Here is a 115343-nt window from a genome sequence, read left to right as displayed (position 1 = left end):
GATCTCCAGGGTGGTGCCGTCGGGCAGTTCGCGGCTGTAGTGGTCGCGGGCGACGTGGTAGGGGCCGGCGACGACGGCGGTGAGGTAGGTGGAGATCGGCCTGGTCGGCGCGAACTCCCAGGTGCGGGAGCCGTCCTGCTCCGTCACCTGCTCGGCGACGGCGTTGGACCACACGTCCCAGGCGGCGGGGGCGGTGACGGTGAAGGTGAACGGGGCCTTCAGGTCGGGCTGTTCGAAGGTGGCGAACACGCGGCGGGCGTCGGCCGGCTCGTAGTGGGTGTAGAGGTAGGTCTCGCCGTCCGCAGGGTCGGTGAAGCGGTGCAGGCCCTCGCCGGTGCGGCTGTAGGCGCAGTCGGCCTCGACGGTGAGGACGTTCTCGGCGGCGAGCCCGTCGACGTGGACGCGGGCGCCGTCGAAGGCGGTGGCAGGGTCGATCGCGCGGCCGTTCAGGGTGATCGAGCGGACGGCCGTGGCGAGCAGGTCGAGGAAGGTCGCGGCGCCGGGCTCGGAGCAGCGGAAGGCGACGGTGGTGGTGGAGCGGAAGGTGGCGGCCGCCGGGTCGGGGGCGGAGGTCACGTCCAGCCGGACCTGGTAGCCGTCCACGGTGAGGATGCTGGCCCGTTGCTGGGCTTCGTCGCGGCTCAGGTTCTTGCCCGGCACGGCGGTACTCCTTTGTCCGGCTCGCACGGTGGTGCGTGTCTGGTGGCGCGGTCAGGTGGCGCGGTCAGGTGGCGCGGTCGGTGCGCGGTGTTCGGCGCATCCGGGGGCATCCTTTCACGCCCTTCGGCGCCGGTACCATTGCACAGGCCGGTCGGCCGGGGCGGAATCAGCGGAGCCGCGCGGGTGTTGGCGTCGTGAGGGTGGGACACCCGTCCTTCCCGTGACTTCCCTCGGACACTCACGAAGGGCTCTGCAGTGACGACTGCCGCCGAGCGCAAGACCGCCGACTTCTGGTTCGACCCGGCCTGCCCGTGGGCGTGGATGACGTCCCGCTGGCTGATCGAGGTCCAGCAGCTGCGTCCGGTGGACGTGAACTGGCACGTGATGAGCCTGTCGGTGCTGAACGAGCACCGTGACCTGCCGCAGAACTACCGCGAGCTGCTGGACAACGCCTGGGGCGCGGTGCGGGTCTGCATCGCCGCCGCCCAGCACCACGGCGAGGAGGTGCTCGGCCGGCTCTACACCGAGCTGGGCCTGCGCATCCACAACCAGGGCCTGCCGCAGAACCGGGAGACCATCGAGGCCGCGCTGGTGGCCGCGGGTCTGCCGGCCGAGCTGGCGGACGCCGCCGACACGGACGCGTACGACGAGGCCCTGCGCGCCTCCCACAAGGAGGGGATCAGCCTGGTCGGCGAGGACGTCGGCACCCCGGTGATCGCCGTCGAGGGCGTGGACGGCGAGCGGGTCGCGTTCTTCGGCCCGGTGGTCACGCCGACCCCGCGCGGCGAGGCCGCGGCCCGGCTGTGGGACGGCACCCTGCTGGTGGCGTCCACCCCGGGCTTCTACGAGATCAAGCGCACCCGGACGGCGGGCCCGTCCTTCGAGTAGGGCCCGGCAGCGCGAAAGGCCCGGTACCGAGTCGGTCGGTACCGGGCCTGCTCACGTGGTTCAGCCGATGGTCGCGTCCTGGCGCTGCTCGATCAGCGCGGCCGCGTCCCGGCGCTGCTTGACCAGCCCGGCAGCGATCAGCAGGGCGACCAGCACCCCGGCCGCGTACAGCTGCTCCCGGTCGCCCTCGGTGGTGGTCATCAGCCCGAGGATGCCGGCGACGGCGGCCATGGCCACCCACGTCAGGTACGGGTAGCCCCACATCTTGACGGTGAGCAGCTCGGGCGCCTCGCGCTCCAGCCGGCGGCGCATCCGCAGCTGGACCACGCAGATGAACAGCCAGACCACCAGGATCGCCACGCCGGTGGTGTTCATCAGCCAGGTGAACACGGTGTCCGGCCAGAACTTGCCGGCCAGCACGGCGCCGAAGCCGAAGAGGCAGGAGGCCAGCACCGCCCGGCGCGGCACCCCGCCGGAGACCTTGGCCAGCGCCTTCGGGCCCTGCCCGCGGCCGACCAGCGAGTACGCCATCCGGGAGGCGCCGTAGATGTTGGCGTTCATGGCGGACAGCAGTGCGATCAGCACCACCACCTTCATGATCGTCCCGGCGCCGGGCACCCCGAGGTGGCGCAGCACGGTGACGTACGGGCCGTCCTGGACGACCGCCGGGTCCTTCCAGGAGACCAGGGAGACGACCAGGGCCATCGAGCCGATGTAGAAGATCGCGATCCGCCAGACCGCCGTCCGCACCGCGTTGGCGACGTTCTTCTTGGGGTCGTCGGACTCGGCGGCGGCGATGGTGACGGTCTCCAGGCCGCCGTACGCGAACACCGAGGCGAGCAGGCCGACGATCAGTCCGCTGGCGCCGGTGGGCAGGAAGCCTCCCTGGCCGGTCAGGTTGGTCGTGCCGGGGGCGCCGGGGCCGATCACGCCGGCGAGCCCGAGCCCGCCGAGGACCAGGAAGGCGATGATCGCGGCGACCTTGACGGTGGCGAACCAGAACTCGAACTCGCCGAAGTTCTTCACGGCGGTCAGGTTGCTGGCGCAGAAGAAGACCATGAACAGGCCGACCCAGACCCACGCGGAGACGCCGGGTATCCAGCCGTTGACGATCTTCCCGGCGGCGGTAGCCTCGGCGGCGACGCCGCAGCAGAGCATCACCCAGTACATCCAGCCGGCGGTGATCCCGGCCCAGGGGCCGATCTCCTTCTCGGCGTGGACGGAGAACGAACCGGAGGCCGGGCGGGCGGCGGACATCTCGCCGAGCATCCGCATGATCAGCATGACCAGCAGGCCGGAGAGGGTGAACGCCAGGATGATCCCCGGACCGGCCGCCGCGATGCCCGCGCCGGAGCCGACGAACAGGCCGGCGCCGATCACGCCGCCGAGCGCGATCATCGACAGGTGACGCTGCTTCAGCCCGTGTGAGAGCTGCTGGCCGGTGGCTGGGGGAGTTGTGGTGGTTCCGGGCGCCGGGGGCGCGGAGGTGGGGGCCATGGAGGCGGATCCAGACTGTGCGGAATGCGGCATGAACTGTCCAATATCCGGGGACGCCGCTGTTCATGCCAGGAGCGGCGGCCCGGGCCCACCATGCGGACCCCGCAGTTGCGCTCGGTGTCCGATCGGACACGATCCGTCGATGGGTCGGACTCGACAACGGTCGGCGGCGGGTGTTTGTCCGAAACCGTGGCGGTCGCGGAGTCGATCACCGCGTAGGTTCACAGGTGTTCACTCACCTGAGCGCCCCCACGGAGGAGACCCCCATGGCCACTGCCGCCACCCCGATACCGAGCCGCGCCGTCCTCGCCGATCTGCTGCCCGCCGCCACCACCCGGCTCGGCACCCAGGCCCGCGACCTCGCCCTGGTGGTCGGCGGCGCCGCCCTGACCGGCGTGGCCGCCCAGCTGTCGGTCAACGTCCCCGGCTCGCCGGTGCCCGTCACCGGGCAGACCTTCGCCGCGCTGCTGGTCGGCACCGCGCTCGGCGCCCGCCGCGGCGTAGCCTCGCTCGGCCTCTACCTGCTGGCCGGCATGGCGGGCCTGCCCTGGTTCGCGCAGGGCACCTCCGGCTGGGCGATGCCCTCGCTCGGCTACGTGCTCGGCTTCGTCCTCGCGGCCGGCCTGACCGGCGCCCTGGCCCGCCGCGGCGCCGACCGCACCCCGGTCAACACCGCCGTCACCATGGTCCTCGGCAGCCTCGCCATCTACGCCGTCGGCGTCCCGTACCTGGCGTTCTCGCTGCACGTGTCGCTCGCCCGGGCCGCCGAGCTGGGCCTCTACCCGTACCTGGTCGGCGACGCCCTCAAGGCCGCCCTCGCCGCCGGCGCCCTCCCGCTCGCCTGGAAGCTCCTCGGCAAGCGCTGAGGAAACCAGCGCCGAGGAAACCGGCGCGGAGGAAACCGGCGCCGAGGAAACCGGCGCCGAGGGAAACCTGAGCGCCCCCTGCGGAGCCCGGGCGCACGCGCATGCCACACTCATGGGCATGCGCGTGTACCTGGGCTCCGACCATGCCGGATACGAACTGAAGAACCACCTCGTGGAGTGGCTGAAGGAGGCCGGCCACGAGCCGGTCGACTGCGGGCCGCACATCTACGACGCCGAGGACGACTATCCGCCGTTCTGCCTGCGCGCCGCCGAGCGCACCGCCGCCGACGCCGAGGCGCTCGGCATCGTGATCGGCGGCTCCGGCAACGGCGAGGCGATCGCCGCCAACAAGGTCAAGGGCGTGCGGGCCGCGCTGGCCTGGAGCGTGCAGACCGCCGAGCTCGGCCGCCAGCACAACAACGCCAACGTGATCTCCATCGGCGGCCGGATGCACACCGTCGAGGAGTCCACCAAGTTCGTCGAGGTCTTCCTCAACACCCCCTACAGCGGCGAGCCGCGGCACACCCGCCGCATCGAGATGCTGAGCGAGTACGAGACCACCGGCGAGCTCCCGCCCATCCCGGCCCACCACCCGCAGGGCTGATTACCCTTCCCACCTGCCCTTCCACCGGCCGGCCGCACGCTCCAGCGCGGCCGGCCGGCGTCGTTCCCGGCTCTGCGCACCTGTGTGATCGGCCACAGCCCATCGGCGCGCGAAAACCGGTACGCGCGGGGCGCATGCGCCGCCTGCCCGGTTCGTACGTCCAACCCGCGTACGCTTCCTGACGCCGCGCCCGCCCCCGCGCCGATCGGCCGAAACCCGCTGACGCGCCCGCGCCACGGCGCGCCCGGCGGAGGCCGAGCCGTCGACGCCGGGCGGTGCCCGTGGATAAGGTCGGGCCCCATGGCTGGCAGACCGCCGGGCGCACCGCCCCAGACGACTGCGACGAGGCCCGGCGCCGCCCCGGCGTCCGAGTCCGTGACGGCCCGGTTGCGCAGGAAGCTCCGCCGGGTCCGCCGAAGGCTGCGCACCGCCGGTGTCGACTACTTCCGCGGCGGCGCCGCCGACTGGCCGGTGCTCTGCGCGCTCGCCCTGCTCGTCCCCCTGCTGATCCTGCTCAACATCTGGATCCCCGCCTGGGCCCCGCCCACCGCCCTCGTCCTGCCGATCCTGGCCGGCGCCCTGCTGCTGCGCCCCGGCAGCCTCGTGGTGCTGTACGCCCTCGCCGCACTCGGTCTGTCCGCCGAGTCCGTCATCCACACCGGCGAGCGGGTCGCCAGCCTCAACCCGGAGGCCTACACCTACGGCGTCACCCCGGGCGCGGCCCTCGTAGTCGGCGCCGCCGGGGTCGGCGGCCTGCTGCTGGCCCAGTTCCGGGCCCGGGTCGGCGTGCCCTGGTGGGGCGGCACCACCATGCTGTTCGACCTGCGCGAGCGGCTGCGGGTGCAGAGCCGCGTCCCCGAACTGCCGGACGGCTGGCACGCCGACATGGCGCTGCGCCCGGCCGGCGGGCAGTCGTTCTCCGGGGACTTCGTGGTCGCCGCCCGGACCGGACCGGGCCAGCGGGTGCTGGAGGTGGTCCTCGCGGACGTCTCCGGCAAGGGCATGGACGCCGGCTCCCGGGCGCTGCTGCTGTCCGGCGCCTTCGGCGGTCTGCTCGGCTCGCTGCCCGCGCACGACTTCCTGCCCGCCGCCAACGGCTATCTGCTGCGCCAGTCCTGGGAGGAGGGCTTCGCGACCGCCGTCCACCTGGTGCTGGACCTGGACACCGGCGAGTACGAGCTGCTGTCCGCCGGGCACCTGCCGGGCATGCAGCGCCTCGCCGGCGCCGGGCGCTGGGAGGTCAAGGAGGCCGCCGAGGGCCCGCTGCTGGGCATCTACGACGGCGCCAAGTTCGAGGGCGTGCGCGGCCGGCTGAACCGCGGCGACGTCCTGATGCTGTGCACCGACGGCATGGTCGAGGCGCCCGGCCGGGATCTGACGGAGGGCATGGACCGGCTGATGGGGGAGGCGGACCGGCTGGTGCCCGGCGGCGGTCCGGGCTCGGGCCGCAGCGGCGCCGCCGCCGGGCTGATCGAGACGGTCGCCCGGGACATCAACGACGACCGCGCGGTTTTGCTGCTCTGGCGCGACTGACGGGTCCGGCGCGGCTGACGGGCGGGTGACGACAGGTCCCCGGCTGACGGGCCCACGGCTGACGGGCCATGGGCAAGGCCGCCCGCGCGGCATGTGCCGTCGGCAGCTGCTGTCAAGCCCGGGTGCCGGTCTTCGGCCAAATCGGGCGTCCCGTCAGCGGACCGGACCTGCCGCTTCCGTTCCCCGCCCCCGCCCGTTTCCCGGCCGCTCAGCGCGGCCCCGCCGAGGGTTCGTCAGAGCGGCTCGGCTATCGTCTCGGACGGCGGAAAGTCGTCGCGCACCGCACGATGTCGGGGCTGGGCCGACCGTCAGACCTTTACGCAATCGGCACGGTCGACCACACTGAGTCTGGGCGGGACTGGTCAGGATTCGGGGGATGGGGGGCGTCACGTGCGAAACGGCAGACCTTGTGCGATCACCGTGGGCTCCCAGCCCGGCCGTGGTGTGCCGGACGGTCCGCGCTTCCGCCTCGGGACCGTCGGACAGGCCGGGGTCCGGCTTCGCAGGTGCCGCCGGTCGGCGGCGCCCCGGTATGAAACGAGGAAGTGAGTCCGGGTGGCACTCTCCGTCTCCGCGCTGGTCCTGTTCGGAATCCTGTGCATCATCTTCATCCGCAACAAGCAGATGAAGATCCCGCACGCCATCATCGCCGCCCTGTTCGGCTTCATGCTGCACGAGACCACCATCGCCGGTTCGATCAACTCCCTGCTCGCGAACCTGGCCCACAGCATCTCGGGCATCACCGGCGGCTGACCACCCGCGGGCCGGCAGCACCCCAGCGGGGTCACCGGCCGGCCCGTCTGGCCTCCCGCCAGCGAGCGAACAGACCCCGGGCGCGCACCGCGGCCGGGACGGACGCGCGCACCGGCACGGGTGCCGCGGCGGCCACCGGCGCCACCGGCAGCGGGGCCGGCTCCGGCGTCGTCAGCAGCACGAACAGCCGTGCCCAGCAGAGCCGTTCACCGCGCGGCCAGTCCAGCGCCCGCAGCGCCGCCGACGCCGCCTCCGACACCTCGCCGTTGACCCGGACCTCGGCGACGTCGTCGCCCGCCTTCCCGCCCAGGAAGAGCTTCACCCCGACCGGGCCCCGCCCGGTCAGCTCCGGCCGCAGCGCGGCCGCCAGCGCGGGCAGCACCCGGTGCTCCGCGAGCCAGGCCGCCAGTCGCTCGTTGCCGAACCCGAACACCGCCGCAGGCCCCTGCACGGCGTGCCAGCCAGGCAGTTCGGCGTGGTCGGCGTGGTCGGCGTACACGCCCCGGCCGTCCGTCAGCTCGACCAGTACCGAGGCGGTGGTGGTCGCCCACATCCGCACCGCGTTCGCGAGCTTCTCCTCCTCGGTCTTGCCGAGGCCCGCCGCGCAGTCCCACACCACCGGCGCGTCCGCCCGCCCCAGGTGCAGCACGAAGCCGAGGTCGACGTGGCCGCCGCCGTCGTCCCCCGGGTGCTCGCGCACGGCCACCGCGGTCGTCCCGGGGCCGCGCACCACGTCGCCGTCCGTGCTGAACTCCTGCCCGAGCCGCGCCATTTCCTGGACCACGCAGCGCTGTATGACGGCCAGTCGCTCCTCGGGACGCACCGGGACTCCTCCACCTCGGGATCGCAGTGTTCGTGACGCACTCTCGAACGGCGCTCGAACGCCGCCGAGGCTATCGGCCCGACACCCAACCGGGAAACCGCGCGGACCGTCAGGCCCTCAGGTCGCGAAAATGTCCTGAATGCACCATTTTGGGGAGCGGAACCTGAAGGCCCTCCGCCTGGAGCCCCGCATGCCCCGCACCGACCTGACGCCCCCTCCGCCGCTCCCGCCCCCCGCTCCACTCCTCCGGTGGGGCCCGGACGGCTCCGGCCTGGTCGCCGAGATCGAGGCCTACCTCGCCTCGCTGCCCGCCCCGGAGCGCACCCCGGTCCCGTACGTCTGCCCGTACGGCATCACCGTCCGGCCCTGGCACGCCGGCCACCCCCGGCCCCGGGTCACCCTGCTCGACCGGGCGCTGCACCGCCCGGCGCGCCCGGTGCCGGTGAGCGCCGCCGACCACCTGCGACTCGCCTCCCGCTACATCGGCGCGTTCGGCTGGCTCCAGGGCGCGATGTGGGACGACGTGGGCCGGGTCTGCCTGCTCGGTGCGCAGGCCGCCGTCCTCGCGCACGGCTACGGCACCCCGCGCACCGTCCGCACCGCGCGCGTCCAGCTGATGGAGGTGCTGCACGCGACCGGCCGCCCGGCGAGCTCCCCGGACGAGTTCAACGACCGCCCCACCACCCGGGAGGCGGACGTGCACCAGCTGCTCGACCGGGCCGCCGCCAGGGCCGGCCGCCTCGGGCTCTGAGCGCTCCGAGCGCTCCGGGCACGAAACCTCCGGGCGCGAGAACGCCGCCGGCCCCGGTGCGAGGACGCACCGGGGCCGGGCCGATGAGCGGGCGACGAGAATCGAACTCGCGTGACTAGTTTGGAAGACTAGGGCTCTACCATTGAGCTACGCCCGCGTGATCCCCCGGACGTTGCCGACCGGAAGTTCGGGGAACAGCGTACCCGGTCCGGTCGCTCCCGCGCACACCGCATTTCCGCACCGTCCCCCGGCGGCCCCGAATGGGCCCGAATAACTCGGCGATCCGCAAGGGGCCCGGCGTGTACGCTTCCTCTCGGCACCACGGGGTGTGGCGCAGTTTGGTAGCGCGTCCGCTTTGGGAGCGGAAGGCCGTCGGTTCGAATCCGGTCACCCCGACAGTGCGGCAGGGTCTCGTCCACCGGCGGGGCCCTGTTCTGTTTCCCGGTACGGTGGCGTCTGGCGTCCGCCTTTCGTGGTACCGGTAGGATGGAGCGCTGGCGGTAGTCCCTGTGGCGACAACCCAGGTCAACCGCACGAGGGCGAGGAGTCACGCTCACCGTCCACCCCCAACGGGAGATGCCGCTCCAACCGCCCATCGCCCGTCTCGCCCGACCCACCCGTTCCGGCCCACGGCCGGCGGCCGGGGACGGCGGAGGCAACCTGACCGCAAGCCCATAGGAGACCTAACCGTGAAGAGCGCCGTCGAGACTCTGAACCCGACCCGGGTTCGACTCACCGTCGAGGTGCCCTTCGAGGAGCTCAAGCCCAGCCTCGACGCGGCGTACAAGAAGATCAACCAGCAGGTCACGGTCCCGGGCTTCCGTAAGGGCAAGATCCCGGCTCGCGTCATCGACCAGCGTTTCGGCCGTGGCGCCGTGCTGGAGGAGGCCGTCAACGACGCCCTGCCGCGCTTCTACACGCAGGCCGTCGACGAGGGCAAGATCGAGGTCCTCGGCCAGCCCGACATCACCAACATCGAGGGTGTCGAGAAGATCGCCGACGGCGGCGACCTGAAGTTCACCGCCGAGGTGGACATCCGCCCGGAGATCACCCTGCCCGACTTCGCCTCCATCGAGGTGACCGTCGACCCGATCGTCGTCGCGGACGAGGACGTCGAGAAGTCGCTGGAGCAGCTGCGCGAGCGCTTCTCCTCCGTCAAGGACGTCGAGCGCGCCGCCGCCGCCGGTGACATCGTGGTCGTCGACCTCGTCGCCAAGGTCGACGGCGAGGTGCCGGAGGACGGCACCGCCAACGGCGTCAGCTACGAGATCGGCTCGGGCCGCCTGATCGACGGCATCGACGACGCCGTCATCGGCCTGGAGGCCGGTGGCACCGCCACCTTCGCCACCGAGCTCAAGGGCGGCACCCAGGCGGGCAAGACCTCCGAGGTCACCGTCACCGTCACCGCCGTCCAGGAGAAGGAGCTGCCCGAGCTGGACGACGAGTTCGCCCAGCTGGCCAGCGAGTTCGACACCCTGGAGGACCTGCGCGCCGACTCCCGCAAGCGCCTGGAGCGCATGAAGGAGTACGACCAGGCGACCCAGGCCCAGGAGAAGGTGCTGGACGCGCTGCTCGCCCTGGTCGAGATCGAGTTCCCGGAGAAGCTCCTCAAGGACGAGATCGAGACCCGCAAGCACAACCTGGAGCACCACCAGCTCCAGCCGATGGGCCTGACCATCGAGACCTACCTGGAGACCCAGGACAAGTCCCGCGAGGAGTGGGACGCGGAGATCGAGGAGCAGGCGAAGAAGGGCATCAAGACCCAGTTCGTCCTGGACCAGATCGTCGCCGACGAGGAGCTGGGTGTTAACCAGGAGGAGCTCACCGAGCACCTCATCCGCCGTGCGGCCGGCTCCGGCCTCACCCCGGACCAGTTCGCCCAGCAGGTCGTCCAGGGCGGCCAGGTGCCGCTGCTGGTCGGCGAGGTCGCCCGCGGCAAGGCGCTCGCCACCGTGGTCGAGGCCGCCAAGGTCGTCGACACCGAGGGCAACGAGATCAACTTCGACGACGAGGACGCGGCCGAGGACGCCGCCGAGTCGGGCGAGACCGTCGAGGCCGCCGCCGAGGAGAACACCGAGGCCTGACCGCCCCGGTAGCCTCCTGAGGCATCGCAGCGGGCCCGGACGCCGTAACGGTGTCCGGGCCCGCTGTCGTCGCACCCGGAAGCGCCCGGTCCGGCCGGCACGACCCTGCGCTCACAGCGAACAGTTCTGCGTGGGGGATTCTGCGGCCCGGCCTGCGCGTTAGGGTCCTTGGACAGCAACAATCACGACGTGATACCCGGAAGCTGTGCGACAGCGTGACGGCCGTGGAGCGACCGTCCAAATCGACTGAGCAGGTGGCTAAGTGACGTTCCCGCAGATGCAGATGCCTGGCCCGATGGCGCCGCACGCCGCCGCTGGTGACGTGCTCGGCGGCCTTGGCGACCAGGTCTACAACCGGCTGCTCAACGAGCGGATCATCTTCCTCGGCCAGCAGGTCGACGACGATATCGCCAACAAGATCACCGCCCAGCTGCTGCTGCTGGCCGCGGACCCGGAGAAGGACATCTTCCTCTACATCAACTCCCCGGGTGGTTCGATCTCGGCCGGCATGGCGATCTACGACACCATGCAGTACATCAAGAACGACGTCGTCACCATCGCGATGGGCATGGCGGCCTCGATGGGCCAGTTCCTGCTGACCGCCGGCGCCAAGGGCAAGCGCTTCTCGCTGCCGAACGCCAACATCCTGATGCACCAGCCGTCCGCCGGTCTCGGCGGCTCCGCCACCGACATCCGCATCCAGGCCGAGCAGCTGCTCCGCACCAAGAAGCGGATGTCCGAGCTGATCGCCCACCACAGCGGCCAGTCCTTCGAGCGGATCACCGCGGACTCCGACCGCGACCGCTGGTTCACGCCGGAGGAGGCCAAGGAGTACGGCCTCATCGACGACATCATGCACAGCGCCGCGGACGTCCCCGGCGGCGGCGGCACGGGCGCTGCCTGAGCCTCGGCCCGGCCCGCGAGACCACAGCCCAACGCCCCGGAGGACCAGAACACCCATGAACATCCCCAGCCTGTCGGCCGCCAAGGCACGCGTCGAGGACATGCGTGCCGAGGGCCGCTACATCGTCCCGCGCTTCGTCGAGCGCACCACCCAGGGCATCCGCGAGTACGACCCGTACGCCAAGCTGTTCGAGGAGCGCATCATCTTCCTCGGCTCGCAGGTGGACGACGTCTCGGCGAACGACATCATGGCGCAGCTGCTGTGCCTGGAGTCGATGGACCCGGACCGCGAGATCCAGATGTACATCAACTCGCCCGGCGGCTCGTTCACGGCCCTGACGGCCATCTACGACACCATGCAGTACGTGAAGCCGGACATCACCACCGTCTGCATGGGTCAGGCGGCCTCCGCGGCGGCCGTGCTGCTCGCCGCCGGCACCCCCGGCAAGCGGATGGCGCTGCCGAACGCCCGTATCCTGATCCACCAGCCGTACACCGAGACCGGCCGCGGTCAGGTGTCGGACCTGGAGATCCAGGCCAAGGAGATCTTCCGGATGCGCGAGCAGCTGGAGGAGATGCTCTCCAAGCACTCCAACAAGTCGGTGGAGCAGGTGCGCGAGGACATCGAGCGCGACAAGATCCTGACCGCCGAGGAGGCCGTCGAGTACGGCCTGGTCGACCAGATCATCTCCACCCGCAAGACCTCGCTGACCTCCTGAGGCCGGCACCCGTTCCTCCTGCCCGCCGTCGGGTGGGGAGGGGCGCTCAGGGGCGGGGTGCGCACGCCGTTGCGCGCCCCGCCCCGGTCCATCGGCGGCCTCCGCAAACGGCATCTGTTCGGTATCAATTCGCCCAGGGCGTAGGGCAGACCCGGCGAAGAGGACGGAATCGGGGGCCCGGCAGAGTACCGTCGGATAGCGAGACCGATCGCCGTCGGCGTTGACGGTCCACAGCACCAGGCCCCGGAACCCCTGCGGGGCCCCTGGCGAAGGGGAAGCACCTCGTGGCACGCATCGGAGACGGTGGCGACCTGCTCAAGTGCTCGTTCTGCGGCAAGTCGCAGAAGCAGGTGAAGAAGCTGATCGCCGGCCCAGGCGTGTACATCTGCGACGAGTGCATCGACCTGTGCAACGAGATCATCGAGGAGGAACTCGCCGAGACCTCCGAGGTGCGCTTCGAGGAACTGCCGAAGCCGCGCGAGATCTACGAGTTCCTGGACCAGTACGTGGTCGGCCAGGACCTCGCCAAGAAGGCGCTGTCGGTGGCCGTCTACAACCACTACAAGCGCGTTCAGGCCGGCGAGGCGGGCCGTGGCGGCGGCAACGGCCGCGAGGACGCCATCGAGCTGGCGAAGTCCAACATCCTGCTGCTGGGCCCCACCGGCTCCGGCAAGACCCTGCTGGCGCAGACCCTGGCCCGGATGCTCAACGTGCCGTTCGCGATCGCGGACGCCACCGCGCTGACCGAGGCCGGGTACGTCGGCGAGGACGTCGAGAACATCCTGCTCAAGCTGATCCAGGCGGCCGACTACGACGTCAAGAAGGCCGAGACCGGGATCATCTACATCGACGAGATCGACAAGGTCGCGCGCAAGAGCGAGAACCCGTCGATCACCCGGGACGTCTCCGGCGAGGGCGTGCAGCAGGCGCTGCTGAAGATCCTGGAGGGCACCACCGCCTCGGTGCCGCCGCAGGGCGGGCGCAAGCACCCGCACCAGGAGTTCATCCAGATCGACACCACCAACGTGCTGTTCATCGTCGGCGGCGCGTTCGCCGGCCTGGAGCGGATCATCGAGGGCCGCGCGGGTGCCAAGGGCATCGGCTTCGGCGCCAACATCCGTTCCAAGCGGGAGTCGGACGCCAGCGACCACTTCCGTCAGGTGATGCCCGAGGACCTGGTGAAGTTCGGCATGATCCCGGAGTTCATCGGCCGTCTGCCGGTGATCACCAGCGTGCACAACCTGGACCGCGAGGCGCTGCTGCAGATCCTGACCGAGCCGAAGAACGCGCTGGTCAAGCAGTACCGCAAGCTCTTCGAACTGGACGGCGTCGAGCTGGAGTTCTCGCGGGACGCGCTGGAGGCGATCGCCGACCAGGCGATCCTGCGCGGCACCGGCGCGCGGGGTCTGCGGGCCATCATGGAGGAGGTGCTGATGTCCGTGATGTACGAGGTCCCCTCGCGCCAGGACGTCGCCCGCGTGGTGGTCACCGGGGACGTGGTCTCCAAGCACGCGATCCCGACCCTCGTCCCGCGCGACATGATCAAGCGCGAGCGGCGCGAGAAGAGCGCCTGACCCGCGGCAGACATGCGAGAGGGGCTCCGCACCGACCGGTGCGGGGCCCCTCTCGTGCTGTTCGCCTGCTACAAGGACACCTCGGCGGGCGCCTCGGCCTACTTGGGCACCTCGGCCACCGCGCGCAGGTCGCGGGCGTCGGCGGCGAGCTTGTCCAGGTCCACCGGGGTGTCGCCGTCGGGCGCCTTCAGCACCATGACGACGGAGCTGTTGTCGGCCCAGGCGCAGACGCCCATCTTGGTGTCGTCGTCGTTGGCCGTGGCGCACTCCATGGTGCCGCCCTTGGGGCCGGCGTCCACCGCGTGCCGGTCGCTGAGCTTCGGGCCGCTGGAGGAGAAGCCGTTGAACATCTGGTCCAGCTCCTGCTTCGGCAGCAGGACCTTGCCGTAGACGCCCACCGAGACCAGTTGCGGCTCCGACTGCGCGTCCTGGTAGACCGCGGCCACGCCGGTGGGCTTCCAGTTGCCGTCGCCCTTGCCGATCGACGAGGTGAGCTCGTCCTCTATCTTCTTGGTGATCCCGGGGTCGTCGTTGCGCTTCAGGTCCTTGAACGTGGGCGGCATGACGATCTTCTGGGTGCCCGCGTTGCTGGTCAGGTCGAAGACGAAGTACGCGAGCGCGCCACCGCCGAGGGCCAGCACGCCGAAGACGACGCCGAGCACGATCCACAGCGTCTTGCGCGACTTGCGCGGCGGCGGCACCGGGGCGTACATGCCGTACCCGGGGTAGCCGGCCTGGTCGGGCGCGGGGTAGCCGGGGGGCTGGCCGGCCGCGGCGTAGCCGGGAGGCGGCGTCTGCGGCGGGACGGGCGCCGGGCCGTACGCCGGCGGGCCGGCGGGCGGCGGCGGTGCGCCGTAGGGGCTCTGCTCGGACACGAGAACCCTTTCTGGGGGAGGGAGAGGCACCGCCCCGGGAGCCCGGGGCGGTGGTGTCGACGGGCGGCCGAGGCTACTTGGCGACCTTCATCGCGTCCCGGATCGCCCGGGTCTTGTCGGCGGCCTGGGCCGGGGTGATCGAGGCCGGGGCGGCGCCGGTCAGGCTGGGGTGCGTGAACGAGACGCGGCCGGTGGTGGACTTGTCCGCCCAGACGCACACCGTGGTCTGGCTCTTGCCGGCGAGCAGGCTGAAGACGCCGCACTCCAGCTTCCCGGAGGAGGCGTGGCTGTCCTGAGCCGGGAACTCGGTCATCGGGGTCGACCAGGTGACGCCGCTGCCGTCCTTCTTCGAGTCCTCGATGATCTGGCCGGGGTCGTTGAGCTCCCCGTAGATGCCGATCACCGAGATGCCGTCGAGCGCGTCGCCGCCCTTGGCGTAGCTGGCCACCAGCACGTTCAGGTCCTTGCCGAGCTTGGCGGCCTCGGGCTTGCTGGTGTCGGCCGGCTTCTCCTCGGACGTCTTCTTGGTGTAGCCGTCCGGCAGCGACTGCGGGGCCGTCAGCTTGTACTTGCCGCCCGCGTCGCTCCCCCCGCCGACGAACTTCCAGGCCGCGAAGCCGCCGCCGCCCAGCACCAGGGCGCCGACCAGCAGGCCGACCACCAGGCCGCCGTTGCCCTTCTTCGGCGGCGCCGGGTAGCCCGGCTGGCCGTACGGTGCCTGCGGCGGCACGCCGTAGGGCTGCTGCGGGGCGCCGTAGGGCTGCCCCTGAGGCGGGTAGCCGTACTGGGGCTGCGGCGCGCCGTACTGCGGCTGCGGTGCGCCGTACTGGGGCGGTCCCCCGTATGGCTGCGGCTGTCCCTGCGGATACTGCTGTCCCTGGCCGTACATCTGTCTGTGCTCCCCCGCCGCACCCGCGGCCTGTCTCGGTGTCGAGTTGTTCCGTTTCCGCCCGGAAATTCGGACGATTGCCCGGGCACGGTACCGCACGCCGCCCGCGCCGGACCCGGTCGGGCGCGCGGTGTCCGCGGACCGAAAGCGGTTCGTAACCCAGGCCCGCGGTTACGTAAACTGTGCGTCGTGACCGACACGACGAACCAGCGCCCCGTGAGCACCACCGGGGACGAAGCAGCCACCCTCCCGACGACCTACACCCCCGCGGACGTAGAGGGCGAGCTGTACGAGCGCTGGGTAGAGCGTGGCTACTTCACCGCGGACGCCAAGAGCGACAAGCCCCCGTTCACCATCGTCATCCCCCCGCCGAACGTCACCGGCAGCCTGCACCTGGGCCACGCCTTCGAGCACACGCTGATCGACGCGCTGGTCCGCCGCAAGCGGATGCAGGGCTACGAGGCGCTGTGGCAGCCCGGCATGGACCACGCCGGCATCGCCACCCAGAACGTGGTCGAGCGCGAGCTCGCCAAGGAGGGCAAGTCCCGCCACGACCTGGGCCGCGAGGCCTTTGTCGAGCGCGTCTGGAAGTGGAAGGCGGAGTCCGGCGGCCAGATCTCCGGCCAGATGCGCCGCCTCGGCGACGGCGTCGACTGGTCCCGCGAGCGCTTCACCATGGACGAGGGCCTGTCCCAGGCCGTCCAGACCATCTTCAAGAAGCTCTACGACGACGAGCTGATCTACCGCGCCGAGCGCATCATCAACTGGTGCCCGCGCTGCCTGACCGCCATCTCGGACATCGAGGTGGAGTACCAGGATGACGACGGCGAGCTGGTCTCGATCCGCTACGGCGAGGGCGACGAGTCGATCGTCGTGGCCACCACCCGGGCCGAGACGATGCTGGGCGACACCGCGGTCGCCGTCCACCCGGAGGACGAGCGCTACAAGCACCTGGTCGGCACCGAGATCGTGCTGCCGCTCACCGGCCGCCGCATCCCGGTCGTCGCCGACGCGCACGTCGACCCGGACTTCGGCACCGGCGCCGTCAAGGTGACGCCCGCGCACGACCCGAACGACTTCGAGATCGGCCAGCGGCACAACCTGCCGGCCATCGCCGTCATGGACGAGCACGCGGTCATCACCGCGCACGGTCCGTTCCTCGGCCTGGACCGCCTGGAGGCCCGCTCGGCGATCGTCGCCGCGCTGCGCGCCGAGGGCCGGATCGTCGCCGAGAAGCGCCCGTACGTCCACTCGGTCGGCCACTGCTCGCGCTGCAAGACCACCATCGAGCCGCGGCTGTCCATGCAGTGGTGGGTCAAGGTCGGCCCGCTCGCGAAGGCCGCCGGCGACGCGGTCCGCGACGGCCGGGTGAAGATCCACCCGCAGGAGATGGAGAAGCGCTACTTCGACTGGGTCGACAACCTGCACGACTGGTGCATCTCGCGCCAGCTGTGGTGGGGCCACCGCATCCCGGTCTGGTACGGCCCGAACGGCGAGGTCGTCTGCGTCGGACCGGACGAGCAGCCGCCCACCGGCGAGGGCTGGCACCAGGACACCGACGTCCTGGACACCTGGTTCTCCTCCGGCCTGTGGCCGTTCTCCACGCTCGGCTGGCCGGAGCGGACCGAGAGCCTGGCGAAGTTCTACCCGAACTCCGTCCTGGTCACCGGCTACGACATCCTGTTCTTCTGGGTCGCCCGGATGATGATGTTCGGCCTCTACGCGATGGACGGCACCCCGCCGTTCCACACCATCGCGCTGCACGGCATGGTCCGTGACCAGAACGGCAAGAAGATGTCGAAGTCCTTCGGCAACGTGGTCAACCCGCTGGACTGGATGGACAAGTACGGCTCCGACGCGCTGCGCTTCACCCTGGCGCGCGGTGCCAACCCGGGCGTCGACGTGCCGATCGGCGAGGACTGGGTCCAGGCGGCCCGCAACTTCGCCAACAAGATCTGGAACGCCACCCGCTTCGCGCTGATGAACGGCGCCACCGTCGAGGGCCCGCTGCCCGCGCCGGAGGAGCTGACCGCGTCCGACCGCTGGATCCTGTCGCGCCTGAACAGCACCGTCGCCGAGGTGGACGGGCTGTACGAGGACTACCAGTTCTCCAAGCTCTCCGAGGCGCTGTACCACTTCGCCTGGGACGAGGTCTTCGACTGGTACGTCGAGCTCTCCAAGACCACCCTGGCCAAGGGCGGCCCGCAGGCCGACGCCGCGCGCCGGGTGCTCGGCGAGGTCCTGGACGTCACGCTGCGGCTGCTGCACCCGATCGTGCCCTTCGTCACCGAGACGCTGTGGACCACGCTCACCGGTGCCGAGTCGGTCGTCATCGCCGACTGGCCCGAGGACAGCGGGTACCGCGACGCCGAGGCCGAGGCGGAGATCGCCACGCTGCAGCGGGTGGTCACCGAGGTGCGCCGGTTCCGCACAGACCAGGGCCTGAAGCCGGGCCAGAAGGTCCCGGCCCGGCTCGACCTGGCCGCCACCGTGCTCGTCCCGCACGAGGACGCGATCCGCTCGCTGACGCGCCTGACCGCGCCCGAGGAGGGCTTCGCGGCCACCGCCTCGCTCCCGGTCGCCGGTGCCACCGTGGCGCTGGACCTCTCCGGCACCATCGACGTCGCCGCCGAGCGCAAGCGCCTGGCCAAGGACCTCGCGGCCGCCGAGAAGGAGAAGGCCCAGACCACCGCCAAGCTCGGCAACGAGGCGTTCCTCGCCAAGGCGCCGGACGACGTGGTCGCCAAGATCCGCGCCCGCCAGGAGGCCGCCGAGGCCGACATCGCCCGGATCACCGCCCAGCTCGCGGCGCTGCCGCAGGGCTGAGCGCCTTTCCGAGCCCGATGGGTGGCTCACCGAGCCCATGAGGGGCCGCATTCCGCGACGAGCGGGATGCGGCCCCTCGGCCTTTTACCACTAATAGCCCAGCGCCATTGCTCCCTTCCGGGGAATATTCATCCTGGACCGGGTGAGGTCCTATTCCGGTCGAATTCATTCCGGTCTTGCCCGCGCGGGTTCGCGGAAGTTTCCGGGTCGGATGTGTACGGTGTGCCTGAGTTTTTGCGGAGCGTTCCTGCCGGGCGTTTCCGTTGAGCCGACCTACGGGAGGGCATGGCGTGGTGGTGACCGAGGAGTTGGCCGACGAACTTCCCGCCGCGGCGGTCGAGGAGGCCAAGACCAGGGCGGCGACGCTGCTGCTCGCGTTCCGGCACGGGAACCAGCTCGCGTTCGACCACGAGCTGGATCTGCTGTGCGCGGAGCACGCCGAGCGCGAGGTGACCACCCTGCTCGCCTGGATCGCCGCGGAGGCGGTCCGCAAGGCGTACGCCCCCGCGGTCGGCGACAAGGTGCTGCGCGCCATGGCCCGGCGGGCTCCGGCCGACACCGGCGCGGTCGAGGTGGACGAGGAGACCATGGACGCCGCCCGGCTGATCGAGGCGGTGGCCGCGGGCGGGGTGGCCGAGGTCCGCGGCCTGGTCGCCTCGACCGCCGACACCACCTTCCTGCTGGGCGGCCTGCTGCAGGGCGTCGCGATGATGCTCCCGCTCCTGCCCGACGGTGAACTCGCCGAGATCACAGCCGAGTTGCGCCGCCGGCACCCCCGCGCCGCGACGCCCGTCCCGGAGGCCCGGGCAGGGGTCTGAACCCGGCCACGCCCGGGCTCCCGCCGAGCCTCCGTAGACTGTGGTCGTGAGCGACAAGGCCGACCCGAACCCGTACACCCTCCGGCCCGCCGACGGCGGCACCGGCGACGCGCTGCGCGACGCCGAGCTGGAACTCGCCAAGCGCTGGCCGGAGAACAAGCTGGAGCCCTCGCTCGACCGGATCGAGGCGCTGATGGACATCCTGGGCCAGCCCCAGCGGTCCTACCCGTCCATCCACATCACCGGCACCAACGGCAAGACCTCCACCGCCCGGATGATCGAGCAGCTGCTCAACACCTTCGAGCTGCGCACCGGCCGCTACACCAGCCCGCACGTGGAGACCGTCACCGAGCGGATCAGCCTGGACGGCGCCCCGATCACCCCCGAGCGCTTCGTCGAGGTCTACCGCGACATCGCGCCCTACGTGGAGATGGTCGACGCCCAGCAGCCGGTGCCGATGTCATTCTTCGAGGTGCTGACCGGCATGGCCTACGCCGCCTTCGCCGACGCCCCCGTCGACGTCGCCGTGGTCGAGGTCGGCATGGGCGGCTCCTGGGACGCCACCAACGTCATCGACGCCGCCGTCGCCGTGATCACCCCGATCGGGCTGGACCACACCGACAAGCTCGGCGAGACCACCGGCGACATCGCCGTCGAGAAGTCCGGCATCATCAAGCCCGGTGCCGTCGCCGTCGTCGCCCAGCAGCAGCTGGACGCCGCCCAGACCATCCTGCGGCGCGCCGTCGAGGTGGACGCCACCGTCGCCCGCGAGGGCATGGAGTTCGGCGTGATCCGCCGCGAAGTCGCCGTCGGCGGCCAGATGGTGACGCTGCGCGGGCTCGGCGGCGAGGAGTACGAGGACGTCTTCATCCCGCTGCACGGCGAGCACCAGGCCCACAACGCGGCCCTCGCGCTGGCCGCGGTCGAGGCGTTCTTCGGGGTCGGCGGCGCCCGTGGCGGACAGCTCGACGTGGACAAGATCCGCCAGGCCTTCTCCGGCGTCTCCTCGCCGGGCCGCCTGGAGGTCGTCCGCCGCAGCCCGACGATCATCCTCGACGCCGCGCACAACCCGCACGGCGCCCAGGCCACCGTCGCCGCGCTCGGCGAGGCCTTCGGCTTCACCCGCCTCGTCGGTGTCATCGGCACCTCCGGCGACAAGGACGTGGCCGGCCTGCTGGAGGCCTTCGAGCCGGTCCTGGCCGAGGTCGTCATCACCCAGAACTCCACCCACCGCGCGATGGACGTCGACGCCCTCGCGGCGCTGGCCGTCGAGATCTTCGGCGAGGACCGCGTCCAGGTCGAGCCCCGGCTCGACGAGGCCATCGCCGCCGCCGTCACCCTGGCCGAGGAGGAGGGCGACCTCGGTGGCGCCGGGGTGCTGATCACCGGTTCGGTCATCACGGTGGGCGAGGCCCGCCTGCTGCTCGGGAGGAAGTGACATGAGGACGCTCTGTTCCTCGACGCTGATCGGCGAGGCCCTCCTGGCCATGTTCGCCGGGCTGGTCGCGATGCGGCTCTCCGACGTCTCCACGGCCACGATCTGGATCGTCACCGGGATCGCCATGGCACTCTGCGTCGCACTGTGCGGGATGATCGACCGCCCGGGCGCGGTGGCCATCGGCTGGGCGCTGCAGATCGGCCTGATCGCGAGCGGCTTCGTCCTGCCGACCATGTTCGCCCTCGGCGCGGTCTTCGCCGGCCTCTGGTGGTGCTCCGTCCACTACGGCCGCAAGGTGGACGAGTTCAAGGCCGCCCGCGCTGCGGCCGAGGTCGCCGCCGCTGCGCAGGCCTAGACCCAATGGCAGTGACTTAAGTTGTGTCCCGCTGGGTGATCGTGACGGTGGCCGGTTGGGGCGGTGGCCAGTTGCGGTGTTGGGCGCGTTTGAGGGGCCAGTTGGACATCTTGCGTTTGATGACGTGGGGGCAGGTCCGGTGGCGGCGTTCGGGCAGCAGGCGTTCGGCGATCTCAGCCAGGGTGCGGGTGAGTGCCCTGGCGAGTCTGCCGGGGGGAAAGTCCCGCCTGGGCGGGTACCTGGCGGCGTACAACCCGCAGGCTGCGGGTGAAGGACAGCCGGTCGGGGTCGATGCCCTGGTGCAGGGCGGCCTGGTGCATCAGCTGTCGGATCGCGTAGTGGACGAGCAGGAGGCCGTAGACCTCCTGCTCGACTCCCCACGGGTACTTGGAGCGCAGGACGAGCCTGGGGCCGCGCTGGTGGGTCTTGATCTCGTCCAGGGTGGTCTCGATCTCCCAGCGCTGGACGTAGAGTGCCGCGAGTTCGGCGGCTGGTGCCTCCTTCGGGTCCAGGAGGGTGGTGACCAGGCGGTAGACGGTTGCCTCGCCAGTGCGGGCCAGGGTGTACTCCACGACCCGCACCGTCACCGGGTTGCGGCGCGTCCCGCGGTCCCGCTCGGCGTGGATCGTGCTGAGGTAGGAGCCGTCGTCGAGCACCCGCGTCACCGGCAGCGCCGCGTTCTTCTTGACCCGCCACAGCAGGTCCGCGCCGGTGGCCCGCGCCTGCTGCCACAGCTCGAACCCGTAGAAGCCGCGATCGGCCAGCAGCAGCATCCCCGCCCGCAGGTGAGCGAACAACTGCCGGGACAGGGTCTGCTCGCTGACCGACAGCGGCCCCAACGCGGCGCCGAACACGGTGTGGGTGCCGCACTCCGCCAGCCCGACCAGCCTGGCCTGCGGGAACGCGCCGCTCCCGCGCCCTGATCCCGGCCGGCCGAAGAACTCGTCGTTGGCCTCGGTGTCCGCCAGGTCCAGCGTGGTCCCGTCCACCGCGACCAGCTGCCAGCGCCGGTACCAGGCACCCGCCGTCCCGGGCACCACCACCGGACGGCATACCCGCGCGAACAGCAGCCGCAAGGGCTCCGGGCCCAGCCGCCGGCGGGCCCGCCCGATCGCGGCGGTCGTGGGCACCCGCCACGACCGCCGCCCGTCCCCGAGCCCCTCACCCAGCAGCCGGGCGACCTCTTCATAGCCCTGCCCGAAGAACAGGCACATCGCCAGGACGAAGTACACGACCACCCGCGCCGGCAGCAGACGGCTGCGTTTCTCGCCCCGCCCGGTCTCGGCGATCACCTCATCGACCAGACCCGGCGGAAACGCCTGGGTCAGCACCCCGATCGCGATCCGGTCCGACAACCGCTCACCCGCAGGCGACTTGACCTGCCCCACCCTCGCCACACCACAACCAACGAGGCACGGACCACAAAGTCACTGGCATTGGGCCTAGACCAGCGGGCCGGGGGGTCGCTCACGCAAGGTAACCTCTGCGGGTAGTCGCATACCGCATGCCGAACCGAATCCCCAGGAGACGCACCGTGTCCCAGCGCACTCTCGTCCTGCTCAAGCCCGACGCCGTCCGCCGTGGCCTGGCCGGCGAGATCATCAGCCGCATCGAGCGCAAGGCCGGCTGGCGGCTGACCGCCGTCGAGCTGCGCACCTTCGACCGGGCGACGCTGGAGCAGCACTACGCGGAGCACGTCGGCCGCCCGTTCTACGAGCCGCTGCTGGAGTTCATGACCTCCGGCCCGTCGATCGCGATGATCGTCGAGGGCGAGGAGGTCGTCCGCGGCATCCGCATGCTGGCCGGTGCCACCAACCCGCTGGAGGCCGGGGCCGGCACCATCCGCGGTGACTACGCGACGATCACCCGCGAGAACCTGATCCACGCCTCCGACTCCCCGGAGTCCGCCGAGCGCGAGATCAAGATCTTCTTCCCCGCGCACGCCTGAGTCCGGCCCGGCGACACGCCGGGAGGACCCAGGACTGCCCCGGCCGGACCGTTGGCCCGGCCGGGGCACTCTTATCGTGAAATAGGGAACTGGGGGCGCCGACACGGCGTCCCAATGCTCGGAGAAGCGATCACGCTCCGGACAATGGACGGTATGCCCCGCGTCGATGTCCGTTCCGAGTGGCGTGACTACGATGGACGCGACTCAAGGGCCCGGTAAGGCAGCTCAGCTGGTCTCCGCCCAAGCGTGGGCGCGCGCATACGTCCACTCCCATGAACTCCGAGCCCGGGAAGGCACCTACACCCCATGGCGAGCAACCTGTCGTTCATCGGCCGAGACCTGGCGATCGACCTCGGAACTGCCAACACGCTGGTGTACGTCAGGGGCAAGGGAATCGTCCTCAACGAGCCGTCCGTCGTCGCCGTGAACACCAACACCGGCGGCATCCTCGCGGTCGGCGCCGAGGCGAAGAAGATGATCGGCCGCACGCCCGGCAACATCGTCGCCATCCGCCCGCTCAAGGACGGCGTGATCGCCGACTTCGAGATCACCGAGCGGATGCTCCGCTACTTCATCCTCAAGATCCACCGCCGCCGCTGGATGGCCCGCCCCCGCGTCGTCGTCTGCGTGCCCTCCGGCATCACCGGGGTCGAGCGCCGCGCCGTCATCGAGGCCTCCTCGCAGGCCGGCGCCCGTCAGGTGCACATCATCGAGGAGCCGATGGCCGCCGCGATCGGCGCCGGGCTGCCCGTCCACGAGGCCACCGGCAACATGGTCGTCGACATCGGCGGCGGCACCACCGAGGTCGCGGTCATCTCCCTCGGCGGCATCGTCACCGCCCAGTCCATCCGGGTCGCCGGCGACGAACTCGACAACGCGATCGTCCAGCACATCAAGAAGGAGTACTCACTGCTCCTCGGCGAGCGCAGCGCCGAGCAGATCAAGATGAGCATCGGCAGCGCCTTCGGCCCGGAGGGCGAGAAGGACGAGCACGCCGAGATCCGCGGCCGCGACCTCGTCAGCGGCCTGCCCAAGACCGTCGTCATCTCCGCCGCCGAGGTCCGCGAGGCCATCGACGAGCCGGTGAACTCGATCATCGACGCGGTCAAGACCACCCTCGACCAGTGCCCGCCCGAGCTGGCCGGCGACGTCATGGACCGGGGCATCGTGCTCACCGGCGGCGGCGCCCTGCTGCGCGGCCTCGACGAGCGGCTGCGCCGCGAGACCGGCATGCCGATCCACATCGCGGAGAACCCGCTCGACTCCGTCGCGCTCGGCTCCGGCAAGTGCGTCGAGGAGTTCGAGGCGCTCCAGCAGGTGCTCGACGCGCAGCCGCGCCGCTAGCACCGCGACCGACATCCGACCGTCAACTGAACGGGCCGCCGCCGCCCGGGCCCCACGGCCCCGGCGGCCGGCCAGGTACGAAGGGGCAGTACCAGCACCGTGAGGGACACACGAGAGAGCCGGCTGCTGCTCATCCTGCTGGTGGCCGTCGCCTTCGCGCTCATCACCGTGGACATCAAGGGCGGTGAGAGCTCCCCGCTCGTCGGTGCCCGGCACGCCGCCGCCGGCGTCCTCGGCCCGGTCGAGCGCGGTGCCGCCAGCGTGGTCGACCCGGTCGCCAACACCGTCCGGGCCTTCCGCGACGCCGCCACCCACAGCGGCCGCACCGACCAGCTCGCCCGCGAGAACACCGAACTGCGGCAGAAGCTCGCCTCCTCCGACATGGCCGCCGGGCGCACCAAACAGCTCGACGACCTGCTGCGCACCGCCGGCGCCGGCGGATACACCGTCAAGGCCGCCCAGGTCATCGCGATCGGCCCGGCCCAGGGTTTCTCCTGGACCATCACCATCGACGCCGGCAGCGACGACGGCCTCACCCGGGACATGACGGTGATCAACGGTCAGGGCCTGGTCGGCCGGATCACCACCGTCGCCCGCACCACCGCCACCGTGCTGCTCGCCTCCGACCCCGGCTTCACCGCGGGCGCCCGCCTGGAGGGCACCGGCGAGATCGGCTTCGCCTCCGGCGGCGGCGACAGCCCGATGAAGGTCTCCCTGCTCAACGGCAAGGCGCAGGTCAAGGCCGGCGACCGGCTGGTCACCTTCGGCTCGCAGAGCGGCCGTCCGTTCGTGCCCGGAGTCCCGGTCGGCAAGGTCATGGAGGTCCAGGCCAACGCGGGACAGTTGACCAAGACCGTGCTGGTCGAGCCGTTCGTCCAGTTCACCCGGCTGGACCTGGTCGGCGTCGTGGTCGTGCCGCCGCGCGCCGACCCGCGCGACGGCGTGCTGCCGCCCGCGCCCGCCCAGGGCCAGGCCACCCCCGCCGCACCGGCCGCCCCCGCCGTCCCGCCCGCCAAGCCCACTGGGGGGAACTGAGCCATGCGCCTCGCCCGCATCCCCGTCTCCGCCGTCCTGATCCTGCTCGGCCTGATCCTCCAGGTCAGCGTCTTCGGCCGGCTCCAACTCCCGGGCGCCACACCGGACATACTGCTGCTCGTCGTGGTCGGCCTCGCCATGGTCTACGGGCCCGGCGGCGGCTGCGTGGTGGGCTTCGCGGCCGGACTGCTGGCCGACCTCGCGCCGCCGTCCGACCACGCGATCGGCCGCTACGCGCTGGTGCTCTGCCTGATGGGCTACGCCGCCGGGCTGCTGCGCCCGGAGCACGGCCGCCAGCGGTCGGTCTTCAGCGCGCTGCTGGTGGTCGCGGCCGCCGCCGTCGCCTCCACCCTGCTGTACGCGATGGTCGGCGCGCTGGTCGGCGACACCGCCGCCCGGCACGTCGGGCTCGTCGGCCTGGTGATCAGCGCCCTGCTGTACGACCTGCTGCTCGCGCCGTTCGTGGTGCCACTGGTGATGCTGCTCGGCCGCCGCTTCGGGCGCGACCCGGTGGCCGCCGCCAGCGGCGACGACGAGGGCGGCCCCGGCCTGGGCACGCTGGCCCGCTACCGCACCACCCGTGAGATCTCGGCGGGCCCGTCCTACAAGAAGCGGCGCATGCCCGGCTTCGCCCGGCGCCCGTAACCCCGCCCCCGACCTCCCGACCTCCCGACTCTGGAGCGCACGAGACGTGAGCAACATCCCCGAGACCGGCCGTACCCGGCGGGTGACGATCCGTCTGGTGGTGCTGCAGATCCTGGTGCTGTCGCTGCTCGCCACCCTCGGCGGGCGGCTGTGGTACCTGCAGATCCGCAACGCCAGCGTCTACACCGCCAAGGCGACCGGCAACCACATCCGCGAGGTGGTCGACCCGGCCGTCCGCGGCGAGATCCTGGACGCCTCCGGCCGGATCCTGGCCGGCAACGAGACCCGCCTGGTGGTCTCGGTCAGCCGCACCTCGCTGCTCCAGCAGAAGGACGGCGGCAAGGCGGTGCTGGGCCGGCTCGCCGAGGTGCTGGGCATGCCGGCCAAGGACGTGCAGGAGAAGGTCCGGCTCTGCGACGCCAAGACCCCGCAGCCCTGCTGGAACGGCTCGCCCTACCAGCCGATCCCGGTCACCAAGGAGGCGACCACCCAGCAGGCGATGCAGATGATGGAGCGCCGCGAGGACTTCCCCGGGGTCACCGCGCAGCCCACCGCCGTACGCCGCTACACCGGCGCCGAGGGCGCCAACATGGCCCAGGTGCTCGGCTACCTCTCGCCGGTCACCGACGAGGAGGTCAGCAAGACCGCCGACAAGACCGGCCTGGACCGCTACCTGCCGGCCGACCAGATCGGCCGGGCCGGCCTGGAGTCGGTGTACGACCGCGACCTGCGCGGCACCGCCGGCATCACCAAGCTGGAGGTGGACAACCTCGGCCGGGTGATCGGCACCGCCGGCACGGTCGCCCCGCAGACCGGCAACAACCTGGTCACCAGCATCGACGCGCGGGTGCAGAAGGTGGTCGAGGACAACCTGGCGCAGGCCATGACCGACGCCCGGAACACCTTCGACAAGGTCACCAACCGCAACTACGAGGCCGACTCCGGCGCCGCCGTCGTGATGGACGTGCACACCGGGCGGATCGTCGCGATGGCCAGCGCGCCGACCTACGACCCCAACCTCTGGGTGGGCGGCATCACGGGCAAGGACTACCAGTCGCTGACCAGCAAGGAGTCCAACTTCCCGCTGCTGAACCGGGCCATACAGGGCCAGTCCGCCCCCGGCTCGACCTTCAAGGTCGTCTCCACCACCGCCGCGGTGCAGGCCGGCTACTCGCTGGACGGGACGTACCCGTGCCCGAAGAGCCTGACCATCGGCGGCCGTGAGTTCAAGAACTTCGAGAGCGAGAACTTCGGCTCCATCTCCCTGGAGAAGGCGCTGGAGGTCTCCTGCGACACCGTCTTCTACGGCCTGGCGTACGACCAGTGGATGAAGGACGGCGGCATCAAGCCGAAGAAGGACCCGGGCGACTGGTTCTTCAAGACCGCCCACCAGTTCGGCCTCGGCGCCAAGACCGGCATCGACCTGCCGGCCGAGGTCACCGGCCGGGTGCCGGACCGGCAGTGGAAGCAGTCCTTCTACGACAACAACAAGGACGCCTGGTGCAAGCAGGCGGAGAAGGGCGGCAACAGCTTCTCCGACCAGATCGCCCGGGAGAACTGCGTCGACGGCTACCAGATGCGCGCCGGTGACGCCGTCAACTTCGCGATCGGCCAGGGCGACACCCTCGTCACCCCGGTCCAGATGGCCCGGATCTACTCGGCGCTGGCCAACGGCGGCACCTTCTACCGGCCGACCATCGCCAAGGCGGTGATAAGCCCGAGCGGGGAGCTCGTCCGCGAGATCGCCCCGCACGAGGACGCCAAGTTCCCCGGCGACCAGAAGCTGCTCAGCTACATCGACCAGGCCACCGCGGGCGTCATCACCAGCGGTACCGCCGCGTGGAAGTTCGCCGGGGCCGGCTGGCCGCAGAACAAGATCGAGCTGCACGCCAAGACCGGCACCGCCGAGGTCGAGGGCAAGCAGACCACCTCGTGGCTGACCACGTACAGCAAGGACTACGCGGTCGTCATGACGATAAGCCAGGGCGGCACCGGCTCCGGCGGTTCGGGCGACGCCGTCCGCCGCATCTACCAGGCGCTGTACGGCGTGGACGACAAGGGCAACGTCGACAACGGCAAGGCGCTGCTGCCCGCGCCGCAGACCGAGCTGCCGAAGTTCAACCCGGACGGCACCGCGATCATCAAGCCGGCCGGCTACACCGTCGCGGCCCCGTCCGGGCTCGCCGACCCGGGCGTGACCGGCGGCTCCCCGCGGGTCTTCCTCGACCCGGCGGCGCCGACCGCCCCGCAGACCCCGCTCACCGCGGCCGACGCCGCGCTCGAACCGACGCGCGGCGCGGGAAGGGGTGGACGGGCATGAGCACGTACGGCTCCTACCGGCAGCTGCGGCTCGGGCCGCAGCGCACCGGGGTCTCCAAGGCCCTCGCCAAGAACTCCCCGCTGTGGCGGCTGGACTGGATACTGCTGCTGGCCGCGCTGACCCTGTCGCTGGGCAGCTCGCTGCTGGTCTGGTCGGCCACCCGCGGGCGGGACTCGCTGACCCACGGGGACCCGCAGTACTTCCTGTACCGGCACCTGACCAACGTGGTGGTGGGGCTGGTGCTGTGCGCGGTGGTGATAGCGATAGGGAGCAGGCGCTTCCGCACCCTCGTGCCGTTCGTCTACATCGCCGTCATCGCGCTGGTGCTGGCCACGCTCAGCCCGCTGGGCTCGACCATCAACGGCGCGCACTCGTGGATCCAGCTGGGCGGCGGCTTCTCGATCCAGCCGGCCGAGTTCGCGAAGCTGGCGATCGTGCTGTCGATGGCGGTCGTGCTGTCGGACCAGGTGGACGCGGGGGAGCGCGAGTTCCCCTCGCACCGGGCGGTCTTCCGCGGCCTGGTCTGGGCCTGCCTGCCGATGGGCCTGGTGCTGCTGATGCCCGACGCCGGCTCGACCATGGTGATGTCCGCGATCGTGCTGGGCATCCTGCTCGGCTCGGGCGCGGCCAACCGCTGGGTCCTCGGCCTGCTGGTGACGGGCACCGCGGGATCCGTCGCGATCTGGAAGCTCGGGCTGCTGAGCAAGTACCAGGTCGACCGCTTCGCGGCCTTCGCCAACCCGCAGCTCGACCCGTCCGGTGTCGGCTACAACACCGCGCAGGCGCGCATCGCGATCGGCTCGGGTGGGCTGACCGGCAAGGGTCTGTTCCACGGGACGCAGACCATAGGGCAGTTCGTGCCGGAGCAGCAGACCGACTTCGTGTTCACGGTGGCCGGCGAGGAGCTGGGCTTCGTCGGGGCGCTGGCGATAATCCTGCTGGTCGGCGTGGTGCTGTGGCGGGCCTGCCGGATCGCCCGGCAGGCGACCGACCTGTACGGGACGATCGTGGCGGCCGGGATCATCGCGTGGATCTCGTTCCAGGCGTTCGAGAACATAGGGATGTGCCTGGGCATCATGCCGGTGGCGGGCATCCCGCTGCCGTTCGTCTCGTACGGCGGGTCGTCGATGTTCTCGGTGTGGGTCGCGGTCGGGCTGCTCCAGGCGGTGCGGAGTCAGCGGCCGATAGCGGTCTGAGCCCGTCAGCGGTCCCCAGCGGTCCGTGCGGTGCTTCCGGCGAGGGCCGGTCCGGGTCGTCCATCCTGTCGGACGGCCCCGGGCCGGCCCTCGGCGTGCCGGGGGTCAGAGCAGGCACTCGGCGGCGGCGAGCACCGCGCGGGTCTGGTGGGCCACCTGCTCCTCGACCGGCACCCAGCGGGCGCCGAACCGGTGGCGCAGCAGGTCCAGGCTCTCCGCGACGACGGCCCGGGCGCGTTCCCGGGCGGCGTCCGCGCCCGGGCCGCGGGCGTCCGCCAGCAGCCGCAGCAACATCGACGCCACCCGCAGCGGGAGGCGGGCGGCGACCAGCTTGGCGGTGGTCACCCGGGAGACCGTGAGCGGCTCCGAGCACCACTGGTCCAGCCACTCGTCCGCGACCGGCGGGCCCACCCGCAGATTGAACTCGGCGGTGCGCACCAGCGCGCCGTGCACGGCGCGGGCGTGTGCCGGGACGCGGTCGAGCAGCGCGGTCAGCTCCTCGGCGCGGTCCTTGAGCGTGCGGGCGGCGGTGCCGACGGCCCGCGCCACGGCCGGGTGCGGGCGGGCGTCGCCGACCGCGTCGACGGCCCACATCGGGACCTCCAGGACGGCCGTCACCGCGCCGTGGCGGGTGGCGTACGACCAGGTGGAGAGCTCCGGCTCGTCCGGCAGGGCCTGCGAGGCGCCGGTGCTGCCGGGGCCGGGCATCAGATAGGTGCCCGGGGCGGGGCTGGCCCAGCCGATCGCGTCGAAGGAGTCGATGTCGAGCGGGAGGCCGGCGCGGTCGGCGGCGCGGGCGAAGCGCTCGGGCAGGCCCGGGACGGGGCGGGTGAGCTGGACGAAGGCGCCGCCGAAGTCCACGCCGTGCAGCGAGCACTGGAGGAACGGGCGCAGTTCGTCGATCAGGCCGGTCAGGGCCAGGCTCTCCGGCATCGGACGTCGGCCGGAGCCGGGCGCGGGCAGCAGCTCGGGCTGCTCCTCGAATGAGGGGCGGAAGAAGTGCTCGTAGTGGCGACGCATGGTGAGCGGGCCGTCCAGCCAGCCCGCGTTGAGCGCGGCGCCGTCCGGGTCCAGGCAGAGCAGCAGGTGCCAGGAGAGGCCGGGCCGGGCGGGGCGGGCCAGCAGCAGCTGGGCCAGCCGCACGGTGGCGGCGACGCCCACCGGCTCGTTGGGGTGCGGGCCGCCGACGGCCAGTACGGCGTGCGGGCCGCGGTCGACGGAGAGCAGCAGCAGGGGCCGCCCGGCCCGGGAGCGGCCCACTTCGCGCAGGCGGCAGCGGTCCGGGTGGTCCAGGGCCAGCCGCCGGGCCACGGCCTCGGCGCGGGCCACCGTCGGGTAGCGGGCCGCGGCTCCGGCGAGGGGCCGGGACGGACGGACCCGCCGGCCGGTGTCGGTCATGCTTCTCCTCGCGCCCGGGCGCGCGGGCGCCGGGGCGCGGACGGTGCGCCGCCGGACGCGGCCTGCGGGCCGAAGGGCGTTGTCGGTCGCCGGTGGGGAGTCGGCGAGGGCCGAGCGTACGGCCCAACTCCCCTCTCCGGAAGGGGTGCAGGGATCTCTGGCGGAGCCCTGTCAGTAGCGCACGGGCCGTCCGGGGGTGTCAACGGTGGATGGCGCGGGGCGGTGGAGCGCACCGACCGGAGCGGGGCGGGTGAGCCCGGCGGTCGCTTTCCCGGATTGGGCTACCCTTGAGGGTCACCCCTCCCAGCCGTCGCCTGACGATGCGCGCGGCACCGAACCAACGTCGTAAGGGTTCCTAGTACATGACTGTCGAATCGGTCTTCCCACGCCTGGAGGCCCTCCTCCCGCACGTCCAGAAGCCGATCCAGTACGTCGGCGGCGAGCTCAACTCGACCGTCAAGGACTGGGACGCCTGCGACGTCCGCTGGGCGCTGATGTACCCCGACGCCTACGAGGTCGGCCTGCCCAACCAGGGCGTCATGATCCTCTACGAGGTGCTCAACGAGCGCGAGGGCGTGCTGGCCGAGCGCACCTACAGCGTCTGGCCGGACCTCGAGGCGCTGATGCGCGAGCACGGCGTCCCGCAGTTCACCGTGGACGCCCACCGGCCGGTCAAGGCCTTCGACGTGTTCGGCCTCTCGTTCTCCACCGAGCTCGGCTACACCAACATGCTGACCGCGCTCGACCTGGCCGGCATCCCGCTGGAGGCCAAGGACCGCACCGACGAGGACCCGATCGTCCTCGCGGGCGGCCACGCGGCCTTCAACCCGGAGCCGATCGCGGACTTCCTGGACTGCGCGGTGGTCGGCGACGGCGAGCAGGCCGTCCTCGACATCACGGAGATCATCCGCGCCTGGAAGGCCGAGGGCCGGCCGGGCGGGCGCGACGAACTGCTGCTGCGCCTGGCCCGCACCGGCGGGGTCTACGTGCCGAAGTTCTACGACGTGGAGTACCTGGCCGACGGCCGGATCGGCCGCGTCGTGCCGAACGCCCCGGGCGTGCCGTGGCGGGTGTCCAAGCACACCGTGATGGACCTCGACGAGTGGCCGTACCCGAAGCAGCCGCTCGTCCCGCTCGCCGAGACGGTCCACGAGCGGATGTCCGTCGAGATCTTCCGCGGCTGCACCCGCGGCTGCCGCTTCTGCCAGGCCGGCATGATCACGCGCCCCGTGCGGGAGCGAAGCATCACCGGCATCGGCGAGATGGTCGAGCGCGGGCTGAAGGCGACCGGCTTCGAGGAGGTCGGCCTGCTGTCGCTGTCCAGCGCCGACCACACCGAGATCGGCGACGTCGCCAAGGGCCTGGCCGACCGCTACGCCGCCGACAAGATCGGCCTGTCGCTGCCGTCCACCCGCGTCGACGCCTTCAACATCGACCTCGCCAACGAGCTGTCCCGCAACGGCCGCCGCTCGGGCCTCACCTTCGCCCCCGAGGGCGGCAGCGAGCGCATGCGCAAGGTGATCAACAAGATGGTGTCGGAGGAGGACCTGATCCGCACCGTCGCCACCGCGTACGGCAACGGCTGGCGCCAGGTGAAGCTGTACTTCATGTGCGGCCTGCCGACCGAGACCGACGAGGACGTGCTCCAGATCGGCGAGATGGCGAAGAACGTCATCCAGAAGGGCCGCGAGGTCACCGGCCAGAACGACATCCGCTGCACCGTCTCCATCGGCGGGTTCGTGCCCAAGCCGCACACCCCGTTCCAGTGGGCCCCGCAGCTGTCCGCCGAGGCCACCGACGCCCGCCTGGCCAAGCTGCGCGACTCGATCCGCGGCGACCGCAAGTACGGCAAGAACATCGGCTACCGCTACCACGACGGCAAGCCGGGCATCGTCGAGGGTCTGCTCTCGCGCGGCGACCGCCGGGTCGGCGGCATCATCCGCGCCGTCTACGAGGACGGCGGCCGGTTCGACGGCTGGCGCGAGTACTTCTCGTACGACCGCTGGATGGCCTGCGCCGACAAGGCCCTGGCCGGCACCGGCGTCGACGTCGACTGGTACACCACCCGCGAGCGCACCTACGAGGAGGTGCTGCCCTGGGACCACCTGGACAGCGGCCTCGACAAGGACTGGCTGTGGGAGGACTGGCAGGACGCCCTGGAGGAGGTCGAGGTCGACGACTGCCGCTGGACCCCGTGCTTCGACTGCGGCGTCTGCCCGCAGATGCAGACGGCTATACAAATCGGCCCGACGGGCAAGAAGATGCTGCCGCTGACGGTCGTCAACGCCGCTGACCAGCAGAAGTAGCCGACGACGTGGGTGACACGGTGAGCGAGCTGTGTGACTTACTTCACAGCCTTTCGGAGGGTGAGCGGGAGCTCGTCCTGGGCGCGCTCGGCATGACGCGCGCCCCGGGCGGGCCCGCCCCCGCCCTCGGGGAGGCCCGGCAAGGCGGCCAGAGGACCCCTCTGCCCGCCGCCCGGAGTGCCCCGGGCATCGAGTCCTCGATCGAGTGGGTCTGACCCCTTGAGGCGACGCGCAGAGCCCTCCCCGATTCTGCTGGGGAGGGCTCTGCGCGTCGCATCACCCAGCCCGGTGGGCTGGCCGATCGCGCGGGGAAGAGGCGCGGAGGTGTGCGCCAGATGGCGTCCTGCGGGGTGGTGGAGCAGGGATCTTTGAGTAACCCTACAGACGGTCAAGCTGTGGGCCTTCAACCTGCTGGCGAGTGAGGCAGCGCAATGCACGCCCAGGCGATGGCGTTCGACACCGCGCACGGGCCCCCACGCCAGCGTAGGGCTTCGACCGCATGAGTAAAAGTGCCCGGTGTCGTCAGTACGCTATTGGGCGTACAGGCGTCGTGTGAGGCTTTGAAACGCCATGAGGGTTGGCGATCTTTGTATTTATGGCTCACGATCGAGGTAAACCATGGGACAGGTGGAACCGGCTGCGGAAGATCCGGAGAGTCGAGGGTGGCGCATGGGAGCTTCGAGAAGCTATCCGTAGTCGAATTGTAGAGATCGATTCTCTACTCGAGGCTTTCGCCTTGAACTCGTCGCCACTCCCGAAGGATGGAGCGGACGCCACATTCTCCAGCGCTCGCAAGGAGCTAGAGGCTGCGGATAAAGTACTAGACCATACCTGTCCGTGGTATAGGCGCCCAGTCCACCTTGCTGTGGCGCAGACGCACGTCGACATGGCGCACGGCTTGCTTCTGCGCCTCCTGCCGGACGGTCTCTTCAAGGCGCAGATTCCGGGATTGCTGGATATCGTGAAAACGTATCTGGGCTCCGAGGATCCTCGCCGGAAGGCGGCGGAGGGGGCTTCGGAACAGCTGGTCGCGGCGGAAGTCATTCGCCTGCAGGATCGAGAAACGGTCATTGACGCGGTCCGTGGAGCCCGTCTAGTGCTCCAGTACGAGGGTGCGCGGGCCAGGAATTTCATCCGCATCCTTTACTGGGTCACTGCGGTTCTCTTTACTATCGCAGTGGTGCTTGCGGTGTTTGGCGCATATTCGCCACTCCTGGTGCCATTGTGTTTTGGTGATGTGCCCTATTGCCCTACGGGTAACGAGCCGGCGAGCTGGGATTATACCGTCATCGAACTTGTAGGAATAATGGCAGCCGCGATTGCGGCTGCTGTATCACTTCGCCGACTCAAAGGCCCGACTATTGCCTATGGAATTCCAGTTGCCCTTGCCGTTCTCAAGCTTCCCACTGGCGCGCTGACAGCACTCGCTGGGCTCATGCTCATGCGGGGTGAGTTTGTTCCGGGCTTGACGAGTCTGAGCTCGTCCGCCCAGATCATCGCGTATGGAATCGTCTTCGGATATGCACAGGAGGCTGGCACCCGCCTGATCGATAAGCAAGGCCAGGAGGTTGTCAAGGCTCTTGGTGTTTCGGCGAACAGCCCTTCGAGCTCGACGCTTTGATGACGGTGCTGCCCCGGCCGGGGGATCTGCTCCCTCCACAGAACGCGGCACCGGCGTTGGCTGGCCTTTTTGCCTGCGGAACCTCACGGATCTCCTCGGTTCAAGCAAACATCGCAAGCAGAAACGGTCACCCTTCCTCTGTTTGAGGAGACGGAACTTTCTCGTTCGTGAGAATGGACAGGTGTGCGGCGGCAGAGCGGGACAGGCTCTCAAGAAGCAGCTTGCCCTTGGTGGCAGTGCCGAGCGACGGTGTGCCGATGATGCCGTTGGTGGTGTAGCCGGACATGCCCAAGGTCAGGAGGTGGGGGCGCTCGGGGACGGAGTGATCGTCCTGCTCGATGCCTTCGCGGACGAGGTGCGGGGCGCCGTGGAGGAGCAGGGAGACCTCTAGCTCGCCGCCGTGCATGTCCTCGGCGCTGCTGCTCTCCAGGCCGGCCGCTTCGCGGGCCCGGTGCCAGTCCTCGCGGACCGGGAAGAGGGCAACGTATGGGCCGCCGGTGTTGGCCTCCTGGACGACGTTCGAGAGGACGTAGTTGCCGCCGTGGCCGTTCACGATGAGCAGGCCGGGGATGCCGGACGCCTGGAGGGACTTCCAGATGTCGTTGATCACGGCGTAGAGGGTGGCGGCGCTGATGCTGACGGTGCCGGGCATGTGGGCGTGCTCGTGTGAGCAGGACATCGTGATGGGCGGCAGGAGGAACAGGTCGTAGTCGGTGGCGATCCGCTGGGCGATCTGGCTGGCGACGACGGTGTCGGTGGTCAGTGGCAGGTGATCGCCGTGCTGCTCGAAGCTGCCGACCGGCAGTACGGCGATCTTGGCGCTGCGTCGGCGTTCGTCGGCGGAGGTGGCGGCCGTGATCAGTGCGTCCATGGGCCCAGCCTCTCTCATCAGATCATCAGCGGTCGAGAGGGTTCCTTGCTGCTCATCAGGGTCAAGCGGCCGGTGAAGGTGGCTACTTCGGGTACGGCGCTCCACCGCTGGAGGGCCTTGCCGGCTGCGGACAGTTCGGACATGGCTCTTGCGGACTCGGTGTCGATGGCGATCGACAGGGCCCGGTCGGCTGCGGCGGCGGCCTGCTCCGGCTCGCCGGAGATGGCGTACGCGCGCGCCAGTCGTGAGAGGTACACGCCCTGGTCGTTGCGGTAGATCGGTGGCAGGACCCGAAGCTCGGCCTCGAACATGCCCACGGCGGTGTGCGGATCGCCAAGCTCGATCAGGCAGTTCGCGCGCTGCATCTCGATGTAGGTCGGTGTGCAGTAGGCCAGGTCGAGCGCATCATCCGCGTGTGAGTCGTCCGGCGTGTCCGCACGCTCGTGGGCCTCGTCGAACTTGGTCTGGGCGAAGCGCTGGTTTCCCATGAGTGCGTGGCCCTGGGCCTCCTGCTGCGCGGCCAGAGCGCGGATGCGCGGCGTGGCGCCAGCCGACCGTTGGGCGGCACGGGCGAGGCTGACAGCTTGCTGTGCGTTGCGACGGGCGGTGGCCTGGTTGCTCTTGCGGAAGAGCACATAGGCCGCCATGACGTCATCGCCCGTCTCCTGCGCCCACTCCATGGCGCGGTCCGACCAGTAGAGCGCCTGGTCGAAGTCCCCGAGATCCTGGTTCAGCCAGCCGAGGAATTCAGCGGTGCGGGCGCCGATGGTGAGGAGTTCGTCCCGGGCGTGGCCTCCGGCGTTCTGCTGGAGGCGGTCGAGTAACTGGACGTGCCGAGTCACCGAGTCGAGGGCGTGACGGGAGCCGAGCAGGTTCGCGGCCTTGTAGTGGCCGGGCATGACGCTGCGCAGGTGGCAGACGAAGAACTCGGGGTCGATCGGTGCGCTCAGGCTCTGCCCGCTGGCGGTCCCTTCTGGTGCTTGGTGCCGGGGCCGCGGCGACGGCGCTTCCTGCTCCCATTCGCGAGAGGCCAGGCCGAGCATGTGTCCGGGGATGTGAAGGCCGTCGGCGATACGCTCGATGAGACCGATCTTCTCGATCCTGGGCTTGCCGGCCATGACCTCACCGACTCGGCTCGGCGTCATGTCGCAGGCACGGGCGATGAGCGAGGGGTAGATCCCGGCCAGCTTGAGCAGCCGGAACACGGCGGCGAAGTCTCGTCTTCGGCACGCGGCGATCATCTCAGGGTTGGAGAGCAGGCCCGGCGGGAGCCGGTCTGGAATACGCGCCTCGGTCACCACTGCCCCCGCTGTTGATCAGCAGTTGCTGCAAGGAAGTTGATTACCAGTGAGTTTACCCACATTGGGTAATCAGCCTGGGTGCGAAGTCCGTATTCCCTCTCGGCAACCTGGTGTCAAGGGCCGGAACGTCCATGTTCGGGCCGCCATTGGGCATCGGGAGGGTGGTGCACGTGATCAGCTCGGGAGAACCCCGGGACGGCGCCGAGTCGCACAGGCCGGCCGGCGGGATACCTGTCTTCGGGGCGATGCTCACCCGCCATCGCAGGTCGGCCGGGGCGGCCAGGAAGCACCTGCGCGACTTCCTCGACGGCATCCCGGACGGCGGGGCACTGGCCGACGTCGGCGAACTGGTGCTGTCGGAGTTGGTGACCAACGCGGTGCAGCACGCCCGGGTTTCCCCTGGGCGAGAGATCGCCGTGCAGTTCGAGATCGTGTGCAGCCGCCTTCGGATCGAGGTGCACGACGCGAGCAGCGAGAAGCCGGTGATCCGGCGTTCGACCGGTGCGGACGACCTGTCGGGTCGGGGGTTGTGCCTGGTGGAGGCCTTGTCGGTGGAGTGGGGCTGTGCGCCTCGGCCGGAAGGTATCGGGAAGATCGTTTGGGCCTTGGTGGGCCCGGAAGGCGGTGCGCGATGAGGCTCGGGCGGGCGTCCGGGGCGGCGGCGACGAGGTGCCACTACTGCGGTGCGGGTCTGTGGAAGGCGGCGGCGCGGTACATCGTCGTCAACGGTCAGACGGTCGGTGTCCACAAGAGGCACCCGCGTGGTGCCGGGGAGGTGTCGGCGCGGTGATGTCGCTTCAAGGCAGCGGCGCGCCGGCGGCGGAGCTGGTGCTGGCCGGCGGGAGTTCGGGGTCTGGTGCTGCTTCGCCGTTCCCGTTCCCGGTGGTGGTGGAGGTCCGCGGCGTGACGGGGCCTGCGCAGTTCTCCAAGTTGCCGGACGCGCTGGCGGCGCTCCTGGGCTCGCTGCGAGCGCTGCCCCTGGATGTAGAGCAGCGCAAGTACTTCGACGAGCTGTTCGGGCCGGACGCGGTTCAGGGGATCGGTCATCGGCTGGCGATGTACGGGCAGGTGCGGGCGCTGGCGTTCGTCGGTCTGACTCCGCACGTGGTGAAGCTGTACCCGGTCGAACCTGGGGCGTCGTCGTGATGCGAGGGGACCTTCGGACCTGGCTGGGCCGGGTCGTGTGGTGGTGGTCGCTGCGTGGTCAGTTCTTCTGGCCGGTGTGGGCCCTCTCCCCTCGGCGGCGTGCGGCCCACCGCGCGGTGGCGGCATGGTTCGCCGAACCCGGCTACCTCGACAGCTCTCCGTCGCGGTTGATGCGGCGTATCTGGCGGGAGCACACCGGAGTTGACGACCCGCTGGCCGGTCTGAACGAGGCGGAGTTGTTCCGGAGGATCTTCGGCCGTGACCACGAAGGGAGTGCGCGGTAGGGCTGCCTGACTTGATCAGGGACAACTGAAGACGTGCCGGACCACCCCGTGACCTTGGCGGGGCTGGGGTGGTCCGGTGGGTCGGAACCCGGTGCCGATGGTATCGGGATCTTCGGCATGTCTGTGCACGGATGAGCCGGTTCGGTTGTAGATCAAGGGAGTTGAAGCACTGTTGGACGGGGATGACGACTTCTGTTGGGAGTCGGCGGAGGACCTGGATCCGGACTCGTGGCTGTGGCTGCCTGGCGTGGACTACGCGGCGGGGTGGCGGGCCGCGCGGCGGACGGCGGTCGAGCTGAACGGGCTTCTGGCTGCGTGCGGGGTGGAGCGTTCGCAGTTGCGGGCGGTCGCCGACACGGATGCCCAGGGTGGGCCGGTGGTGCGGCTGGTGGGTGTCGCCGAAGGATGGCTGAGCCTGGAGGAACTGCTGTGCCTGGCCGCGTACGCCCGTCGGGAGCTGGCCTGACCGGTAGCGGCCCGGCGGGGATGGTGAGCGCGTGGCCGGTTGGGGGAGGCTTTGGGCGGTGTCCTTGGCGGGTTGGGGTCGGGCATGGTCGGGGGGCCGTAAGCTGGCCCGCGAAATCGGGCAGGTCTTGGGCCTGCCCGCAATTGGCCCGAGTGGCCCCCCGTCCTTGCCCGACGCGGGCCCCAGCCCGGCAAGGTGCGTAAAGCTTCCCTCGGCCGGCCACCCCGACCACCCGGCGGCAGCGAACGGGCCTGAGCGCCTTTGATCTTCGTGCGCGCTGTGCATCGTGGGCGGGCCAGGCGCCCGGCGGCGCGGATGCGCCGCCGCTTGAGTAAGTAAAGGCAAGTTGCGACAGCCCCCGCGCTCTGTCCGGACGTGGTGGCTGATCGGTACAGGCGAGGTTAGCGGGTTGCCTTCGCCGCTCGCGTGGCGCGCTTGGGCTTGGCGGCCTCGATTTCGTAGGCGAGAGCGGCGGTTTCGGCCCCGAGCCTGGTCTCTTCGAGAATCAAGGGCAGGCCTGCGGCCTGGTCATACGTGACGCGGTGGACGACCAGCAGGACGGCGGCCTCGGACAGGCGCAGGGCCTGCCGCTCGTCGGGCTGGGGGATGCGCGCGCTCACCCGCTCGCGCCAGGCAAGGTTGTGACCGGCGGCGACCAGCATGGCGTAGGCCTCGGTGGGTGTCACGCCGGGCTCTTTGGCGAGCGGAGTCCCGGTGACGTGCTCCATGGGGAGCAGGAGTCGGTGGAGGGCGCGGCCGTCGCCGTTCGGGTCGGTGATCAGGCGGTCGCAGCCGAACATCGCTTCGCCCTCGTCCATGCCCAGCAGTGGCCCGGTGATGGCGTCCGTGCGGGTGCGGTAGACGGTTGGCTCCTCGCCCTGCCCGAACCACGCGTCGGCAGGCGTCTCGTACTGGCTGCCGCGGACGGTGACCGTGCGCTCCATGGCGCTGGCGGGGCCGTGGACGGTGGTGCGGACGAAGGTGCCGCGTCCCTGCTTGACGTCCAACAGGCCTTCACTGCGCAGGGCCGCGACGGCGAGCCTGACAGTTGGTCGGGAGACGCCGTACTTCTCGGCGAGATCGGTCTCCGTCGGCAGTTGGGTTCCGGGAGGCCATTCGCCGGTGGCGATCGACTGTCGCATCGCCGCCGCTACCTGCTTGTGCAGTGCCTCGTTCCGGATGATCGCCATGGTGTTGACCCCTTGGTGCGGGCGCCGGGGAGGCCCGCTTCGCGTGTGTGTCGTGTCGTTTCGAGGGTTGTGTGTGGTCGTTTGCCCTGGTCGGGTGGCATCTCTATGTCTGTCGTCAGTTGCTAGGCGTTAAACGTAAGCATGAATTGCTTGCGCCGGGGCGTCAAGGAGGGGCATCATCGATCTCACCAAAGGTAAGTACGTTTGACGACATACGTCAGGCGGCCTTGGTGTCCCTAGGAGCGTGCGCTCATGCAGTCCATTCCCGTTGACATGACCCGCCTTGGCGCGATGACCTGCATCGTCGCCCCCGAGGCGCGGATCGCGAACCGCGAGACCGGAGAGGTGCGTAAGGACCGGGAGGGCCAGACCGTCTACACGGTCGGCGTCGCCGTGCGTCAGGAGGGCCGGCGAGCCTCGATCATCGAGATCAGCGTGTCCGGCGAACCGGTCGGCATCGTCGAGGGCGTGCGGGTGCACGTCACCGGCCTGACCGCCTTCTCGTGGGCGATGGGGGACCGACACGGCCTGTCCTTCCGCGCCGACGCCATCACCCCCGCCCCCGCCCCGGCCCCCGCGTCGGCGGGCTCGCGCAAGAGCGGCGACGCCTGATGAGTACCGCCACTCGCGCCCGGCTCCGTCGTCTGCTGTGTGAACTCGGCGACCTGGCCGACGAGGTCAACCCGTTCGCCGCCGACGACAGCGGCGCCCAGCTCTTCGATCACATCGCGACCCTGGCCACCAAGGCCGCTGGCCAGGCCCGCGACCTGGAGACCGAAGCGCACAACACCGCGATGGAGAACGGGGGACGGTCGTGATGCTGGTCCAGCTCCTCTGGGTGGCGCTGCTCGCCCTGGTGCTCATCCTGCTCGGCACCGCCCCGGGGCTGCGGCGCACGTACCACTACGTGTGGTGGTGCCTGCTCGGCTACCCCGTGACCGTGGTCCGGGTCCGCCTCACCTGGCGGCGGCTGACCACGAACCTCGGCCTGGCCGTGGCCACGCGTCCCGGGCGGGCGCTGCTCGGGGACATGGTGGTGCGCGGTGATCCGCTGCGGCCGGTCCCTCCCCGGCTGGGCGTGCCGAAGCTGCGGCGCGGAGGCCTGGACGTGGCGGTGCGCCTGCATCCCGGGCAGGTGCCGGACCACTTCCTGTCCGCCGTTGAAGCTCTCACGCACGCCTGGCGGGTGCACACGGTGCGGCTGTTCTCGGACGAGCGCGGGTTCGTGACCCTGTCCGCGCTCGCCTGGGACCCGCTCCGGGCACCCGTCGTGCCCTACCAGCTGAAGCGGCGCGTACTGCGGGCCGTGGTCGGCCTACTGGAGGACGGCCGCGTCTGGGTGATCGACTTCCGGAAGGCGCCGCACTGGCTGATCGTCGGCGCGACCCGCTCCGGCAAGTCCACTCTGGTCGCCGCCCTGGTGAAGGAACTCGCCCCGCAACGCGTCGCCCTGTTCGGCATCGACCTCAAGGGCGGCATGGAACTGTCCCTGTTCGAAGACCGCCTGTCCGCCCTGGCATCCACACGGGTCGAGGCCGCCCGGCTCCTAGCCGAACTGGTCGCCGAGACTGAGGCGCGCATGCAGCTGTGCCGCTCGGCCGGGGCCCGGTCGATCTGGGACCTGCCCGCGAAGCTCCGCAAGATGCCCATCGTCGTGATCGTCGACGAGGTGGCCGAGCTGTATCTGATGGCCACGCGAGAGGACAAGGCGGAGGTCGGGGAGATCTCCACCAACCTCCTGCGGCTCTCCCAGCTCGGCGCGGCCCTCGGCGTCCACCTGCTGATCGCCGGACAGCGGGTCGGCTCGGACCTCGGGCCCGGCGTCACGGCCCTGCGGGCGCAGTTGGCCGGCCGGGTCTGCCATCGGGTGAGCGACGCGGGTACGGCGGAGATGGCGCTGGGCGACCTCAACAAGGACGCCCTTGCCGCAGCGCAGCGGATCACGCTCGCCGAACAGGGCGTCGCCATCACCGCCGACACCGACGGTCAGTGGCTCCGTGCTCGCTCGATCCACGTCACCCCCGACCAGGCTCGGCGCACGGCCAGGAAGTACGCCCGCCTGGCTCCGGCCTGGCCTGGTCTCCACGTCGACGAGCCGAGCGAAGGGGTCTACGTCTGATGGGCGCCGTCCTCATCCTGACCGCCGTCCTGGCCCTCGTCACCTTCCTCCTGGTCCGCTCCGGCGAACTCAAGGTCTGGCACGTCCTCCTGATCGGCGTCCTCGGCATCTACCTCGACCGCATCGGCTGGGCCAACCCCGTCGTCTACGCCGTGAGCTGGCTCGTCCAAGGCCTCACCCACACCACCACCTGAAAGACGTGATCACCGTGCCAACCAGCCCAACCCCCACCGGCGGCCCCACCACCGACCGCCGGACACCCTCCACCCGCCCCCATGCCAACCCCGGCCGCACCACGCACAGCTTGGCCCGGCCGGGGCCCGGCGAACCCTGGCCCTGGAGACACCCACCATGACCCACCCCAACCCGTACACCGACCCCACCGCACGCCGCGCCTTCCTCGACCGGGAGGCGCGGCTGCGCCAACTACCCTCCATAGACCGCGACTTGGTCCGCCTCGGCGAGATGCCGGACCTGGACAGGTGGCTGGAGCAGATCCGTGCAACCGGCGGCTGTGCCGAACCGGTCTACCTCACCGGGCACTCCACCACCCTGGACGCCGCCACGGGTGAGGTCCTGCGGCACTTCACGACCGCCACTGAACCCGGCGGCCGACTGGCCGTCCGCTGCCGCAACCGCCGGGCCTCCCGCTGTCCGTCCTGTTCCCGTGAGCACAGCGGTGACACCTTCCACCTCGTCCGCTCCGGCCTCATCGGCGGCAAGGGCGTCCCCGACACGGTGCGCAAGCACCCGCGCCTGTTCGTCACCCTGACTGCCCCCTCGTTCGGCCCGGTCCACCGCGCGGGCGACTGCCACCGGGCCCGGCGCCGACGCTGCGAGCACGGCGGGCGTCATGGCTGCGGCCGAACCCACCCGGACACGGACCCGCTCATCGGACAGCCGCTGTGCGGCAACTGCTACCACTACCCCGGCCACATCCTGTGGAACGCCATGGCCCCCGCACTGTGGAAGGCTTTCCGCGACAACCTCTACCACCACGTCGCCACCGGGGCGGGCGTTGGCCGCTCAGAGGTGCGCACCCTGGTCCGCGTGTCGGCCACCAAGGTCGCCGAGTACCAGAAGCGCGGCGCCGTCCACTTCCACGCCGTCATCCGCCTCGACGGCCCCGACGGGCCCGCCTCTCCGCCCCCGGCCTGGGCAACCGCGGACCTCCTCCTTGAGACGGTCCACTCGGCGGCTTCCGCCGTGGCGCTACCGTGCCCCTACTCGGCGGCCTACGGCGGCGGGCGGCTCAGCTTCGGCACCCAGCTCGACGCCCACCCGATCACGAACGGAAACGGCGGACGGCTCACGGACGATGCCGTAGCCGCCTACGTCGCCAAGTACACGAGCAAGAGCGCCGAGACCGCGGGAGCTGTCGACCGCCGCATCACATCCCTCGCGGAGATACGGGCGCTGCACGTCACCCCCCACGTTCGCGCCCTCATCGCCACGGCCTGGCGCCTAGGCGGCCTGCCCGAACTGCAACACCTGCGCCTGCGCACCTGGGCCCACATGCTCGGCTACCGGGGTCACTGCCTCACCAAGACCTACGCCTACTCCACCACCTACGGCCAACTCCGTGCCGACCGCGCGGAACACGCCCGCACCCTCGCTGGCGCCCGCGACCTGTACACCGACTGGGACTCCGAGACCACCACCGAAACCGCCTGGCGCTTCGCCGGAACCGGGCATACCCCCGGCGAAGCCCTCATCGCGGCTGGCATCGCCGAAGGCCTCGCCGCCAACCGGCAGACCGCTCGTGAGGAACTGGCACGTGCCGACCAGAATTGGGAGCCGAGGTGACCGGCCGCCGCCCTGACGAGGACGCGAACCGGACGGCTGCACCACTTATCGAGAGCGAGATCGTCATGATCGACCAGGACGGCGGTGAAGAGCCGTTCGACCTGGTGAGATGGCGGGGAGAGGCACCGGCAGAGCACCGGGCCTCTCACCCCTAGAACTTCTCGCCGAAGTCGTCCTCCTTGAGTACCAGTCGCTTCCGCACATCCTTCGGGACGAGCAGCCTGAGGTGGACCTTGGGAGCGCGGACCTTCGGGATCTTCGTCCTGGTGACCTTGCACATGATGCCCACTCGTCGGAGGTCGGCGGCCATGGCCTCCATGCCGCCTTCCTCCCACTGTTCGCGGAACGTCTTCCCGTTGTGGACGTTCACCCACCGGTCCTTCGTGGACTCTGGGTCGATGGCTTCGAGATCGGCGATCAGCTTGTCGAGGGTCGTTTCCGCCTTCTCCTTGGTGAACTTGGTCTTCATAAACCGGCCTCCCGGCTCCAGTTCCTTCATGTAGTAGGCAACGGACTCCTCAAGCCGCTTCTGCTCCATACGGGCCTCCGCCCCCTGTGCGTAGGCCCGCGTCTGAACGGGCTCCTCCCCGAGGACGGACAGCACGTCCGCGACGAGCCTGCCGTAGACCGCTTCCGGGTCGGGCGCGCCCAGACCGCCGGCCTTGCACTTCTGGCAGCGGAGGTACTGGTAGACCCTGCCGCTGGTCGTCGTCTTCTGCACGTACATGTTGGTGTCGCAGTCGGCGCAGATCATGACGCCAAGGAACTTGGTCGCGCCGCCGGGCTGCCGCTGCGGCTGGTTCGTGCTGCGGAGGTCGAGGTCGGATTGCAGCTGTTTGAACTCGTCCTCCGTGAAGATCGGCTCAGCAACCTTGATCGGCTTGCCGTCCGTGCCGAGAACGAGCTTTGACCGCCGAATTCCGCCCTGCTTGTCCTCCTCAACCCGGTAGCCCGTGAGCGCCGGGTTACGGAGTTGGCGCAGCAGAGTAGAAGGAGTGAGTCCGTCGCTCGCCAGGCCCGCACGCTTCAGGACTGTGACCATCCGCCGCGCGGAGACACGCCTCCGGGCCATGCGCCGACACCAGTGCAGAGCGCGGTACGCATCGGGGTCGACATAGAGACCGACCTTCCCGCTCTCGTCCTCCCCGGTGACGTAACCGAAGGGAGGCTTCCCCACGAGCCAGTCACCTTGTGTCTTGGCGTAGTCCCACAGGCTCGCCACGCGCGTGCTGGTGTTGGCCGCCTCGATCTCGGCGATCCCGCCGATGAGCGTCACCATGATCTTTCCAACGACCGTAGTGAGGTCGATCGAGTCGTTGAGAGAGATGAGGTTCTTTCCGTACTTCAACGCCCAGTCGATCATGACGTTTAGATCGGACAGGCGGCGGATGAACCGGTCGAGCTTCCAGAAGAGCAGGACATCGAACTCGGGCGAGCGGTCGTTCAACCACTCGCCCAGCTGCTTCCGCTTCCACGGTGGCACCTTTGTCGCGGAGACGTTGAGGTCGCTGGCGACCCCGACGACCCGGCACCCGCGGTTCAGGGCCTCGCGGCGGAGATCGAGCTCCTGTCGGACGGGGGAAGTGGTGTCCTCCGTCAGTACTGACAGCCGGACCGAGATCAGTGCGCGCGGTGCGTCCGCCGGCAGCAGGGCGTCAGCTCTCTTCAGTTCCTCCAGTAGTCCGAGGTCCGCGGCCGTCCACTCGGCCTCAACCGTGTAGCTCTTCTGCTTGGCGGCGCTCGCCGTCCGTGTGCGCTTCCCCATGTCACAGAGGCTAGCGAGAGTTTTAGGTCCGTGTCCATATGGCCGCAGATGGACACGCACATCCAAATCGGCCCCACCGGCAAGAAGTTGCTGCCGCTGAGCGTCGTCAACAAGTAGCCCGCGCTCGGTAGCCCGACGGCTTCCTCGACCCCCGGCCGGAACGCTCCGGCCGGGGGTCGTCGGTATGCGGCTGACCAGGGGCGGAGCGAGTGGTACGGCGGGGCGCGTACCCTTTGAGGTGACAGCGTCCGGGCAGTGGCGGGAAACCGCCGCGCCGGACGGGGACAACTGACTAAGGACTGAGCGACCCTGGCACGCCGTACGCCCGACGGTCCGCCGCCCGCGCCGACGGTGCAGCGGATCCGTCTCCGCTACACCAAGCGCGGCCGGCTCCGCTTCACCAGCCACCGCGACTTCCAGCGCGCTTTCGAGCGCGCGCTGCGCCGTTCCGCCGTGCCCATGGCCTACTCGGCCGGCTTCACCCCGCACCCCAAGGTGTCCTACGCCAACGCCGCCCCGACCGGGGTGGCCAGCGAGGCGGAGTACCTGGAGATCGGTCTCGCCGCCCTCCGCGACCCCGAGGAGCTGCGGGCGCAACTGGACGAGTCGTTGCCGGCCGGCCTGGACGTGATCGACGCGGTGGAGGTCCGGACGCCGAACTTCGTGGAGCGTCTCGAGGCCTCCGAGTGGCAGCTCCGGCTGGACGGTGTCGCGCCCGAGGAGGCGGCCCGTGCGGTCGCGGTGTTCCTCGCCGAGGAGCGGGTCGAGGTCGAGCGCCTGACCAAGAACGGCGTGCGGGTCTTCGACGCGCGCGGTGCGGTGGCGGCGTTCGACGTCGCCTCGCCGCAGGTCGACGGTGGTACGGACACGGCAGCCGGAACGGACCACGATGTTCGGACCGGCCGTCCCTGTGCGATACTGCGCCTGGTAGTACGACACGCCACACCCGCCGTACGACCCGACGACGTGTTGTCCGGTCTCCGTGCGACGGCCGACCTGGCGCCGCCGGTCCCCGCAGAGGTGACCAGGCTGGCGCAGGGGCCGCTCGACGAGGAGACCGGCACGGTGACCGACCCGCTGGCGCTCGACCGCGCCGCGGCCCCGGCCGGTTCCGATCCGGCCGCAGGGCCGCGCGCTACCGCGTCCGCCTAGCGGGCGGAGGCCGGGTCCAGTGCCTCACTGGGCCCGACGGCCCTCCGGGGTTCCCGCGGCTCTCCAGGGGAGCGAGCGTCGTCGCAGCACAGGCCGGCCTCTTGCGGCCCGCCGACCCGGATGGTCGGTGGGCCCGAGGACCCCGTCCGGGAGCCACCCGGGGTTGGGGGACGGCGCAGCTTGGGAAAACCTCAGAAGACTGGTCAGACCAGAAGACTTTCGACACCCCGCCGAGCGTGGGGCGCCGAGCGAGACTACGAGCCCCTGTGCGGCCTCGCGTCCGCGCGGCGGCACCGTGAAAGGGTCCGGCCCGAGCATCGTCGCGATGCCGGCCGGCCACCGGTGACGTGCCGTGCCCGGATGCGGAGCCCGGGGGCCTGACGGGAGATCCACCCGCATGCTCGATAACACCGATCCGCAGCAGTCTGCGACGGAACAGAACGACACCGCTTCGGCCGGTGGCGAGGGCGCGTCCGCCGCGCCGCCGCGCCGCCGTCGCCGCGCGGTGTCCCGCCCCGCGGGCACCCCGCAGGGTGCGGCGGCCGAGGCCGCCGAGACGGTCATCGCGGCCGAGGCGCCCGCCGTGGCGGCCCCGGCCGAGGAGGCCCCTGTGGCCGAGCCGGTGGCCGAGAAGCCGGTCCGGGCCCGCCGGACCCGCAAGCGCGCCGAGGCGCCCGCCGGGGCGCCGGAGGCGAGCCCGATCGTGGTCGCCGCGCCGGACGTCGCCGAGGCTCCGGCTGCCGAGGCTCCGGCCGAGGAGGCCCCTGCGGCCGAGCCGGTGGCCGAGAAGCCGGTCCGCGCCCGTCGCACCCGCAAGCGCGCCGAGGCCCCCGCCGGGGCGCCGGCCGCCGTGGAGACCCCCGCCGCCGTCGAGGCTCCGGCGGCGCCGCAGGCCGAGGCTCCCGCGGCCGAGGAGGCGCCCGCCGCGCCGGCCCGCCGGACCCGCCGCCGTCGTGTGGTCGAGGCCGCGCCGGTCGTCGAGGCCCCGGTCGAGGAGCCGGCGGCCGAGGAGCCCGTCGTCGAGGAGGAGCCCGCCGAGGAGGCCGAGGCCGTCGCGCCCGCGCCGGTCGTCGAGCCCGCCCCCGCGCCGGTCGCCGAGGCCGAGCCGTCGCACCGGGTGCGCCGCCGTGCGGTCCGCCCGGCCACCGCGGTCTTCCAGGCCCCGGTGTTCCAGGAGCCGGCCCCCTTCGTCGCTCCGGCCGCGCAGCAGCAGCCCGCCGCCGCCCCGGCCCCGGTCCCGGTCGAGGCCGCGCCGGCTGCCGAGCGCGAGGAAGACGAGTACGAGTACAGCGGTGTCGGCCGCCGCCGCCGGGTCCGTACCCGCGTCGAGCCGGCCCGGTCCAAGCGGGTCGTCGCGGCGCCCGTCGAGGTGCCCGCCGCCGAGGCCCCGGCCGCCGAGGCCCCCGCCGCCGGTCCGGAGACCGAGGGCGAGTGGGAGGAGGACGGCCGTCCGTCGCGCCGCCGCCGCCGTGGTGGCCGTCGCCGCCGCCGTGGCGAGGCCGAGGAGTTCGAGGCCGAGGCCCACGAGGTCGAGCAGCCCGCCGAGGAGCCGGCCGTGGCCGCCGCCGAGGAGGAGGGCGACGAGGAGGAGGACGAGCTGGCCGCCGGCCTGTCGTCGTCCCGCCGTCGCCGCCGCCGTCGCCGCCGCACCGGTGAGGCCGGCGCCGTCGAGGCCGCCGAGACCACCGAGGACGGCGTCCGCACGGTGGTGAAGGTGCGCGAGCCGCGCCGCCGCTCCACCGAGCCGTCCTTCGACCCGGACGAGGTGCAGTCCATCAAGGGCTCGACCCGTCTGGAGGCGAAGAAGCAGCGCCGCCGCGAGGGCCGCGAGCTGGGCCGCCGCCGCGTGCCGATCATCACCGAGGCCGAGTTCCTGGCCCGGCGGGAGTCGGTCGAGCGCGTCATGGTGGTGCGCCAGAACGGCCAGCGCACCCAGATCGGCGTGCTCGAGGACGGCGTGCTCGTCGAGCACTACGTCAACAAGGAGCAGGCCACCTCGTACGTCGGCAACGTCTACCTGGGCAAGGTCCAGAACGTGCTGCCGTCGATGGAGGCCGCGTTCGTCGACATCGGCAAGGGCCGCAATGCCGTGCTCTACGCCGGCGAGGTCAACTTCGGCGCGCTGGGCGGCCACGGCGGCCCGCGCCGGATCGAGTCGGTGCTGAAGTCCGGCCAGTCCGTGCTGGTGCAGGTCTCCAAGGACCCGATCGGCCACAAGGGCGCCCGCCTGACCAGCCAGATCTCGCTGCCCGGCCGCTACCTGGTCTACGTGCCCGAGGGCTCCATGACCGGCATCTCGCGCAAGCTCCCCGAGAACGAGCGCGCGCGCCTGAAGCAGATCCTCAAGAAGATCGTCCCGGACGACGCGGGCGTCATCGTGCGCACCGCCGCCGAGGGCGCCTCCGAGGACGAGCTGACCCGCGACGTCCAGCGCCTCCAGCAGCAGTGGGAGGACATCCAGAAGAAGGCCGCGACCGGCAACGCCCCCGCGCTGCTGTACGGCGAGCCGGACATGACCGTCCGGGTCGTCCGTGACATCTTCAACGAGGACTTCACCAAGGTCATCGTCTCCGGCGACGAGGCGTGGAACACCATCCACGACTACGTCTCCAACGTGGCCCCGGACCTCGCCGAGCGGCTCCAGCGGTGGACCTCCGAGGTGGACGTCTTCGCCACCTACCGGATCGACGAGCAGCTGATGAAGGCGCTGGACCGCAAGGTCTGGCTGCCGAGCGGCGGTTCGCTGGTGATCGACCGCACCGAGGCGATGGTCGTCGTCGACGTCAACACCGGCAAGTTCGTCGGCCAGGGCGGAAACCTGGAGGAGACGGTCACCCGGAACAACATCGAGGCGGCCGAGGAGATCGTGCGCCAGCTGCGGCTGCGCGACCTCGGCGGCATCATCGTGATCGACTTCATCGACATGGTGTTGGAGTCCAACCGGGACCTGGTGCTGCGCCGCCTGCTGGAGTGCCTGGGCCGGGACCGGACCAAGCACCAGGTGGCCGAGGTCACGTCGCTGGGCCTGGTGCAGATGACCCGCAAGCGGGTCGGCCAGGGCCTGCTGGAGTCCTTCTCCGAGGCGTGCGTGCACTGCAACGGCCGCGGTGTGATCGTGCACATGGAGCAGCCGAGCACCCACGTCCACGCGCCGGCGGCCGCCGCCGAGGCGGGCTCGGGTGGCGGCAAGCGCCGCCGCCGGGGCAAGGGCGGGGCGGTCCACGAGGAGCCGCAGGCCGTCGAGGCCGCGGTGGCCGAGGTCGCCGTCGAGGCTGCCGTCGAGGCCGTCGAGCCGGTGCGCGAGGAGATCGAGGGCCAGCTGGCCATCGAGGTCCCGGGTGTCGAGGCGCCTGCCGCCGAGGCACCGGCCGCCGAGCCGGCTGTTGCCGAGGAGGCCCCGGCCGCGCCGGTCGGCCGCACCCGCCGCCGTGCGGTGCGCAAGGCGACGGCTCCGGCGGGTGCGCCCGCCGAGGCGGAGATCGTGGTGCTCCAGGCGCGGGCCGACGCGGCGCTGGAGGCGGCCCTGAAGGCCGCCGCCCCGGCCGCCGAGGCCGCGGTGACCGAGGCCGCCGCCGAGGCTGCCGAGGCTCCGGCGGAGCAGGTTGCCGTCGCGGAGGCCGTGGTCGTCGAGGCCCCGGCCGAGGCTCCCGCCGAGGTGCCGGCCGAGCAGCCCGCCGAGGCCGCCGCCGAGGAGGCGCCGGCTCCGAAGAAGCGGGCCGCCCGCAAGACCGCCGCCAAGAAGACCGCCGCCAAGAAGACGACGACGGCGGCAAAGAAGACCACCGCCCGCAAGACCGCGACCAAGCGGACGAGCGCGGCGGCCAAGAAGGCCGCGGCCGCCGAAGGTGATACGGCGGCCGAGTAGTGCCCACGCCCGGGGGCGGGACCCGTCCCGCCCCCGGGCCCGTACGAGCCGGTTTGCCCCCGCGGCGGCCGGTCCGTATTCTTGAACATCGGCGTGTCTACGCCATGCTCCCGAGCACATCACCTTTCCGAGTCGCCGCGTCCGCGCGGCGGGCGGGAAGAGGCCCCTGTGTCCGTACCCAGGTGGCTGGCGTCGGGAGTTCCGACCGAGTTAGGAAAGCAGGTACCGCATGTACGCGATCGTTCGCGCAGGCGGCCGCCAGCACAAGGTCGCCGTCGGCGACGTGCTGGAGATCGACCGTATCGAGGCCAAGCCGGGTGACTCGGTGGAGCTCTCGACCATCCTGGTCGTCGACGGTGACGCCGTCACCTCCGACCCGTGGGTCCTGGCCGGCGTGAAGGCTCACGCCGAGGTGGTCGACCAGACCAAGGGTGACAAGATCGTCATCCTGCGCTACAAGAACAAGACCGGCTACCGCCGCCGTCAGGGTCACCGTCAGCAGCACACCGCGGTGCGCATCACCAGCATCGACTCGGTCAGCAAGTAAGGGGATAGCGAGATATGGCACACAAGAAGGGCGCAAGCTCTACCCGTAACGGCCGTGACTCGAACGCCCAGCGCCTCGGCGTGAAGCGCTTCGGCGGCCAGGTCGTCTCCGCCGGCGAGATCCTCGTCCGCCAGCGCGGCACCCACTTCCACCCGGGTGCCGGTGTCGGCCGCGGTGGCGACGACACCCTGTTCGCGCTGACCGCCGGTGCCGTGCAGTTCGGCAACCGCCGCGGCCGCAAGGTCGTCAACATCGTGGCCGTCGAGGCCTGAGTCCGAGCGGACTCGCGAGTCCCAGCGGACTCACAATGAAGGGTGGGCCGGAATGTTCCGGTCCACCCTTCTTGCTTTACCGCAGGCAGCAAACAGACTCATCCGCACTGGAGGCACACCCATGACCACCTTCGTGGACCGCGTCGAACTTCACGTCGCCGCGGGTAACGGAGGCCACGGCTGCGCCTCCGTGCACCGGGAGAAGTTCAAGCCGCTCGGCGGGCCGGACGGCGGCAACGGCGGCGAGGGCGGCAGCGTCATCCTCACCGTCGACGCCCAGATCACCACCCTGCTCGAGTACCACCACTCGCCCAAGCGCAAGGCCACCAACGGCAAGCCCGGCGCGGGCGGCAACCGCACCGGCGCCGACGGCGAGGACCTCGTCCTGCTGGTGCCGGACGGCACCGTCGTGCTGGACCGCAAGGGCAACGTGCTGGCCGACCTGGTCGGCCACGGCACCAGCTTCGTCGCCGCCCAGGGCGGCCGCGGCGGCCTCGGCAACGCGGCGCTCGCCTCGGCCCGCCGCAAGGCGCCCGGCTTCGCCCTGCTCGGCGAGCCCGGCGAGGCCCGCGACATCGTCATGGAGCTCAAGTCCGTCGCCGACGTGGCCCTGGTGGGCTACCCGAGCGCCGGCAAGTCCTCGCTGATCTCGGTGCTCTCCGCCGCCAAGCCGAAGATCGCGGACTACCCGTTCACCACGCTGATCCCCAACCTCGGTGTGGTCACCGCCGGCGACACCGTCTACACCATCGCCGACGTGCCCGGCCTGATCCCGGGCGCCAGCCAGGGCCGCGGCCTGGGCCTGGAGTTCCTGCGGCACGTCGAGCGCTGCTCGGTGCTGGTGCACGTGCTGGACTGCGCCACCCTGGAGCCCGGCCGGGACCCGCTCAGCGACCTGGAGACCATCGAGGCCGAGCTGTCCGAGTACGGCGGCCTGGACGACCGCCCGCGCCTGGTCGCGCTCAACAAGGTGGACGTCCCGGACGGCCAGGACATCGCCGACCTCACCCGCGCCTCCCTGGAGGAGCGCGGCTACCAGGTGTTCGAGGTGTCCGCCGCCTCCCGCAAGGGCCTACGCGAGCTGAGCTTCGCGGTGGCGAAGATCGTCGCCGAGGCGCGCGCCGCCAAGCCGGTCGAGGAGTCCACCCGGATCGTGCTGCGGCCCAAGGCCGTCGACGACGCCGGCTTCACCATCACCGAGGAGGACGGCGCCTACCGCATCCGCGGCGTCAAGCCGGAGCGCTGGGTCCGCCAGACCGACTTCGCCAACGACGAGGCCGTCGGCTACCTCGCCGACCGGCTGGCGCGCCTCGGCGTCGAGCAGGAGCTGTGGAAGGTCGGGGCGCACGAGGGCGACACCGTCATCATCGGCCCGGACGAGAACGCCGTCGTCTTCGACTGGGAGCCGACCATGGCCGCCGGCGCCGAGATGCTCGGCCGCCGCGGTGAGGACCACCGCTTCGAGAGCCCGCGCCCGGCGGTCGACCGGCGCCGCGAGAAGCAGAAGGGGCGGGACGCGGCCGAGGCCGAGTTCCTCGCCTTCGAGGCGCTGTCCAGCGGCCGGCAGGCCGCCATCGACGAGGGCGACGACGAGGACTACTGAGTGCGACGCGGCGCGGCCCCACCACCCTGCGAGGGTGGCGGGGCCGCGCCGTTCGCTCATGCGTGCCGGGGCGTCACTTCGCCCAGGACGCCTGGAGCTTCGTGTTGTCGGTCAGGTTGGTGTAGCCGACCAGGACCGGCGTACTGCCGGCCGGGAAGCTGACGATGTCGCAGCCCTTGACCTCGGCGCCCTTGGTCGCGACCGAGAAGCTCGGCGGCAGCGTGCACTTGGAGATCGGCGTCGCGGCGGTGGGATTGGCGAAGCTGCTGGTCTTGCCGTTGGCGTCGAAGACCAGGAGCTTGGAGTCCGGCGAGGTGAACGCCATCTTGGTGTCGGTCAGGTTCTTCATCGTCCAGCTGACGTAGAACAGGTCGCGCCCGTCGAGACCCGTGGTGGGGGCCTTGGCGTCCTGGAAGTCCTTGATCGAACCGGGCGTGATGCCGGTGATCGTGATCTCCAGCTTGGTGGGGCCGTTCGACATCTTGTCGTTGAAGTCGACGGTGGCCGGCTGGCCGAACTTGACCGCGGTGGCGGCCTGCGGCAGGCCCTTTCCACCGGTGCCGCCGCCGGTGGTGGCACCGCCCGTGGCCGCGCCGCCGGCGGCAGCGCCGCCGGAGGCCCCGCCCGACGGGGCCGCGGTCGAACCGCCGGTCGCGCCGCCGGTGGCCGCACCACCGGTGGCGGTACCGCCCGAGGTGGAACCGCCGGTCGCGGCACCGCCCGAGGCGGCACCCGGGCCTGCGGAGGTGGGCGCCGGAGCGGCGGTGCCGCCGCCCGTGGCGCCACCATTGGTGTCCGAGTTGTCCGGGCCGCAGGCGGCGAGCGAAATGGCGGCGGCCGCCGCCACGGCGGCGACGGTCAGCTTCGTGGTGTACGAACGCATGGTGCGCTAACTCCTGGGCGCGCGACCGCGAACCGTTGCCGGCCTGCCCAGTGCGGCGCCGCCCGATGACAGGAATGTCGAAGACGAGTGGGTACAGCGGGCAAGAAGCCGTCCCCCGATCTGGCTTTCGGTCAGGGACCATACCAGCCATCCGGATTGGCGGCCGGGCTGTGGCGAGGCCGTGACAGGCCCGGGTCCAGCCGGTGAAACACGCTGCGGCCGACCTGCGTGGATCGCGTAGATTTCGGGTGTGACGGCCGGGCCGGGCCCGCCGCACCCGCACCACACCGGAAGGGCGTACAGCGAGATGAGCGAGGACTCACTGCGGGAGGAGGTGCTGACCGCTCGGCGGATCGTCGTCAAGGTCGGCTCCTCCTCACTCACCACGGCGGCCGGGGGCCTCGACGCCGACCGCGTCGACGCCCTCGTGGACGCGCTCGCCAAGGTGCGCGCCCGCACCGACCCGCCCGAGGTCGTCCTGGTCTCCTCCGGTGCCATCGCGGCCGGGCTCGCCCCGCTCGGCCTGGACCGGCGGCCCAAGGACCTGGCCCGCCAGCAGGCCGCCGCCAGCGTCGGCCAGGGCCTCCTGGTCGCCCGCTACACCGCCTCCTTCGCCCGCTACGGCATCCGGGTCGGCCAGGTGCTGCTCACCGCCGAGGACGCCAGCCGGCGAGCCCACTACCGCAACGCCTACCGCACCCTCGACCAGCTGCTGGCGATGGGCGCGATGCCGATCGTCAACGAGAACGACACCGTCGCCACCGCCGAAATCAAGTTCGGTGACAACGACCGGCTGGCCGCGCTGGTCGCCCACCTCGTCCGGGCCGACCTGCTGGTGCTGCTCTCCGACGTCGACGGCCTCTACGACGGCGACCCGTCCCGCCCCGGCACCAGCCGGATCGCCGAGGTGCACGGCCAGCACGACCTCGACGGCATCGAGATCGGCAGCGCTGGCAAGGCCGGCGTCGGCACCGGCGGCATGGTCACCAAGGTCGAGGCCGCCCGGATCGCCACCGGCGCGGGCATCCCGGTGGTGCTCACCGCGGCCAGCCAGGCGGCCGACGCGCTGGCCGGCCGGTCCACCGGCACGCTGTTCCTGCGCACCGGCAGCCGCACCTCCGACCGGATGCTCTGGCTGGCCCACGCGAGCAGCCCGCGCGGCGCCCTGCACCTCGACGCGGGGGCCGTCCAGGCGGTCGTCTCCGGCGGCGCCTCGCTGCTGCCGGCCGGGGTCACCAAGGTGGACGGGGAGTTCGCCGCGGGTGATCCGGTGGACCTTATTGCCGAAAACGGCCACATCGTGGCGCGCGGACTGGTCAACTTTGATGCGAGGGAGTTGCCCCGCCTGCTCGGCCGGTCCACCCGCGACCTGGCGCAGGAGCTCGGCGCCGCGTACGAGCGGGAGGTCGTCCACCGCGACGACCTGGTCGTCCTGCGCGGCTGACCGGCCGGTGGGCCGCTCCGCACGGGGAGCGGCCGCGGCCGCGGGCGAGGAAGGGCGCAGCCGTACGCGCCGGCCGAGGGCCGGCGGGGGCGGCCGGTGGGGGACGACAGGACATCGCCGAACAGGAGGCCGCCGGTGGAACGCAGGCGCGGGGAAGCGCTGACCGGAGGGACGGCGGACCGGCGGCTGACCAGCATCGACGGCGGACGGGGGGACGGCCCCGCCGAGCCGTCCGGTCCGCCGCCGCACGCGCCCGGCGGGGTGCGCAGGCTCCGGCCGGAGCGGCAGGACGCGGGGGAGCCGCCCACCGTGCCGGAGCAGGCCAGGCTCTGGCACGTGGTGCTGAGCGTGGCCGGGCAGGTCACCCCGCTGCCTTCGCTGCGTGCCTCGCTGGAGCGGCTCGCGCACGACCACTCGTTCTTCCTGACCGCCCGGTACGCCGCCGACCACGCGGAGATCCGCTACTGGGAGCAGGCCCGGGACCTGCACGACGCGGCCGCCATCGCGCTGCGGCTGTGGGGCGAGCACAAGGTGACCGCGAAGCTGCCGCCGTGGGAGATCGTCGGCCTGGAGGTGGTCGACCGGGCGACGTACCACAAGCGGGTGGCGGAGGGCTTCGGCGATCCGCCACCGCACCTGGGCGGGGTGCACCCGTACTGATCCCCGGTGGACGGCGACCGCCTCACCGTGGACGCAGGGTGTCTCATCGGCCGAAATAGCGGCCCGGCAAGCCGGGCGCAGTCGCTACCCTTGGCGCATGACCAGTGACCTCGCCACCGCCGACAGCCCCGTCATCGCCGTAGCGCGCCGAGCCCGGGAGGCCGCCGCCGCGCTCGCCCCGCTGCCGCGCAGGGCGAAGGACGACGCGCTGCTGGCGATCGCGGACGCGCTGGTCGCCCGGAGCGCCGAGATCACCGCCGCCAACGCCGAGGACGTCGCCCGGGCGCGTGCGGCCGGCACCGCCGAGTCGGTGATCGACCGGCTGACCCTCACCGACGAGCGGATCGCCGCGATCGCCTCCGACGTGCGCGACGTGGCCGGTCTGCCCGACCCGGTCGGCGAGGTGGTCCGCGGTTACACCCTGCCCAACGGCCTGGACGTGCGGCAGGTGCGGGTGCCGCTCGGTGTGGTCGGCATCATCTACGAGGCCCGGCCGAACGTCACCGTGGACGCCGCCGCGCTCTGCCTGAAGTCCGGCAACGCGGTGCTGCTGCGCGGCTCGGCCTCCGCGTACCGGTCCAACAGCGCGCTGATCGCCGTCCTGCGGGACGCCGTGGCCGACGCCGGGTTGCCCGCCGATGCCATCCAGCTCGTCCCGGGCGAGAGCCGCGACTCCGTCCAGGAGCTGATGCGTGCCCGCGGCCTCGTCGACGTGCTGATCCCGCGCGGCGGCGCCTCGCTGATCCGCACCGTGGTCGAGGGCTCCACCGTGCCGGTGATCGAGACCGGCACCGGCAACTGCCACGTCTACGTCGACGCGCAGACCGACCTGGCGATGGCCGTCGGCATCCTGCTGAACTCCAAGGCCCAGCGGGTCAGCGTCTGCAACGCCGCCGAGACGCTGCTCGTCCACCAGGACATCGCGGACGCCTTCCTGCCGCTCGCCCTCGCCGCGCTCGCCGAGGCCGGGGTGACCGTCCACGGCGACGACGCGGTGCTCAAGGCCGCCGAGGGCGGCGCCGCCACCGTGGTGCCCGCCACCGACGAGGACTGGGGCGCCGAGTACCTCTCGTACGACCTGGCCGCCGCCGTGGTGCCCTCACTGGACGCGGCCGTCGAGCACATCCGCCGCTGGTCCTCCGGCCACACCGAGGCGATCGTCACCACCTCGCAGGCCGCGGCCCGCCGCTTCACCCAGCTCGTCGACTCGACCACCGTGGCCGTCAACGCCTCCACTCGCTTCACCGACGGCGGTGAGTTCGGCTTCGGCGCCGAGATCGGCATCTCCACCCAGAAGCTGCACGCCCGCGGCCCGATGGGCCTGCCCGAGCTGACCAGCACCAAGTACATCGTCACTGGTGACGGGCACGTCCGTGGCGAGGCGACGCAGACCGTGGGCGGGGCCGCCGACGCGGGCTGAACGGGGCGCGTCACACGTGTGACGGACCAACTGCGAGGAGCCACAGACAAATCGCCTGCCCGGTAATAGGCTGAATCCGTGGCTGAGGATGTGGGGGGCTTGCCGTACCCCGACGGCGCCGACCACGGTGGTGCGGACGACGAGTTCGCCACCGTGGTCTTCGATGAGGCCTTCGTCCGGTCCGCCGCCGTGCACGAGCCGACGGCCAAGGAGCGGCAGCTCGCCGCCGCCGAGGCCCGGTTCGAGCCGGACACCGCGGGCCCGGGCTGGGGCTATGACGTCCCGGCCGGAGACGGGCTGCCGCTGGAGCTGCGCCCGTACCCGAGCGGGCTCGACGACGACCACCTCTACCCTGACCCCTGGTCAGGCCCGGGCCGGGCGAGCGGCCGGCCGGGCCGCCGCTGGGGCCGGCGGGTCGGCTACGACCCGGTGCGGGCGCGCGGGCGCTACGTCGCCCAGCAGCGCTGGCACCGGCCGGTGGCCTGGGTGCTCGCCGTGATCATGGGCGTGAGCCTGGTGGCGGTCGCCGTCGCGGCGATCTACCAGGGCGTGGGCGGCGCGGCCGGCGCACCCCGGCGGCCGACGTCCGGCAGCAGCAGCGCCGGGGTCGACCCGACGCCCACGCCGGCCGAGCCGTCGCTGGTGGTGACCGCGCCGACGGGCTGATCCGCGGGGGTCGCACGCCCGGGGCGGGCGGTCACGGAGCGTTTCCGGGAATCTGTGTGAGCACCCTCGTGGCGGCGCGGGTGTCCGCCTACCCTGGTGTTATGGGTGACCCGCGTGAACCTCCTGAGGGTACGCCCGAGGGCGGTTCCGGAAACGAGGACGAGTTCCGGTCCGTCGTCTTCGACGAATCGTTTGTGCGGGCTGCCCGGATCCAGGAGCTCTCCGCCCGGGAACGGCTCGCCGGCTCCTTCGGCAAGGCCACCCGGCCCCGGGTGCGGCTCGGTCCGCTGGGCACCGTGCCCCGCCAGGCGCTCGCCCTGCTGCTGCTCATCCTGCTGTCCTTCGCCGCCGCCGTGTACTTCGGCGTCAGCTCGCCCAACCGGTCCGCGGGCCGGCCCGAGGGCACCCAACTGACCGTCAGCCTGGTCGCGTTGAGCCCGGCTTCGGTGGTCAGGCCGGTCGCCGACCCGGCGAGTCCGTTCGCCGCGCTGCCGGTCGGGTACAGCGACGGCGCGATCGGGCTCGGGACCCCGGCTGGGGCCGCCACCGAGCACTTCAGCCGGGTCGAGGTGACCAAGGCGCTCGACACCGTCCAGCACTACCTGGTCGCCTCCTCACTGACGCCGGCCACCCTGATCCAGGGCGCCACCGCGGAGGTGCGGGCCTTCGTCACCCCCGGGGAGCAGGCCCAGTTCGACGCGAGCGTCGCCCAGCCCGTCGACGACCGGCACCACGCGGTGACCGGGTGGATGGTCCGCTTCGACCCGGCGCAGGTCGCCCTGGCGGCCGACACCGTGAAGGTGGCCGGTGCGATGCGGATCGACGAGACGGACGGCGGGGCGCTGCAGATCACCACCGACCACACCTTCGTCTACGCGCTGAAGCCGGCCGGTGCTCCCAGCGGCTCGCCCGTCACGCTGGAGACCGTGCGGCGGCAGCTGACCTTCCAGTTCGACCGGGTCGACCTGGGCTCGGGGCAGCTGCGGCTGGTCGACTCGGTGATCCAGGCCGGGCCGCAGCCGTGCACGACGTCGATGGCGGGCTTCCTCCAGCCGGTGCTCGCCACCTCGCAGGGCGCGCAGGTCCCCGCCCCGCAGGCGATCGACCCGGGCAACCACGCGCACCCGGCATGGCAGGTGTGCGGGGTGCTGGCGGGCTGACGGGTCGGCGCCGGCAGTCCGACGGCCGGTGACCCCGGGAGCGGGGTACCGGCCGTCGACGGCTGTCAGGTCACGAGTCGCTGGAGTCCTTCGAGGACGAGCCGGGGCGCGCGCCGCCGCCCGCGAAGGTGTCGCGGAGCTTGCCGCTGACGGTCGCGGCGCCGCCGGCCACGTCCCGGATCAGGCCCATCAGCGGGTCCTTGCTCTCCTTCACCGAGGTCGTGTAGTGGTCGGCGGCGGCCTTCCACTGCTCGGTGACGGAGGTGTCCGGGTCGTCCGCGCGGCGCGGGTAGGCGCCGGCCAGGATCGAGCGGTACTCGTCGCTCTCCGCCCACTTCTTCAGCTGGGCGACCCGGACCACCGCGAACGGGTGGCTCTGCGGCAGCACCTGGAGCAGCTTCAGCACGCCGTCGCGCAGGTCGCCGGCCTTCTCGTACTCCTCGGCCTGCTCCAGGAAGGCGTCCACGTTCATCTCGGCCAGGTTGTGCCCGCCGGCCAGCTTCATCAGGGCCCGCATGGACGCCTGGAGGTCCTGCCCGGCGAGCAGCCCGGCCCGGTCGCTGGACAGCTCGGCCTTGCGGAACCACTCCTTGAGCGCGGTGACGATCGCCATGATCGCCAGGTTGCCGAGCGGCACCCAGGCGATCCGGGCGGCGATGTTGGTGAGGATCAGCATCATCGTCCGGTAGACGGCGTGGCCGGACATCGCGTGGCCGACCTCGTGGCCGATGACCGTGCGCAGCTCCTCCTCGTCCAGCAGCTCGACCAGGCCGCTGGTGATGACGATGATCGGGGTGTCGATGCCGATGGTGTACGCGTTGACCGTCGGGTCCTGGGTGACGTACAGGTCCGGGACCTGCTCCAGGTCGAGCACGTAGGCGGCGTCGCGCACCATGTCGTACAGCTCGGGGAACTGGCGCTCGGAGGTCTTCACGGCGGTGGCCAGGAACATCAGCCGGATCGCCCGCTCGGACACCAGGCCGGCCAGCTTCTTCAGGACGTCGTCGAAGCCGGTCAGCTTGCGCAGCGCGACCAGGGCGGAGCGGTCGGCGGGGTGCTCCCAGGCCCGGGTGGAGATCTCGGGGAAGCGCTGGCGGCGCCGGCTCGGGGTCTTCGCGGTGGTGTCGGTCATGGTCTGAGTACCTCCCTGTCGACGGCGGCCCCGGCCTGCGGCCGGCCCCCCGGTGGTCTTCGCCTGCAACGACTGCTTGTGCAACGTCCGTGGTTGCGTACTCGTCCCCGGTGGGTCAGCGTACGCGTGCCGCGGACGGTCGGCGCCGGCCCCGGGCCGGCGCCGGAGGGGCCGGTGGGCGGCGCGGGTGTGAGGCCGGTTTACCCTGAATTCCTGGACCACCGAGACCGGACCCGGCCGCGGTACCGAGCAGTTCGAGGAGCCCCACAGATGTCCACCGACACGCTTGTCAGCCTGGCCGCACCGATCTCCGACGAGGCCGGCCCGGGGATCCTCCTGCGGGTCATCGTGATCGCCTCCTTCGTCGGCGTCGGCCTGCTGGTCTGGATCATGGCGCGCGCCTTCCGCGGCAACTGAACCCCGCCCCGGCCCGCCGGGCTCACGCCCGATCAGCGGCGGTGGGCCGCCGAGCGGTTGCCGTGCGGCCCCCCGTACGATGACGGGTGGGCCCTCACGGCCCGGAACCACCCCAGGTCCGTTCACCGAGCCGAGAAGGTCCCGCCGACCATGAGCACTGCCGCCGCACTCCCCGTCCTGAACCTGCTCGCCGAGGGCGAGGGGGGCAACCACGAGAGCCTCAACCCGTACCTGACGGGTGGCGCCGCACTGTTCATCCTGCTGCTCCTGCTCTACGTGACGACCCGCTTCAACCGGGACCGCTGAGCCCGGTCAGGGGCCCTCGGGGAGCGTCCGGCGCAGTGGCCGGCCGCTCCCTCGTGCATGTCCGGCAGGCCTCCCGCACCGGCGTTCCCGCACCGTAACGGGCGTCGCGTAAGGTGTGGCGGCATGGGAGAGCAGACCGGATTCCCCGGCGGACCGGAGGCGGTGAAGAAGCGCCTCGGCGTGATGGGCGGCACCTTCGACCCGATCCACCACGGCCACCTGGTCGCCGCCAGTGAGGTGGCGAGCGCGTTCCACCTGGACGAGGTGATCTTCGTGCCGACCGGGCAGCCGTGGCAGAAGAGCGACCGCGACGTCACCCCGGCCGAGGACCGCTACCTGATGACGGTCATCGCCACCGCCGAGAACCCGCAGTTCTCGGTCAGCCGGATCGACATCGACCGCAAGGGGCCGACCTATACCGTCGACACCCTGCGCGACCTGCACGCGCTGCACCCCGACGCCGACCTCTTCTTCATCACCGGCGCCGACGCGCTCGCCCAGATCCTCTCCTGGCGCGACTCCGACGAGCTTTTCTCGCTCGCCCACTTCATCGGGTGCACCCGGCCGGGGCACACTCTGTCGGACGCCGGGCTTCCGGTGGGCGGGGTCTCCCTGGTGGAGGTCCCGGCGCTGGCCATCTCCTCCACGGACTGCCGCAACCGGGTCGCCAAGGGCGAGCCGGTCTGGTACCTCGTCCCGGACGGAGTGGTCCGCTACATCGACAAGCGGGCGCTGTACGCGCCGCACCGGACCTGACCCGGGAGTGCGCGTGGGTGAGCGAAGCATGGGGTTCCCTCCGGCCGGAGGCCGCGGCGGAACCGTCAAGGCGTGCGTGTATCGCGAAGCGACCGCCGAGCGAAGCGAGGTGGGCGTATGAGTGACCGCAACGGCGGCGTCGGACAGCAGCCGGACGACTGGTCCACGGGGCAGTACCAGCAGTACCAGCAGCCCTACCAGGGGTACCAGCAGCAGCCGGTGCAGCAGTACGACCAGTACGGGCAGCCCGTACCGCCCGTGCAGGCGTACACCCAGGACCCGTACGGCGGCTACCAGGAGCAGTACCAGCAGCCCTACCAGGCGTACCAGCAGCAGCCGGTGCAGCAGTACGACCAGTACGGCCAGCCCGTGCAGGCGTACCAGCAGGGCGGCTACGGGTACCAGGAGCAGCAGCCGTACACCTACGACGGCTACCAGCAGCCCTACCCGGTCGCCGAGCCGCAGCCCGAGCCGGCGGCCCCGGTGCCCGCGCCCGCCCCCGTGCCGCCCCGCACCCGCGCGCCCCGGCCGGCCGAGGGCGCGCCGGCCAAGCCCGCGGCGCCGTCCGAGATGGTCGCCGGCAGCCGCACGCCCAAGGCCAGGGAGCCCAGGGACTCCTACGCCACCGGCGAGTTCACCTTCGTCGACGAGGAGGCGGAGGAGACCGAGGACGTCATCGACTGGCTGAAGTTCGCCGAGTCCCGCAGCGAGGTGCGCGCCGAACGCCGCCGGCGGCTGCGCAACCGGCTGATCGGCCTCGGCGTCGTCGTGGCGCTCGCGGCGGCCGGCACCGGCGGCTACCTGTACTTCACCGGCGAGAAGCAGACCGCGGCCAAGGCGGCCGGCCCGCGCCAGGTCAACGTGGTGCACCTGCGCGACCTCCAGGGCAAGGTCTCCAGCGCGCTGCTGGTCAACGACTCCGCCGGGGGCAAGGGCACCGTGCTGCTGCTCCCCGACACCCTGCGCCTGCCCGGCCCCGGCGACCCGCCGGTCGCCACCGTCGGCCAGGCGCTGGACCCGGTCATGGGCGCCTCGGCCACCCGCGACGGCCTGGCCGCCGTGCTCGGCACCCCGGTCGCCGGCACCTGGCGCCTGGACACCCCGTACCTGGAGATGCTGGTCTCCCAGCTCGGCGGTGTCCGGGTGGACACCAACGCCGAGACCCACGAGGGCGGCAAGCCGGACGGCAAGGTGCTCGGCGCGGCCGGCAAGAACACCCTGCTGAACGGCAAGGCCGCGGTCGCCTACGCCACCCTGCAGGCGCCCGGCGAGAACCGGGACGCCCAGCTGGCCCGGTTCGGGCAGGTCATGGACGCCGTGGTGCGCACCATGCCGACCGACTTCAAGGAGGCCAAGGACGACGTGCACCGGATGAACGCGGTGCTCGACCCGTCGCTGCCCGAGGACGCCCTCGCCGGGGTGCTCGCCCAGCTCGCCCAGCAGGCGAAGAACGGCCACTTCGGCGCCACCACGCTGACCGTCAAGCCGGACGGCACGCTGGACGAGGCCACCGCGGGCAAGCAGGTCAAGGACGTGCTCGGCGGCACCGTGAAGTCCGCGACCTCGGCCGACGCCCCGGCCCGGGTCTCGATCCAGGACGCCTCCGGCAACGACCAGGCGGCGGCCGCGGCGCAGATCCAGATCATGAACGCGGGGCTGACCTTCATCCCCGGCGGCTCCAAGACCGCCGCGCAGCCGGCCAGTGAGATCCGCTACACCGACGACGCCCGGCAGGCGGCGGCGAAGTCGCTGGCGACCAGCCTCGGCCTGCCGGACACGGCGGTGAAGAAGGCGGGCGACGCCCAGAACGCCGATCTCGTCGTCGTGCTCGGCAAGGACTACCAGCCGCCGAAGAGCCAGTAGGCGGCGGCCGCGCCTCGGGCGTCCCCGGAAATGGATTCCGGGGGCGCCCGGGCGGCGTGAGATCCTGGAAGGCGATCCCCGGCCGAGCGCCGGGGGCCGCCCCCAAGCCGCCGAGCCGGAAGAACACCGTGACCGTCACCGACCACAGCCAGCAGCTCATCACCGTCGCCGCGCAGGCGGCGGCCGACAAGCTGGCGCACAACATCATCGCGTTCGACGTCAGCGACGTGCTGTCGATCACCGACGCCTTCCTGATCGCCTCCGCCAACAACGACCGCCAGGTCCGGTCGATCGCCGAGGAGATCGAGGACCAGCTGCGCGAGCAGCTGGACGTCAAGCCGGTGCGCCGCGAGGGCGAGCGCGAGGGCCGCTGGATCCTGCTCGACTACCTGGACATCGTCGTGCACGTCCAGCACTCCGAGGAGCGCTCCTTCTACTCGCTGGACCGGCTCTGGAAGGACTGCCCCGAGCTGCCCCTGCCCGAGGACGCCCTCGCCTCGCGCAACCGCCCCGACGCCCACACCGACGAGGCCGGCAACGCCGTCGCCCCCGCCGACGACTTCGGCAAGCCCGAGGACCTGTTCTGAGCCGGTCCGCGCGGGGCCCGCGCATCGTCTTCTGGCGGCACGGCCAGACCTCCTGGAACCTCGAGTCGCGCTTCCAGGGCACCACGGACATCGAGCTGACCGGGCAGGGCGTGCTGCAGGCGCAGCGGGCCGCCCGGCTGCTCTCGGGGCTCCGCCCCGACCTGCTGATCTCCTCCGACCTCAAGCGCGCCAAGCGCACGGCCGAGGAGCTGGCCAAGGTGACCGGGCTGGACGTGCAGCACCACGAGGGCCTGCGGGAGACGTACGCGGGTTCGTGGCAGGGCCTGACCAACACCGAGATCCGGGCCCGGCACCCGGAGGAGTACGCGGCCTGGGCGGCGGGCGAGCCGGTGCGGCGCGGCGGCGGCGAGCTGTCCAGCGAGGTCGCCGACCGCTCGGTGCCGGTGGTGCTGGACGCCGTCGACAAGCTGCCGGAGAACGGGACGCTGGTCGTGGTCAGCCACGGCGGGACGATCCGCACCATGCTCGGGCGGCTGCTCGGCCTGGAGCCTGTGCTCTGGGAGTGCTTCGGCGGGCTGTCCAACTGCTGCTGGTCGGTGCTGGGCCGGGGGGCGCGCGGCTGGCGTCTGCTGGAGCACAACGCGGGCACGCTTCCGCAGCCGGTCATCGGCGACGACACCTGAGCGGGAGCCTGCGGGCCCCGGAGGGACGGATTTCGCAGTTCCGGGCCTGACCAGCTAGAGTCTTCCTCGTTCGCACGGAGGGAACGCGGCCCGGAAGGGAAGCGGGAGATCCGGTGAGTGCGGGGCTATAGCTCAGTTGGTAGAGCGCTTGCATGGCATGCAAGAGGTCTGGGGTTCAATTCCCCATAGCTCCACTCCGCACCAGTGGTCCTGTTCAGCGGGGCCGCGCGTGTCGCGGGGCTATAGCTCAGTTGGTAGAGCGCTTGCATGGCATGCAAGAGGTCTGGGGTTCAATTCCCCATAGCTCCACAGCTGACGAGAGGCCGTCACCCACCGGGTGGCGGCCTCTCGCGTTGTGCCCGCGCCTGTGTTCTCTACGTTTCCCACGTTCGGCAGGAATGCGTCCAGCCGCCGGGCGGCAGTGCGCCCAGCCGTTCGACCCGTTCCCGGTCCTCCGGGCTCTCCGGGACGTAGATGACCATGTAGCACTCCGGCACACCCGGCAGCGTCAGGTACGTGGCCTTCACCCGCAGTACCCCGAGCCGCGGGTGGCGGAACAGCCGCAGCCACGTCTCGGGCGGCGCGACCTCCTGGCGCTCCCACAGCTCCCGGAACAGCTCGCTGCGCGTCGACAGCCGCTGCACGTAGGCCTCCCACGCCGGCTCGCCGACGTGCCTGCCGTACGCGGAGCGCAGCACCGCCACCATCCGCGGGAGGGCCTCCTCCCGGTTGTCGCACGGGTTGCAGCACGGCGGCGCGGTCAGCATGCACCAGAGGCTGTTGAACGTCCCGTTCTCCAGTCGCATCCGGTCCGTGCCGAACAGCGATCGGTACGGCTGGTTGTACGTCAGCACGTCGAAGCGCGTGTTGGAGACCGCCGCCGGCAGCGGGGAGAGCGAGTCCAGGATCACCTGGATCGACGGGTCCAGCGCCGGCGGGGCCGGCCGTTCGTACTGCGAGGGGGACACCCCGGACAGCCGGAACAGGTGCTCCCGCTCGGTGCCGTCCAGCCGCAGCGCCCGCGCCACCGCCAGCAGTACCTGCTCGCTCGCGTTGATGGGCCGGCCCTGCTCCAGCCACGTGTACCAGGTCACTCCCACCCCCGCGAGCTGCGCCACCTCCTCGCGGCGCAGACCCGGCGTGCGGCGGCGCAGCCCGGGCGGCAGGCCGACGTCCTCCGGGGTGACCCGCGCCCGGCAGGCCTTCAGGAAGCGGGCCAGCTCGGTGCGCCGGCGGTCCTTGCCGCCCGCCGCCGGCGCGGGGGCCGCGGCCGGGCTCTCCTCCAGGACGGTCATGCCGTCCATCGTGCCGCAGACCGGGCCGGCGATACAGGTGCTGCCAGTACCAGGATCGACAGGCTCTAACCACCAGTACCGGTGCGGCGGGAAGCTGGTGGCCATGACGGACCTTCAGATCAGGCCCCGCGTGGCCGGCGGCACCGAGGCCCCGGCCGTCCGGCCCGGGCTGCTCCTCGCGCTCGTCCTGTGCGGACAGTTCATGGCCGTGCTCGACGTCTCCATCGTCAACGTCGCGGTGCCTACCATCCGGACCGACCTGCACGCCTCCGGCGCCGCCCTGCAACTGGTGATCGCCGGCTACACCATCGCGTACGCGGTGCTCCTCATCACCGGCGCCCGGCTCGGCGCCCGCCACGGCTTCGGCCGGATGTTCCAACTCGGCCTGGCCGTCTTCACCGCCGCCTCGCTGGCCTGCGGCCTCGCCCCGGCCACCGGCTGGCTGATCGTCTTCCGGCTGCTCCAGGGCACGGGCTCGGCCCTGATGGTGCCCCAGGTGATGAGCCTGCTCCAGCGGACCTTCACCGGCGCCGCCCGGATCAGGGCACTCGGCCTCTACTCGGCGGTGCTCGCCGGCGGCATCGCGATCGGCCAGGTCGTCGGCGGCGTGCTGGTCAGTGCCGACCTGTTCGGCACCGGCTGGCGGCCGGTCTTCCTGGTCAACGTCCCGATCGGGCTGGTGCTGCTGGCGGCCGGCGCCCGGCTGCTGCCCAGGACGCCCGGTGACGCCGAGCGCGGCTTCGACGTCCCCGGGCTGGTGGTGCTCGGCGCGGCGCTCGGCCTGCTGGTGGTGCCGCTGGTGCTCGGCCACGAACTCGGCTGGCCGGCCTGGGGCTGGGCGATGCTCGCCGGGAGCGTGCTGCTGTTCGGCCTGTTCGTGGTGGTCGAGCGCGCGGTCGCCCGGCGGGGCGGGCAGCCGCTGATCTCCGGCCGGGTGCTGCGGGCGCCCGGGCTGCGCCCGGCCGCGGCCGGACTGTTCATGATCATGGCCGCGTTCGCAGGCTTCCTGTTCGCCTTCGCCCTGCACCAGCAGGCCGCCCTGGGGTACTCCGCGCTGAAGGCCGGGCTCTGCTCGGCGCCGGTCGCGGTCGGCTTCGGCCTGTCGAGCCTGCACTGGCACCGGCTGCCAGGCCGGCTGCACGGCGCGCTGCCGGTGCTGGCCGCGCTGTTGGTCTCGACGGGCTACCTGGGGCTCGGCGTGCTGCTCGGCGGCGGCGCCGACCTCGACGCGGCGCGGCTGGCCACGATGGCCGCGATCGGTTTGGTCGCGGGCTGCGCGTACGCCCCGCTGTTCGCCCGCGCGCTCACCCACGTGGCGCCGGCCGACGCCGCCGACGCCAGCGGCGTGATGGTGACGGTCATCCAGCTCGGGCAGGTGGTCGGGGTCGCGGTGCTCGGCTCGGTGTTCCTCGGCCAGGTCGACCTGCCGGCGCCGGCCGCCGACTCCGGGCATGCGCTGCAGGTCATGCTCGCGGGGAACACCGCCGCCTTCCTGCTCGCCGCGGGCTTCGCCGCCCGGGCCCGCCGCGCGGCCCGCTAGCGGGACCGCCGGCCGTCCGACCGCACGTCGACCCGGGCCGCCGGGACCACCGGGCTTCCGGAAACGGATTCGTGGAGCACCCCCGCGACCGTGTAAAGTAGTCGATGTCGCCGAGGGAAACCGGACGGAAACCCCGGTGACATCGCAGGTCAAGGGGCTATAGCTCAGTTGGTAGAGCGCTTGCATGGCATGCAAGAGGTCTGGGGTTCAATTCCCCATAGCTCCACAGAAATCGAAGGCCGTCTCCCGGATCGGGAGGCGGCCTTTCGGCGTTCCGTCGCCGATTCTTCCGTGCAGGCCGGCCGCGCGGAACAGGGAAGGACCGCTACCGTCGTGCCATGGCGGATCTGGAGCGGCGGCGCAACGAGGAACTGGCCCGGATACTCCACCAGCTCGGCTGGAGTCCGGAACGGCTCGCCCGTGAGGTGAGCCTCGCCCTGCCACCCGGCCTGGCGATCAGCTCCACCGCCCCCTACAAGTGGCGCGACCGCGGCATGGTGCCGCGCAGCCCGCACGACCAGACCGTCTGCGAAGTGCTCAGCCGCACCCTCGGCATCGCCGTCACCTACGAACAGCTCTGGGGCAGGATGGGCGGCCACCGTGGCGCCAAGATCCTCTCGCCCCGGCTGCTCACCGACCCGTGGACCGCCGACACCGCCCAGACCGCGCTGCGCGAGGCGGCCACCGACGCCGGGCCCGTCCGCCTCACCGACTTCTTCCGCAGCGCCGACCTCGACCAGGCCGCCGGCCGGTTCTCCTCCCCGCCCCCGCCCGTCGTCGGCGGCGAGGGCGCCCTGCGGATCGACCCGGGGCTGGTCGGCGAACTCGGCCTCTCCTACCGCAGCAAGCAACGGCTCGAACGCTCCTGCGGCGGCGGCCTCGTCCTCGGCCCCACCCGGGCCGAACTCGCCATGGTCGCCAAGCTGCTGGAACTCGGCTCCTACGACGAACGGCTCGGCCGCGACCTGTACGGCCAGGCCAGCCGGCTCGCCCGGCTGGCCGGCTGGGCCGCGTACGACCTCGACCACGACGCCGCCGCCCAGCGGGCCTTCGTCGCCGCGCTGCGCGCCGCCCACGTCAGCGGCGACGCCCGGCTCGGCGTCGGCGTGCTCGGTGCCCTCGTGGTGCTCGCCACCCAGGCCGCCGGCGGACGCGGCCTGGACGCCGTCACCGCGCTGACCGCGGCCCTGGCGGCGCACGGCGACACGCTCAGCGCGACCGGCCGAGCCCGCCAGCTCGGCCGGATCGCCCGCGCCCACGGCCGCCGCGGCGAGGCCGAACAGGCCGCGGACGCCGCCGCGCGGGCCTTCGCCGCACTGGACGGCGTGCCCGGCACCGACGAGGCCCGGGCCGACCTCGCCGGCATGGTCGGGGAGGCCCGGCTGTTCCTCGGCGACCACCGGAAGGCCAAGGTGCTGCTCGCCGAGGCCGTTGCGGGCCTCGGCCCCGGCCGCGCGCGGGCGAAGGCCCTGCTGATGGTCCGGCTGGCCGAGACCCACCGCCGCCTCGGCGACCAGCGGGAGGCCACCCGCACCGCCGCGCTCGCCCGCACGCTCGCCTCCGGCATGCAGTCCGAGCGGGTCGCGCGGGCGCTGCGCGACTTCGACGCGGCCGGCCGGGCGGTATCCCCGGGAGCGCGCTGACCCGCTTGCGGTACCCTGAGCCCATGCGAACCGTGCGCCTGCTCCTTAGCCGGCCGCGCTGACCAGGACCGGCCGCGCCCTCGGGCGGTGCCGGAGTCGGCGTGGCATCCCCTCCTGCGAGGGGATTTTTTGTTTTCCGCCCCGTTGTTCCCCACCCCGTTCCGGCCCGCGTGCGGGGCTTCGGTACGCCGGCCCGCGCGTGCCCGGTTCACGTGCGCGGTTCGCCAACTGACATCGATGGAGCTTGAAGGACCATGAGCGAGACGACCCCTGCGTCCGGCGCGACCGAGACCGCAACCGAGCCGTTCCGGTACAGCGCCGCGCTGGCGGCGGAGATCGAGTCCCGCTGGCAGGACATCTGGGAGAAGGAGGGCACCTTCAACGCTCCCAACCCGGCCGGCGACCTGGCCGACCCGGCCGCGGGCGACGTCACCGCCAAGCCGCACAGCTTCATCATGGACATGTTCCCGTACCCCTCGGGCTCGGGCCTGCACGTCGGCCACCCGCTGGGCTACATCGCCACCGACGTCTACGCCCGCTACCAGCGGATGACCGGCTACAACGTGCTGCACACGCTGGGCTACGACGCCTTCGGCCTGCCCGCCGAGCAGTACGCCGTGCAGACCGGCACCCACCCGCGGATCACCACCGACGCCAACATCGCCACCATGCGCAAGCAGCTGCGCCGGCTGGGACTGGGCCACGACCCGCGCCGCTCGATCTCCACGATCGACCCGGACTACTACCGCTGGACGCAGTGGATCTTCCTGCAGATCTTCAACTCCTGGTACGACGAGGCCGCCGGCAAGGCCCGCCCGATCGCCGAGCTGATCGCCCGGTTCGAGTCCGGCGAGCAGCCGACCCCGGACGGGCGCGCCTGGGCCGAACTGTCCGGCACCGAGCGGGACGAGGTGCTGGGCGAGTACCGCCTGGCGTACGCCAAGGAGGTGCCGGTCAACTGGTGCCCGGGCCTGGGCACCGTGCTGGCCAACGAGGAGGTCACCGCGGACGGCCGCTCCGAGCGCGGCAACTTCCCGGTGTTCAAGTCCAACCTGCGCCAGTGGATGATGCGGATCACCGCCTACTCCGACCGGCTGATCGCCGACCTCGACCTGCTGGACTGGCCCGAGGCCATCAAGCTGCAGCAGCGCAACTGGATCGGGCGCTCCGAGGGCGCCCGGGTGGACTTCACGGTCGCCTCCGGTGACCGGATCACCGTCTTCACCACCCGGCCCGACACCCTGTTCGGCGCCACCTACATGGTGCTGGCCCCCGAGCACGCCCTGGTCGACGCCATCGTGCCGGCCGCCTGGCCCGAGGACGTGCCCGCCGAGTGGACCGGCGGCGCCGCCACCCCCGCCGAGGCCGTCGCCGCCTACCGCGCCGCTGCCGCCGCCAAGTCGGACGTCGAGCGGCAGGTCGAGGCCAAGGTCAAGACCGGCGTCTTCACCGGCGCCCACGCCGTCAACCCGGTCAGCGGCGAGTCCGTCCCGGTGTTCATCGCCGACTACGTGCTGATGGGCTACGGGACCGGCGCCATCATGGCCGTCCCCGCCCACGACCACCGCGACTTCGCCTTCGCCCGCGCCTTCGGGCTGCCGATGCGCTGCGTCGTCGAGCCGACGGACGGGCGCGGCGAGGACCCGGCGGCGTGGGACGACGCGTTCGACACCTACGACTCCGTCATCGTCAACTCCTCGCGCCCGTCCGGGGATCTGACGCTGGACGGGCTGAGCGTCGTCGACGCCAAGGCCAGCGTCACGGCCTGGCTGGCCGAGCGCGGCATCGGCGAAGGCACCGTCAACTACCGTCTGCGCGACTGGCTGTTCAGCCGCCAGCGGTACTGGGGCGAGCCCTTCCCGATCGTCTACGACGAGGACGGCGTCATGCACGCACTGCCCGAGTCGATGCTGCCGGTCGAGGTCCCCGAGGTCGACGACTACTCGCCGCACACCTACGACGCGTACGACTCCACCTCCTCGCCCAAGACCCCGCTGTCCCGCAACGAGGCCTGGGTCAACGTCGAGCTGGACCTGGGCGACGGCGTGCGCAAGTACCGCCGCGAGACCAACACCATGCCCAACTGGGCCGGTTCCTGCTGGTACGAGCTGCGCTACATCGACCCGACCAACGGCTCCCGCGTGGTCGACCCGGCCAACGAGGGCTACTGGCTGGGCCCCACCGAGAACAAGCCCGCCGGCGGCGCCGACCTGTACGTCGGCGGCGCCGAGCACGCCGTCCTGCACCTGCTGTACGCGCGCTTCTGGCACAAGGTGCTGCACGACCTGGGCCACGTCTCGTCCGTCGAGCCGTTCCACAAGCTGTTCAACCAGGGCATGATCACCGCCGACGTCTACCGCGACGAGCGGGGCTTCCCGGTGCCCGCCGCCGAGGTCGAGGAGCGCGACGGCACGTACTTCTGGGAGGGCGAGCAGGTCAAGCGCGAGGCCGGCAAGATGGGCAAGTCCCTGAAGAACGCCATCGCGCCGGACGCCATCGCCGACGAGTACGGCGCCGACACGCTGCGCCTGTACGAGATGTCGATGGGCCCGCTGGACGTCTCCCGCCCGTGGGACACCCGCGCGGTCGTCGGCTCGTACCGCTTCCTGCAGCGGCTGTGGCGCAACATCGTCTCGGAGACCACCGGCGAGCTGGTCGTCACGGACGAGCAGCCCGACGAGGCCACGCTGCGGGCGCTGCACAAGGCGATCGACGGCATCCGCGGCGACATGGCCGGCCTGCGGTTCAACACCGCCGTGGCCAAGGCGATCGAGCTGAACAACTACCTGGTCAAGCGCGGGTCCACGCCGCGGACCGTCGCCGAGCAGCTGGTGCTGATGGTCGCGCCGCTGGCCCCGCACATCGCGGAGGAGCTGTGGCGCCGCCTGGGCCACGGCGACTCGCTGGCGCACGCCGACTACCCGGTCGCCGACCCGGCGTACGTGGTGGACGAGGCGGTGACCTGCGTCGTGCAGATCAAGGGCAAGGTCAAGGCCCGGCTGGAGGTCGCGCCGACGATCTCGGACGCCGAGCTGGAGGCGCTGGCCCTGGCCGACCCGGCGGTCGTCGCGGCCATCGGGGACGCTCCGGTGCGCAAGGTGATCGCGCGGGCGCCGAAGCTGGTGAACATCGTCACCGGCTGAGGCCGGTAGATCCGGGTAGGTCCCCCTAGATCTCGGTGGGTCTCGGTGGGTTTTCGGGCGGGCGTCCTTCGGGGCGCCCGCCCGTTTTCGGGTGGGCGTCCCCGGGTTCTCGGGGCGTGCGCCCTTGGGGGGATCCCCGATCTGTCCCTGATCTCCGTTGCCCGGGCCCGTTCGGCCCGCCCCGGGGCCGGCATGGCGGCTACCGTGGAACCGTCGGCGGCGCAGCTCGCGTTGGGCCCGGTGGGGGCCGAATCGGTGGCGGAAGGTGGCTCGTGATGGACGTGCTCGGCGTGATGCTCGGCCTGGCCCTGCTCTTCGGGATCGCGATGGTGGTGCTGGCGGTGGTCGGCACGGTCAAGGCGGCCAGGGCCGTCGCCGCCAAGGTCGAACGGCACGAGGCCAACGCCCGGCGCGCGGTGGAGAACGCCACCCTCAAGGCGAAGACGTTCACCAAGCCCGGCCCGCAGGGGCGGATCGCCGCCGTCCGGCTAGGCCTGCGCACCTCGCTCGACGGCACCCGGCAGGTGCTGGAGGGCGGCCTCGCCCAGGACGGCCAGCTCAGCGAGGCGCTCGCCCTGCTGAAGCGGCTGGACGCCCACGCGGCGGAGCTCGACGGCGAGCTGCGCGTCCTGGAACGCGAACCCGACACCGGGCGGATCGCGGCCAAGCTGCCCGAGCTGCGCGAGCGGGCGGAGCGGATCACGCACTCGGCGGAGACCATGCGCTGGGCGGCGCAGGACCGGATGCACCGGTTCGCGGAGGACGAGCTGACCAGGCTCAGCCAGGAGTGCGAGAGCGAGGCGGGGGCGCTGCGGCACTGGGACACGTCGGGTTCTCCTGGTTCTTCCGGCTCCGCTGGTACTTCCGGTCCGGGCTCTGGTGCTCCTGGCGCTGCCGGGGGTGCGGCCAGGGACACGTCGGCGCCCAGGGCCGGGCTGACCGACGGGAAGGGGCGGCCGAGCGCGGAGGACCTCCTCGGGCTCGGCGAGCCGCTGGCCAGGCTGTCGCAGCGGCTGCGGAAGCAGTCGGCGGGCCCCTCGGCGGGCTGATCGGGCCGGTCGCCGTCGGGCGGCTCGCGCCGACGGTGAGCGCCTGCGGTGCGTACTGCTCGATCCGGGCTGACCGGCGGTGCCGTCCGGGTGCCCGGAGCCGGGCGCTGTCATCCCGACCGAACGGGGAGTAACCTCCGCCTCATGCCCTCCGACCTCGCACTCGTCACGGATTCCACGGCCTATCTGCCGCAGGAGGACCTCGACCGGCACGGGATCACGGTGGTTCCGCTGAGCGTCGCGGTCGATGACGTGGTCCTCGCCGAGGGCGTGGAGATCTCACCGAAGGACGTCGCCGAGGCGTTGCGCGCCAAGCACCGGGTGACCACGTCCCGGCCGAACCCGGAGTCCTTCGCCGCCGCCTACCGGGCGGCCGCCGAGGCCGGGGCGAAGGGGATCGTCTCGGTGCACATCTCCGGCGAGCTGTCCGGCACCGTGGAGGCCGCCCGGCTGGCGGCGGCCGGGGCGCCCGTCCCGGTGGAGGTGGTGGACAGCCGGCTCGTCGGCATGGCCCTAGGGTACGGGGTGCTCGCGGCGGCCGAGGCGATCGCGGCCGGGCGGGACCTGGCCGAGGCGGCCGGGGCCGCGACCCGGCGGGCGGCTGTGACCAGCGGGTTCTTCTACGTCGACACCCTGGAGCACCTGCGCCGGGGCGGCCGGATCGGGGCGGCACGGGCGCTGCTCGGATCGGCACTGGCCGTGAAGCCGCTGCTGCACCTGGACGGCGGGCGGATCGAGCCGCTGGAGAAGGTGCGGACCGCTTCGCGGGCGATCGCGCGGCTGGAGGAGATCGCGGTCGAGCGGTCGGGCGACGGGCCGGTCGACATCACGGTGCACCACCTGGCGGCGGAGGACCGGGCCGAGCCGCTCGCGGAGCGGCTGCGGGCGCGGGTGCCCGGGCTGCGGGAGCTGTACGTGGGTGAGGTGGGGGCGGTGATCGGCGCGCATGTCGGGCCGGGGCTGCTCGCGGTGGTGGTTTCGCCGGTGGGTTCGCCGGTCGTTTCGTCGCACTGAAGGGCGTGTCGGTCAATCTGACCGGCGCCCACTCACTCCTGAGGGTTGGCGAAGTTATCCACAACCCCCTTGCTATCCACAGGGATTCGGTGATGTCCGCGCGCTCATCCGTGGGTTCCTACCGTGCTGCCCATGACGAGCATGGGCCTGGGCGCGGCCAAGCGCCACGAGATCAACGAGACCGTCCGGCTGCGGATGGCGGCGGTGCTGCCGGTGACGGGGGAGCCGCGCGGCGGCGAGGGTGAGCCGTCGGCCACCGGGCCGCCTCCGGGGGCTGCTCTGCCACCGACGCCGTCCGGCGGACCAGAGCCGCTGGATCCGGTGGTAGCGGGTGACGGGCCGCGGTTCCGGTTCGGCCCGGCGATGCTGCTCGACCGGCGGGCGGTGGTGGGGCTGACCGTCCTGCTGCTGTTCGCGGTCGGGTATGCCGTGCAGCACTTCTGGCTGGCCAGGCCGCAGGCGGTCGCGGTGCCGGCGCTGGCCTCGGCCTCATCGGTGTCGTCCGCTCCGGCGTCGTCCGAGGGCGGTACGGAGGCCGGTGCGCTTGCTCCGGCGCCGGGTCCCGCTGCCGAGCCCGTCGTCGTGGACATCGGCGGCCGTGTTCACGTGCCCGGGGTCCACACCCTGCCCGGTGGCTCGCGGGTGGCCGACGCCCTGCGGGCGGCGGGCGGGCCTCTGTCGGAGACGGACACCAGAAGCCTCAACCTGGCACGGGTGCTGACGGACGGTGAGCAGATCCTCGTCGGCGAGTCCGGCAATGCTCCTGCCTCCGCCGACGGGACCGGCACCGGGGTGCCGCCAGCCCACACCGTGCCGAAACGGACCGTCAGCCTCAACCGGGCCACCCTCGAACAGCTCGACAGCCTCCCCGGTGTCGGCCCGACCCTCGCCCAGCGCATCCTCGCGTACCGCACGTCGCACGGCTCGTTCCGCACGCTCGACCAGCTTCGGCAGGTCAGTGGCATCGGCGCGCGGACGTACGCGGAGCTCCGTCCGCTGCTCACCCTCTGACGTCCCGTCGAGGTGTCGGCCGACCATCCGTCCCGATCAGTCCTTTTCGCGGGTCCGTTCCGCCGGCCCGTCCTGCCCGTTGGTTCCGCCAGCACGTTCCGCCAGTCCGTTCCGCCGAAGGGAGGTACCACCGTGTCCGCCGCCGACCCGACCCCGGCCGTCCGCACCCCGGGCTCCGACTTCCGGCTGCTGCTCCCCGCCATGTCGGCGTGGGTGGTCGCGGCCGCGCTCCTCGGCCGGGCGCCGGGTCACGATGCCGTGCTGCTCGGGCTGGCGGGCGTGGCCGCGCTCGCGGGCGTCGTGCTGCTCGCCCGGTCGAGAGCGCTCCGCCGCCATGGGGCGGCGGCGACACTGGCGGCCGTCCTGCTCACCGGGGCGACGGCCACGGCCGCCACCCTGCTGCAGACCGCCGACCTGCACCGGGGGCCGCTGCCGGAGCTGGCCCGGGTCGCCGAGCACGCCCCACCGCGTGCGGCCGATGAGCCGGCCCGGGTCGTGGAGGTCGAGCTGACCGTCGCCGGGGACCCGAAGTCCCACGCGTCCCGCGGCGGCACCACCGGCGGGCAGACCGTTCTCACCGTGGATGCGGTGGCGGACCGCGTGACCGTCCCGGACGGGCGGGTCACCCGGACGCGAACCCCGGTGACGGTCATGGTCCGGGGGCAGGAGGCCGGGCCGTGGCAAGGGCTGCTCCCGTCCGCCCGGCTGGCGGTGGAGGCCGAGGTCCGACCGGCGGGGGAGGGGTACGACACCGAGTCAGCGGCGCTGCTGGTCGTCCGCGGCGCGCCCCGGCAGCTCTCGCCCCCGAGCCTGCCGCAGCGGATCGCCGGGCGCCTGCGCGAGGGCCTTCGAACGGCCAGCGACGGGCTCCCGCCTGACGCGCGGGGACTGTTGCCGGGCCTGGTCGTCGGGGACACCTCGCGACTGCCCGGCGACCTCGTGGACGCCTTCCGGGCCACCGACCTGGTGCACCTGGTGGCTGTGAGCGGGGCCAACCTGGCGATCGTCCTCGGGGCGCTGCTGGGCGCCCCGGGGCAGGCCGGGACCCCCGAGCGCCGAGGCCTGGCCGCACTTCTGGGGCTCTCGCTGCGCGTCAGCGCCCTGCTCGGGACGGCGCTGACGCTGGCCTTCGTCACCATCTGCCGCCCGGAGCCCAGTGTGCTCCGGGCGGCGGGGACGGCTCTGATCGGCATGCTCGCGCTCGCCACCGGCAGGCCCCGGCAGGCCGTGCCCGCGCTGGCCGGGGCGGTGCTGGTCCTGGTGCTGCTAGACCCGTATCTGGCGCGGTCCTTCGGGTTCCTGCTGTCCGTACTCGCCACGGCCGGGCTGCTCATCCTCGGGCCGCACTGGGCCGAGGCCCTGCGGTCGCGGCGCTGGCCGCACCACCTGGCGGGCGCGCTCGCGGCGACGGCGGGGGCACAGGCCCTGTGCGCGCCGGTGACGGTGGTGCTGTCCGGGCACATCAGTCTGGTCGCGATCCCGTGCAACCTGCTGGCCGAGCTGGCGGTGGCCCCGGCGACGCTGCTCGGCTTCGGGGTGCTCGTGCTGCAGCCGCTCTCTCCGGCACTGGCCCGGCTGCTGGCGGAACCGGCCGGGGTACCGGTCGGCTGGCTGGCCCTGGTGGCGCGCCGCGGGGCCGAGTTGCCGGGTGGGCAACTGTCTTGGCCAGGTGGGTGGTTCGGGGTGGTGACAGCCACTCTGGTCACGCTGGCGGTTTGCTGGGCAGCACCGCTGCTGCTGCCTCGACGGGCGGATTCCGGTGGGCGGGTCCGCGCGCGGGTGCGATGGGTGCGGGCGTTGGTGACGGGGACGCTGCTGGTGGTCCTGCTGGCGGTGCTGGTGCGGCCGCCGTTGCTCGCCCGGATCGCCACCGGCTGGCCACCGCCGGGCTGGCGGATAGTGATGTGCGACATCGGTCAGGGCGACATGCTGGTGCTTCCGGTGGACACACCGGGCAGTGCGGTGGTGGTCGACGCGGGACCGGATCCGAATGCGGCTGATCGCTGTCTGCGGGACTTGGGCATCACAACGGTGCCGTTGCTGCTGGTGACACATTTCCACGCCGATCACGTCGAGGGCGTGCCCGGGGTGTTGCGGGGCCGGCGGGTCGGTGCGATCGAGGGAACGACCCTGGACGATCCGCCGGGCGAGGCGGCCCGGGTGTCGAGTTGGGCGGCCGGCGCCGGTGTCCCGTTGCTCCGTGCCGGGCGCGGTGAACGGCGGTCGGCCGGGCCGGGGTTGTCGTGGGACGTGGTCTGGCCCGATGCCGGTGCGGCCGTCGAGGCGCCGGGCGCGAACAACGCGAGCGTCGCGTTGCTGGTGACGGTGGCCGGCGGAGTGCGGATGGCGTTGCTTGGGGACCTCGAACCACCCGCCCAGTCCGCCTTGTTGGGCAGGGTGGGGCGCGTGGACGTACTGAAGGTCGCTCATCACGGCTCTGCCCACCAGGACTGGGACTTGGCCGGTGCGTTGCGGCCCCGACTCGCCTTGATCTCGTGCGGTGAGGGCAATTCGTACGGTCATCCGTCCCCTCGGACGGTGGACCGGTTGCGCGGGCTCGGTGCGACCGTCCTGCGCACCGACCGGTCGGGAGACATCGCCGTGACGGGCGACTCACCGGCCACCCTCGGCGCGGCCGTGCACCCGCAGGGTGCGCACGAAGCGCACAAGCCGGGCTCCCACGGCGCGGACGAGTCGGCCGACTCCCACACCGGGCGGGGCTCGCACACCCCGCGAGCCCCGCCGAGGTGACCATCCGCCCTCCTCTCCTCCCATCCCCGGGGTGGGGAAGGGAAGGGGAAGGGGTGGGGAGGAGGGAGGGGGGCGGGGGCGGGGGCGGGGCCCGAGAAGGATTGTGGCGGCGCGCTCCGGGCAGGCCCGGAGCGCGCCGCGGGGAAGCGGTAGAAGCGGTCGGGGGTCAGAAGGACGAGGAGGCCAAGGGAGGGTCGGCCAGGCAAGGGCCGAGGGACAACGAGGCCGAGAAACGGAGGCGACCGGCGAGAAGCCGCCGGAAGCAGCGCGGCGCTCCGGGTAGCACCGGAGCGCCGCGCGCGGCTTTCAGGGTGGCTTCTCCTCGTTGGCCAGGTCAGTCGCCGGCGGTGGTGCTGTAGGGCGCCGGAGCGTGGGTGGCGGCGTACATGAGGGCGGGCTTCATCTTGGGCCAGAAGTAGGAGTCCTGGCAGGAGTAGGCGGGCATGAACCCGGAGCAGCCGCGGGAGTCGCTGTCGCCGACCTCGATGGTGAAGCTGGCGGTGCCGAGCTTGTCGTAGATCCAGTCGTCCGTGCCCCCGGCGGCGTCGTAGAGGATTTCGCCGGCCTGGCCGGGCTGGTAGCCGGTGAGGGCGCCGAGCTTGCCGGCCAGGGCACGCAGGGCGGCGTCGTTGCCGGTGTGGACGGCGCGGTCGTGGCCCCAGGGGAAGATGACCATGCTGGCGTCGCTGTGCATGGTGATCATGATTCCTCGGGTGTCCGCCGGGGCGGGGTCGGTGTCGCCGGGGCCGCGCACCGCCGGGTACAGGTCGCGGAACAGGCCTTCCAGGGCGCTGTTCTCGACCTCGGAGTCGGCCTGCGGGCCGAGGTAGATCTCGGAGCACGGGTCGGTCGAGGTGCCCAGTCCGCCCCAGTGCGTGCCGGCGTTGCGGTTGAGGTCGACGCCGGTCTGGCCGAAGAGGTCGCAGGAGCCGCCGTTGGCGTCGTCGGCGTTCTTGCGCTGGTAGTTGGGGCTGTCGCCGCCCTGCTGGACGATGTCGACGCCGTCGGGGTTGGCGATCGGCACGACCCAGATCTCGGTGGAGTCGAGGAGCGCGGTGACGTCCTTGTCGGTGCCGTAGCCGCCGGTGAGGTGGTCGATCCAGCGCCAGGAGACCTCGCCGGTGGTGAGTTCGCGGGCGTGGATCTGGCTCATCAGGAAGAACCGGGGCTTGGCCGAGTTCGGGGTGCGCCGGCAGTCGCCCGCTGTGAGCTTGGTGATGCAGACGGCCTTCAGGTCGTAGCCGTTGGGCTTCCCGGTCTGCTTGCGCCAGGACTGTCCGTACGTCACGACGGTGGCCAGGTCCGGGTGCTGGGAGGCGACTTGGTCCAGGTGTGCGTAGTGGGCGTTGACCGTGTGGTAGCCGCCGTAGTAGGTCTCGTCCGGGTTCGCGGTGGGGAGTTGGCCGCTCCTGGGAGGAGGCCGGAGCGGTGTCGGTGTCGGCCCGGGCAGCGTCTGCTCGACGGTCGGCGCGAAGCCGAGCAGGCGCAGCCGGGTGCCCTCGCGGGCGTCGCCGAGGACGAACAGATCACTGCCCTGGCGGTGTTCGAGCAGGTCGAAGCCCTCGGCGGAGAGGGTTCGGGCGTCCTCTGCCGTGTGGGTGGGGACGCGGTAGACGACCATGCTCTGGGCGGCCGACGGCCGGGTGTTCTGGGCTGTGGCCATCGGCGCGGCGGACAGCGCGAGCACGGTGAGCGCGGCAACTGTGCCCGCCGCGAGGGTGGTTGAACGCTTCCTGGCCATGGGGCCTCCGAAGTGGTGGGGGTGAGGCATGGGGGGCGAACTGGGGCCGGTCAGCGGCCGGGTCGATGTCAGGAGCATGACAGAAACGCGGGCCGACACGCGCAATCGGCCGTTACTGAAGCAAAGCGCCGCCCTGACCAGCCGTCAACTCCCTATGGCCGTCGAGTTTCACCGGATTTGGCGGTTGCCCTCGCCGCCCCGGCGCGGCGGGAAGGGGCGCTCAGCCCTCCTCGCGCCAGCCCTCGTACTCGGCGGCGAGCGCGTCGAGGGCCTGCAGCCGGGCCGGGGTCCAGCCGTCCTCCGGGGGTTCGACGACGACCAGCCACTGGGCGTCCTCGGCGTCGTCCTCGCCGGCCAGGGCGTCGCGGACGATTTCGAGCTCGCCGAGGTCGGGGTGGGTGGCGCTGAGCTCCTCCGCGGCGTCGTCGGCGGCGTCGCGGTCGGGCAGGACGAGCAGCTGCCGGGCGTGCGGGTCGTCGACGTCCGGCTGGTCGGTGGTGTGGTCTTCGGTCACCGGCTCATTGTCCAGGCCCCCCGGTCCGGGCCCGCACGCAAGGCCGGGGCGGCCGGGGTGTCCGTCCCCCGTGGGATGCTGGTAGGCGATGGCCAGGAAGAGTGCACCCGACGACCTGCTCGCCCCGCTGACCCTCGCGGTCGGCCAGGAGGAGCTGCTGCTGGACCGCGCGGTCGCCCAGGTGGTGGCGGCGGCGAAGGCGGCGGACCCGGACACCGACGTGCGGGATCTCCCGCCCGGCGGGCTCCAGCCGGGCAGTCTGGCCGAGCTGACCACCCCGTCGCTGTTCGCCGAGCGCAAGGTGATCGTGATCAGGGCCGCCCAGGACCTCTCCGCCGACTCGGTGAAGGAGGTCAAGGCGTACATCGAGGCGCCGGCCGACGAAGTGATCATGGTGCTGGTGCACGCGGGCGGAGCCAAGGGCAAGGGGCTGCTGGACGCGGCGCGCAAGGCGGGCGCGCGTGAGGTGGCGTGCGCGAAGCTGGCCAAGGCCGGCGAGAGGCTGGCGTTCGTCAAGGGCGAGTTCCGCTCGCTCGGGCGGTCCGCCACCCCGGAGGCCTGCCAGGCCCTGCTGGACGCGCTCGGCAGCGATCTGCGCGAGCTGGCCGCCGCGTGCAGCCAGCTCACCTCGGACGTCGAGGGCGCGATCGACGAGACCGTGGTGGCCCGCTACTACAGCGGCCGGGCCGAGGCCACCGGCTTCGAGGTGGCCGACCTGGCGGTCACCGGCCGGGCCGCGGAGGCGCTGGAGCGGCTGCGCTGGGCCCTGGCGGTGGGGCAACCGCCGACGGGCATCACCTACGCGCTGGCGTCCGGCGTGCGCAGCATCGGGCGGCTGGCGACCACCGGACGGAACATGCGTCCGGCCGATCTGGCCCGCGAGTTGGGCATGCCGCCGTGGAAGGTCGAGCGGGTCCGCCAGCAGATGCGCGGCTGGACGGGCGACGGCGTGGCCGTCGCGCTGACCGCGATCGCGCAGGCGGACGCCGCCGTCAAGGGCGGTTCGGACGACCCGGCCTTCGCCCTGGAGCGCGCGGTGGTCGCCGTCGCCCGGGCCGCCCGGGCGGGCAGTCGTCCGGCGTACTGAGCACTGCCCGGCCGACTGAGTACTGAATTCCAGGGGCGTCCCAGGGCGTTCCCACCCCTCGGGCGGCAGCCGGTGGCGCCGTCCTGGGCGTCCTGCGGTCGATCCTCGTCCCCCTCGACCAACTGGCCCCGCGAAACGCGGCAGGCGCCGCAGCGGGCCTCTGGGGAAGAGGCCGCTGCGGCGCCTGCCGTACTGCTTAGTGCACCGCACCCGCGTGGCGAACGCAGGCCGCGTGCGGTGCGAGTTCTCGCGCGCCTCAGGGAGCCGGGTAGAGGGCCGGGTCGTCCCGAGGCGTTGGGGGCCGGAGCCCCCGGGGGCGTCAGGCCTGGGCGGCGGTGTTGACGCGCTTGGTGATGGCCGACTTCTTGTTGGCGGCCTGGTTGGCGTGGATGACGCCCTTGCTCACGGCCTTGTCCAGCGCCTTGGAGGCGGCGCGGGCCAGCTCGACGGCCTTCTCGGCCTCGCCGGCGGCGGCGGCCTCACGGGCCTTGCGCAGAGCGGTCTTCAGCGAGGACTTGACGGCCTTGTTGCGCAGGCGCGCCTTCTCGTTGGTCTTGTTGCGCTTGATCTGGGACTTGATGTTCGCCACGAAGGAGCCTCAGTCTTGTCTGAATGGATCACGGGTGCCCCGGCCAGAGGCTGGGGAGGTTGCACCGCGCGGCCGTCGGTCCAGCTGAGAGGGCATGCCGAGGCCAGGTGCAGCTGCCCACGCTACCAGGGGCCCGCCGCCCGACCCAAACCGGCTACGCGCTGAGCAGCGGCTCGCCGTAGTGCTCGACCTCCGGGAACGGCCGGTAGAACCGGTGCAGCAGCTCGCGCCATCGCTGGTACTCGGCCGAGCCGCGGAACCCTTCGGTGTGGTCGGCGAGAGTCTCCCATTCCACCTGGAGCAGGAAGCGCGAGCCGCGCCCTTCGTCGAGGCAGCGCCTCAGTTCCAGCGAGCGGAAGCCGCGCTGCACGGCGATCAGTGGCCGCGCCTCGGCGAAGGCGGCGAGGAACTCGTCCTCCCGGCCGGGCAGGACGTCGAGCAGGGCGCTTTCGAGGATCACGGGACGTCATCCTGCCGCCCCGACTCGCACCGCGGGAACCCCCGAGCCGCACCCCGACTGGCACCCGACCCGCACCCCGACTGGCACCTCGACTCGCGCCGTGAAGGTTTCGGACCGGACCGATCGGCGGGCCACGCCGTGCTCATGGGAAGATGGGAGGAACTACTTCGATCGGACGAGACTGTCCGGTCCCCGGGAAACCGGTCAGCGATGATCCGGACACCCCCGGCCCCGGACCAACGGAGAATCGGACCAAGGTGCCCGCGACCCCCAGCAATGTGCCAGAGCCCAGCCGTACCGACCCGGCGCTGATCCGCAACTTCTGCATCATCGCCCACATCGACCACGGCAAGTCGACGCTCGCAGACCGGATGCTGCAGATCACCGGCGTCGTCGACCCGCGGCAGATGCGTGCCCAGTACCTCGACCGCATGGACATCGAGCGTGAGCGCGGCATCACCATCAAGTCGCAGGCGGTCCGCCTCCCGTGGGCGCCCAAGACCGGGCCGAACGCCGGGGCGACGCACATCCTCAACATGATCGACACCCCGGGCCACGTGGACTTCACGTACGAGGTGTCCCGCTCCCTCGCCGCGTGCGAGGGCACCATCCTGGTCGTCGACGCGGCCCAGGGCATCGAGGCGCAGACCCTCGCCAACCTGTACCTGGCGCTGGAGAACGACCTCACGATCATCCCGGTGCTCAACAAGATCGACCTGCCGGCCGCCCAGCCGGAGAAGTACGCCGCCGAGATCGCGCACATCATCGGCTGCGACCCGTCCGACGTGCTCCAGGTCAGCGCCAAGACCGGCCTCGGCGTCGAGGACCTGCTCGACCACATCGTCGACAACATCCCGGCCCCGGTCGGCGTCAAGGACGCCCCGGCCCGCGCGATGATCTTCGACTCGGTGTACGACGCCTACCGCGGCGTGGTCACCTACGTGCGTGTCGTGGACGGCCAGCTCACCAAGCGCGAGCGGATCGCGATGATGTCCACCGGCGCCACCCACGAGCTGCTGGAGATCGGCGTCATCTCGCCCGAGCCGAAGGTCGCCGACGGCCTCGGCGTCGGCGAGGTGGGCTACATCATCACCGGTGTGAAGGACGTCCGGCAGTCCAAGGTCGGTGACACGATCACCTCGCAGAACAAGGGCGCCACCGAGGCGCTGGGCGGCTACAAGGACCCGCGTCCGATGGTGTTCTCGGGCCTGTACCCGCTGGACGGCTCGGACTACCCGCTGCTGCGCGACGCCCTGGACAAGCTGCGGCTCAACGACGCCGCGCTGGTGTACGAGCCGGAGACCTCGGTCGCGCTCGGCTTCGGCTACCGCTGCGGCTTCCTCGGCCTGCTGCACCTGGAGATCATCCGGGAGCGCCTGGAGCGCGAGTTCAACCTCGACCTGATCTCCACCGCCCCGAACGTGATCTACCGGGTGGTGATGGAGGACGGCACCGAGCACACCGTCACCAACCCGAGCGAGTTCCCGACCGGCAAGATCGCCGAGGTGTTCGAGCCGGTCGTGCGCGGCACGATCCTGGCGCCGAACGAGTTCGTCGGCGCGATCATGGAGCTGTGCCAGTCCCGCCGCGGCAACCTGCAGGGCATGGACTACCTCTCCGAGGACCGGGTCGAGCTGCGCTACACCCTGCCGCTCGCCGAGATCGTCTTCGACTTCTTCGACCAGCTGAAGTCCAAGACCCGCGGCTACGCCTCGCTCGACTACGAGCCCATCGGCGAGCAGAGCGCCAACCTGGTGAAGGTCGACATCCTGCTGCACGGCGACGCGGTGGACGCGTTCTCCGCGATCGTGCACAAGGACAAGGCCTACAACTACGGCGTGATGATGGCCGGCAAGCTGCAGAAGCTGATCCCGCGCCAGCAGTTCGAGGTGCCGATCCAGGCCGCCATCGGCTCCCGGGTGATCGCCCGCGAGACGGTCCGCGCCATCCGCAAGGACGTCCTCGCCAAGTGCTACGGCGGTGACATCTCGCGTAAGCGCAAGCTGCTGGAGAAGCAGAAGGAAGGCAAGAAGCGGATGAAGATGGTCGGCCGCGTGGAGGTGCCGCAGGAGGCCTTCATCGCCGCGCTGTCCACCGACGCGGAGGCGCCGAAGGAAAAGAAGTAGCAGCAAGGAAGGGCCCGGGGCACTCGCCCCGGGCCTTTTCGCATCCCTGGACCCCGGAAGCTACTTCAGCGCGGAGAGCACCCCGGTGACGATCGCGGCCTTGGCCATCCGTCCAGCCGCCCCGGTGAGCACGGTGGGGCGCATCGAGTCGTCCCCGCGGACCAGCTGGAGCAGCCCGTCCCGCCGGCCGAGGCTCAGGCACTGCACGACGTACTTGTACGCGAACGGCTTCGCGGTGCGCCCGTCGAGCAGCTTGCCGAGGTACTGGCCCTGCGGCAGGGCGGTGGCGCAGCCCATCCGCAGGGTGCCGATGCCGGGGACGGTCACGGCGGCTGCGTCGCCGACCACGTGGACGTCCGGGTGCGAGACCGACCGCAGGTGGTCGTCGACCAGGGCCCGGCCGCGGTCGTCCACGGCCAGTCCGGCTTCGGCGGCCAGCGGGTGCGGCTCCATGGAGGCGGCCCAGACGGTGACGTCCGCGTCGATCGGGCCGGCGGTGGTGCGCAGCCCGGCGGGGCTGACCTCGGTGACGGTGGCGTTCTCGTGGACGGTGACGCCGAGCCGGTCGAGGACGCGCCGGATGTGGGCGCGGCCCTTGGGCGAGTAGATGCCGCCCACCCGGCCGGCCGCGACGATCCGCACCCGCCAGCCCGGGTGGGCCTCGGCGAGTTCGGTGGCCAGCTCGATGCCGGTGGCGCCGCCGCCGACCACGGCGAGGGTGCCGGGCCGGTCGGCGTCGCGCAGCCGGCGGTGGAGGTCGGCCGCGCGTTCGGCGGAGTAGGCGTGCTCGGCGGCGCCGGGGACGTCGTGCCAGGCGGTGCGGCTGCCGAGGGCGTAGACCAGGGTGTCGTAGCCGAGGGTGGTGCCGTCGTCGAGCAGGACCTTGTGCCCGGCCAGGTCGAGTTCGACGGCCCTGGCCCGCCGGTGCTCGATGCGGCGGCCGCGCGCCAGCCGGTCGATGGCCGGCCAGTCGCGCCCGTGGCCGGCCGCCGCCTCGTGCTGGCGGACGCGGTGGAGGAGCCGCTCCTCTGGCGCGACCAGGGTGACGGTGTGGTGGCGTCCGGCGCCCTTGGCAGCGGTGAGGCCGGCGTATCCGGCTCCCAGGACGACGATTCGCTTCTCGGTGGTGCTGCTCATTTCGTCCGCCTCCTTGCGAGGTGCGCTCTCGTGAAGCGCTGTTCGGGAGGGGGACGACGCGGCCGGTCGGAGTGTGACGGTGACCTGCGTCACGCCTCGATCGGGCGGATGTGGCCGAGCTTCTCGGGGTTGACCACCACGAACGCCTCGGTGATCCGCCCGCCGGAGACGGTGAGGGCGACCACACCGGAGACGGCGCCGGTGGCCCGCTCGTACCAGACGAGCCCGGGCTCGCCGTTGACCAGCGCGGAGCCGAGCCCGTACTCGGGGGTGAACCACTTGGCGACCAGCCCGGCTACCAATCGGGCCACCTTGTCGGCGCCGAGGACGGGCCGGGCCGCGGCGCGGACGATGCCGCCGCCGTCGGCGTGCCAGACCACGTCGGGGTCCAGGACGGCCATCAGGCCCTGGATGTCGCCGCGTGCGGTGGCGGTCGCGAACGCCTCGACGGCCCGCCGGTGCTCGGCCGGGTCGGCGTTCGCGTGCCGGCCGCCGTCCTTGACCCGGCGGCGGGCCCGGGAGGCGAGCTGGCGGGTGGCGTCGGGGGTGCGGTCCAGGGAAGCGGCGATGTCCTCGAAGCCGACCGCGAAGACGTCGTGCAGCACGAAGGCGGCCCGCTCGGCCGGGGTGAGCTGCTCCAGTACGGCGAGCAGGGCGAGCGAGACGGACTCGCCGCGTTCGGCCAGCTCGGCGGGGGAGTCGGGGGCGCTCGCGTAGGAGACGGACGGCTCCGGCAGCCACTCGCCGTAGTAGGCCTCGCGGCGGGCGCGGGCGGAGCCGAGCTGGTCGTAGCAGAGCCGGGTGACCACGGTGGTGAGGAAGGCGCGCGGGTCGGTGACGGCGGCCCGGTCGGTGGACTGCCAGCGCAGCCAGGCGTCCTGGAGGACGTCCTCGGCGTCGGTGAAGGAGCCGAGCAGCCGGTAGGCGACCGAGCCCAGGTAGCGGCGGTTCGTCTCGAACGCGTCCGGGGCCTGTTCGGGGGCGGTGGGCTGGGCGGTCACGGGAGCCACGGTAGCGGAGAGCGCGAACCCCTGCGAGGATCCGGGGTGCGCGAAGGGCCGGGGCGGGAGCCCCGGCCCGTCACATGAGGTGGCGTCAGTCGACCTCGGCCACGGCCTCCGCGAACTGCGCCTGGTACAGCCGCGCGTACGCGCCGCCGGCGGCGATCAGCTCGTCGTGCGAGCCCTGTTCGACGATCGAGCCGTTCTCCATCACCAGGATCACGTCGGCGTCCCGGATGGTGGAGAGCCGGTGCGCGATGACGAAGCTGGTGCGGCCGGTGCGCAGCCGGGCCATGGCCCGCTGGATCAGGACCTCGGTGCGGGTGTCGACGGAGCTGGTCGCCTCGTCCAGGACGAGGATGGACGGCTGGGCGAGGAACGCCCGGGCGATGGTGATCAGCTGCTTCTCGCCCGCGCTGACGCCGGTGCCCTCGTCGTCGATGACGGTGTCGTAGCCGTCCGGCAGGGTGCGTACGAAGCGGTCGACGTGTGCTGCCCTGGCGGCTTCGATGACCTGCTCGCGGGTGGCTCCCTGGGCGCCGTAGGCGATGTTGTCGGCGATGGTGCCGCCGAACAGCCAGGTGTCCTGGAGCACCATGCCGATGCCGGAGCGCAGGTCCTCGCGGGACATCGCGGAGACGTCGACCCCGTCGAGGGTGATCCGCCCGGAGCTGACCTCGTAGAACCGCATCAGCAGGTTGACCAGGGTGGTCTTGCCGGCGCCGGTGGGGCCGACGATGGCGACGGTCTGGCCGGGCTCGACCTTGAGCGAGAGGTCCTCGATGAGCGGCTTCTCGGGCTCGTAGCGGAAGGACACGTCCTGGAAGGCGACGCGGCCGCGGACGGCGTCGGGGCGCTCGGGCATGGCCGGTTCGGGGGTCTGCTCGGGGGCGTCCAGCAGCTCGAAGACGCGCTCGGCGGAGGCGACCCCGGACTGCACCAGGTTGGCCATGCTGGCGACCTGGGTGAGCGGCTGGCTGAACTGCCGCGAGTACTGGATGAACGCCTGCACGTCGCCGATGGACAGCGCGCCGCTGGCGACCCGCAGGCCGCCGACGACGGCGACCAGCACGTACTGCAGGTTGCCGATCAGCATCATCGCGGGCTGGATGATGCCGGAGATGAACTGGGCGCGGAAGCTGGAGGCGAACAGCGCCTCGTTGTGCTCGCGGAAGGTCTCGGCGGACTCGCGCTGCCGGCCGAACACCTTGACGAGGGCGTGCCCGGTGTACATCTCCTCGATGTGCGCGTTCAACTTGCCGGTGGACGCCCACTGCTGGACGAACTGCGGCTGCGCCCGCTTGCCGACCTTGGCGGCGACGACCACCGACAGCGGCACGGAGACGAGCGCGATCAGCGCCAGCAGCGGGGAGATCCAGAACATCATCGCGAGCACACCGACCACGGTGAGCAGCGAGTTGACGACCTGTCCCATGGTCTGCTGCATCGACTGGCCGATGTTGTCGATGTCGTTGGTGACCCGGCTGAGCACCTCGCCGCGCGGCTGCTTGTCGAAGTAACTCAGCGGCAGCCGGGCGAGTTTGGCCTCGACGTCCTGGCGCAGCCGGTAGCCGGCGCGCTGGATCGCCTTGGTGGCGAGGCGGCCCTGGACGATGCCGAACAGGGCGGAGGCGACGTAGATCGCCAGCACCCAGAGCAGGATGGTGCCGATGGCGCCGAAGTCCATGCCCTGGCCGGGGGTGAAGCTGACCGAGGAGAGCAGGTCGGCGACGCCGCCCTGGCCGTGGGCGCGCAGCCCGTCGACGACCTGTTCCTTGGAGGCGCCGGGCGCGAAGCGGGCGCCGACCACCCCGGCGAAGATCAGGTCGGTGGCGTGGCCGAGCACCCTGGGGCCGGTGACGGCGCAGCCGATGCTGAGCACGCCGAGGCCCAGCACTCCGGCCAGCAGGCCGCGTTCGGGGCGCAGGAGGGCGAGCAGTCGTTTGCCGGAGCCCTTGAAGTCCATGGACTTCTCGGCGCCCTGGCCGCCCATGAAGCGGCCCGGTCCGGCGGGGCCGCGGCGGGCCGCGGCGGCCTGCGAGTCGCTGGGCAGCCGGGTGGGTGCCGGCTCGCCGGCGTCGGGCTTGCCGGCGTCGGGCTTTCCGAGGGTGGTCACGCCGCCTCCTGCTCGGTGAGCTGGGAGAGCACGATCTCCCGGTACGTCGGGTTGTCGGCCATCAGTTCGCGGTGGGTGCCGCTGCCGACGACGGCGCCCTCGTCGAGGACGATGATCCGGTCGGCGTCGCGGATGGTGGAGACGCGCTGGGCGACGATCAGCACGGTGGCGTCGGCGGTCTCCCGGGAGAGCGCCTTGCGCAGCCTGGCGTCGGTGGCGTAGTCGAGCGCGGAGAAGGAGTCGTCGAACAGGTAGACGTCCGGCTTGCGGACGAGTGCGCGGGCGATGGCCAGGCGCTGGCGCTGGCCGCCGGAGACGTTGCTGCCGCCCTGGGCGATGGGGGCGTCCAGGCCCTCGGGCAGTTTCTCGACGAAGTCCTTGGCCTGGGCGACCTCCAGGGCGTGCCAGAGCTCCTCGTCGGTGGCGTCGGGCCGGCCGTAGCGGAGGTTGCTGGCGATGGTGCCGGAGAACAGGTAGGGCTTCTGCGGGACGAGTCCGACGGTCTCGGCGATCGCCTCGGGGGCGAGTTCGCGGACGTCGACGCCGTCGAGCAGGACCGTCCCGGAGGTGGCGTCGAACAGCCGGGGCACGAGGCCGAGCAGGGTGGACTTGCCGCTGCCGGTGGAGCCGATGACGGCGGTGGTCTGGCCGGGGCGGGCGGTGATGTCGATGCCGCGCAGCACCGAGGCCTCGGCGCCGGGGTAGCGGAAGGCGACGTCGCGCAGCTCCAGGTTGCCGCGGCGCAGCACCTCGGTGACGGGCGCGGCGGGCGGTACGACGCTGGAGGAGGTGCCGAGGACCTCCTCGATGCGCTCGGCGCAGACCTCGGCGCGCGGCACCATCATGAACATGAAGGTGGCCATCATGACGCTCATCAGGATCTGCATCAGGTAGGAGAGGAAGGCGGTGAGGGCGCCGATCTCCATGTCGCCGCTGTCGATCCGGTGGGCGCCGAACCAGAGGACGGCGACGCTGGAGACGTTCACGACCAGCATCACGGCCGGGAACATGAACGCCATCAGCCGGCCGACCTGGAGGGCGACGTGGGTGAGGTCGCCGTTGGCGTCGGCGAACCGGGCCTGCTCGTGGTCGTCCTTGACGAAGGCGCGGATGACCCGGATGCCGGTGATCTGCTCGCGCAGCACGCGGTTCACCGTGTCGATCTTCTCCTGCATGCTGCGGAACTTGGGGCGCAGCGAGCGGACGAGCAGGACGACGACGGTGCCGAGCACCGGGATGACGGCGAGCAGCAGGCCGGACAGCGGCACGTCCTGGTTGAGCGCCATGATGATGCCGCCGACGCACATGATGGGCGCGGCCACCATGAGCGTGAAGCTCATCAGGGCCAGCATCTGGACCTGTTGGACGTCGTTGGTGGTCCGGGTGATCAGGGAGGGCGCGCCGAACTGGCCGACCTCGCGGGCGGAGAAGCTCTGCACCCGGTCGAACACGGCGGCGCGGACGTCGCGTCCGAAGGCCATGGCGGTGCGTGCGCCGTAGTAGACGGCGCCGATCGAGCACAGGGCCTGGGCGACGGTGACGCCGATCATCACCGCGCCGACTCGCAGGATGTAACCGGTGTCGCCCTTGACCACGCCCTGGTCGATGATGTCGGCGTTGAGTGTGGGCAGGTAGAGCGCCGCGAGGGTCGCCACCAGCTGGAGGACCACCAGCAGGGCGATCGGTCGGGAGTACGGGCGTAGGTACGCCCTCAGCAGTCTGATCAGCACTGGCACACTCTTGTCGTCGACGGGAGGATTCGCATCCCAATTCTCGGTCCTTCGTGCACTCGCACAGGTGATTCCCTGCGAGTGGGCGGGAGGTTTGTCCAGTCCTTTGCCGAGCCGCCGGGCGGGCCGGGTTGCGCCGTTCACCTGGGAGTTGTCACCGGGCACCGGCAGGTCGGGGGCGTGCCAGCTCGGCCTGCCCTCTTACGGAATGACCGGTTTCCCAACTAGGCTGCTGATTGCCCCCTTGTTACTCGCCGGTACCGGCCAGGTAACCCGGAGGCCCGGCGACCGCCCCCACGGGCGCCGCGACAATCCCTCAGACGGCCACCCGCCCCCGGAGGTCCTCGTTGAGTTCCGCGCAGTCCCTGATCGACTCCGGCAGTGCTGACATCGTCGCCGGGCGTCCCGCCTCCGTCGCCCACCTGTTCCTGGAGCGGGTCGCCGCGACCCCGAACGGCGAGGCCTACCGTTACCCGGCCCCGGTCGACGAGCACGCCGCGGACAGCGCTCCGGGCGCCGAGCAGTGGCGCTCGCTGACCTGGGCGCAGACCGCGGCCCGGGTCAAGGCGGTGGCCGCCGGTCTGATGACGCTCGGCATCCAGCCGGAGGACCGGGTCGCGCTGGCCTCCTCCACCCGGCTCGAGTGGATCATCGCCGACCTCGGGAACATGTGCGCGGGCGCCGCCACCACGACCGTCTACCCGAGCACCAACGCCGACGAGACCGCCTTCATCCTCGCCAACTCCGGCTCCAGAGCGCTGATCGCGGAGAACGCCGCGCAGCTCGCCAAGGCCGTCGAGCAGATCGAGCAGCTGCCCGAGCTGCGCACCGTCATCCTCATCGACGCCCCCGCCACCGCCCCCGAGACGGCCGGCCTCGAGGTGCTCACCCTCGCCGAGCTGGAGCAGCGCGGCGCCGAGTACCTGGAGAAGCACCCGGACGCGATCGAGAAGACCGTCGCCGCGCTCGACAAGGAGCAGCTGGCCACCCTGATCTACACGTCCGGCACCACCGGCCGCCCCAAGGGCGTGCGCCTGGTGCACGACTGCTGGGCGTACGAGGGCCGGGCCCAGGAGGCCAGCGGGCTGCTGCGCTCCGACGACGTCCAGTTCATGTGGCTGCCGCTGTCGCACGTGTTCGGCAAGACGCTGATCTCCGGCCAGATCGCCACCGGCCACGTGATGGCGGTGGACGGCCGGGTCGACCGGATCATCCACAACCTGCCGGCCATCCGGCCGACCGTCATGGCCTCCGCGCCGCGCATCTTCGAGAAGGTCTACAACGGCATCGCGGGCAGGGCCCGGGCCGAGGGCGGCGCCAAGTACAAGATCTTCCGCTGGGCCGCCGGGGTCGCCCGCGAGCACGCCCGCGTCGTCCAGGAGAACCGGATCGCCACCGGGGTGGGCAGCGCGCCGTTCGGCCTGCGGATGCAGCACGCGCTCGCCGACAGGCTGGTGTACGCGAAGATCCGCGCGGCCTTCGGCGGCCGGCTGCGCGGGGCCGTCTCGGGCAGCGCCGCGCTGGCCCCCGAGATCGGCTACTTCTTCCTCGGCGCCGGGGTCCCGATCCTGGAGGGCTACGGCCTCAGCGAGACCAGCGCCGGCTCCTGCGTCAACCGTGAGGAGGACGTCCGGATCGGCACCGTCGGCCGCCCGCTGCCCGGCACCGAGGTCCGGATCGCCGAGGACGGCGAGATCCTGCTGCGCGGCCCGGGCGTCATGCGCGGCTACCACGACCTGCCGGAGAAGACCGCCGAGGTGCTGGAGGCGGACGGCTGGTTCCACACCGAGGACATCGGCGAGCTCAGCGCCGACGGCTTCCTGCGGATCACCGACCGCAAGAAGGACCTGTTCAAGACCTCCGGCGGCAAGTACGTGGCGCCCAGCGAAGTCGAGGGCAAGTTCAAGGCGGTCTGCCCGTTCGTCAGCAACATCCTGGTGATCGGCAACGGCCGCAACTTCTGCACCGCGCTGATCGGCCTGGACGAGGCCGTCATCATGCCGTGGGCCGCCGAGCACGGCCTGGCCGGCAGGTCCTACGCCGAGGTGGCCGCCGACCCGGCCGTGCACCAGCTGATCGAGGGCTTCGTGAAGCGGCTCAACGGCGACCTCCAGCGCTGGCAGACGATCAAGAAGTTCCACCTGCTGCCGCGCGACCTCGACGTCGAGCACGGCGAGCTCACCCCGAGCCTGAAGATCAAGCGCCCGGTGGTCGAGCGGACCTACGCGGACGCCGTCACCGCGATGTACGCCGGCGCCAACGAGGCCTGATCCGCCCCGGTCCCGTACGGCTCACCGGTTCGGGTGAGTCGTACGGGACAATGGGGTCATGCCCTCCGCACTTCCCGACGGCGACCCGGTGCCGTCCGACGGTTCCCTGCCCGCGCCCGCCCTCGACGGGATCGGGGCCAGGCCGTTCGGCTTCTACGTGCACGTGCCGTACTGCGCCAGCCGCTGCGGCTACTGCGACTTCAACACCTACACCGCGACCGAGCTGCGCGCGCAGGCCGGACGCGGGCCCGTCGCCACGCAGGAGACCTACGCCGACAACGTGATCGCCGAGATCCGGCTCGCACGGAAGGTGCTCGGCTCCGCGGACGTCCCGGTGCGGACCGTCTTCCTCGGCGGCGGCACCCCCACCCTGCTGCCCGCCCGCGACCTGGTGCGGATGCTCGGCGCGATCCGCGACGAGTTCGGGCTCGCCGACGGCGCCGAGGTCACCACCGAGGCCAACCCCGAGTCCGTCGACCCCGCCTACCTCGCCGAATTGCGCGAGGGCGGCTACAACCGGATCTCCTTCGGCATGCAGAGCGCCCGCCCGCACGTGCTGCGGCTGCTCGACCGCCACCACACCCCGGGCCGCCCCGAGGCCTGCGTCGCCGAGGCCCGCGCGGCCGGCTTCGAGCACGTCAACCTCGACCTCATCTACGGCACCCCCGGCGAGTCCGACGACGACTGGCGGGCCTCCCTGGACGCCGCCATCGGCGCCGGGCCCGACCACGTGTCCGCCTACTCGCTGATCGTCGAGGAGGGCACCCGCCTCGCCGCCCGGGTCAGGCGCGGCGAACTCCCGATGATCGACGACGACGTGCACGCCGACCGCTACCTCATCGCCGAGGAGGCGCTCGCCGCCGCCGGCTACTCCTGGTACGAGGTCTCCAACTGGGCCACCACGCCCGAGGGCCGCTGCCGCCACAACGAGCTGTACTGGACCGGCGCCGACTGGTGGGGTGCCGGCCCCGGCGCCCACAGCCACGTCGGCGGCGTCCGCTGGTGGAACGCCAAGCACCCCGCCGCCTACGCCGCGGCCCTCACCGAGGGCCGCACCCCCGCGCAGGCCCGCGAGATCCTCTCCGACGAGGACCGCCGCGTCGAGCGCATCCTCCTCGAACTGCGCCTCGCCGAGGGCATCCCCCTGACCCTCCTCACCGACACCGGCCGCCAGGCCGCCGACCGGGCCCTCACCGACGGCCTCCTCGCCCCGGAGTCCTACCGGCAGGGACGCGCCGCCCTGACCCTCCAGGGCCGCCTCCTGGCGGACGCGGTCGTCCGTGACCTGGTGGACTGACCCGGTCGTCGAGTCCCTGATCGACCGGATCCCCTCCGAGCGGACCACCGAGTTCGGCGAGCCGATTCCGGTCGATCTGCTGGGCGTCACCCTCGACACCGCCGGGTTCCAGACCTACGCGTGATCCGGAAGCGTCACGAAGTCGATCAACTCCTCGACGCGGCCGAGGAGTTCCGGCTCCAGGTCCTTGTAGGTGTCGACCTTCGAGAGGATGCGCTTCCAGGCGGCGGGGGTGTCGGCGGGCCAGCCGAGGCGGCGGCAGGTGCCCGTCTTCCAGTCCTCGCCGCGGGGAACGGCGGGCCAGGCGGGGATGCCGACGGAGGAGGGCTTCACGGCCTGCCAGATGTCGACGTAGGGGTGGCCGACGACCAGCACGGCATCGCCGGTGACCTGGGCGGCGATGCGGTGCTCCTTGGTGCCGGGGAGCAGGTGGTCGACCAGGACGCCGAGGCGGCGGCCGGGGCCGGGGGCGAAGTCGGCGACGATCGCGGGCAGGTCGTCCACGCCCTCCAGGTACTCGACGACGACGCCCTCGATCCGAAGGTCGTCGCCCCAGACCCGTTCGACGAGCTCGGCGTCGTGCCGGCCCTCGACGTAGATCCGGGACTCACGGGCGACCCGGGCGCGGGCGCCCGGGACGGCGACGGAGCCGGAGGCGGTGCGGCCGGGCCTACGGGAGGGGGCGGGGCCGGTCGGGCGGACCAGGGTGACGACCCGGCCCTCCAGCAGGAAGCCGCGCGGCACCAGGGGGAAGACCCGGTGCTTGCCGAACCGGTCCTCCAGGGTGACGGTGAACCCCTCCGCCGTCCTCTCGCAGCGCACCACCGCCCCGCAGAAGCCGGTGGCGGCCTCCTCGACCACCAGGCCCCGCTCGGCGGGCACCTCCGGGGCGGGGGCCTGCCTCTTCCACGGCGGGGTCAGGTCGGGTCCGTACTGGCGGCTGCGCATGCCGGTGACTATAGGCAGTGACATCCCGAACGGGCGGACGGACCGTCAGAGGCCCGGCGCACCCCAGACCGGGAACCAGCGGCCGAGGTCCTTCTCCAGCCGCAGGTCGTTCCCCAGCATCGCGTTGATCTCCAGCTCCAGCGGGCTGTTGCGCCGCTCCCCGCCGCCGGGCATCGGCGCGAACGGGTAGAACGTGCCGCGCTTGTACAGGTAGACGAGCGCCAGCGACTGCCCCTGCGCGTCGCGGCCCCCCTCGCTTCGATGGAAGCCGACCAGCGAGCAGAGCAGCTGCGGCCCGAAGCCGTTCGCCTCCAGCTCGCTGTTGACCGCGTGCAGGTCGTTGACCAGTTCCGGCAGCTCCTCGGGGGTGTGCCGGGCGAGCAGCCACGAGTAGCCGTAGCCGTCCTTGGACGCCTCCACCGGGACGCCGCCGCGCTCGGTGTCGGCGTCCAGCAGCTCCCGCACCTGCTGCGCGACCTGGCCGAACGCGGCGCCCTCGACGGCCGCGAAGCACACCGAGCCGAGCCCGGTGGGCGTGAACCCGGCCCCGGCCTCCAGGGTGAGGGCGGCCGAGGGCACGCCGAACAGCTGGTCGAGGTCGGGCCTGACGGGCTTGGTTCGGCCGAACAGGGCGTCCAGGAATCCCACGGTGTTCCTTTCGGTTCCTTCACGTCTGGAATCGCGTCCGGAGTCGGGTCCGGAGCGTCGTGTCCGGGGCGGGAGTCAGCGGCCGAGCTCGGCGGAGATCCTGGCCAGCTGCTCCAGCCGCTTCTCCAGCGTCGGGTGGGTGGAGAGCAGCTGGGAGGCGGTGTCCCGGGCGCTCAGCGCCGGGGCGAAGTAGAAGGCGTTGTAGGGCTGGGCCTGGCGCAGGTCCTTGGTGGGGATGGCGGCGATCTGCCCGGTGACCTTGGTGAGGGCGGAGGCGAGCGCGCTGGGCCGGCCGGTGAGCTGGGCGGCGGCGCGGTCGGCGGCGAGTTCCCGGTAGCGGGAGAGCAGCCGGGTGAGCAGGAAGCTGATCGCGTAGACCACCATCGACACCAGCGGGATGACCAGGGCGGCGATGGCCGCGTTCTGGTCGTTGTTGTTGCGCCCGCCGCCCAGGAATCCGCCGTACATCGCGATCCGGGTCATGGCCCCGGCGAGCACGCCGAGGAACCCGGCGATGGTCATCACCGCGACGTCCCGGTGGGCGACGTGCGAGAGCTCGTGCGCGAGCACGCCCTCCAGTTCCTCGGGTTCCAGCCGCCGCAGCAGCCCGGTGGTGACGCACACCACGGCCTTCTGCGGGTTGCGGCCGGTGGCGAAGGCGTTCGGCATGTCGCTGTTGGCGACCGCCACCCGGGGCTTGGGCATGTCGGCGAGGGCGCAGAGCCGGTCGACGGTGCCGTGCAGCTGCGGGTACTCCTGCGGGGTCACCGGGCGGGCCCCCATCGCCCGTTCGGTGATCTTGTCGCTGAACCAGAACTGGGCCACGAAGAGCCCGCCGGAAATCAGCACGATCAGCGGCCAGGCCCCGCGCAGCAGCGCGATCAGCAGGCCGGTGAAGCCGACGTACAGCAACCCGATCACGAACATGGTCCCGACCATCCGGCCGGTGAGGCCCCGGTCGGGCGCGAAACGGGTGTGCTGGCCCGAGCTCGACATCGCTTGCTCCTCCATTCGCCGTCCGCTTTCGATGCTGCCACCCGGACGGGTCCGCGGCACCACCCCGGCGCCGGGAACTGCGGGCAGGATCACCCCTGCCGCGCCGTTCCTGCCGTCGGACCCGGGCCGTACACTGGCAGGTACGGTTCTGGCACTCGTGTGTTCCGAGTGCCAAAGCCGGGGTCCTCCCGGAGCGGCCCGCAGCATGCGTGACCGCGCAGTGACGAACTGCGCGGTACGGACACATGTCACAACGGACAACGTGCGAAGACGGAGGTGCGTGCCCCATGGCCGGTGAGGTCCGCCAGCTGGACGACCGCAAGCTGGCCGTCCTGCGCGCGATCGTCCAGGACTACGTGGGCACCGAGGAGCCGGTCGGCTCCAAGGCCCTGGTGGAACGGCACAACCTCGGCGTGTCCCCGGCCACCGTCCGCAACGACATGGCGGCGCTGGAGGACGAGGGGTACATCCACCAGCCGCACACCAGCGCCGGGCGCATCCCCACCGACAAGGGGTACCGCCTGTTCGTCGACAAGCTCGCCGAGGTCAAGCCGATGAGCGCCCCCGAGCGCCGGGCGATCCGGCACTTCCTGGACGGCGCGGTCGACCTGGACGACGTGGTCGCCCGTACCGTGCGGCTGCTCGCCCAGCTCACCCGGCAGGTCGCCGTGGTGCAGTACCCCTCGCTGACCCGGTCCACCGTGCGGCACATCGAGCTGGTCGCGCTGGCCCCGGCCAAGGTGATGCTGGTCCTGATCACCAACACCGGCCGGGTCGAGCAGCGGACGGTCGACTGCCCGGGCACGATCGGCGAGATCGTCCTGGCGGACCTGCGGGCCCGGATCAACGCGCGGGCCGTCGGTCTGCGCCTGCCGGACGTCCCGGCGGTGCTGGAGGAGCTTCCGGCGATGTTCGAGCAGATCGACCGGCCGGCCGTCAACACGGTCCTCGCCACGCTGTTCGAGGCGCTCGCCGAGCAGAACGAGGAGCGGATCATGCTGGCCGGCACGGCCAACCTGACCCGCTTCGGCCACGACTTCCCGCTCACCATCCAGCCGGTCCTCGAGGCGCTGGAGGAGCAGGTCATCCTGCTCCGCCTCCTGGGTGAGACCACGGACGCCGCGATGACGGTCCGGATCGGGCGGGAGAACGCCTACGAGGGGCTGAATTCCACCTCGGTGGTGTCGGTCGGCTACGGTTCGGGCGACGAGAGCGTGGCCAAACTGGGTGTGATCGGTCCGACCCGGATGGACTACCCGGGCACAATGGGGGCGGTGCGAGCGGTGGCGCGGTACGTGGGCCAGATCCTGGCCGAGTCGTAGCAACAGGCCGCCGTCACACGGGTGACGGCGGTGTCCAGTCGCAGCACTACTACAGGCGGAACAAGCGGAGCATTAGGTGGCCACGGACTACTACGCGGTACTCGGCGTCCGACGGGATGCGGGGCAGGACGAGATCAAGAAGGCGTTCCGGCGCCTGGCACGCGAACTGCACCCGGACGTCAACCCGGACCCGAAGACGCAGGAGCGGTTCAAGGAGATCAACGCCGCCTACGAGGTGCTCTCCGATCCGCAGAAGCGCCAGGTCTACGACCTCGGCGGCGACCCGCTGTCGCCGAGCGGCGGCGGTGGCGCGGGCGGCTTCGGCGCCGGCGCGGCGGGCTTCGGCTTCTCCGACATCATGGACGCCTTCTTCGGCGCCGCGGCCGGCCAGCGCGGGCCGCGCTCGCGCACCCGCCGCGGCCAGGACGCCATGATCCGGCTGGAGATCACCCTGGAGGAGGCCGCCTTCGGCACCACCAAGGAACTCCAGGTCGACACGGCCGTCACCTGCACCACCTGCAGCGGCGAGGGCGCGGCGCCCGGCACCTCCGCGCAGACCTGTGACATGTGCCGCGGCAAGGGCGAGGTCTCCCAGGTCACCCGGTCCTTCCTGGGCCAGGTCATGACCTCCCGCCCCTGCCCGCAGTGCCAGGGCTTCGGCACCGTCGTGCCGACGCCGTGCCCGGAGTGCGCCGGCGACGGCCGGGTCCGCGCCCGCCGCACCCTGACCGTCAAGATCCCGGCCGGTGTCGACAACGGCACCCGGATCCAGCTGGCCGGCGAGGGCGAGGTCGGCCCCGGCGGCGGCCCGGCCGGCGACCTGTACGTCGAGATCGCCGAGACCTCGCACGCCGTCTTCCAGCGGCGCGGGGACGACCTGCACTGCACCGTCACCATCCCGATGACGGCGGCCGCGCTCGGCACCCAGGTGCCGCTGCAGACCCTGGACGGGCTGGAGGAGCTCGACATCCGGCCCGGCACCCAGTCCGGCCAGTCGATCCCGCTGCACGGCCGCGGCATCACGCACCTGCGCGGGGGCGGCCGGGGCGACCTGATAGTGCACGTCGAGGTGCAGACGCCCACCAAGCTCGACGCCGAGCAGGAGGAGCTGCTGCGCCGGCTCGCGGTGATGCGCGGCGAGGAGCGGCCGGCCGGCCAGTTCGCGCCGGGCCAGCAGGGCCTGTTCTCGCGCCTGAAGGACGCGTTCAACGGCCGGTAGCCGTCACCGCGCAGGGGTGCCGGAGATCCGCTCCGGCACCCTTTCGCGTTCCCCTTTCGCGTGGGCGTCCCGCCCCGTCAGCCGGAGGTTCCCCGCATGACCGCCCCCGTGTTCGTCGTCGAGACCGGGCGCCTCGCCGCCGCCGCGCCCGGGGCCGTGGTGCGGCTGGACGGGCCGGAGGGGCGGCACGCCGCGGCGGTGAAGCGGCTGGAGCCCGGCGAGGCGGTGACCCTGGCCGACGGGCTGGGGCTCGGCGTGGACGGGACGGTCGCGGAGGTGCTCGGCAAGGACGCGATCGACGTGGCGGTGGCCGCCGTCCGCCGCGAGCCGGAGCCGGCGCCGCGGATCGTCGTCGTCCAGGCGCTGCCCAAGGGCGACCGCGGCGAGCTGGCCGTGGAGACCATGACCGAGGTCGGCGTGGACGTGGTGATCCCGTGGGCCGCCTCGCGCTGCATCACCCAGTGGAAGGGCGACCGGGGCGCCAAGGCGCTCGCCAAGTGGCGGGCCACCGCCCGGGAGGCGGGCAAGCAGTCCCGCCGGCTGCGCTTCCCCGAGGTGCGCGAACTGATGACCACGCGCCAGCTGGCGCCCCTCCTGGCCGGGGCCGCCTTCGCCGCCGTCCTGCACGAGGAGGGCGCCGAGCCGCTGGCGCTGGCCGCGCTGCCGCCGGCCGGGGACATCGTGCTGGTGGTCGGCCCCGAGGGCGGCGTGTCCCCGGAGGAGCTGGCCGTCTTCGCCGAGGCGGGCGCCAGGCCCTACCGGCTGGGCGCGTCGGTGCTGCGCACCTCCACCGCCGGGGTGGCCGCCGGGGCGCTGCTGCTGGGTCGCACCGGCCGCTGGGCCTGACGGCGGGCGCCGGGGCCGACGACGGCGGGGGTGAGAGTCCGGGAAAAGCCGCGCATCTCGTGCGCACACGTGCTTACGCTGGCCGCGTGACGGAACCCCTCAGCACCTTCGCGGGCGCGTATCTGCGCCACCCTCATCTGCACGGTGACCTGGTCACCTTCGTCGCCGAGAACGACGTCTGGCTCGCGCCGCTGGACGGGGGCCGGGCCTGGCGCCTGACGGCCGATCACCTGCCCGTCCACCACCCGCGGTTCTCCCCGGACGGACGGCACATCGCCTTCACCTCCACCCGGGACGGCGCGCCCGAGGTGCACGTCGTGCCGGTGGACGGCGGCCCGTCCCGGCGGCTCACCCACTGGGGCAGCGACCAGACCCAGCTCCAGGGCTGGACCGCCGACGGGCGCCCGATCGCCACCACCACCGCCGGGCAGGCCACCCTGCGCCGCACCTGGGCGCACGCGGTGCCGCTGGACGGCGGCGAGCCGGTGCGGCTGCCGTACGGGCCGGTCGGCGGGCTGGCGTTCGAGCCGGGCGGCGACAGGGTGCTGCTGAGCACCGTCAACAACCGCGAGCCGGCCTGGTGGAAGCGCTACCGGGGCGGCCGGGCGGGCAAGCTGTGGATCGGCCTGGACGAGTTCGCCCGGATCCACGAGGACCTCGACGGCCAGCTCTCCTCGCCCCTGTGGGTGGCCGGTCCTGACGGCGGGCAAGGCGGGCACGGCGGCAGGATCGCCTTCCTCTCCGACCACGAGGGCGTCGGCGAGCTGTACTCCAGCCTCCCCGACGGCTCGGACCTGCGCCGCCACACCACCTCCCCGGACGGCTTCTACGCCCGCAATGCGGCCTCCGACGGCGCCCGGGTGGTCTGGCACCGGGCCGGCGACCTGTGGCTGCTGGACGGCCTGGCGGAGGACGCCGAGCCGCGCCGCCTGGACGTCCGGCTGGCCGGGCCCCGCACCGGCCGCCGCCCCCGCCCGGTGACGGCCGCGCACTGGCTGGAGAGCGTCGCCCCGGACCGCACCGGCCGGGCCAGCGCCGTCGTGGTGCGCGGCGGCGTGCACTGGCTGACCCACCGCGAGGGCCCGGCCCGGGTGCTGGACGAGACGCCGGGCGTGCGCAGCCGGCTGGCCCGGGTGGTGCCGGGCGAGGACGGCGCGCAGGGCGTGCTGTGGGTGTCGGACGCCGAGGGCGAGGACGGGCTGGAGTTCGCCCCGGCGGTGCAGGGCGCCGAGCGGCGCCGGCTGGCGGCCGGGCGGCTCGGCCGGGTCAACTCCCTGGTGGTCTCCCCGGACGGCAAGCAGGCGGCGCTGGGCGTGCACGACGGCCGGGTGCTGCTGGTGACGCTCGCCGACGGCGCCGTGCACGAGCTGGCCCGCAGCACCGACGGCGAGGTCAGCGGGCTGGCGTTCAGCCCCGACTCGGCCTGGCTGGCCTGGTCGCGCCCGGTGCCGGGCACCGGCGCCTGGTCGCTGCGCCAGATCGTGCTGGCCAACCTGGCCACCCGGACGGTCAGCGAGGTCACCCAGCAGCGCTTCGTCGACACCTCGCCGGCCTTCACCGTGGACGGCCGGTACCTGGCGTTCCTGTCGATCCGCAACTTCGACCCGGTCTACGACTCGCACGTCTTCGACCTGTCGTTCCCCAACGGCTGCCGCCCGTACCTGATCACGCTGGCCGCCGACACGCCGTCCCCGTTCGGCCCGCAGCGCGCCGGGCGGGCGCCCGGCGGCGAGGACGACGAGCCGCGCGGCAAGAAGGCGGACGGCGAGGAGGGCGCCGCCGAGGCCCCGCCGGTGACCAGGGTCGACCTGGACGGCATCGCCGACCGGATCGTCCCGTTCCCGGTCGAGGGCGGCCGGTTCGGCAGCCTCCGGGCGGGCAAGGACGGCGTGCTGTGGACGAGGGTCCCGCTGCTGGGCGAACTCGGTGACGAGGCGGCCTCGTTGGAGGACGAGCGGCCCCGGCCCACGCTGGAGCGGTTCGACCTGAGGAAGCGCCGCGCCGAGCAACTCGTGGACGGCCTGGACGGGTTCGCGGTCAGCGGGGACGGCACCCGGCTGGCGGTCCTGGACGAGGGCGAGCTGCGGATCGTCCCCGCCGACCACAAGGCGGGCGGCGAGGACGACGAGACGGCCGTCGACCTCGCCCGGCTGCGGGTGACCATCGACCCGGCCGCCGAGTGGCGCCAGATGTACGCCGAGAACGGCCGGCTGATGCGCGACAACTTCTGGCGCCCGGACCTCTCCGGCGTCGACTGGGCCGGTGTCCTGGACCGCTACCGGCCGCTGGTCGAGCGGGTCGGCTCGCACGACGACCTGATCGACCTGCTCTGGGAGGTGCACGGCGAACTCGGCACCTCGCACGCCTACGTGGTGCCGTACGGCCCGCACACCGAGCCCGCGCGGCGGCAGGGCCTGCTCGGCGCCGACCTGGTCAAGGACGGCGACCTGTGGCGGATCGCCCGGATCCTGCCGGGCGAGTCCTCCGACCCGCGGGCCCGCTCGCCGCTGGCCGCGCCCGGCGCGGCGATCCGCCCCGGGGACGCGGTCCTCGCCGTCAACGGCCGCCCGGTCGACCCGGTCACCGGCCCGGCGCCGCTGCTGGCCGGCACCGCCGGGCAGCCCGTCGAGCTCACGGTGGCCGGCAAGGACGGCACCGACCAGCGCCACCCGGTGGTCGTCCCGCTCGCCGACGAGGAGCCGCTGCGCTACCACGACTGGGTGGCCGGGCGCCGGGCCGAGACGCGCGAGCTGTCCGGCGGGCGGCTCGGCTACCTGCACATCCCCGACATGCAGACCACCGGCTGGGCGCAGATCCACCGCGACCTGCGCTCGGAGATGGCCAAGGAAGGCGTGATCGTCGACATCCGGGAGAACCGCGGCGGCCACACCTCGCAGCTGGTGATCGAGAAGCTGGCCCGCCGGATCGTCGGCTGGGACGTCGCCCGGGACATCGCCAGCCCGGTGCCCTACCCCGGCGACGCCCCGCGCGGGCCCGTCGTCGCGCTCGCCAACGAGTACTCCGGTTCGGACGGCGACATCGTCAACGCCGCGATCCAGGCGCTCAAGCTCGGCCCGGTGGTCGGCACCCGGACGTGGGGCGGCGTGATCGGCATCGACAGCCGCTACCGGCTGGTCGACGGCACCCTGGTCACCCAGCCCAAGTACGCGTTCTGGCTGGAGAACTACGGCTGGGGCGTGGAGAACCACGGCGTCGACCCGGACGTCGAGGTGCCGATCGCGCCGCACCAGTGGGCCGCGGGGGAGGACCCGCAGCTGGCCGAGGGCGTGCGGATCGCCCTCGCCGCGCTCGACCGGACCCCGGCCCGGACGGCGCCGCCGCTGCCCTGGGAGTAGCCGGGCGTGCGCCGCGGAGCGGGAAGTCGGACGGGCCGACCTCCCGCTCCGGGCTGTGGGTAGGATGCGGGGCTGTTCTTGATCGACAGCTCACGGGGGAGCGCATGGCACAGGGCTATCCGCAGCCGCAGCAGCCGTACTACGGGCAGCAGCCGCCGCAGCAGCAGTACGGCTATGGTCCCAACCCGTACGCGCAGCAGCCTCAGCCGCAGCCGTACCCGGCGCAGGGGTACCAGCAGCAGCCGCAGCCGTACCCGCCGCAGGGCTACCAGCAGCCGTACGCGCAGCCCGAGCCGCCGCCGTGCCCCGAGGAGGCGTACGCCGGGCGGCGCTTCCTGGCGATCGTGCTCGACTTCTTCCTCGCCCTCAGCGCAGGCTTCGCCGCCGCCGTCGCCACCGACGCCGCGCGCGAGGCCAAGCCCGCCGTGCACGCGGCCGGCCACGCCGCCCAGCACGGCGGCGGCATCGGGGTGGTGCCGTTCTGGGTGGCGTTCCTGGGCGTCGGCCTGCTCGTCTCCTTCCTCAACCAGGTGGTGCTCGCCCGGCTCACCGGCTTCAGTGTGGGCAAGGGGATCCTGGCCATGCGGGTGGTGCGCCGCAAGGGCGTCATGCGCCCCAACATGTGGCGGCTGACGCGGCGTTGGCTGATCGGCTTCATCATCCTGGCGGTGATGTTCCTGGACGAGGACTTCGACGTGTCCGAGGGGGACGTCGTCGGCATGCGCTCGGTGCGCTGGAAGCACCTGCAGGAGTACCAGCAGGCCACCGGGCGGCTCGGCTAGGCTGCGCCCGTACAAGCACCAGCAAACAAGCACCAGCAAACGGACCCAGAGGAGAAGCCAATGGCCGGCGAGCCGCAGTCCGACTGCCTGTTCTGCAAGATCGTGGCGGGCGAGATCCCGGCGACCGTGGTGCGCAAGACCGAGCGCATGCTCGCCTTCCGCGACATCGCCCCGAAGGCCCCCGTGCACGTCCTGGTCATCCCGCACGTCCACTACCCGAACGCCGCCGAGCTGGCCGCAGCCGAGCCGGAGCTCGCCGGTGAACTCCTCGCCGAGGCGGGTGCGGTGGCCAAGGACGAGGGTCTCCAGGACTACCGTCTGATCTTCAACACCGGGGCCGGCGCGGGCCAGACCATCTTCCACGCGCACGTCCACGTGCTCGGCGGCAAGCCGATGACCGAGCGCATGGTCTGACGCACGTGTCCCAGCGCGAACTCGTCGTCCTCGGCACCGCCAGCCAGGTGCCCACCCGGCACCGCAACCACAACGGCTACCTGCTCCGCTGGGACGGCGAGGGCCTGCTGTTCGACCCCGGCGAGGGCACCCAGCGGCAGATGCTGCACGCCGGGGTCTCGGCCACCCAGATCACCCGGATCGCCGTGACGCACTTCCACGGCGACCACTGCCTGGGCCTCGCCGGGGTGATCCAGCGGATCAACCTGGACCGCGTCCCGCACCCGGTCGACGTCTACTTCCCGGCCTCCGGCGAGGTCTACTTCGAGCGGCTGCGGCACGCCACCGCCTACCACGAGACGGCCGTGCTGCGGCCGCGGCCGATCGACGAGCCCGGCCCGCTGCCCGCGCCCGGCGCGCGCTTCGCGCTGGACGCCGTCCGGCTCTCCCACCCCGTCGAGTCGTTCGGCTACCGCCTGTCCGAGCCGGACGGCCGCCGGCTGGTGCCCGAACGCCTCGCCGCCCTCGGCGTCTTCGGCCCCGCGGTCGGCCGGCTCCAGCACGAGGGCGCGATCGAGGTGGACGGCCGGAGGGTCACCCTGGACGAGGTCAGCGAGCCCCGGATCGGCCAGCGGTTCGCGTTCGTGATGGACACCCGGCTCTGCGACGGCGTGCACGAACTCGCCGAGGGTGCCGACCTGCTGGTCGTCGAGTCCACCTTCACCGACGCCGACGCCCACCTCGCCGACGACCACGGCCACCTCACCGCCGGGCAGGCCGCCAAGGCCGCCGCCGAGGCCGGGGTGCGCACCCTGGTGCTGACCCACTTCTCCCAGCGCTACCCCGACCTCGGCCAGCATCTCGCCGACGCCCGCAAGCACTTCGACGGCCACCTGGTGCTCGCCGCCGACCTCGCCCGGGTGCCGGTCCCGGCCCGCCGCCAGGCGTGAGCCCGGCGCGCGGCCCGGGAAAAGGGCTCGCGCCGTCCCACGATCTGCCGGAGCATCGACGGGTGCGGCCCCGCCGCCCGCCGCAGCGATCACGCTCGCGGCGTACCCTGGTGCCCCGGAGAGACCGAGCGGCACACGACACCACGGATGGGATGAGGCAGGCCCCAGCGCCGACCTATGAGTGACACATCGCAGACCCGTACCGACGGACAGTCGCGCCCCGAACCGGCCGAGGACGGCCGCGTCAGCGCCCGGATCGTCATCCCCGAGAAGCACCCGATGGTCACCCTGCTCGGTACCGCGGACTCGTTGCTGCGCGTGATCGAGAAGGGCTTCCCCGCCGCCGACATCCACGTCCGCGGCAACGAGGTGACCACCACCGGAGCGCGCGCCGAGGTCGCCCTCGTCCAGCGGCTCTTCAACGAGATGATGCTGGTGCTGCGCACCGGCCAGCCCCTGACGGAGGACGCCGTGGAGCGTTCCATCGCCATGCTCCGCAGCGCGGAGGAGGACCCGGACAGCCCGGCTCCCTCCCAGGTGTTCACCGCGAACATCCTGTCCAACCGGGGCCGTACGATCCGCCCCAAGACGCTCAACCAGCAGCGCTACGTCGAGGCGATCGACAAGCACACCATCGTCTTCGGCCTCGGCCCGGCCGGCACCGGCAAGACCTACCTCGCGATGGCCAAGGCCGTCCAGGCCCTCCAGGCCAAGGAGGTCAACCGGATCATCCTGACCCGCCCGGCGGTCGAGGCGGGGGAGCGGCTCGGCTTCCTGCCCGGCACCCTCTACGAGAAGATCGACCCGTACCTGCGCCCGCTGTACGACGCGCTGCACGACATGATGGACCCGGACTCCATCCCGCGCCTCATGGCGGCCGGCACCATCGAGGTCGCCCCGCTCGCGTACATGCGCGGCCGGACCCTCAACGACGCCTTCATCATCCTGGACGAGGCCCAGAACACCTCGCCCGAGCAGATGAAGATGTTCCTCACCCGCCTCGGGTTCAACTCCCGGGTGGTGGTCACCGGCGACACCAGCCAGATCGACCTCCCGGGCGGTACCCGCAGCGGCCTCAAGGTCGTCCAGGAGATCCTGGCCGACGTCCCCGACATCCACTTCTCCGTCCTCACCAGCAACGACGTGGTCCGCCACAAGCTGGTCGGCCGGATCGTGGACGCGTACGAGCGCTGGGACGCCCGGCAGGAGGCCGACGAGAACGCTCCGGCCGCCCGCAAGCCCGCCCAGCGGCGCCCCGGTAAGACGACCGCGGCGCGCGCACCCCGACAGTCCCATCGCACCGAAAGCTGAGTAAGCAGCCCGTCATGTCGATCGACATCGCCAATGAGTCCGGTTGGGACGCCGACGAGGAAGCCATCCTCGACGTCGCCCGCTTCGCCCTGGACAAGATGCGGATCCACCCGCAGTCCGAACTGTCCGTGATCCTGGTGGACGGTGCGGCGATGGAGGAGCTGCACATCCAGTGGATGGACCTGCCCGGGCCCACCGACGTGATGTCGTTCCCGATGGACGAGCTGCGCCCCGGCAAGGAGGGCGAGGAACTGCCGCAGGGTCTGCTCGGCGATATCGTGCTCTGCCCCGAGGTCGCCGAGCAGCAGGGCAAGGCGGCCCCGTCCCAGCACTCGATGGACGAGGAGCTCCAGCTGCTCACCGTCCACGGGGTGCTGCACGTCCTCGGCTACGACCACGAGGAGCCCGAGGAGGAGGAAGAGATGTTCGCCCTCCAGAAGCGGATCCTGGACGACTGGCGGGCGGGCCGGGGCCTCGGCGGCATCTCCCCGGCCCCCACCACCCACTGAGCGCGGAGCCCGAACCCCTGTGAGTGGTGAAAGTACGAGCTTCATCCTCGGTGCCGTGCTGCTCGTGGTGCTCGGCTGGCTGGCCGCGTGCGCCGAGGCGGGCATCTCCCGGGTCTCCCGGTTCCGGGCGGAGGAGGCCGTGCGGTCCGGGCGGCGCGGCTCGGCGCGGCTGCTGACCCTCGCCTCCGACCCGATCCGCTACCTCAACCTGGCCACCCTGATCCGGGTGGCCAGCGAGATGGCGGCGGCCGTCCTGGTCACCGTGGTGTGCGTGCGCAACGTCCACCCGACCTGGCAGGCCGTGCTGCTGGCGTTCGGCGTGATGGTGCTGGTGTCCTTCGTGGCGGTGGGTGTCTCCCCGCGCACGATCGGGCGCCAGCACCCGCTGACCACCTCGACCGCCGCCTCCTTCGTGCTGTTGCCACTGGCCGCCGTGCTCGGCCCGATCCCGCGACTGCTGATCCTGCTCGGCAACGCGCTCACGCCCGGCAAGGGCTACCGCGAGGGGCCGTTCGCCTCCGAGGCGGAGCTGCGCGCCCTGGTCGACCTCGCCGAGAAGGACGACCTGATCGAGGACGAGGAGCGCCGGATGGTGCACTCGGTCTTCGAGCTGGGCGACACCATCGTCCGCGAGGTGATGGTGCCGCGCACCGACCTGGTCATGATCGAGCGGCACAAGACCGTCCGGCAGGCGTTGACCCTGGCGCTGCGCTCGGGCTTCTCGCGCATCCCGGTGGTCGGCGACAACGAGGACGACGTGGTCGGCATCGTCTACCTCAAGGACCTCGTCCGGCGCACCCACATCAACCGGGAGGCGGAGGCCGAGGAGGTCGGCGCGGTGATGCGTCCGGCCGTCTTCGTCCCGGACTCCAAGCCGGCCGGCGACCTGCTGCGCGAGATGCAGCAGCGCCGCTCGCACGTGGCGATCGTGATCGACGAGTACGGCGGCACGGCCGGCCTGGTCACCATCGAGGACATCCTGGAGGAGATCGTCGGCGAGATCACCGACGAGTACGACCGGGAGATAGCGCCGGTGGAGGACCTCGGAGACGGCTCGTACCGGATCACCGCCCGGCTGCTGGTAGAGGATCTGGGCGAGCTGTTCGGCATCGAGCTGCAGGACGAGGACGTCGAGACCGTCGGCGGCCTGCTCGCCAAGCACCTCGGCCGGGTGCCGATCCCCGGCTCGGCCTGCGAGATCCCGCTGCCCGAGCCCGCCGACACCGGCCTGACCGGGATCCTGCTGACCGCCGAGAGCTCGGCGGGCCGCCGCAACCGGATCGGCTCCATGGTCGCCACCCCGGTCCGCCGCACCGAGGACGCCGAGGACGAGTCCGGCGAGTAGCGGGTGCGCGGCCGCGGGGCCACCATGAGGGCATGACGCATCAACTTCGCGCGGAGTACGGCCCTCAGGGGGCGGCCGGCGGGGTCAAGGTCTGGCACGTGGTGCGGGACGGCGACCTCTCGACGGCGCTCTGCGGCCGCACGATGCCCGACGACGCCGAGACGCGGCCCGAGGAGGAGTGGGGCACCGGGCTGCGCTGCTGCCAGCAGTGCGGCTCGCTCTACATGCACGAGGTGCCGCACATGCAGGGAAGCCATCCGTACAGCTAGGCCGGGCACTGCCCGGCCGGGCCCAGGAGGTCGCCATGAAGCTGCAAGACGAACTGCCCGTCGACCACAAGCTGCTCATGGTCTGGCGGATCGGAGCGGGGCTCGGAGGGGTCTTCCTGATCGTGTTCGGGGCTCTGGGGCTTGCCGACCACCCGGGCTTCCTGGACACGAAGGGTGACGAGATCGCGGGGCTGTCGACCAACGGCGCGCTGGCCGTCCTGTCCATCGTGGTGGGCGCGATCCTGGTGATCGGGGCGGTGATCGGCGGCAACTTCGCCTCCAACCTGAACATGGTGGTCGGCGTGCTGTTCGTCCTCTCCGGCTTCTACGGCCTGACCGTGCTCGGGCGACCGGACGCGAACATCCTCAACTTCCGGATGTCGAACGTGCTGTTCGCGTTCATCTTCGGGATCGTCGTGACGACCTTCGGCATGTACGGCCGGGTGAGCAGCCACCTGCCGCACGACAACCCGTTCTGGCGCCGGCGGATCAGGGCGGAGGAGCCGATGCCGTCCGGTCCGAAGACCTTCGTCAAGATCCTCCACCCGAACCCGGGGCCGACCCGCCCGGTCGGCCACTGAGACCCTCGGTCACTGACACCCTCGGTCGCTGAGAGCCTAGTTCTTTGGATCCGGTGCACCCGCGGCGTCCTATGCTCGGCGCATGAGTGACATCGTCGAGCTCGACCCCGAGGACAAGAAGATCATCACCCTGGCCCGCTCGGCCCGCGCCCGCAACGGCGTCCCCGAGGGGGCCGCGGTGCGTGACGAGACCGGCCGGACGTACGTGGCCGGGACGGTCGCGCTGGAGTCGCTGCGGCTGAGCGCGCTGCAGACGGCGGTCGCGATGGCGGTGGCCAGCGGCGCGAAGTCGCTGGAGGCGGCGGCCGTGGTGACCGAGGCGCAGGAGCCGGCCGAGGCCGATCTGGCGGCCGTGCGGGACCTCGGCGGGGCCGGGACGCCGGTGCTGCTGGCCGGCCCGGACGGGACGCTGCGGGTGACGGCCGAGGCCCGCTGAGTCCTGCCGGGGCTCGTTCGTGGGGGCAGCGGCCCGGCGAGCCTCTGTGTGTTCGGCGGATAATCTCACCGGAGAGGCTTCGGTGAGGGGGCTGGGTACATGGGGGCGATGGCGTTCTTCGCCGGGCTGCTGCTGTTCGTGATGGGGATGGGCAAGTGGCAGGAGACCGGCTCGCCCTGGTGGCTCGGCGGCTCGCTCGCCTTCCTCCTGCTGCTGGTGATCGCGGCACTCACCTCACGGGGCGACGACAAGGGCTGACACCGGGTGTGGTGGGCCCGGACGGCGCGGCTTCGGCCATCAGGGAGAATGGACGGCATGAGTGCCCCTTCCTCCCCGTACCGATCCGGCTTCGCGTGCTTCGTCGGCCGGCCCAACGCGGGCAAGTCGACCCTGACCAACGCCCTGGTGGGGACGAAGGTCGCGATCACCTCCGACCGCCCGCAGACCACCCGGCACACCGTGCGCGGCATCGTCCACCGCCCGGACGCCCAGCTCGTCCTGGTCGACACCCCCGGCCTGCACAAGCCCCGCACCCTGCTCGGCGAGCGTCTCAACGACCTGGTCCGCAGCACCTGGGCCGAGGTCGACGTGATCGGCTTCTGCCTGCCCGCCGACCAGAAGCTCGGCCCCGGCGACAGGTTCATCGCCAAGGAGCTCGCCGAGATCAAGAAGACCCCCAAGGTCGCCATCGTCACCAAGACCGACCTGGTCGACTCCAAGCGGCTGGCCGAGCAGCTGATCGCCGTCCACCAGCTCGGTGTGGAGCTGGGCATCGAGTGGGCCGAGATCATCCCGGTGTCGGCCGTCGGCGACAAGCAGGTCGACCTGGTCGCCGAGCTGATCACCAAGCTGCTGCCGGAGGGCATGCCGCTCTACCCGGACGGCGACCTCACCGACGAGCCCGAGCTGATCATGGTCGCCGAGCTGATCCGCGAGGCCGCGCTGGAGGGCGTGCGGGACGAGCTGCCGCACTCGCTGGCCGTCGTGGTCGAGGAGATGCTGCCGCGCGAGGGCCGCCCGGCGGACCGTCCGCTGCTGGACATCCACGCGAACGTCTACATCGAGCGGCAGAGCCAGAAGGCGATCGTGATCGGCGCCAAGGGCTCGCGGCTCAAGCACGTCGGCACGACGGCGCGCAAGCACATCGAGGCGCTGCTCGGCACGCCGGTCTACCTGGACCTGCACGTCAAGGTGGCCAAGGACTGGCAGCGCGACCCGAAGCAGCTGCGCAAGCTGGGGTTCTGAGCCGAGGGCGCGGCCGCGCCGACCCGCGCCGTGCGGGGGCTACGCGCCCTCGCGCAGCACCAGCGACACCAGCTCGCGCTGCGAGTCGGTGAGCTTCGGGTCGGCGCAGTGGACCGTCCGGCCGTCGACGGTGATCTCGTAGTGGAAGCCGTCCGGCACCCCGTACGACGGGGCCCGCAGCCCGCCCGCGACGGCCTCGCGGGCGAGTGCGTGGACGTGCGGGGCGTCCGTACGTTCGGCGGTGTCGAGCTCCGCGCGGCGGACGATTCCCGCGAGGCCGCCGGTCCGGGTCACCTGGATGCGCATGGTGTCCATGGTGCTGCGTGACGATGGGGTTTGCCGGGCTTTTCCCGGACCGTGACCTTGAGCCCGGCTCAACCGGGTCTCACCCGGTGTCGAACCCGCGTGCGCAGCCCGGGAGTTGCCGTCAGCCCGGGCTGACGCCGACCTGCGCCCAGGACGCCGTCACGGTGTCCGCCACCGACGGCTGGTCGGCGTAGCGGGCCCTGGCGGCGGCCACGGTGGCCCGGGCGAAGGCGGTGAAGTCGGCGTCGGCGGGCAGCCGCCGGCCGGTCAGCGCGTCGTACCAGATCCGCCCGGCGCGATCCCAGGCTCTGCCGCCGAGCGCGGTGGCCAGCAGGTAGAACGCGTGGTTGGGGATGCCGGAGTTGATGTGCACGCCGCCGTTGTCCTCGGAGGTCTGCACGTAGTCGCGCAGGTGCGCGGGCTGCGGGTCCTTGCCGAGCCGCGGGTCGTCGTAGGCGGTGCCCGGCGCCTTCATCGAGCGCAGCGCCACGCCCTGGACGCCGGGGGCCAGCAGCCCGGCGCCGATCAGCCAGTCGGCGTCGGCGGCGTCCTGGCGCAGCGCGTACTGCTTGACCAGCGAGCCGAAGACGTCGGAGACCGACTCGTTGAGCGCGCCGGGCTGGTCGTGGTACTCCAGGCCGGCGGTGAACTGGGTGACGCCGTGGGTGAGTTCGTGACCGATGACGTCGATGCAGGCGGTGAAGTCGCCGAAGATCTCGCCGTCGCCGTCGCCGAAGACCATCCGGTGGCCGTCCCAGAAGGCGTTGTCGTAGTGCTGGCTGTAGTGCACGGTGGCGTCCAGGCGCATCCCCTGGTCGTCGATCGAGTGGCGGCCGTAGGCGTCGGCGTACAGCCCGAAGGTGGCGCCGAGGCCGTCGTAGGCGTGGTTGACGGACGGGTCGGCGACCGGGGTCTGGCCCTCGGTGCGGGCGGTCCGACCGGGCAGCTTCCGGGCGTGGCCGGCGTCGCAGACGACCCGGCTGAGGGCGGTGCCGCCCGGGGTGGGCGCCGGCACGGCGAGGCGGGCGGCGCGGTGGGCGGCGTCGAGGACGAGGGAGCGGACGGCGGGCTCGTGACCGGCTTCGGCGAGGCGGTCGAGGACGTACGGCGGGACGATCGAACAGAACGGCGTCGCAGCAGTCATGTGGCCCAGAGTGAGGCCTTGATGACCAGTTGTCACCGGCGCGGACGTAACCGGAAGCGCCGGTACCGCCGTCTCAAGGAGTGGAATGGTCGCCCGGATCACTTCGGGGGCGCGCGGGCCTGGGTTACGCTGGGGATCACCATGCGCAACGGGCTGCTTCTTCTTAGCTGCCGCGTCGAGGGCCTGTAGTCCACTGGGGCCGGCTCCCTCGCCGCGGGGATCGAGCTGTGCGCGTACCAGGCGATCCGTGCCGGATCGTGAGCGGCAGCAGGCCGGCCAGTCGGTGTGTCCTCGTGTTCACAGGACCCGACCAGCCCCCGCATCCACAGGAAGCCGAGAGTCACCTCCATGACCGAGCAGAGCTCCGTCGCATCCGTCCCCGCCGGTCGCGCCTTCGTCGACCGCCCCACGCCCATCACCGCCGCGAGCGTCCGCCAGCAGCCGTCCGGCATGCGGCACGGGCGCTACCTGCCGTTCGGCACCGTCGACCTGGCCGACCGGACCTGGCCGGACAAGGTGATCACCAAGGCGCCGCGCTGGCTGTCCACCGACCTGCGGGACGGCAACCAGGCGCTGATCGACCCGATGTCGCCGGCCCGCAAGCGCAAGATGTTCGACCTGCTGGTCAAGATGGGCTACAAGGAGATCGAGGTCGGCTTCCCCTCCTCCGGCGCCACCGACCACGCCTTCGTGCGCTCGCTGATCGAGGAGGGGGCGATCCCCGAGGACGTCACCATCTCGGTGCTGACGCAGGCCCGCGAGGAGCTGATCGAGAAGACCGTCGAGTCGCTGGTCGGCGCCCCGCGCGCGACCGTCCACCTGTACAACGCGACCGCGCCGCTGTTCCGCCGGGTGGTGTTCCGCAACGACAAGGCCGCCACCAAGGCGATCGCCACCGAGGGCACCCGGCTGGTGGTGGAGTACGCGGAGAAGCTGCTGGGCGACGACACCGTCTTCGGCTACCAGTACTCGCCGGAGATCTTCGTCGACACCGAGCTGGACTTCGCCCTGGAGGTCTGCGAGGCGGTCATGGACGTCTGGCAGCCGGGCGAGGGCCGCGAGATCATCCTGAACCTGCCGGCCACCATCGAGCGGGCCACCCCGAACGTCCAGGCCGACCAGTTCGAGTGGATGTCGCGCAACCTGTCGCGCCGCGAGTTCGTCTGCCTGTCGGTGCACCCGCACAACGACCGCGGCACCGCCGTCGCCTCCGCCGAACTGGCCTACCAGGCCGGCGCCGACCGCATCGAGGGCTGCCTGTTCGGCCAGGGCGAGCGGACGGGCAACGTCGACCTGGTCACCCTGGGCATGAACCTGTTCTCGCAGGGCATCGACCCGCAGATCGACTTCTCCGACATCGACGAGGTGCGCCGCACCGCCGAGTACTGCAACCAGATGGAGGTGCACCCGCGCCACCCGTACGCCGGCGACCTGGTGTACACCTCCTTCTCCGGCTCGCACCAGGACGCCATCAAGAAGGGCTTCGACGCCCTGGAGGCGGACGCGAAGGCGGCAGGCGTGCCGGTCGAGGAGCACACCTGGGGCGTGCCGTACCTGCCGATCGACCCGAAGGACGTCGGCCGCACCTACGAGGCGGTCATCCGGGTCAACAGCCAGTCCGGCAAGGGCGGTGTCGCGTACGTCCTGAAGAACGACCACAAGCTGGACCTGCCGCGCCGGATGCAGATCGAGTTCTCCCGGATCATCCAGGCCAAGACCGACGCCGAGGGCGGCGAGATCACCCCGGCCGAGATCTGGCGGGTCTTCGAGGACGAGTACCTGCCCACCAGCGACAACCCGTGGGGCCGGATCTCGCTGGGCGGTTCGCGCACCCTGACCACCGAGGACGGCCGGGACGCGCTGATCGCCGGCGCGCTGGTGGACGGCGTACCGGTCGACCTGGCCGGTGTCGGCAACGGCCCGGTCTCCGCGTTCGCCGACGCGCTGGCCCGGATCGACGTGGACGTGCGCGTCCTGGACTACTCCGAGCACGCGCTGAGCGAGGGCGGCGACGCCCAGGCCGCCGCGTACGTGGAGTGCGCGGTGGAGGGCAAGGTGCTGTGGGGCGTCGGCATCGACGCCAACACCGTGCTGGCGTCGCTGAAGGCGATGATCAGCGCCGTCAACCGGGCGCAGCGCGGGTAGTTCGTGCGAGGGCACACGGCGGGCCGTCCTCCGGGGCGGCCCTTCGCCGTGCCCGGCCCCGGTTGTGGCCTGCGCCACATTTTT

At 71.9% G+C, this 115343-nt stretch carries 102 protein-coding genes and 5 tRNA genes (1 of these 107 cut by a window edge); 79 read left to right on the top strand and 28 right to left on the bottom strand.

Annotated elements, in window-relative coordinates; genetic code table 11:
• Positions 1-660: the start of an aminopeptidase N gene (gene pepN, locus F7Q99_RS08025; protein WP_326846411.1), read on the bottom strand. The gene continues 1905 nt to the left of window position 1, outside the view; only the first 660 of its 2565 coding nucleotides appear in the window; it begins with the start codon at positions 658-660; its stop codon lies off the left edge, out of view.
• Between the two features lie 255 nt (positions 661-915).
• Here pepN and F7Q99_RS08020 point away from each other — a divergent pair, with 255 nt between their 5' ends.
• Positions 916-1548 (top strand): DsbA family protein, encoded by a 633-nt coding sequence (locus F7Q99_RS08020; protein WP_326846410.1) that lies wholly within the window; start codon positions 916-918, stop codon positions 1546-1548.
• A gap of 60 nt (positions 1549-1608) precedes the next feature.
• Here the strand turns inward: F7Q99_RS08020 and F7Q99_RS08015 are convergent, their stop codons facing one another.
• On the bottom strand, positions 1609-3045 hold the full coding sequence (locus F7Q99_RS08015; protein WP_153460665.1) for an amino acid permease: 1437 nt from the start codon (positions 3043-3045) through the stop codon (positions 1609-1611).
• Positions 3046-3311: 266 nt separating this feature from the next.
• Here F7Q99_RS08015 and F7Q99_RS08010 point away from each other — a divergent pair, with 266 nt between their 5' ends.
• From F7Q99_RS08010 to F7Q99_RS07995, 4 genes are all read left to right on the top strand, one after another.
• The gene (locus F7Q99_RS08010) at positions 3312-3911 is read left to right on the top strand and encodes a biotin transporter BioY (RefSeq protein WP_153460664.1); all 600 of its coding nucleotides are present in this window, start codon (positions 3312-3314) and stop codon (positions 3909-3911) included.
• 118 nt (positions 3912-4029) lie between these two features.
• On the top strand, positions 4030-4515 hold the full coding sequence (locus F7Q99_RS08005) for a ribose-5-phosphate isomerase (RefSeq protein ID WP_153460663.1): 486 nt from the start codon (positions 4030-4032) through the stop codon (positions 4513-4515).
• Between the two features lie 300 nt (positions 4516-4815).
• A complete protein-coding gene (locus tag F7Q99_RS08000; protein ID WP_153460662.1) occupies positions 4816-6048 on the top strand; it encodes a PP2C family protein-serine/threonine phosphatase in 1233 nt (410 codons plus the stop codon).
• Positions 6049-6603: 555 nt separating this feature from the next.
• Complete coding sequence (locus F7Q99_RS07995) at positions 6604-6801, top strand: hypothetical protein (protein WP_153460661.1); 198 nt, start codon at positions 6604-6606, stop codon at positions 6799-6801.
• 31 nt (positions 6802-6832) lie between these two features.
• On the opposite strand, the gene F7Q99_RS07990 is transcribed toward F7Q99_RS07995, so the two are convergent.
• On the bottom strand, positions 6833-7624 hold the full coding sequence (locus F7Q99_RS07990) for a DUF6348 family protein (RefSeq protein WP_153460660.1): 792 nt from the start codon (positions 7622-7624) through the stop codon (positions 6833-6835).
• Positions 7625-7814: 190 nt separating this feature from the next.
• On the opposite strand from F7Q99_RS07990, the gene F7Q99_RS07985 reads away from it, so the two are divergent.
• Positions 7815-8375 (top strand): DUF6197 family protein, encoded by a 561-nt coding sequence (locus F7Q99_RS07985; protein ID WP_153460659.1) that lies wholly within the window; start codon positions 7815-7817, stop codon positions 8373-8375.
• Between the two features lie 86 nt (positions 8376-8461).
• On the opposite strand, the gene F7Q99_RS07980 is transcribed toward F7Q99_RS07985, so the two are convergent.
• A tRNA-Gly gene (locus F7Q99_RS07980) sits at positions 8462-8532 on the bottom strand.
• Between the two features lie 165 nt (positions 8533-8697).
• On the opposite strand from F7Q99_RS07980, the gene F7Q99_RS07975 reads away from it, so the two are divergent.
• From F7Q99_RS07975 to clpX, 5 genes are all read left to right on the top strand, one after another.
• Positions 8698-8771: transfer RNA gene (locus F7Q99_RS07975), tRNA-Pro, on the top strand.
• A gap of 293 nt (positions 8772-9064) precedes the next feature.
• The gene (gene tig, locus F7Q99_RS07970) at positions 9065-10459 is read left to right on the top strand and encodes a trigger factor (protein ID WP_326846409.1); all 1395 of its coding nucleotides are present in this window, start codon (positions 9065-9067) and stop codon (positions 10457-10459) included.
• Positions 10460-10742: 283 nt separating this feature from the next.
• The gene (locus F7Q99_RS07965) at positions 10743-11363 is read left to right on the top strand and encodes an ATP-dependent Clp protease proteolytic subunit (RefSeq protein ID WP_407697843.1); all 621 of its coding nucleotides are present in this window, start codon (positions 10743-10745) and stop codon (positions 11361-11363) included.
• A gap of 55 nt (positions 11364-11418) precedes the next feature.
• Entirely contained in the window at positions 11419-12081 is a 663-nt protein-coding gene (locus F7Q99_RS07960) for an ATP-dependent Clp protease proteolytic subunit (RefSeq protein ID WP_153460658.1), read from the top strand.
• Between the two features lie 284 nt (positions 12082-12365).
• Positions 12366-13655: an ATP-dependent Clp protease ATP-binding subunit ClpX gene (gene clpX, locus F7Q99_RS07955; protein ID WP_326846408.1), complete on the top strand. Its 1290-nt coding sequence runs from the start codon at positions 12366-12368 to the stop codon at positions 13653-13655.
• Positions 13656-13753: 98 nt separating this feature from the next.
• Here clpX and F7Q99_RS07950 read toward each other — a convergent pair whose 3' ends face one another.
• Positions 13754-14530: a hypothetical protein gene (locus F7Q99_RS07950; RefSeq protein ID WP_153460656.1), complete on the bottom strand. Its 777-nt coding sequence runs from the start codon at positions 14528-14530 to the stop codon at positions 13754-13756.
• A gap of 73 nt (positions 14531-14603) precedes the next feature.
• On the bottom strand, positions 14604-15419 hold the full coding sequence (locus tag F7Q99_RS43070; protein WP_153460655.1) for a hypothetical protein: 816 nt from the start codon (positions 15417-15419) through the stop codon (positions 14604-14606).
• Positions 15420-15608: 189 nt separating this feature from the next.
• Between F7Q99_RS43070 and F7Q99_RS07940 the strand changes: the two genes are divergently transcribed.
• From F7Q99_RS07940 to F7Q99_RS07925, 4 genes are all read left to right on the top strand, one after another.
• Positions 15609-18245, top strand: coding sequence for a valine--tRNA ligase (locus F7Q99_RS07940; RefSeq protein ID WP_326846407.1), 2637 nt, complete (start codon positions 15609-15611; stop codon positions 18243-18245).
• A gap of 290 nt (positions 18246-18535) precedes the next feature.
• The gene (locus F7Q99_RS07935) at positions 18536-19063 is read left to right on the top strand and encodes a hypothetical protein (protein ID WP_153460654.1); all 528 of its coding nucleotides are present in this window, start codon (positions 18536-18538) and stop codon (positions 19061-19063) included.
• Between the two features lie 46 nt (positions 19064-19109).
• The gene (gene folC / locus F7Q99_RS07930; protein ID WP_326846406.1) at positions 19110-20501 is read left to right on the top strand and encodes a bifunctional tetrahydrofolate synthase/dihydrofolate synthase; all 1392 of its coding nucleotides are present in this window, start codon (positions 19110-19112) and stop codon (positions 20499-20501) included.
• Position 20502: 1 nt separating this feature from the next.
• Positions 20503-20856, top strand: coding sequence for a DUF4233 domain-containing protein (locus tag F7Q99_RS07925; RefSeq protein WP_153460653.1), 354 nt, complete (start codon positions 20503-20505; stop codon positions 20854-20856).
• A gap of 173 nt (positions 20857-21029) precedes the next feature.
• Here F7Q99_RS07925 and F7Q99_RS07920 read toward each other — a convergent pair whose 3' ends face one another.
• Positions 21030-22253 (bottom strand): IS4 family transposase, encoded by a 1224-nt coding sequence (locus F7Q99_RS07920; protein WP_326846405.1) that lies wholly within the window; start codon positions 22251-22253, stop codon positions 21030-21032.
• A 137-nt stretch (positions 22254-22390) separates the two neighbouring features.
• Between F7Q99_RS07920 and ndk the strand changes: the two genes are divergently transcribed.
• The 6 genes from ndk to rodA all read left to right on the top strand — a co-directional run bounded on the left by ndk (position 22391) and on the right by rodA (position 29344).
• On the top strand, positions 22391-22804 hold the full coding sequence (gene ndk / locus F7Q99_RS07915; protein WP_326846404.1) for a nucleoside-diphosphate kinase: 414 nt from the start codon (positions 22391-22393) through the stop codon (positions 22802-22804).
• A gap of 318 nt (positions 22805-23122) precedes the next feature.
• The gene (locus F7Q99_RS07910) at positions 23123-24148 is read left to right on the top strand and encodes a rod shape-determining protein (RefSeq protein WP_153465935.1); all 1026 of its coding nucleotides are present in this window, start codon (positions 23123-23125) and stop codon (positions 24146-24148) included.
• Positions 24149-24247: 99 nt separating this feature from the next.
• A complete protein-coding gene (mreC, locus tag F7Q99_RS07905; RefSeq protein WP_326846403.1) occupies positions 24248-25183 on the top strand; it encodes a rod shape-determining protein MreC in 936 nt (311 codons plus the stop codon).
• Positions 25184-25186: 3 nt separating this feature from the next.
• Positions 25187-25828: a rod shape-determining protein MreD gene (gene mreD, locus F7Q99_RS07900; RefSeq protein WP_153460651.1), complete on the top strand. Its 642-nt coding sequence runs from the start codon at positions 25187-25189 to the stop codon at positions 25826-25828.
• A 46-nt stretch (positions 25829-25874) separates the two neighbouring features.
• Positions 25875-28148: a penicillin-binding protein 2 gene (mrdA, locus tag F7Q99_RS07895; protein ID WP_326846402.1), complete on the top strand. Its 2274-nt coding sequence runs from the start codon at positions 25875-25877 to the stop codon at positions 28146-28148.
• On the top strand, positions 28145-29344 hold the full coding sequence (gene rodA, locus F7Q99_RS07890) for a rod shape-determining protein RodA (RefSeq protein ID WP_153460650.1): 1200 nt from the start codon (positions 28145-28147) through the stop codon (positions 29342-29344). The genes mrdA and rodA overlap by 4 nt, the downstream gene beginning before the upstream one ends.
• 105 nt (positions 29345-29449) lie before the next feature.
• On the opposite strand, the gene F7Q99_RS07885 is transcribed toward rodA, so the two are convergent.
• Positions 29450-30742, bottom strand: coding sequence for a M14 family zinc carboxypeptidase (locus tag F7Q99_RS07885; protein WP_153460649.1), 1293 nt, complete (start codon positions 30740-30742; stop codon positions 29450-29452).
• Between the two features lie 362 nt (positions 30743-31104).
• Between F7Q99_RS07885 and F7Q99_RS07880 the strand changes: the two genes are divergently transcribed.
• On the top strand, positions 31105-33048 hold the full coding sequence (locus F7Q99_RS07880) for a TIGR03960 family B12-binding radical SAM protein (RefSeq protein WP_153460648.1): 1944 nt from the start codon (positions 31105-31107) through the stop codon (positions 33046-33048).
• A gap of 865 nt (positions 33049-33913) precedes the next feature.
• Positions 33914-34669, top strand: a complete 756-nt coding sequence (locus tag F7Q99_RS07875; RefSeq protein ID WP_153460647.1) for a hypothetical protein — start codon at positions 33914-33916, stop codon at positions 34667-34669.
• Between the two features lie 127 nt (positions 34670-34796).
• On the opposite strand, the gene F7Q99_RS07870 is transcribed toward F7Q99_RS07875, so the two are convergent.
• Together F7Q99_RS07870 and F7Q99_RS07865 are read right to left on the bottom strand one after the other, a co-directional pair.
• On the bottom strand, positions 34797-35540 hold the full coding sequence (locus tag F7Q99_RS07870) for a creatininase family protein (RefSeq protein WP_153460646.1): 744 nt from the start codon (positions 35538-35540) through the stop codon (positions 34797-34799).
• A gap of 17 nt (positions 35541-35557) precedes the next feature.
• Positions 35558-36838 carry a tetratricopeptide repeat protein gene (locus tag F7Q99_RS07865; RefSeq protein WP_153460645.1) on the bottom strand — a complete coding sequence of 427 codons (1281 nt, stop codon included), beginning with the start codon at positions 36836-36838 and terminating at the stop codon, positions 35558-35560.
• A gap of 248 nt (positions 36839-37086) precedes the next feature.
• Between F7Q99_RS07865 and F7Q99_RS07860 the strand changes: the two genes are divergently transcribed.
• The 4 genes from F7Q99_RS07860 (at position 37087) to F7Q99_RS07845 (ending at position 38737) form a co-directional block, all read left to right on the top strand.
• Positions 37087-37476, top strand: a complete 390-nt coding sequence (locus F7Q99_RS07860) for an ATP-binding protein (RefSeq protein WP_153460644.1) — start codon at positions 37087-37089, stop codon at positions 37474-37476.
• A gap of 151 nt (positions 37477-37627) precedes the next feature.
• On the top strand, positions 37628-37987 hold the full coding sequence (locus tag F7Q99_RS07855) for a hypothetical protein (RefSeq protein WP_153460643.1): 360 nt from the start codon (positions 37628-37630) through the stop codon (positions 37985-37987).
• Positions 37987-38271, top strand: coding sequence for a hypothetical protein (locus tag F7Q99_RS07850; RefSeq protein ID WP_153460642.1), 285 nt, complete (start codon positions 37987-37989; stop codon positions 38269-38271). Before F7Q99_RS07855 ends, F7Q99_RS07850 begins: the two co-directional genes overlap by 1 nt.
• Positions 38272-38443: 172 nt before the next feature.
• Complete coding sequence (locus F7Q99_RS07845; protein ID WP_195911013.1) at positions 38444-38737, top strand: hypothetical protein; 294 nt, start codon at positions 38444-38446, stop codon at positions 38735-38737.
• A gap of 401 nt (positions 38738-39138) precedes the next feature.
• Here F7Q99_RS07845 and F7Q99_RS07840 read toward each other — a convergent pair whose 3' ends face one another.
• Positions 39139-39927: a GntR family transcriptional regulator gene (locus tag F7Q99_RS07840; RefSeq protein ID WP_153460641.1), complete on the bottom strand. Its 789-nt coding sequence runs from the start codon at positions 39925-39927 to the stop codon at positions 39139-39141.
• 252 nt (positions 39928-40179) lie between these two features.
• Here F7Q99_RS07840 and F7Q99_RS07835 point away from each other — a divergent pair, with 252 nt between their 5' ends.
• From F7Q99_RS07835 to F7Q99_RS07815, 5 genes are all read left to right on the top strand, one after another.
• A complete protein-coding gene (locus F7Q99_RS07835; RefSeq protein ID WP_153460640.1) occupies positions 40180-40539 on the top strand; it encodes an SCO3933 family regulatory protein in 360 nt (119 codons plus the stop codon).
• Positions 40539-40745, top strand: a complete 207-nt coding sequence (locus F7Q99_RS07830; RefSeq protein ID WP_153460639.1) for a hypothetical protein — start codon at positions 40539-40541, stop codon at positions 40743-40745. Before F7Q99_RS07835 ends, F7Q99_RS07830 begins: the two co-directional genes overlap by 1 nt.
• Positions 40745-42046, top strand: a complete 1302-nt coding sequence (locus tag F7Q99_RS07825; RefSeq protein ID WP_153460638.1) for an FtsK/SpoIIIE domain-containing protein — start codon at positions 40745-40747, stop codon at positions 42044-42046. Before F7Q99_RS07830 ends, F7Q99_RS07825 begins: the two co-directional genes overlap by 1 nt.
• Positions 42046-42240: a hypothetical protein gene (locus tag F7Q99_RS07820; RefSeq protein WP_153460637.1), complete on the top strand. Its 195-nt coding sequence runs from the start codon at positions 42046-42048 to the stop codon at positions 42238-42240. Before F7Q99_RS07825 ends, F7Q99_RS07820 begins: the two co-directional genes overlap by 1 nt.
• A 157-nt stretch (positions 42241-42397) precedes the next feature.
• Complete coding sequence (locus F7Q99_RS07815; RefSeq protein ID WP_230210173.1) at positions 42398-43852, top strand: FAM166 family protein; 1455 nt, start codon at positions 42398-42400, stop codon at positions 43850-43852.
• 151 nt (positions 43853-44003) lie between these two features.
• On the opposite strand, the gene F7Q99_RS07810 is transcribed toward F7Q99_RS07815, so the two are convergent.
• Entirely contained in the window at positions 44004-45617 is a 1614-nt protein-coding gene (locus F7Q99_RS07810; protein ID WP_153460636.1) for a recombinase family protein, read from the bottom strand.
• Positions 45618-45968: 351 nt separating this feature from the next.
• Between F7Q99_RS07810 and F7Q99_RS07805 the strand changes: the two genes are divergently transcribed.
• The 5 genes from F7Q99_RS07805 (at position 45969) to obgE (ending at position 53056) form a co-directional block, all read left to right on the top strand.
• A complete protein-coding gene (locus F7Q99_RS07805) occupies positions 45969-46769 on the top strand; it encodes a TIGR03936 family radical SAM-associated protein (protein WP_326846401.1) in 801 nt (266 codons plus the stop codon).
• Positions 46770-47166: 397 nt separating this feature from the next.
• Positions 47167-50634, top strand: coding sequence for an Rne/Rng family ribonuclease (locus F7Q99_RS07800; protein WP_153460634.1), 3468 nt, complete (start codon positions 47167-47169; stop codon positions 50632-50634).
• Positions 50635-50863: 229 nt separating this feature from the next.
• Positions 50864-51181 carry a 50S ribosomal protein L21 gene (rplU, locus tag F7Q99_RS07795; RefSeq protein WP_045696828.1) on the top strand — a complete coding sequence of 106 codons (318 nt, stop codon included), beginning with the start codon at positions 50864-50866 and terminating at the stop codon, positions 51179-51181.
• A gap of 14 nt (positions 51182-51195) precedes the next feature.
• Positions 51196-51453 (top strand): 50S ribosomal protein L27, encoded by a 258-nt coding sequence (rpmA, locus tag F7Q99_RS07790; RefSeq protein WP_030058248.1) that lies wholly within the window; start codon positions 51196-51198, stop codon positions 51451-51453.
• A 121-nt stretch (positions 51454-51574) separates the two neighbouring features.
• Positions 51575-53056: a GTPase ObgE gene (obgE, locus tag F7Q99_RS07785; protein WP_153460633.1), complete on the top strand. Its 1482-nt coding sequence runs from the start codon at positions 51575-51577 to the stop codon at positions 53054-53056.
• Between the two features lie 73 nt (positions 53057-53129).
• Here obgE and F7Q99_RS07780 read toward each other — a convergent pair whose 3' ends face one another.
• Positions 53130-53939, bottom strand: a complete 810-nt coding sequence (locus F7Q99_RS07780; protein ID WP_153460632.1) for a hypothetical protein — start codon at positions 53937-53939, stop codon at positions 53130-53132.
• Positions 53940-54246: 307 nt separating this feature from the next.
• On the opposite strand from F7Q99_RS07780, the gene proB reads away from it, so the two are divergent.
• The 5 genes from proB to F7Q99_RS07755 all read left to right on the top strand — a co-directional run bounded on the left by proB (position 54247) and on the right by F7Q99_RS07755 (position 59289).
• Positions 54247-55383, top strand: coding sequence for a glutamate 5-kinase (gene proB / locus F7Q99_RS07775; protein WP_153460631.1), 1137 nt, complete (start codon positions 54247-54249; stop codon positions 55381-55383).
• Between the two features lie 135 nt (positions 55384-55518).
• Entirely contained in the window at positions 55519-56043 is a 525-nt protein-coding gene (locus tag F7Q99_RS07770; protein ID WP_326846400.1) for a hypothetical protein, read from the top strand.
• A gap of 97 nt (positions 56044-56140) precedes the next feature.
• On the top strand, positions 56141-57463 hold the full coding sequence (locus F7Q99_RS07765; protein ID WP_153460630.1) for a glutamate-5-semialdehyde dehydrogenase: 1323 nt from the start codon (positions 56141-56143) through the stop codon (positions 57461-57463).
• Between the two features lie 78 nt (positions 57464-57541).
• Positions 57542-58129: an SCO2584 family spore wall biosynthesis protein gene (locus F7Q99_RS07760; protein WP_326846399.1), complete on the top strand. Its 588-nt coding sequence runs from the start codon at positions 57542-57544 to the stop codon at positions 58127-58129.
• A gap of 101 nt (positions 58130-58230) precedes the next feature.
• Positions 58231-59289 (top strand): SCO2583 family membrane protein, encoded by a 1059-nt coding sequence (locus F7Q99_RS07755; RefSeq protein ID WP_153460629.1) that lies wholly within the window; start codon positions 58231-58233, stop codon positions 59287-59289.
• Between the two features lie 70 nt (positions 59290-59359).
• Here F7Q99_RS07755 and F7Q99_RS07750 read toward each other — a convergent pair whose 3' ends face one another.
• Positions 59360-60421, bottom strand: a complete 1062-nt coding sequence (locus F7Q99_RS07750; protein WP_153460628.1) for a M48 family metallopeptidase — start codon at positions 60419-60421, stop codon at positions 59360-59362.
• Positions 60422-60691: 270 nt separating this feature from the next.
• On the opposite strand from F7Q99_RS07750, the gene F7Q99_RS07745 reads away from it, so the two are divergent.
• The 8 genes from F7Q99_RS07745 (at position 60692) to F7Q99_RS07715 (ending at position 65303) form a co-directional block, all read left to right on the top strand.
• Positions 60692-60838, top strand: a complete 147-nt coding sequence (locus tag F7Q99_RS07745; RefSeq protein WP_153460627.1) for a hypothetical protein — start codon at positions 60692-60694, stop codon at positions 60836-60838.
• A gap of 150 nt (positions 60839-60988) precedes the next feature.
• Positions 60989-61144: a hypothetical protein gene (locus F7Q99_RS40330; protein ID WP_195911012.1), complete on the top strand. Its 156-nt coding sequence runs from the start codon at positions 60989-60991 to the stop codon at positions 61142-61144.
• 123 nt (positions 61145-61267) lie between these two features.
• The gene (gene nadD, locus F7Q99_RS07740; protein WP_153460626.1) at positions 61268-61900 is read left to right on the top strand and encodes a nicotinate-nucleotide adenylyltransferase; all 633 of its coding nucleotides are present in this window, start codon (positions 61268-61270) and stop codon (positions 61898-61900) included.
• 117 nt (positions 61901-62017) lie between these two features.
• On the top strand, positions 62018-63763 hold the full coding sequence (locus tag F7Q99_RS07735) for an LCP family protein (RefSeq protein ID WP_153460625.1): 1746 nt from the start codon (positions 62018-62020) through the stop codon (positions 63761-63763).
• Between the two features lie 128 nt (positions 63764-63891).
• Complete coding sequence (gene rsfS / locus F7Q99_RS07730; protein ID WP_326846398.1) at positions 63892-64350, top strand: ribosome silencing factor; 459 nt, start codon at positions 63892-63894, stop codon at positions 64348-64350.
• Positions 64347-64994 (top strand): histidine phosphatase family protein, encoded by a 648-nt coding sequence (locus F7Q99_RS07725; RefSeq protein ID WP_153460624.1) that lies wholly within the window; start codon positions 64347-64349, stop codon positions 64992-64994. Before rsfS ends, F7Q99_RS07725 begins: the two co-directional genes overlap by 4 nt.
• A 121-nt stretch (positions 64995-65115) precedes the next feature.
• Positions 65116-65188: transfer RNA gene (locus F7Q99_RS07720), tRNA-Ala, on the top strand.
• Between the two features lie 42 nt (positions 65189-65230).
• Positions 65231-65303, top strand: a tRNA-Ala gene (locus F7Q99_RS07715).
• Between the two features lie 65 nt (positions 65304-65368).
• Here F7Q99_RS07715 and F7Q99_RS07710 read toward each other — a convergent pair.
• Positions 65369-66289, bottom strand: coding sequence for a helix-turn-helix transcriptional regulator (locus F7Q99_RS07710; RefSeq protein WP_153460623.1), 921 nt, complete (start codon positions 66287-66289; stop codon positions 65369-65371).
• A 103-nt stretch (positions 66290-66392) separates the two neighbouring features.
• Between F7Q99_RS07710 and F7Q99_RS07705 the strand changes: the two genes are divergently transcribed.
• The 8 genes from F7Q99_RS07705 (at position 66393) to F7Q99_RS07670 (ending at position 78440) form a co-directional block, all read left to right on the top strand.
• Complete coding sequence (locus F7Q99_RS07705) at positions 66393-67829, top strand: MFS transporter (protein ID WP_153460622.1); 1437 nt, start codon at positions 66393-66395, stop codon at positions 67827-67829.
• 153 nt (positions 67830-67982) lie between these two features.
• Positions 67983-68055, top strand: a tRNA-Ala gene (locus F7Q99_RS07700).
• Between the two features lie 112 nt (positions 68056-68167).
• Positions 68168-69472 (top strand): hypothetical protein, encoded by a 1305-nt coding sequence (locus F7Q99_RS07695; RefSeq protein WP_153460621.1) that lies wholly within the window; start codon positions 68168-68170, stop codon positions 69470-69472.
• Between the two features lie 254 nt (positions 69473-69726).
• A complete protein-coding gene (gene leuS / locus F7Q99_RS07690) occupies positions 69727-72615 on the top strand; it encodes a leucine--tRNA ligase (RefSeq protein ID WP_153460620.1) in 2889 nt (962 codons plus the stop codon).
• Between the two features lie 275 nt (positions 72616-72890).
• Positions 72891-73664, top strand: a complete 774-nt coding sequence (locus F7Q99_RS07685; protein ID WP_153460619.1) for a hypothetical protein — start codon at positions 72891-72893, stop codon at positions 73662-73664.
• A 144-nt stretch (positions 73665-73808) separates the two neighbouring features.
• Positions 73809-74678, top strand: a complete 870-nt coding sequence (locus tag F7Q99_RS07680) for a DegV family protein (RefSeq protein WP_153460618.1) — start codon at positions 73809-73811, stop codon at positions 74676-74678.
• A gap of 132 nt (positions 74679-74810) precedes the next feature.
• The gene (locus F7Q99_RS07675) at positions 74811-75689 is read left to right on the top strand and encodes a helix-hairpin-helix domain-containing protein (RefSeq protein WP_230210172.1); all 879 of its coding nucleotides are present in this window, start codon (positions 74811-74813) and stop codon (positions 75687-75689) included.
• A gap of 132 nt (positions 75690-75821) precedes the next feature.
• Positions 75822-78440 (top strand): ComEC/Rec2 family competence protein, encoded by a 2619-nt coding sequence (locus F7Q99_RS07670; protein ID WP_326846397.1) that lies wholly within the window; start codon positions 75822-75824, stop codon positions 78438-78440.
• A gap of 334 nt (positions 78441-78774) precedes the next feature.
• On the opposite strand, the gene F7Q99_RS07665 is transcribed toward F7Q99_RS07670, so the two are convergent.
• Entirely contained in the window at positions 78775-80181 is a 1407-nt protein-coding gene (locus F7Q99_RS07665) for a M14 family zinc carboxypeptidase (RefSeq protein ID WP_153460617.1), read from the bottom strand.
• Positions 80182-80401: 220 nt separating this feature from the next.
• Positions 80402-80695, bottom strand: a complete 294-nt coding sequence (locus F7Q99_RS07660) for a hypothetical protein (protein ID WP_326846396.1) — start codon at positions 80693-80695, stop codon at positions 80402-80404.
• Between the two features lie 88 nt (positions 80696-80783).
• Between F7Q99_RS07660 and holA the strand changes: the two genes are divergently transcribed.
• On the top strand, positions 80784-81782 hold the full coding sequence (gene holA / locus F7Q99_RS07655; protein WP_153460616.1) for a DNA polymerase III subunit delta: 999 nt from the start codon (positions 80784-80786) through the stop codon (positions 81780-81782).
• A gap of 319 nt (positions 81783-82101) precedes the next feature.
• Here the strand turns inward: holA and rpsT are convergent, their stop codons facing one another.
• Both rpsT and F7Q99_RS07645 read right to left on the bottom strand, forming a co-directional pair.
• The gene (gene rpsT / locus F7Q99_RS07650; RefSeq protein ID WP_326846395.1) at positions 82102-82371 is read right to left on the bottom strand and encodes a 30S ribosomal protein S20; all 270 of its coding nucleotides are present in this window, start codon (positions 82369-82371) and stop codon (positions 82102-82104) included.
• Between the two features lie 154 nt (positions 82372-82525).
• Complete coding sequence (locus F7Q99_RS07645) at positions 82526-82831, bottom strand: antibiotic biosynthesis monooxygenase family protein (RefSeq protein ID WP_326846394.1); 306 nt, start codon at positions 82829-82831, stop codon at positions 82526-82528.
• 257 nt (positions 82832-83088) lie between these two features.
• Between F7Q99_RS07645 and lepA the strand changes: the two genes are divergently transcribed.
• Positions 83089-84957, top strand: coding sequence for a translation elongation factor 4 (lepA, locus tag F7Q99_RS07640; RefSeq protein WP_326846393.1), 1869 nt, complete (start codon positions 83089-83091; stop codon positions 84955-84957).
• Between the two features lie 60 nt (positions 84958-85017).
• Here the strand turns inward: lepA and F7Q99_RS07635 are convergent, their stop codons facing one another.
• The 4 genes from F7Q99_RS07635 to F7Q99_RS07620 all read right to left on the bottom strand — a co-directional run bounded on the left by F7Q99_RS07635 (position 85018) and on the right by F7Q99_RS07620 (position 90941).
• The gene (locus F7Q99_RS07635; RefSeq protein ID WP_153460615.1) at positions 85018-86094 is read right to left on the bottom strand and encodes an NAD(P)/FAD-dependent oxidoreductase; all 1077 of its coding nucleotides are present in this window, start codon (positions 86092-86094) and stop codon (positions 85018-85020) included.
• Between the two features lie 89 nt (positions 86095-86183).
• Complete coding sequence (gene sigJ / locus F7Q99_RS07630; protein ID WP_326846392.1) at positions 86184-87095, bottom strand: RNA polymerase sigma factor SigJ; 912 nt, start codon at positions 87093-87095, stop codon at positions 86184-86186.
• 94 nt (positions 87096-87189) lie between these two features.
• On the bottom strand, positions 87190-89211 hold the full coding sequence (locus F7Q99_RS07625; protein WP_407697755.1) for an ABC transporter ATP-binding protein: 2022 nt from the start codon (positions 89209-89211) through the stop codon (positions 87190-87192).
• The gene (locus F7Q99_RS07620; RefSeq protein WP_326846391.1) at positions 89208-90941 is read right to left on the bottom strand and encodes an ABC transporter ATP-binding protein; all 1734 of its coding nucleotides are present in this window, start codon (positions 90939-90941) and stop codon (positions 89208-89210) included. Before F7Q99_RS07620 ends, F7Q99_RS07625 begins: the two co-directional genes overlap by 4 nt.
• A 347-nt stretch (positions 90942-91288) precedes the next feature.
• Here F7Q99_RS07620 and F7Q99_RS07615 point away from each other — a divergent pair, with 347 nt between their 5' ends.
• Genes F7Q99_RS07615 through F7Q99_RS07605 form a run of 3 tightly spaced genes read left to right on the top strand, consistent with a single transcriptional unit; the run spans position 91289 to position 94632 of the window.
• A complete protein-coding gene (locus tag F7Q99_RS07615) occupies positions 91289-93211 on the top strand; it encodes an AMP-dependent synthetase/ligase (protein WP_153460614.1) in 1923 nt (640 codons plus the stop codon).
• 58 nt (positions 93212-93269) lie between these two features.
• Complete coding sequence (gene hemW / locus F7Q99_RS07610; protein WP_153460613.1) at positions 93270-94508, top strand: radical SAM family heme chaperone HemW; 1239 nt, start codon at positions 93270-93272, stop codon at positions 94506-94508.
• Entirely contained in the window at positions 94492-94632 is a 141-nt protein-coding gene (locus F7Q99_RS07605) for a hypothetical protein (protein ID WP_153460612.1), read from the top strand. The genes hemW and F7Q99_RS07605 overlap by 17 nt, the downstream gene beginning before the upstream one ends.
• Here the strand turns inward: F7Q99_RS07605 and F7Q99_RS07600 are convergent.
• The 3 genes from F7Q99_RS07600 to htpX all read right to left on the bottom strand — a co-directional run bounded on the left by F7Q99_RS07600 (position 94623) and on the right by htpX (position 97100).
• A complete protein-coding gene (locus F7Q99_RS07600; protein WP_153460611.1) occupies positions 94623-95456 on the bottom strand; it encodes a DUF3097 domain-containing protein in 834 nt (277 codons plus the stop codon). The two genes, F7Q99_RS07605 and F7Q99_RS07600, sit on opposite strands and share 10 nt — an antisense overlap.
• Positions 95457-95501: 45 nt before the next feature.
• Entirely contained in the window at positions 95502-96104 is a 603-nt protein-coding gene (pspAB, locus tag F7Q99_RS07595; RefSeq protein WP_326846390.1) for a PspA-associated protein PspAB, read from the bottom strand.
• A 75-nt stretch (positions 96105-96179) separates the two neighbouring features.
• Complete coding sequence (gene htpX, locus F7Q99_RS07590) at positions 96180-97100, bottom strand: zinc metalloprotease HtpX (protein ID WP_153460610.1); 921 nt, start codon at positions 97098-97100, stop codon at positions 96180-96182.
• Positions 97101-97387: 287 nt separating this feature from the next.
• Here htpX and hrcA point away from each other — a divergent pair, with 287 nt between their 5' ends.
• The 15 genes from hrcA (at position 97388) to era (ending at position 111664) form a co-directional block, all read left to right on the top strand.
• Positions 97388-98422 carry a heat-inducible transcriptional repressor HrcA gene (gene hrcA, locus F7Q99_RS07585; RefSeq protein WP_153460609.1) on the top strand — a complete coding sequence of 345 codons (1035 nt, stop codon included), beginning with the start codon at positions 97388-97390 and terminating at the stop codon, positions 98420-98422.
• A gap of 76 nt (positions 98423-98498) precedes the next feature.
• Positions 98499-99641 (top strand): molecular chaperone DnaJ, encoded by a 1143-nt coding sequence (gene dnaJ / locus F7Q99_RS07580; protein ID WP_326846389.1) that lies wholly within the window; start codon positions 98499-98501, stop codon positions 99639-99641.
• Between the two features lie 96 nt (positions 99642-99737).
• Positions 99738-100487 carry a 16S rRNA (uracil(1498)-N(3))-methyltransferase gene (locus F7Q99_RS07575; protein WP_153460608.1) on the top strand — a complete coding sequence of 250 codons (750 nt, stop codon included), beginning with the start codon at positions 99738-99740 and terminating at the stop codon, positions 100485-100487.
• 86 nt (positions 100488-100573) lie between these two features.
• Positions 100574-103843: a S41 family peptidase gene (locus F7Q99_RS07570; RefSeq protein ID WP_326846388.1), complete on the top strand. Its 3270-nt coding sequence runs from the start codon at positions 100574-100576 to the stop codon at positions 103841-103843.
• Positions 103844-103947: 104 nt separating this feature from the next.
• Positions 103948-104625 carry an RDD family protein gene (locus F7Q99_RS07565; protein WP_153460607.1) on the top strand — a complete coding sequence of 226 codons (678 nt, stop codon included), beginning with the start codon at positions 103948-103950 and terminating at the stop codon, positions 104623-104625.
• A gap of 60 nt (positions 104626-104685) precedes the next feature.
• Positions 104686-105039 carry a histidine triad nucleotide-binding protein gene (locus tag F7Q99_RS07560; RefSeq protein ID WP_153460606.1) on the top strand — a complete coding sequence of 118 codons (354 nt, stop codon included), beginning with the start codon at positions 104686-104688 and terminating at the stop codon, positions 105037-105039.
• A gap of 5 nt (positions 105040-105044) precedes the next feature.
• Positions 105045-105968: a ribonuclease Z gene (locus F7Q99_RS07555; RefSeq protein WP_326846387.1), complete on the top strand. Its 924-nt coding sequence runs from the start codon at positions 105045-105047 to the stop codon at positions 105966-105968.
• Between the two features lie 177 nt (positions 105969-106145).
• Positions 106146-107279, top strand: a complete 1134-nt coding sequence (locus tag F7Q99_RS07550) for a PhoH family protein (RefSeq protein WP_153460604.1) — start codon at positions 106146-106148, stop codon at positions 107277-107279.
• Between the two features lie 14 nt (positions 107280-107293).
• Complete coding sequence (gene ybeY, locus F7Q99_RS07545) at positions 107294-107788, top strand: rRNA maturation RNase YbeY (protein ID WP_153460603.1); 495 nt, start codon at positions 107294-107296, stop codon at positions 107786-107788.
• 19 nt (positions 107789-107807) lie between these two features.
• Positions 107808-109133, top strand: a complete 1326-nt coding sequence (locus F7Q99_RS07540) for a hemolysin family protein (RefSeq protein WP_326846386.1) — start codon at positions 107808-107810, stop codon at positions 109131-109133.
• Positions 109134-109165: 32 nt separating this feature from the next.
• Positions 109166-109402: a hypothetical protein gene (locus tag F7Q99_RS07535; protein ID WP_153460602.1), complete on the top strand. Its 237-nt coding sequence runs from the start codon at positions 109166-109168 to the stop codon at positions 109400-109402.
• Positions 109403-109437: 35 nt separating this feature from the next.
• On the top strand, positions 109438-109983 hold the full coding sequence (locus tag F7Q99_RS07530; RefSeq protein WP_153460601.1) for a DUF4383 domain-containing protein: 546 nt from the start codon (positions 109438-109440) through the stop codon (positions 109981-109983).
• Between the two features lie 82 nt (positions 109984-110065).
• A complete protein-coding gene (locus tag F7Q99_RS07525; protein ID WP_153460600.1) occupies positions 110066-110419 on the top strand; it encodes a cytidine/deoxycytidylate deaminase family protein in 354 nt (117 codons plus the stop codon).
• A 99-nt stretch (positions 110420-110518) separates the two neighbouring features.
• Entirely contained in the window at positions 110519-110677 is a 159-nt protein-coding gene (locus tag F7Q99_RS07520; protein ID WP_153460599.1) for a hypothetical protein, read from the top strand.
• 57 nt (positions 110678-110734) lie between these two features.
• Positions 110735-111664 (top strand): GTPase Era, encoded by a 930-nt coding sequence (era, locus tag F7Q99_RS07515; protein ID WP_153460598.1) that lies wholly within the window; start codon positions 110735-110737, stop codon positions 111662-111664.
• A gap of 39 nt (positions 111665-111703) precedes the next feature.
• Here the strand turns inward: era and F7Q99_RS07510 are convergent, their stop codons facing one another.
• Together F7Q99_RS07510 and F7Q99_RS07505 are read right to left on the bottom strand one after the other, a co-directional pair.
• On the bottom strand, positions 111704-111970 hold the full coding sequence (locus tag F7Q99_RS07510; RefSeq protein ID WP_153460597.1) for a protealysin inhibitor emfourin: 267 nt from the start codon (positions 111968-111970) through the stop codon (positions 111704-111706).
• 121 nt (positions 111971-112091) lie between these two features.
• Positions 112092-113114: a M4 family metallopeptidase gene (locus tag F7Q99_RS07505; protein WP_153460596.1), complete on the bottom strand. Its 1023-nt coding sequence runs from the start codon at positions 113112-113114 to the stop codon at positions 112092-112094.
• 348 nt (positions 113115-113462) lie between these two features.
• Here F7Q99_RS07505 and leuA point away from each other — a divergent pair, with 348 nt between their 5' ends.
• Positions 113463-115259 carry a 2-isopropylmalate synthase gene (gene leuA / locus F7Q99_RS07500; protein WP_153460595.1) on the top strand — a complete coding sequence of 599 codons (1797 nt, stop codon included), beginning with the start codon at positions 113463-113465 and terminating at the stop codon, positions 115257-115259.
• The last annotated feature ends 84 nt before the right edge of the window (positions 115260-115343 follow it).

The sequence above is a fragment of the Streptomyces kaniharaensis genome, from assembly GCF_009569385.1.
Taxonomy (GTDB): domain Bacteria; phylum Actinomycetota; class Actinomycetes; order Streptomycetales; family Streptomycetaceae; genus Kitasatospora; species Kitasatospora kaniharaensis.
This window is presented reverse-complemented; position numbering and strand designations above follow the sequence as displayed.

What these genes read in the sequence shown, in the direction of transcription:
- F7Q99_RS08015 (WP_153460665.1), bottom strand. Translation starts at nt 3,045, where the DNA reads ATGGCCCCCACCTCCGCGCCCCCGGCGCCCGGAACCACCACAACTCCC.
- F7Q99_RS08010 (WP_153460664.1), top strand. Translation starts at nt 3,312, where the DNA reads ATGGCCACTGCCGCCACCCCGATACCGAGCCGCGCCGTCCTCGCCGAT.
- F7Q99_RS08005 (WP_153460663.1), top strand. Translation starts at nt 4,030, where the DNA reads ATGCGCGTGTACCTGGGCTCCGACCATGCCGGATACGAACTGAAGAAC.
- F7Q99_RS08000 (WP_153460662.1), top strand. Translation starts at nt 4,816, where the DNA reads ATGGCTGGCAGACCGCCGGGCGCACCGCCCCAGACGACTGCGACGAGG.
- F7Q99_RS07985 (WP_153460659.1), top strand. Translation starts at nt 7,815, where the DNA reads ATGCCCCGCACCGACCTGACGCCCCCTCCGCCGCTCCCGCCCCCCGCT.
- F7Q99_RS07965 (WP_407697843.1), top strand. Translation starts at nt 10,743, where the DNA reads ATGCCTGGCCCGATGGCGCCGCACGCCGCCGCTGGTGACGTGCTCGGC.
- F7Q99_RS07960 (WP_153460658.1), top strand. Translation starts at nt 11,419, where the DNA reads ATGAACATCCCCAGCCTGTCGGCCGCCAAGGCACGCGTCGAGGACATG.
- F7Q99_RS43070 (WP_153460655.1), bottom strand. Translation starts at nt 15,419, where the DNA reads ATGTACGGCCAGGGACAGCAGTATCCGCAGGGACAGCCGCAGCCATAC.
- F7Q99_RS07925 (WP_153460653.1), top strand. Translation starts at nt 20,503, where the DNA reads ATGAGGACGCTCTGTTCCTCGACGCTGATCGGCGAGGCCCTCCTGGCC.
- mreD (WP_153460651.1), top strand. Translation starts at nt 25,187, where the DNA reads ATGCGCCTCGCCCGCATCCCCGTCTCCGCCGTCCTGATCCTGCTCGGC.
- rodA (WP_153460650.1), top strand. Translation starts at nt 28,145, where the DNA reads ATGAGCACGTACGGCTCCTACCGGCAGCTGCGGCTCGGGCCGCAGCGC.
- F7Q99_RS07885 (WP_153460649.1), bottom strand. Translation starts at nt 30,742, where the DNA reads ATGACCGACACCGGCCGGCGGGTCCGTCCGTCCCGGCCCCTCGCCGGA.
- F7Q99_RS07880 (WP_153460648.1), top strand. Translation starts at nt 31,105, where the DNA reads ATGACTGTCGAATCGGTCTTCCCACGCCTGGAGGCCCTCCTCCCGCAC.
- F7Q99_RS07870 (WP_153460646.1), bottom strand. Translation starts at nt 35,540, where the DNA reads ATGGACGCACTGATCACGGCCGCCACCTCCGCCGACGAACGCCGACGC.
- F7Q99_RS07860 (WP_153460644.1), top strand. Translation starts at nt 37,087, where the DNA reads ATGCTCACCCGCCATCGCAGGTCGGCCGGGGCGGCCAGGAAGCACCTG.
- F7Q99_RS07850 (WP_153460642.1), top strand. Translation starts at nt 37,987, where the DNA reads ATGCGAGGGGACCTTCGGACCTGGCTGGGCCGGGTCGTGTGGTGGTGG.
- F7Q99_RS07840 (WP_153460641.1), bottom strand. Translation starts at nt 39,927, where the DNA reads ATGGCGATCATCCGGAACGAGGCACTGCACAAGCAGGTAGCGGCGGCG.
- F7Q99_RS07835 (WP_153460640.1), top strand. Translation starts at nt 40,180, where the DNA reads ATGCAGTCCATTCCCGTTGACATGACCCGCCTTGGCGCGATGACCTGC.
- F7Q99_RS07830 (WP_153460639.1), top strand. Translation starts at nt 40,539, where the DNA reads ATGAGTACCGCCACTCGCGCCCGGCTCCGTCGTCTGCTGTGTGAACTC.
- F7Q99_RS07825 (WP_153460638.1), top strand. Translation starts at nt 40,745, where the DNA reads ATGCTGGTCCAGCTCCTCTGGGTGGCGCTGCTCGCCCTGGTGCTCATC.
- F7Q99_RS07820 (WP_153460637.1), top strand. Translation starts at nt 42,046, where the DNA reads ATGGGCGCCGTCCTCATCCTGACCGCCGTCCTGGCCCTCGTCACCTTC.
- F7Q99_RS07815 (WP_230210173.1), top strand. Translation starts at nt 42,398, where the DNA reads ATGACCCACCCCAACCCGTACACCGACCCCACCGCACGCCGCGCCTTC.
- F7Q99_RS07810 (WP_153460636.1), bottom strand. Translation starts at nt 45,617, where the DNA reads ATGGGGAAGCGCACACGGACGGCGAGCGCCGCCAAGCAGAAGAGCTAC.
- F7Q99_RS07800 (WP_153460634.1), top strand. Translation starts at nt 47,167, where the DNA reads ATGCTCGATAACACCGATCCGCAGCAGTCTGCGACGGAACAGAACGAC.
- rplU (WP_045696828.1), top strand. Translation starts at nt 50,864, where the DNA reads ATGTACGCGATCGTTCGCGCAGGCGGCCGCCAGCACAAGGTCGCCGTC.
- rpmA (WP_030058248.1), top strand. Translation starts at nt 51,196, where the DNA reads ATGGCACACAAGAAGGGCGCAAGCTCTACCCGTAACGGCCGTGACTCG.
- obgE (WP_153460633.1), top strand. Translation starts at nt 51,575, where the DNA reads ATGACCACCTTCGTGGACCGCGTCGAACTTCACGTCGCCGCGGGTAAC.
- F7Q99_RS07780 (WP_153460632.1), bottom strand. Translation starts at nt 53,939, where the DNA reads ATGCGTTCGTACACCACGAAGCTGACCGTCGCCGCCGTGGCGGCGGCC.
- proB (WP_153460631.1), top strand. Translation starts at nt 54,247, where the DNA reads ATGAGCGAGGACTCACTGCGGGAGGAGGTGCTGACCGCTCGGCGGATC.
- F7Q99_RS07765 (WP_153460630.1), top strand. Translation starts at nt 56,141, where the DNA reads ATGACCAGTGACCTCGCCACCGCCGACAGCCCCGTCATCGCCGTAGCG.
- F7Q99_RS07755 (WP_153460629.1), top strand. Translation starts at nt 58,231, where the DNA reads ATGGGTGACCCGCGTGAACCTCCTGAGGGTACGCCCGAGGGCGGTTCC.
- F7Q99_RS07750 (WP_153460628.1), bottom strand. Translation starts at nt 60,421, where the DNA reads ATGACCGACACCACCGCGAAGACCCCGAGCCGGCGCCGCCAGCGCTTC.
- F7Q99_RS07745 (WP_153460627.1), top strand. Translation starts at nt 60,692, where the DNA reads ATGTCCACCGACACGCTTGTCAGCCTGGCCGCACCGATCTCCGACGAG.
- F7Q99_RS40330 (WP_195911012.1), top strand. Translation starts at nt 60,989, where the DNA reads ATGAGCACTGCCGCCGCACTCCCCGTCCTGAACCTGCTCGCCGAGGGC.
- nadD (WP_153460626.1), top strand. Translation starts at nt 61,268, where the DNA reads ATGGGAGAGCAGACCGGATTCCCCGGCGGACCGGAGGCGGTGAAGAAG.
- F7Q99_RS07735 (WP_153460625.1), top strand. Translation starts at nt 62,018, where the DNA reads ATGAGTGACCGCAACGGCGGCGTCGGACAGCAGCCGGACGACTGGTCC.
- F7Q99_RS07710 (WP_153460623.1), bottom strand. Translation starts at nt 66,289, where the DNA reads ATGACCGTCCTGGAGGAGAGCCCGGCCGCGGCCCCCGCGCCGGCGGCG.
- F7Q99_RS07705 (WP_153460622.1), top strand. Translation starts at nt 66,393, where the DNA reads ATGACGGACCTTCAGATCAGGCCCCGCGTGGCCGGCGGCACCGAGGCC.
- F7Q99_RS07695 (WP_153460621.1), top strand. Translation starts at nt 68,168, where the DNA reads ATGGCGGATCTGGAGCGGCGGCGCAACGAGGAACTGGCCCGGATACTC.
- leuS (WP_153460620.1), top strand. Translation starts at nt 69,727, where the DNA reads ATGAGCGAGACGACCCCTGCGTCCGGCGCGACCGAGACCGCAACCGAG.
- F7Q99_RS07685 (WP_153460619.1), top strand. Translation starts at nt 72,891, where the DNA reads ATGGACGTGCTCGGCGTGATGCTCGGCCTGGCCCTGCTCTTCGGGATC.
- F7Q99_RS07680 (WP_153460618.1), top strand. Translation starts at nt 73,809, where the DNA reads ATGCCCTCCGACCTCGCACTCGTCACGGATTCCACGGCCTATCTGCCG.
- F7Q99_RS07675 (WP_230210172.1), top strand. Translation starts at nt 74,811, where the DNA reads ATGACGAGCATGGGCCTGGGCGCGGCCAAGCGCCACGAGATCAACGAG.
- F7Q99_RS07665 (WP_153460617.1), bottom strand. Translation starts at nt 80,181, where the DNA reads ATGGCCAGGAAGCGTTCAACCACCCTCGCGGCGGGCACAGTTGCCGCG.
- holA (WP_153460616.1), top strand. Translation starts at nt 80,784, where the DNA reads ATGGCCAGGAAGAGTGCACCCGACGACCTGCTCGCCCCGCTGACCCTC.
- F7Q99_RS07635 (WP_153460615.1), bottom strand. Translation starts at nt 86,094, where the DNA reads ATGAGCAGCACCACCGAGAAGCGAATCGTCGTCCTGGGAGCCGGATAC.
- hemW (WP_153460613.1), top strand. Translation starts at nt 93,270, where the DNA reads ATGCCCTCCGCACTTCCCGACGGCGACCCGGTGCCGTCCGACGGTTCC.
- F7Q99_RS07600 (WP_153460611.1), bottom strand. Translation starts at nt 95,456, where the DNA reads ATGCGCAGCCGCCAGTACGGACCCGACCTGACCCCGCCGTGGAAGAGG.
- htpX (WP_153460610.1), bottom strand. Translation starts at nt 97,100, where the DNA reads ATGTCGAGCTCGGGCCAGCACACCCGTTTCGCGCCCGACCGGGGCCTC.
- hrcA (WP_153460609.1), top strand. Translation starts at nt 97,388, where the DNA reads ATGGCCGGTGAGGTCCGCCAGCTGGACGACCGCAAGCTGGCCGTCCTG.
- F7Q99_RS07575 (WP_153460608.1), top strand. Translation starts at nt 99,738, where the DNA reads ATGACCGCCCCCGTGTTCGTCGTCGAGACCGGGCGCCTCGCCGCCGCC.
- F7Q99_RS07565 (WP_153460607.1), top strand. Translation starts at nt 103,948, where the DNA reads ATGGCACAGGGCTATCCGCAGCCGCAGCAGCCGTACTACGGGCAGCAG.
- F7Q99_RS07560 (WP_153460606.1), top strand. Translation starts at nt 104,686, where the DNA reads ATGGCCGGCGAGCCGCAGTCCGACTGCCTGTTCTGCAAGATCGTGGCG.
- F7Q99_RS07550 (WP_153460604.1), top strand. Translation starts at nt 106,146, where the DNA reads ATGAGTGACACATCGCAGACCCGTACCGACGGACAGTCGCGCCCCGAA.
- ybeY (WP_153460603.1), top strand. Translation starts at nt 107,294, where the DNA reads ATGTCGATCGACATCGCCAATGAGTCCGGTTGGGACGCCGACGAGGAA.
- F7Q99_RS07535 (WP_153460602.1), top strand. Translation starts at nt 109,166, where the DNA reads ATGACGCATCAACTTCGCGCGGAGTACGGCCCTCAGGGGGCGGCCGGC.
- F7Q99_RS07530 (WP_153460601.1), top strand. Translation starts at nt 109,438, where the DNA reads ATGAAGCTGCAAGACGAACTGCCCGTCGACCACAAGCTGCTCATGGTC.
- F7Q99_RS07525 (WP_153460600.1), top strand. Translation starts at nt 110,066, where the DNA reads ATGAGTGACATCGTCGAGCTCGACCCCGAGGACAAGAAGATCATCACC.
- F7Q99_RS07520 (WP_153460599.1), top strand. Translation starts at nt 110,519, where the DNA reads ATGGGGGCGATGGCGTTCTTCGCCGGGCTGCTGCTGTTCGTGATGGGG.
- era (WP_153460598.1), top strand. Translation starts at nt 110,735, where the DNA reads ATGAGTGCCCCTTCCTCCCCGTACCGATCCGGCTTCGCGTGCTTCGTC.
- F7Q99_RS07510 (WP_153460597.1), bottom strand. Translation starts at nt 111,970, where the DNA reads ATGCGCATCCAGGTGACCCGGACCGGCGGCCTCGCGGGAATCGTCCGC.
- F7Q99_RS07505 (WP_153460596.1), bottom strand. Translation starts at nt 113,114, where the DNA reads ATGACTGCTGCGACGCCGTTCTGTTCGATCGTCCCGCCGTACGTCCTC.
- leuA (WP_153460595.1), top strand. Translation starts at nt 113,463, where the DNA reads ATGACCGAGCAGAGCTCCGTCGCATCCGTCCCCGCCGGTCGCGCCTTC.